Below are 113245 nucleotides of genomic sequence, written 5' to 3'. Positions count from 1 at the left end.
CCGCTCCATCCCCGTCCGGAACCGTGGCGTCACCCGCACCTCCCCCAGCCAGCCCGCCAGCCGCTCCGCCTCCGCCGCGACGGCCCGCCCGGCCTGCGCCCCGACGTCCCGGAACAGCCGCCACACCAGCTCGCCGTCCGCCCGCTGCGCCCAGCCGCCCACCACCTCGCCGCACCACCACACCGTCGGCCCGGCGTTGCCCGCCCGGTCGAACAGCGCCGGCACGTCCTCCGGCCGCAGGTACCAGTCCCGCCCGCGCCAGCCCATCACCGCCGGGTCCAACGCCGGCAACAGCGCCGCCCACGGTTCCGGCTCCGACACCGGAACCTCGTCCCCCGGCAGCACCAGCGCGGCCGAACCGTCCGCCAACGCCACGTCCCGCGCCCCGACGTCCCCCAGCGCCCTGCGGACGTCCCCCAGCGTCCAGCCCGTCCACCACTTCACGTCCTCGACCGTCGCCGGACCGTACGCCGCCAGCCAGCGCCGCACCACCTCCGCCTTCGCCTCCCGCACCGGCACCTCCGGCCACTGCGGCACCAGCGCCCACGGATAGCTGCTGCTCAGCCAGGAACCGCGCGGACGGCAGCGGCGCACGTGCCCGTCCGAGGCCAGCAGCCGCAGCAGCCGGCTGCCCACGCTCTGCCTCGCCTCGTACGGCTTGCCCGCCGACATCAGCATCGTCTCGCGCAACTGCGGGACGTCGTCCCCGAGCTGGCTGGTCGTCGCCTCGCCCCGCCGCGCCAGCGCGGCCAGCACGTCGCGCTCCGTCTCCGCCAGCCGCGCCTCGTCCCAGCCCTCGGCGTGGTCCCGCAGGTGCTTGAGCAGCGTCGCCCGCTCCTTGAGCGCGATCGCCCGCGCCGCCGCCGAACTCACGTACGGGGCGAAGCCCTCCGTCACCGCGAAGATCGTCCGCCGCATCGACAGCAGCTTCACCAGCGAGACGTCCTCGTACAGCGCCCGGTCCACCTCCGCCGCCGAGGGCTCGGCCAGCCGCGCGCAGGCCGACAGGTACACCGTGGCCGCGTCCGTCGCGTGCAGCCCGACCACCGCGTCGGCCACGTCCTCCACCCGCGCCGCCCGCACCGAGGGCGCCAACAGCTGCCGCCGCCCCAGCCGGGCCCGCCGCTCCGCATCACCGATCACCGGCACAGCCTCGCTCATGCCAGGACCCTAGCGCCCGCTACCGACAAGCCGGCCCCGCCATCTCTCACCGGTCCGAAGAGCGGGCCCGCCAAGCGGCGAACAGGCGGAAGGCGGCCGCCGCCGGAGCCGGCCTCACCGTGACCGACACCGAGATCATGCGCAGGTAAGCGGACCTGCTGCGCCCGCACGGGCTCTGACCACCCCGGGGAGCACCGTCCCGGCGCCGCGGCACCGCTCCCGGGACGGCCCCGGCCCCTCAGCTCACAGGTACAGCCCGGTCGACCCTTCGGTGTCCCCGAAACGGGCCGCCGCCACCGCGTGCAGGTCGCGCTCGCGCAGCAGCACGTAGGTGGCGCCCCGGACCTCGACCTCCAGCTTGTCCTCCGGGTCGTACAGCACCCGGTCACCCGGCTCCACCGCGCGCACGCTCTGGCCCACCGCGACGGCCTCGGCCCAGGTGCAGCGCTTGGACAACTCAGCGGTCGCCGGGATCAGGATGCCGCCGGTCGAGCGGCGCTCACCCTCGCTGCCCTCGGTGCGCACCAGCACGCGGTCGTGCAGCATCCGGATCGGCAGCTTCTCGCCCAGCCGGTCGTGCCGCACGGGCTCGTGCTCCTGCTCGGAGCGGGTCGGTTCGTCGTTCGTACTCACGGTCCCGAAGGTACCGCCCCCGGACGCGCGGCGTGACGCCAGCCCGGCATACGGAAGGCCGGGCCCCCACGGGCGCCCGGCCGTTCCAGCACCACCGTTCAGTCCTTGCGGCGCCGACGGGCGGAGGCGATCAGCAGCACCAGGCCCACGCCGACCAGCGCGGCCGGGACGACGCGCTCCCTGCGCGGCTGCCCCTTCTCGTCGACGAACTGCGCCCGGACCTTCTCCACCAGGCCGTTCGCGGCCACGTACGCCCGGCCCGCCTTCTCCTCGACGGTGGCCATCGCCTTCGCCTTGACCTGGGCGGAAACGGTGCTCGGGTGGATCCGCACGGCCAGCTCGTCCAGGGTCTCCGCCAGCCGGTCGCGGGTGCGCTCGATGTCCGCCTCGATCTGGGCGGTCGTCCGCTCCGGCTTGTCCTGCGTGCTCGCCTCGCCCACTCGGGCCACCCCATTCACTTGCCGATGTCGTCCTGGTCGTCCTGCGTGACTGACCCAGTTTGTCAGCTGCCGAGCACGGCCGCGCGGCCCCACCCACCAACGGAGGTAAGTTTGCCGTGGTACGACCGCCCGTCCCAGCCGCACGCACCAGGAGAGTCCACCCCATGACTGAGCGTCTCCAGCCCGGCGACACCGCGCCCGCCTTCAGCCTGTCCGACGCCGACGGCAACCAGGTCTCCCTCGCCGACCACCTGGGCCGCAAGGTCATCGTCTACTTCTACCCCAAGGCCCTCACCCCGGGGTGCACCAAGCAGGCCTGCGACTTCACCGACAACCTGGAGGTCTTCGCGGGCGCCGGCTACGACGTCATCGGCATCTCGCCCGACCAGCCGGAGAAGCTCGGCACGTTCCGCGAGGCCGAGGACCTCAAGGTCACGCTGCTGTCCGACCCGGACCACGCCGTCCTGGAAGCGTACGGCGCCTACGGCGAGAAGCAGAACTACGGCCGCACCTACCTGGGCGTGATCCGCTCCACCGTGGTCGTCGACGAGCAGGGCAAGGTCGAGCGCGCGCTGTACAACGTCAAGGCCACCGGGCACGTCGCCAAGCTGCTGCGCGACCTCAAGGTCGAGGCCTGATCACTCCGAACGAAGCGGTGGCGGCACACCCCCCGGCCGGGTGTGCCGCCACTGCCGTCCCTCACCTCAACCGCGCCGCCCACGTCGACATCAACGGTGACTGGCTCGACATCAGGCGGGAGAACCTCCGGTTACTGTGCCCGAACTGCCACTCCGTCACTCCGACCTACTCCAGGCGGAAGAAGAGCGGCCACAGCGCCCAGTGACAAGCGAAACGGAGGTGCCAGCCGTTCCACGCGCCCAGTAACATGATGGCCAGCAGGACAAGCGGCCGTGGCGCAGTGGCGACGCAGACGGTTTAGGTCCGTTGGCCCGTGAGGGCTTGAGGGTTCGAATCCCTTCGGCCGCACCGAGAAATACCTTCAAATCGAAGGCCTCAACCGAACGAGTTCCGGTCGAGGCCTTCGCTCGTCTCAGCCCAGCAGCTCCTTCACCACCGGCGCCAGCGCCCGGAACGCCTGGCCGCGGTGGCTGATGGCGTTCTTCTCCTCCGCCGTCAGCTCCGCACACGTACGCGTCTCGCCGAGGGGCTGGAGGATCGGGTCGTAGCCGAAGCCGCCGTCACCGGCCGGGGCGGTGCGCAGGGTGCCGAGGAGGCGGCCCTCAACGACGCGTTCGGTGCCGTCCGGCAGCGCGAGGGCGGCGGCGCAGAAGAAGTGGGCGCCGCGGTGTGCGGCGTCGATGTCGGAGAGCTGGGCGAGCAGCAGCTCCAGGTTGGCGCGGTCGTCGCCGTGCTTGCCTGCCCAGCGGGCGGAGAAGATGCCGGGCGCGCCGTTCAGGACGTCCACGCAGAGGCCGGAGTCGTCGGCGACGGCGGGCATGCCGGTGGCGCGGGCCAGGGCGTGGGCCTTGAGCAGGGCGTTCTCGGCGAAGGTGACACCGGTCTCGGGGACATCCGGGATCTCGGGGTAGGCGTCGGCGCCGACGAGTTCGACGTCCAGGCCGGCGTCGGTGAGGATGGCGCGCAGCTCGGCGACCTTGTGCTGGTTGCGGGTGGCGAGGATCAGACAGGTGGACATATCGCCCACCTTATCCAGAGACGGGAAACGGTCAGCCGGTGCAGACGGAGGTGAGGTTGCCGGCCGCGTCGCCGAGCGGCTTGAGGTCGGGGGCCTGCTTCTTGTCGACGGCCTGCTGGACCTTGTCGGCCTGCTTCTGCAGGTCGGTCACGGCCTTGGCGACGTCGGTGTTCTTCGAGTTCTTCCCGATCTGGTCGAGGTCGCCCTTGAGCTTCTGCAGCGCCTTCCCGGCGGCGGCCGAGTCGTTGCTGGCGTTGTCGTAGGCCTTGGTGAGGTCGGCGATGTCGCCGGTGACCTTGACGGCGGTGTTGCCGCAGTCGATCGCCTTCTGGGCGGCGGAGCAACTGACCATGCTGAGCGGGAGGATCGCGATCAGTCCGGCCACGGCGAGAACGGCGGGGCGGGCGATGCTCGGCGGCATCCGGTCCTCCTGGGGGGCGCGGGTTCCGTGGGGAGGGACGCGCGCCACGGAGTGCGCGGTTCCCGCAGCGGGAGTGCTGCGGGAACCGTACGGTCTGCGGGCCCGGCCTGTACAGCAGGCCGTACGCGCGGTTCAGACCTGAAGCCCTGAGGGGGGGTCAGCCCTCCAGGGCCTTGCGCTGGATGCCGTCGAGCTCGGTGCAGCCGAGGGTGCCGAGGTCGAGCAGCCGGTTGAGGAGGCCGCGGTCGAAGGGGGCGCCTTCGGCGGTGCCCTGGACCTCGACGAAGCGGCCGTCGGAGGTGCAGACGATGTTCATGTCGGTCTCGGCGCGCACGTCCTCCTCGTACTGGAGGTCGAGCATCGGGACGCCGTCGATGATGCCGACGCTGACGGCGCTGACGCCACCGGTGATCGGCTGGCCCTTGGCTCGCAGCAGTTTGCGCTCGCGGGCCCAGGAGACGGCGTCGACCAGGGCGACGTAGGCGCCGGTGATGGCGGCGGTGCGGGTGCCGCCGTCGGCCTGGAGGACGTCGCAGTCGAGCACGATGGTGTTCTCGGCGAGGGCGCGGTGGTCGACCACGGCCCGCAGCGAGCGGCCGATGAGGCGGCTGATCTCGTGGGTGCGGCCGCCGATGCGGCCCTTGACGGCTTCGCGGTCGCCGCGGGTGTTGGTGGCGCGCGGGAGCATGGAGTACTCGGCGGTGACCCAGCCCTCGCCGCTGCCCTTGCGCCAGCGCGGGACGCCCTCGGTGACGCTGGCGGTGCAGAGCACCTTGGTGTCGCCGTAGGAGATGAGGACGGAGCCTTCGGCGTGCTTGCTCCAGCCCCGCTCGATGGTGATGGGGCGGAGCTGTTCGGGGGTGCGGCCGTCGATGCGTGACATAGGCACTGAGCGTAGTCGCTCCGGACACCGGTTCCGGATGCGCCTCGGCCCACCGTCCCCCTGAGCGGGTCGGCGGGCCGGGTGTGGTGAGCCCGGGTGGCTCAGCTCACATCATGTCCTCGATGTCGGCGGCGATCGGGTCGGCGTCGGTGCCGATGACGACCTGGATAGCGGTGCCCATCTTGACGACGCCGTGGGCGCCGGCGGCCTTGAGGGCGGCCTCGTCGACCAGGGAGGCGTCCTTCACCTCGGTGCGCAGGCGGGTGATGCAGCCTTCGACCTCTTCGATGTTCTCGATGCCGCCCAGACCGGCGACGATCTTCTCAGCCTTGCTGGCCATCTGGTTTCTCCCTCTGTCTCGGCCCTTCGGCGGCTCTGCCGGGTGCCGTCCTGCGCTGTGCTTTGGGGTGGGCCTCGACCGTCGGGCGGTGAGGTCCGTGCCGGAGGCTGACGCGGGTTCAGCTGCGGTCGTGCTGGCGGGCAGCGCGACAAGCATGACCCGAGCCGGTCCGGTATGCCACGTTAGACCACTTTTGGCCCAGTTCGGCGCGCAGGTTTCCGACCGCCGCCCGAGGATGACGATCAGCGGGGCTCGCGTCCCGGCGTGCGGCCTGCGCCCCAATGTGGTCTACACCAATATATGTGTACTCCGATGACCGCAGGAAGGACCCCGGGTGTTCCTGGCCCCGCCCGAGGGTCCCGCACCGGGTCTCCCGACGGCAACTGCTCCCGGAGGGCGGATGATGAGTTCGGCAGGAGCCGCGGCCCCGCAGACCACCCGGTGGCACACCTTCTACGGCGGACTCCAGAAGATGGGCCGCTCGCTGCAGCTGCCGGTCGCGGTGCTCCCCGCGGCCGGCATCCTCAACCGGCTCGGCCAGCCCGACGTCTTCGGCAGGGACGGCCTGGGCTGGACCGACGTCGCCACGGTGTTCGCGGCGGCCGGTGGCGCCCTGCTCGACTCCGCGCTCGGCCTGCCGATGCTGTTCTGCATCGGTGTGGCGATCGGCATGGCCAAGAAGGCGGACGGCTCGACGGCCCTGGCCGCCGTGGTCGGCTTCCTCGTCTACTACAAGGTCCTGCACGCCTTCCCGGAGAGCTGCAAGGCGCCGACGGTGCTGGTCAGCGACCAGTGCGTGGACTATTCCTCGGCGAGGGCGGCCAACGCGACGTACCAGAACCCGGGAGTGCTCGGCGGCATCCTGATCGGCCTGATGTCGGCCTGGCTGTGGGTGCGGTACCACCGCACCAAGCTGGTCGACTGGCTGGGCTTCTTCAACGGCCGCCGCCTGGTGCCGATGATCACCGCACTGGTCGGCATGCTGACCGCCGCGCTCGCGCTGTGGGTCTGGCCGCCGATCGGCCGCGGTCTGAACGACTTCTCGCAGAACCTCGCCGATCTCGGCGCGGGCGGCGCCGGCGTCTTCGGCCTGTTCAACCGCGCACTGCTGCTGATCGGTATGCACCAGTTGCTGAACACCTTCGTCTGGTTCCAGTTCGGGGAGTTCACCAAAGCCGACGGCACCATCGTGCATGGCGACATCCCGCGATTCCTGGCGGGCGACCCGACGGCCGGCCAGTTCCAGTCCGGTTTCTTCCCCATCATGATGTTCGCGCTACCCGCCGCCGCGCTCGCGATCGCCCACTCGGCCAAGCCACACCGCCGCAAGGAGATCTACGGCCTGATGCTCTCGGTCGGCCTGACCTCCTTCGTCACCGGCGTCACCGAGCCGATCGAGTACTCCTTCGCCTACATCGCCCCGGCCCTGTACGGCGTGCACGCGCTGCTGACCGGCGCCTCGATGGCGGTCACCTGGGGGCTCGGGGTGCACGACGGTTTCAGCTTCTCGGCCGGCCTGACCGACTACGTGATCAACTGGGGGCTGGCCACCAAGCCGTGGCTGATCATCGTCATCGGACTCTGCTTCGCCGTGGTGTACTACGCGCTCTTCTGGTTCATCATCGTGAAATTCGACCTGAAAACACCGGGCCGCGAGGAGGAGAGTGAGGTCGAGGACGTCACCAAGCCCTGAATCCCGCCGCCCCGCACATCGCCCGCAAAGGCCCTTGGACCCGACGGCCCGGGGGCCTTCGTCATTTCGGGAAAGGACTGAATTCCCGGGCCGATGGCCGCGGAAAAGATAATTCGGCCCCGATCCGGCCGCCCGGCGACGCTCCGGACCGCGCTCGACCACGAGTGGGGGACGCCACATCCGGCACGTCCACGACGCCACGATCACTCTCAGCAGCCGCCGCGCACACCCCGGAGCGGCGGGATCGTCCAGCGCGACCCGGACGCCCGTCCCGGCCCGGCGCCGCACGGCGACGGCGCTTTTTGTTGCGCAAATAGCCAAAATCCCAATCGCGACTGAAATCATGATCGTCGTTCCGCGACTAGGTTTCGATTTCATAGCGCTTCCGGGCGGCGGTGCTTTCCGGGGTTCCCCGCCTTCTCCACCCGTGCTACAAAACTGGTCTACACCACACGTGGTGTAGACCAGTTCGCGGTTCGGCCCCTGTGCCTCCCCCCGACCGACCGCCATGCCGTTAGGAACACACCCCCATGAGTCAGTCTGCGCAGGCACCGGCGCCCGCCACGGCTCCGGCCACGCCAAGCCCCGCCAAGAAGTTCGGCCAGAACCTCCTCCAGGGTCTGCAGAAGATCGGTCGAAGCCTCCAGCTGCCGATCGCGGTGCTCCCCGCCGCGGGTCTGCTGATGCGCCTCGGCCAGGACGACGTGTTCGGCAAGGACGGCCTCGGCTGGGACAAGGTCGCCTCGGTCTTCGCGGCCGCCGGCAACGGTGTCTTCGGTGCCCTGCCGATGCTGTTCGCGGTGGGCATCGCGATCGGCTTCGCCAAGAAGGCGGACGGCTCCACCGCCCTCGCCGCGCTGGTCGGCTTCCTGGTGTACCAGAAGGTGCTCACCGCCTTCCCGGTCACCGAGGGCCACATCGCCGACGGCAAGTGGGTCGAGCCGGTCTACCAGGACCCGGGCGTGCTCGGCGGCATCGTGATCGGCCTGCTGGCCGCCGTGCTGTGGCAGAAGTACCACCGCACCAGGCTGGTCGACTGGCTGGGCTTCTTCAACGGCCGCCGCCTCGTCCCGATCATCATGGCCTTCGTCGGCACCGCCGTCGGTGTGCTCTTCGCCCTGACCTGGGGCCCGGTCGGAGACGCCATCAAGAGCCTGAACGACACCCTGATCGGCGCCGGCGCGTTCGGCGCGGGTGCCTTCGGCCTGGTCAACCGTGCTCTGCTGCCGGTCGGCATGCACCAGTTCGTGAACTCCTTCGCCTGGTTCCAGACCGGTGACTTCACCGGCCCCGACGGCGTCGTCGTGCACGGTGACCTGCACCGCTTCTTCGCCGGCGACCCGACCGCCGGACAGTTCATGTCGGGCTTCTACCCGATCATGATGTTCGCGCTGCCCGCCGCCGCGCTGGCCATCGCCCACGCCGCCAAGCCGCACCGCCGCAAGGCCGTCACCGGCATGATGGTGTCGCTGGCCCTGACCTCGTTCGTGACCGGTGTCACCGAGCCGATCGAGTTCGCCTTCGTCTTCATCGCCCCGGTCCTGTACGTCATCCACGCGCTGCTCACCGCGGTCTCGATGGCCGTCACCTGGGCCCTCGGCGTGCACGACGGCTTCACCTTCTCCGGCGGTCTGATCGACTACGCGCTGGCCTGGAACAAGGCCACCGACCCGTGGCTGATCATCCCGATCGGCCTGGTCTTCGCCGCGCTGTACTACGTCCTCTTCCGCTTCGCGATCACCAAGTTCAACCTCAAGACCCCGGGTCGCGAGGACGACGACGAGATCGAGGACGTGACCAAGGCCTGAGGCCCGTCCGTCCCCACCGTCGAGGCCCCGCCGGGCCGCTGCTCCCCCAGCGGCCCGGCGGGGCCTCGCGCGTGCCCGGGGGTTGCGACTCGTGGAAACAGCGGTTGACGAACCGACGGACCCCCTGGTCAACTGAAGCGGTGAACGCCTCGTGCCCGCTGGTCACCCGCAGCCACATCGACTTCGGTCGCGTGTGGTCCGCGGCGTGTCGCGGCTGAGCTGACCGTTCCCCCGCTGCCGCCCGGCTGACGTCCCGCCCGGCGCCGCTCCTCCTCCCCTTCCGCCCGCCCGGGCCCAGCCCGTCCACGGGCCGTCACCGCGCGGCCGCGCCCACCCGGGTGCCGACGGCCGCCCGCACGCGTCCCCACGTGTGCGCACGAGGAAAGTCAGGCTCGCCATGCCCCGCCAGTTGCACCTGTCCGCCGCCGTCGACGCCGCCACCGAACAGCCAGGCCGCCTCGACGCCGGGTACTACGCCGACCTCGCCCGCCTCGCCGAGCGGGCCACCCTGGACTTCGTCACCCTCGACGACTCCTTCACCGCCGAACCGCGCCGCCCCGACGCGCTCGCCACCCTCGCCCGGATCGCCCCGCTGACCAGCCGGGTCGGACTGGTGGCCACCGTCACCACCACCCACACCGAGCCCTTCCACACCTCGATCTCGGTCAGCACCCTGGACTGGGTGAGCGAGGGCCGGGCCGGCTGGCTGCTCGGCGTCTCCGCCACCGAGGCCGAGGCAAGGGCCTTCGGCCGCCGCCCGGTCGCCCCCGAGGACGAGCTGTGGGCCGAGGCGGCCGACGCCGCCGAGGTCGCCGCCCGGCTCTGGGACAGCTGGGAGGACGACGCGGAGATCCGCGACACCGCCACCGGCCGCTTCGTCGACCGCGAGAAGCTGCACCACATCGACTTCGAGGGCCGACACTTCTCGGTCCGCGGCCCGTCCATCACCCCGCGCCCGCCGCAGGGCCGCCCGGTGGTGGCCGTCCCGGTGGCCGCCGCCGACCTCGCCCGGGCCGCGTCCCCGGGCGGGCGTGCCCGGGTGGCCACCGCGATCCGGTACGCCGACGTGGTGCTGCTCGACGCCCCCGACCGGGCCGCCCGACTGACCGCCGCCACCGAACTGCGGCTGCGCTCCGGCGAGCACCTGCGCATCCTCGCCCGGCTCGACGCCGCCCTGCCCGACCGGGCCGCCGAGGAGCGGCTGCTCGCCGAACTCACCGCGACCGGCACCGGCGTGGACGGCTTCCACCTCGCCCCCGCCGAACCCGAACGCGACCTGGCCGCCGTGGCCGAGCGGATCGCCCCCGCCCTGCGTGCCACCGGGCTGCTGCGTACCGGGTACTCCGGCCGCACCCTGCGCGACCACCTCGGCCTGGCCCGCCCGGCCAGCCGCTACGCGCCCCCTGCCGACTCCGAGAACGCCGGCACCGAGAACGCCGGCACCGAGAACGCCGACTCTCCCGCCCTCGCCGAGGTGGCCCGATGACGGACCGTCCGCTCAAGCAGATTCACCTCGCCGCGCACTTCCCCGGCGTCAACAACACCACGGTGTGGAGCGACCCGGCCTCCGGCAGCAACATCGAGTTCGCCTCCTTCCGGCACCTCGCGCAGACCGCCGAGCGCGGGAAGTTCGACTTCTTCTTCCTCGCCGAGGGCCTGCGGCTGCGCGAGACCAAGGGCCGCATCCACGACCTGGACGTGGTCGGCCGCCCCGAGTCGATCACCGTGCTGAACGCGCTGGCCGCCGTCACCGAACGGCTGGGCCTCGCCGCCACGGTGAACGCCACCTTCAACGAACCGTACGAACTCGCCCGCCGCTTCGCCTCCTTGGACCACCTCTCCGGCGGCCGCGCGGCCTGGAACGTGGTCACCTCCTCCGACGCCTTCACCGGCGAGAACTTCCGCCGCGGCGGCTACCTCGACCGCGCCGACCGCTACTCCCGGGCCGCCGAATTCGCCCAACTGGCACGGAAGTTCTGGGACGCCGGGGAGCAGGGCGTCCGCCACCGCGGCCCGCAGTTCGAGGTCGAGGGCCGGCTCTCGCTGCCCCGCCCGCCGCAGGGCCACCCGGTCGTCATCCAGGCCGGCGACTCGGACGAGGGCCGGGAGTTCGCCGCCGCCACCGCCGACGTCGTCTTCAGCCGGCACTCCACCTTCGCCGACGGCCGGGCCTTCCACGCCGACGTCAAGCGCCGGCTGGCCGGGTACGGGCGCAGGCCGGACGAGCTGAAGATCATGCCCGCCGCCACCTTCGTCCTCGGCGACACCGACGCCGACGCGGCCGAGCGGGCCGCCGAGGTCCGCCGGGCCCAGGTCGGGCCGCGCACCGCGCTCCACCACCTGGAGCAGGTCTGGGGCGTCGACCTCTCCGACCACGACCCGGACGGGCCGCTGCCCGCCTTCGACCCCGACCCGGACAGCGCGCTCGTCCAGGGCCGCGTCCGCATCCCGGACCCGGTGGGCACCGCCGAACGGTGGCGGGCGCTGGCCGCCGAGAAGGGGCTGAGCAGCCGCGAACTGGTCATCGAGGTGACCGGCCGTCAGTCCTTCATCGGCTCCCCCGCCACCGTCGCCGGGCAGATCGACCACTTCGTGCAGCAGGACGCGGCCGACGGCTTCATCCTGGTCCCGCACCTCACCCCGGGCGGGCTGGACGAGTTCGTCGACCGGGTCGTCCCGCTGCTCCAGGAGCGCGGGGTGTTCCGCACCGACTACACCGGCCCGACCCTGCGCGACCACCTCGGTCTGCCGGTGCCCGGACGGCGATAGCGGCCCGACGGTCCCGGTCCGCCCGGACAGCGGGCGGACCGGGACCGGGAGCCGTCAGCCGGCGCGACGGCGGCGACGGATCACCGCGAGCGCGCCGCCGCCGACGCCGAGCAGCACCGCTCCGGCGCCCGCGATCAGGTCGGTCCGGTCGCTGTCGGCTCCGGTGGAGGCCAGGTGGACGTCTGCCGCCCGGGCGGCGGTCACCTCGGCGTTCACGCCGCCGTCGGCCGCCGGAACGGGCGTGTCGGCCGACGGCGCGGGCGTCGCGGCCGGGGCCTTGGTGACATCACCCGCCGCGCGGGCCGGCGCGCCGGTGCCCGGCTTCCGCTGCGCCGAGGCGGCCGGGACTTCGGCCGGGATGTCGGCCGGGATGTCGGCCGGGGCGGCCGCGGGAGCCGGGTCCTGGGTGGTCGGCTTCGGGGCGGTGGGGGCGACGACCCGCACGGTGGCGCCGGGCGAGCACATGGTGGTGCCCCGGAAGGGCAGGTCGTCGGCCTCGTTGACGAAAACGCAGGGGTTCAGCTCCGTCTTGCCGAGCGGGGTGTCGGCGGGGTAGCTGACCCGGACCCTCTTGGTCGCCAGGCTGTCGGGCGCGGCCGAGGAGTCGCGGCCGTCCAGGTAGAAGCCCGCCGGCGGCTCCGACTCGGTCGTGACCGCCGGCAGGGCGGTCCAGGTGCCGTCGTCGCCGCGGACCTCGACCTTGGCGTGCCGGTCCGCGAACAGCACGTTGCCCAGGTTGGTGTAGGCGGACGGCGTCGGGTTCCGGAGCGACGCGTCGAACTCGATCGGCGCACCGCCCGCGACGACCGTGGCCGGCACCTGGAGGAGGTGGTTGGAGATCGCCTCCACGTTGATCGTGTGGGTGTCGCTGACCGGCGGCTCGACCGGGTTGTCCAGCCGCCAACCCTTGACCGCGGTGCGGAAGATGAGGACCGGGCCGACGCCGCCGTTGCTGGCCCCGTTGTGCGGCTCGCCCATGGGGGCGCCGAGGCGCAGACGAACGTCCTTCCCGCCCGGCGGGATGACGAGCTTGCCGGTGATGCCCGAGTAGACGACCTTGTCCGCCTCGGTGCGCGCCTGCAGCTCCACGCTCGCCCAGGTGCCGAGCTCGTTGACGTAGTCGAGGCTCAGGGCGTGCGGCGGCGCCCCGACCGGGGTCTCGATCGAGAGCTCCAGCACGACGCTGAAGCCCTGGTCCCCCGGGTTGGCGATCGTCTCGGTGAACTCCACCGGCCCGCCCGCGGCGCCGATCACGGCCGGGGCGTGGACGGTGAGGCTGAGCGGCCCGGAGTCCGCGAAGGCCGGGACGGCGGTCACGGCGCCGCCGGCGACCAGCACGGCGGTGAGCACGACCGCCGGCACGAGGCCGCGGGTCTGACGCAGGGCACGGTTGATCTTGCGCATGGGAATCCCCCCTGGATTTCCGCTCCGGAGCGGCACGGCCGCGTCCGGGCAGCACAAAGCAAGCCTGGTTGACTGGTGTGGCGGTCGCGCCCGACGGGCCGACCGGTGCGAGCGGCTTTCCCCCGCTCACTTCAAGGACGTGTGGGGGCCGGGGGGTTGCAGGTCGATTCCGAGAGAATTTTCCGGGACTCCGGGGAGCCCCGCCGACCGGGTCAGATCTCGTAGACCGCGCCGGCCCGGGCCAGCTCGACCGGGCCGGCGTACGCGGCGGCGGCGTCGCGGCGGTTGCGTTCGGCGTCGGTCCACGGCGGGATGTGGGTGAGGACGAGCCGGCGGGCCCGGGCGGCGGTGGCGTGCTCGCCGGCCTCCCGGCCGTTGAGGTGGACGGCCCGGTAGGTGTCGCGGCCGTCCAGGTACGCGGCCTCGCAGAGAAACAGGTCGGTGTCGCGGGCGAGTTCGACGAGTTCGGGGCTCTCCCCGGTGTCGCCGGAGTAGACCAGCGAGCGGCCGCCGTGCTCCAGCCGGAAGGCGAAGGCGTCGACGGGGTGGTTGACCTGGGCCACGGAGACCCGGAAGGGGCCGAGCTCGAAGTTGCCGGGGGTGACGGTGCGGAACTCGAACACCTCCTTCATCCCGGGGTTCTCCGGCATGTCGTACGCCCGGGCGAGCCGCTCGGCGGTGCCGGCCGGGCCGTACACCGGCAGGAGATCGGGGCAGCCCTCGACGCGGTAGTTGCGGGCGACCCAGTAGGCGCACAGGTCGACGCAGTGGTCCGCGTGCAGGTGGCTGAGCAGGACGGCGTCGACCTCGTAGATGCTGGTGTACTTCTGCAGCGCGCCGAGCGCGCCGTTGCCGAGGTCGATCACCACGCGGTAGCCGTCGGCCTCGACCAGGTAGCTGGAGCAGGACGAGTCGGCGGACGGGAAGCTCCCCGAGCACCCCACCACGGTCAGTTTCATCCGAGCCCCTCCGCCCCGACACGTCCCGGCTGCTGCTGGAAAACGGCATGGAAAACAGCATGGAAAACGGCAGGCCGGGCCGGTGGACCGGCCGGTAGCACTGCGTTGGTGTGTCGAGGGTAAGGGCGGAACAGCACTTTGCCCCCGTCCCCGTGCCGGGCTGTGGCTGGAATCACCAGAACGTGGGGGAGGCGACGGGGGCCGCGGATCAGCGGTGCCGGGGGCGGTTGCGGGCCCAGGCGCGGACGGTGTCGGAGTACCAGCGGGGGTGGCCGCTGCCGTCGATCACGTCGGGGTCGGGCAGCAGCCCGTGCCGGCGGTAGTTACGGACGGTTTCGGGCTGGACGTTGATGTGCCGGGCGATCTCGGTGTACGACCACAGTTCATCGCTTCTCACGGGGGCACCTCCGGGGGGACGGGGGCGGACGTTCGTGAGGCAGCTTTTCCGGGAGGCACCGGGGCGTTCACGACAGAACGGGCACTGTGGCGGTTCCGTGACGAACCGGGAGCGATGTGCGGACAAATGCTCAACTGTCACAGTCGCCACGGTGGTGGCGTTCACCGTCGGCCCGGTACGGTTCGCCGCATGAATGGCATGACGGGAATCTGGCCGGTCCTGGCGGTGGCGGGCTTCGCCGCGCTGGCGGCCGTCGCGGCGGTGCTGGTGAAGCGCACCCGCCCGGCCTCGCGCCCGGCCGGGCCGACGGGTCCGCGGCCGCGCCCGAGCACCAGGGACCGCCCGGAGCCGCAGGAGATCTGGTGGGCGCAGGTGCCGTTCGAGGACGGCCCCGGTTCCAAGGACCGCCCCTGCCTGGTGCTGCGGGTGCACGGCCGGACGGCCACCGTCGCGAAGATCACCAGCAAGCACCACTCCGAGCGACCGGGCGTACTGCCGCTGCCGCCCGGTTCGGTGGGCGACCGGCAGGGCCGGACCAGCTGGCTGGAGACCGACGAGCTGCGCGAGGTGCCGCTGTCGGCGTTCCGCCGCCGGGCCGGCACGGTCGACCGGCAGGTCTGGGCCCGGGCGCAGAAGTCGCTACAGCACTAGCTACAGCCCTAGGCCCAGAGCTGGCCCTGCAGCGCCTCGACCGCCGCCTCGGTGGACTCGGCGGTGTAGATGCCGGTGGACAGGTACTTCCAGCCGCCGTCGGCGACCACGAAGACGATGTCCGCGCGTTCCCCGGCGGCCGCCGCCTTGCGGCCGACGCCGATCGCGGCGTGCAGGATGGCGCCGGTCGAGACGCCCGCGAAGATGCCCTCCTGCTGGAGGAGTTCACGGGTGCGGCGGACGGCGTCCGCGGAGCCGACCGAGAAGCGGGTGGTGAGCACCTCGGCGTCGTACAGCTCGGGGACGAAGCCCTCGTCGAGGTTGCGCAGCCCGTACACCAGGTCGTCGTAGCGCGGCTCGGCGGCGACGATCCGCACGCCGGGGACCTTCTCGCGCAGGAAGCGGCCGACGCCCATCAGGGTGCCGGTGGTGCCGAGGCCGGCCACGAAGTGGGTGACGGTCGGCAGGTCGGCGAGGATCTCGGGCCCGGTGGTGGCGTAGTGGGCGCCCGCGTTGTCGGGGTTTCCGTACTGGTAGAGCATGACCCAGTCGGGGTGCTCGGCGGCGGTCTCCTTGGCGATCCGGACGGCGGTGTTGGAGCCGCCGGCGGCCGGGGAGGAGATGATCTCGGCGCCCCACATCCGGAGCAGTTCGCGCCGTTCCTCGCTGGTGTTCTCGGGCATCACGCAGACCATCCGGTAGCCCTTGAGCTTGGCGGCCATGGCGAGCGAGATGCCGGTGTTTCCGCTGGTGGGCTCCAGGATGGTGCAGCCCGGGGTGAGTCGGCCGTCGGCCTCGGCGCGTTCGATCATGTGCAGCGCCGGGCGGTCCTTGATCGAACCGGTGGGGTTGCGGTCCTCCAGCTTGGCCCACAGGCTCACCAGGCCCTCGGCGTTGCCGGGGACCGCGGCGGACAGCCGCGGCAGGCGGACCAGCGGGGTGTTGCCGACGGCTTCGAGCGGACTGTCGTATCGCAAGGGAGGCCTCCGGCCACGGCGGTGCGGGTGAAGAGGGGTGGCTCCCCCGCCGCCGGGCGGGGGAGCCGGGAGGTCAGCGGGCGCCGCCGGCCACGGCGGGCAGGATGGTGACGCTGTCACCGTCGGCGAGGGCGGTGGAGATGCCCTCCAGGAACCGGACGTCCTCGTCGTTCAGGTAGACGTTGACGAAGCGGCGCAGCTCGCCGCCGTCGACCAGGCGGGCGGCGATGCCCGGGTGGCGGGCGTCGAGGTCGGTGAAGAGCTCCGCGAGGTTGCTGCCGTTGCCCTCGACGGCCTTGGCGCCGTCGGTGTAGGTGCGGAGGATGGTCGGGATGCGGACCTCGATGGCCATGGGTGCGCTCCTGTGCGAGTCGTGTGGAGTGGGTGGGCCGCGGCGGGCGCGGCCGGGCGGACGGTGCCCGGGGCGCGGCACCGCAGGTTCGGCAGCGGGCCCGGGATGGGGCGGGGCGGCTCTCAGCGCGAGCGCGCGGGCGTGCCGGGACAGATCGCGCCGGCGTGCCGGCACAGGTCGATGTGCAGGCGCGCCACGAGGCGGGTGCCCGGGGCCTGGTTGCTCACATCGACGGAACGCATGGGCTCATCGTATAGATTCCCGGGCCCGCTCCGACATGCCCGTCTCGGGATCCGGATGTTCCGGTATCCGATGCTGAGACTTCGCCGGAATGAAACGGGCCCGCCGACCGCTCGCGGAGGGTCGGCGGGCCACGCCCAGGTGGGTGCTGGTCAGGCCTGGTAGGCCTCGACGACCTGGACGTCTTCCTCTGTGATCTCGCCGTCCACGATGCGGAACGAACGGAACTGGTAGGGGTCGTCCTCGCCGTTGCCGTCGGCGGTGGAGACCAGGACGTAGTGGGCGAACGGCTCGGAGGCGTAGCTCACGTCGGTGCGCGAGGGGTAGGCCTCGGTGGCGGTGTGGGAGTGGTAGACGACGACGGGCTCCTCGTCCCGGTCGTCCATCTCGCGGTAGAGCTTGAGCAGGTCGCCCGAGTCGAACTCGTAGAAGGTGGGCGAGCGGGCCGCGTTGAGCATCGGGATGAACCGCTCGGGCCGGCCGCTGCCGGCCGGTCCGGCGACCACGCCGCAGGCCTCGTCCGGGTGGTCGGCACGGGCGTGGGCCACGATCCGGTCGCGGAGTTCTCGGGTGATGGTCAGCATGTGGTCAGGATAGACACGCCCCGGCAGGTGTCCGCCGGGGCGTCCGAGGCTCGGTCAGTGGGCGTCCACGTTTCCGTTCCGGGCGTGCAGGTGGTCGTGGGCGTGGGCGTGGACGGCCTGCGGGTTGCGGCGCTTGAGCACCTGGTAGCCGATCACCAGCAGCACGGCCCAGCCGGGGAAGACGTACAGCGAGATCCGGTTCTCCTCGTCCAGGCCGATCAGCACCACGACCAGGGCCAGGAAGGCGAGGGCGGCCCAGCTGACCCAGACGCCGCCGGGGGCCTTGAAGGTGGGCGGGGGCAGGTGGCCGCCCTTCCAGGCCTTGCGGTAGCGGATCTGGGAGATCAGGATCATCGCCCAGGTCCACAGGCCGCAGACCGTGGCGACCGAGGTGATGTACTCGAACGCCCGTGCCGGGACGAGGTAGTTGAGCACCACGCCGGCGCCCATCAGCAGGCAGGAGACGGTGATCGCGAAGGCCGGGGTGCGGCGGGTGTTGAGCTTGGTGAGCTGCCCGGGGGCCTGGCCGCGCAGGGCGAGGTCGCGCAGCATGCGGCCGGTGGAGTACATCCCGGAGTTGCAGGAGGAGAGCGCCGCGGTGAGCACCACGAAGTTGATGATGCCGGCCGCCGCCGGGATGCCGATCTTGCCGAAGGCGGCGACGAACGGGCTGACGCCGGGCTGGAACTCCCGCCACGGCACCAGCGAGAGGATGACCACCAGGGCGCCGATGTAGAACAGCGCGATGCGCCAGGGCAGGGTGTTGATGGCGCGCGGCAGGGTCTTCTCGGGGTTCTCGCTCTCGCCCGCGGTGACGCCGACGAGTTCGACGCCCAGGTAGGCGAACATGACGATCTGCAGGGTCATCACGGTGGCGCCGATGCCCTTGGGGAAGAAGCCGCCGTCCTGCCACAGGTGGGTGATCGACGCGGTGTCACCGGCCTTGCTGAAGCCGAGGGTCAGCACGCCGATGCCGATCAGGATCATGCCGATGATGGCGGTGACCTTGACCATGGAGAACCAGAACTCGATCTCGCCGAACAGCTTCACCGAGATCAGGTTGGCCGCGTAGAGGATGACCAGGAAGGTCAGCGCGCTGGCCCACTGCGGGATGCCCGGCGCCCAGAACTTCACGTACACGGCGGCGGCGGTGGTCTCCGCCATACCGGTGACGACCCAGAACAGCCAGTACGTCCAGCCGGTGACGTAACCGGCGAAGGGGCCGAGGAACTCCCGGGCGTACTCGGCGAAGCTGCCGGAGACCGCGCGGTAGGTGAGCAGTTCGCCCAGGGCCCGCATGATCGCGAAGATCACCAGGCCGGCCACGGCGTAGGACAGGATCAGGCTCGGGCCGGACTTGGAGATCGCGGTGCCGGCGCCGAGGAAGAGGCCGGTGCCGATCGCTCCGCCGATCGCGATCATCTGGATCTGGCGGCTGCCGAGTCCCCGCTCGTAGCCCTCCTCGTCCGGTTTATCGTCGACCACCTGGTCGTAGATCTGCTCGGCCATGGTCACCGTCCTGGGTGGGTCTCGTGGGTGGGGAGAAGTCGTACCACGCAGGGTCCGGATAGCGGTGTTCATCTGAGCGATATTTGAGCATGACCTGTTACGGTTTGCCCGATTTAAAGGAGAATGCCCCGGTCGATCGTCCACATGCTGGACGGAACGACCGGGGCTTGCCCGAAAGCGGGCAGGATTGCCCGGGAAGGTGGAGGAAACGGGTCCGCCGTCAGTCGGTGATGGCCTCCAGCAGCGACTCCTGGAGTGCCCCCAGCCACAGGTAGGCCATCACCAGCGGCTTGCGCTCGTCGCTGTCCGTCAGCTCGTAGAGGCCCTGCTCGTCCTCCTCGGTGACCTCCAGCCGCACCCCGAGGGTCAGCCGCAGGTCGTTGAGCGCGCCCAGCCAGCGCAGGCAGTCGGCGGCGGGCAGCTTGAGCACCCCGGCGCCGCCGAGGCCGTCCAGCGCCCGGACCACCTGCAGCGCGTCGTCCCGCTTGCGGGCCCGCAGGTCGAGCTCGGTGTAGCGGCGGAACTCGCCGGAGGCGGCCACCGCCTCGGCGTCGTCCGGCGTCGCCGGGTCGCCGTAGGCGTTCGGGAACAGTCGGGCCAGCGCCGGGTCGGCGGGGGCCTCGGTCGGGCCCTCGGCGAACAGCGCGGCCAGCGGGTCACCGCCGCCGTCGCCGCCCGGGCCGGGGCCGATCAGCTCCAGCATCTGCACTTCCAGCGAGCGCAGGATGGAGGCCTCCACCTCGTCCAGCGCGATCGCCGCGCCACCATCGCCGGTGCTCTCGAACAACCCAGCCATCTGTATCGGTCAGCCCGTCTTCGTCGTCTTCGGCCGCGCCGCCGGACCGGCGGCCGGTCAGTCGTATGTGTGCCGGTGCGCGCCCGGTCGCACGCGTGCCGACGTGCGCCCGGGCGGGGTCAGTCGTGCTGGAGCGTCGCCCACAGGCCGTAGCCGTGCATCGCCTGGACGTCGCGCTCCATCTCCTCGCGCGAACCGCTGGAGACCACCGCCCGGCCCTTGGTGTGCACGTCCATCATCAGCTTCCGGGCCTTGTCCTTCGGGAAGCCGAAGTAGGCCTGGAAGACGTACTGGACGTAGCTCATCAGGTTGACCGGGTCATTGTGCACGATGGTCACCCAAGGCGTGTCCGGCTCGGTCACCGGCTGCCCTTCGACCTCCGGGCGCTCGATCTCCACGGGCGCGACACTCACCGGCGGGCCTCCTCGTTGCACACTCGTCCGTAGTCCCTCAAGCCCCATGCTGCCATCCGGGGGACACCCGGGCGATTCCGGCCCGGACCATCGCGCGAGAAATCGTCACTCTGACGCTAAGTGGTAGTAGCATCATCCGCATGGACGCCACTTCAGTGCGCGCGGCCGGGTCGACCGCGCTCCTCACCGACCGCTACGAGCTCACCATGCTGCAGGCCGCCCTGCGCAGCGGGGCCGCGCACCGCCGCTCCGTCTTCGAGGTCTTCACCCGCCGACTGCCCGGCGGCCGCCGCTACGGCGTCATGGCCGGCACCGGCCGGGTGCTGGACGCCGTCGAGAACTTCCGCTTCAGCGGCGCCCAGTTGGACTGGCTGGCCGACCAGAGCGTGGTCGAGGACGACACCCTGCGCTTCCTCGCCGACTACCGCTTCCGCGGCGACATCCACGGCTACCCCGAGGGCGAGGTCTACTTCCCCGGCTCGCCGGTGCTGACCGTGGAGGGCAGCTTCGCCGAGGCGGTGATCCTGGAGACGGTGATCCTGTCGATCCTCAACTACGACTCGGCGATCGCGGCCGCCGCCTCCCGGATGACCGCCGCCGCCGGCGGCCGTCCGGTGATCGAGATGGGTGCCCGCCGGGCGCACGAGCAGGCCGCCGTCGCCGCCGCCCGGGCCGCCTACATCGCCGGCTTCGCCGCCACCTCCGACCTGGAGGCCGGCTTCACCCACGGCATCCCGACCACCGGCACCTCCGCGCACGCCTTCACCCTGGTGCACGACAGCGAGCGGGACGCCTTCCAGGCCCAGATCGCCTCGATGGGCAAGGGCACCACGCTGCTGGTCGACACCTTCGACCTGCACGAAGCGGTCCGCACAGCCGTGGAGGTGGCCGGCCCCGAGCTGGGCGCGGTCCGGATCGACTCCGGCGACCTCACCCTGCTGGCCCACCGGGTCCGCCGCCAACTGGACGAGCTCGGCGCCGGGAAGACCCGGATCATCGTCACCTCGGACCTGGACGAGTACGCGATCGCCGCCCTGGCCGCCGCCCCGGTGGACGGCTACGGCGTCGGCACCAGCCTGGTCACCGGCAGCGGGCACCCGACCTGCGCGATGGTCTACAAGCTGGTCGCCCGCGCCGAGACCGAGGACGGCCCGCTGGTGCCGGTGGCCAAGCGCGCGGCCGGCGGCAAGACCAGCATCGGCGGCCGCAAGTGGGCCGCCCGCCGGCCCGACGCCGAGGGCGTGGCCGAGGCCGAGGTGATCGGCACCGGCGCGGTCCCGGACGAGCTGCGGCCGCACCTGGTGCAGGTGCCGCTGGTGCTGGGCGGCGAGACGGTCGGCCGCGAGCCGCTGAGCGCCGCCCGCGAGCGGCACGTCCGGGCCCGGGCGGCGCTGCCGCTGTCGGCCACTCAGCTCTCCAAGGGCGACCCGGTCATCCCCAGCGAGCTGATCGACTGACCCCGGCCGGGCCGGATCGCGCGGACCGGCGGCGGGTCCTGAGGCCTTCCGCCCCCGCGCGCCACTCCCTAAAGTCAGCCGTAGAGTTCCCCTGGAATCCTCCAGAGCCGCCGAGGCCCCCCACCACCGGGGCACACCGCCCCCACACCCGAGGATGCGAGCCATGCACCGGGCACTGATCGTCGTCGACGTGCAGAACGACTTCTGCGAGGGCGGCAGCCTGGCCGTCGCCGGCGGCGCCGAGGTGGCCGCCGCCATCACCGATCTGATCGCCGAGTCCTCCCCCGGCTACCAGCACATCCTCGCCACCCGGGACCACCACATCGACCCGGGCGAGCACTTCTCGGCCGAGCCGGACTACGTCTCCAGCTGGCCCGTGCACTGCGTGGCCGGCACCGAAGGCGTCGGCTTCCACCCCAACTTCGCGCCCGCCGTGATCTCCGGCGCGGTCGAGGCGGTGTTCGACAAGGGCGCCTACTCGGCGGCCTACAGCGGCTTCGAGGGGCTGGACGAGAACGCCCGCGGCCCGGTGGAGTGGCTGCGCGAACGGCAGGTCGACGAGGTCGACGTGGTCGGCATCGCCACCGACCACTGCGTCCGGGCCACCGCCCTGGACGCCGCGCGGGCCGGCTTCACCACCCGGGTGCTGCTCGACCTCACCGCCGGGGTGGCGCCGGAGACCACCGCCGCCGCGCTGGACGAACTGCGGGCGGCCGGGGTCGAGCTGATCGGCACGCCGGTGGTCCGGTCGTAGGTCCGGTGACCACGGGCGGCGTTCAGACCACCAGCAGCTCCACCACGTCCGTCCCGCCGACCCGGTAGGCCTCGCGCAGTTCGCCGCCGACCGCCTCCGGGTCGGCGGACAGCCGGGCGCCGGAGACGTACACCACCCGGATGCCCAGGTACTCCATCCGGTGCTGGCCGCCGCGCACCCAGGCGGCCTCGCCCTCGCTGACGCAGCGCAGGTCCGAGTCCACCTCCACCGCGACGCCGCGCTCCGGCCAGTAGAGGTCCGGGACGGCGATGTAGGTGCCGCCGCGCATCCGCAGCTCGGGGGAGGTCAGCGGGGCGGGCAGCAGCCACTCGTCCACCAGCCGGCCGGCCTGCTCCAGCACCACGTCCCGCTCGGCGGCGAGGAGTTCGTCCAGGGCGGCACGCACCCGCGGCTCGCCGGTCAGCCCGGAGTCGATCAGCTCATCGGCCAACTCCCGTACCGTGCAGCGGTTCTCCGGGCGGGCGACGGCCTCCTGCAGCACCTCGCGCACCGGCGCCGGGGCGTCCGGGTCGGCCGTCCACTCGCGCAGCGCGTCCGCGACCGCCCGCGCCACCGGCGCGCAGGCCAGACCGTGCACCGAGCGGGCCACCAACTCCCGTTCGGTGCGGCGGATCCGCACCTCGCCGGCGTCCTTGAGCCGGCGCTGGCGCGGCACCAGGACGTCCACCCCGGTCACCGCGGGCAGCCGGGGCACGGCGGCGAAGCCGTACAGCGCCAGCGCGGCGGCCCCGGTGATCACCGCGCCCTCGCGGCGGCCCTCCTCGCGGCCGTTCTGCGCCGCGTACAGCAGCGCGGCCCACATCCGCTGCTCCGGGGTGGGCTCGCCGGACTGCAGTAGGTAGACCCTGGGCAGCAGCCGCTGCCAGGGGCCGCCCTGGCGGCAGTGCCCGGTGACGACCCGGGCCGGCACGCCCCGGGCGCGCAGCTGGCTCGCGGTGACGACGTTCTGCTGATGCTTCGCCAGTTCCTCCAGGGACGGCGGCGACGAGGGAATCCGGTAGCTCATGCGCCCGCCTCGCTTCGCTCGCTCATGCGCACCCCTTGATGGTTCGCCCACTGCTTTCGCTCATGCCGACACCATCCCCAACCCCCGCCGCTCGCGAGTCGCAGCCTGACGCACTGTTACGCAACCGTCGCCAAACCGGGATCAGCCTGCACTAAAGTCCCCATACCCTCACTCATTTGGAGTAAATGACGTTCATATGGCTATCAGATCCGATCGAAAACGATCGCCGACCTGGTCGCCTGACCCAGAGTGATCAAGGGCATACGGCGAGGGACCCTCAGCGCGTCAATCTCGCCCCGGGGATTGCCTAGGCTTACGTCATGTCACGTGACGAGACCGCCGGCCTCCGCGCGGCCCAGCTCCGCCTCGGCCGTCTGCCCGGGTACGTCCGCCGCCCGGACCCGGCCCGCCGCAGCGGTGAGAAGGGCCATACGTACAAGAAGGGCTGGGAGGTCCGCTTCACCGCCCGCAGCGAGGCGGAGATAGCCGAGATCCGCGACCTGGTGGTCGCCGCCGGGTTCGCGCCGGCCAGACCCTTCTTCAAGGGACACCAGCTCATCCAGCCGGTCTACGGCATGGCGGCCGTGCAGGCCTATCTGGCCGCTAGACAGGCGGTCGAGGAACACGCCGAGCGGGTCGCGCTCGGCCGGCGTCGGCGGGCGGCGGGGGCGCGCGGGGGGACGGCACGCGCTGGTACGGCGCACGCGGACGGGACGCACTCCGGCGCGGCCCACGCGAGTGGCGGGCACATCGCCGGGGGGCATGCCGCCGGTGGATCAGGCAGTGTCGGCGGTCCCTGCGTTTCCGGTGTTTCCGGCATTTCCGGTGTTTCCGGCGCTCACCGGTGCGAGCGCGAGGAGGCCGCCGCGGCGGCCCAGTCGGCCCGGCGGACGGTCCTTGAGGCTTTTCCCGCCCAGGTCGAACGCGGCAACACCGCCGACGCCCGGATCTCCCCCTCAAAGGCCCGCACGGGCTCCTGACCGGGCGGCTCAGCGCCGCCCCGCCCCGCGCCCCGGTTGCCGCAGGCCGCCGGGGCGCGATCGCCGCACCCCGTTCCCGCCCACCGGTACCCACCCCGACGCAACACCAGCCGTGAGTGCGGTTGCGCGGGTGGTTGTGCGGTCGCGGCTTCGCGCCGTGGGCGTGGACGCCGGACCCGACAGGCCCTACGGTGGCACCTCAACCGCCCTGCAGCACCTCCCCTCCTACACCCTCTGACCAGCTGCGACACGCTCGCACCTACGTCCCCCCGCACCATTGCGCAGCACTCCCCGGACCGGCCGCGACCGGCCCTCGCCCGACCTCGCCCGGCAGTACCGCCGCCGCGCCGCACCGGCTGTCGCCGGAACCGGCCGAGCGGCGGCGGGTTCCGGGCATTCCATCGGATTGGTCACCCAGCGCACCGAGGGCCTACCGTAGAGTGAGCACAGATGATCGACCATCAGAAACCCATCTCCCTTTCCGAGAAGACGAGATGACCAACCGTCACACGAGCGCCGCCGAGTCTCCCCTGGAGCCCGGCGAACCGGAGGGCGTACCACTGGAATTCGCGGCCTTCTGCGAGCTCCACCGCCCCCGGTACCTCAGCTACGCCCGGGTGTGGCTGGCCGAGCACGGCGACGCGGCCACCGCCGTGCAGCAGGCCTTCGCCGAAATCGCCGTCCAGTGGCGGGAGTTACTGACCAGCCCCAACCCGACCGCGCTGGCCTGGCAGATCCTGCGCGGCACCGTCGCGGAGCACACCCGGCAGGTGCCCGTCGTCCCGGACCGCCACCCCGCCGACGACGACCTGGCGATCCTCCACTACGTCGTCGGCCTCGCCGCCCCCGAGATCGCCGACGTCATCGGCACCGACACCGCCAGCGTGGCCGGGCGGCTGCGGCGCACCATGCTGCACGAGGCCTCCGGTTGGTGACCCCGCCGCCCGCCCCCGGGGGCCTCAGACCCGCCCGCCCGTCACGTCGTACAGGTGGTGCACCGGGTCGTGGATCAGATAGCGGGCGAAGGACTCGACCGTGAACCGCGCCCCGTCGCTGCGGTTCCCGGTCCGCCGCCACTGCTCCCCCGCGACCGCGTCGAACGCCGCCGCCAGCGCCTCGGCGGCCTCCGCCAGTTCCCCGGCCACCACCTGCGGCTGCTGCTCCCAGTAGCGCTCGGCGGCGGCCGTCTCGTCCTGGTTCCAGTTGGGGAACAGCGGGCCGTCCTGGTCCAGCATCAGGTTCAGCCGGACGAGGAACAGCCGGAAGACGTCCCGGACGTGGCAGGCGTACTCCAGGTCCGACCACACCTCCGGGGACGGACGGCGCCGCAGCCCCTCCCCGTCACCGGCCAGCACCGTCAGCCAGCCGTGCGCGTTCGCCCGGACCATCGCGGCGACGTCCGTGGGGGCCACCTTCGGGGTGTCCAACCCGCAGTCGGGGCACGGACGTTCCAGCACCCAGGTCCAGTCCTTGGTGTCGGGGACGATCGCGTCGGCGGGGCTCAGGGCGTTCTCGGAAGTGCTCATGCGCCCAGCATGGCGCCCGCCCGGACCACCCCACCAGCGGTATGGGCGCCAGCGACCGCCGAAATACTGCCAGGGCGCGCCGCGCTACCAGGCCCGCTGGTCAGTGCCCGTGGCGCTCGTACTCCAGCCGGGCCGCCAGCAGGCTGTCCAGGTGCTCGCGGCTCCACGCGCACACCGCGTCCATCGGCCCGAGCAGCGTGCGGCCCAACGGCGTCAGCGCGTACTCGACCCGCGGCGGGTTCTCGGCGTACTCGGTCCGGACCACCGCGCCGTCCTGCTCCATCGAACGCAGCGACTCCGCCAGCACTTTGGCGGTGATGCCGGTCAGCGGCACCCGCAGCTCGGAGAAGCGGCGCGGGCCGTCCTCCAGACAACGGATGATCTTCCAGGCCCACTTGCGGCTGCCCAGCACCGGCACCGACTGCACCGGGCAGTCGGCCGGGAAGAAGTCCGCCGGCAACGGCGCCGGCACGGTCTGCGTCATACCCCCGACGGTACCCGCTGGGGGTCGGTACCGTTGAAGTAACCGGCACCCTCCGGTCTACCGTCCCGGCAGCGGCGGGCGAACCAGCCCGCCCCCACCGGACAGGAGACCGCCATGACCAGCACCACCACCGGCCGGCAGCACCGCGCGGACGTCATCGTCTACGGCGCGGGCGGGCAGGTCGGCCGAGCCGTCGTCACCGAGGCCCGCCGGCGCGGCCTCACCGTCACCGCCGCCGTCCGCGACCCCGAACGCCACGCCGACCTCGCCGGGGAGGGCGTCACCCTGCTGCGCTGCGACGTCACCGACCCGGCCGCCGTCGCCGCCACCGCCCCCGGGCACACCGCCGCCGTCAGCTCCGTCTACACCCCCGACACCCCCTCCGCCGAGTTCTACCGCGCCGCCACCACCGCACTCGTCACCGGCCTCGACCGGGCCGGTGTCCGACGGCTCATCAGCGTCGGCGTCGCCACCACCCTGGAGACCGCCCCCGGGGTCGCCGTCCACGACGACCCCGAATTCCCCGAGGCGTACCGCACCTTCTCCCTCGGCCACTCCGCCGCCCTCGACCTGCTGCACGACTCCCCCGCCACCCTCGACTGGGTCGTCGTCACCCCGCCGATGGACCTCGACCGCACCGCCCCCGGCACCGGCCGCTACCGCGTCGGCGGCCCCCAGGTCCTCGGCCCCCGCATCGCCCAGGCCGACCTCGCCGCCGCCGTCGTCGACGAACTCACCGCCCCGGCCCACCACCGGCAGCAGATCGCCGTCGCCGAATAGTTCCCTGCACGAACCGGGCACCGCCGGGCTTCCTGGGCGCCGTGTCGAGCGATCTCTCCGCCCTCGCCGTTGAAGCCCACCCTGCACCCGCCCCGACCAGCCCGACCGCCTCGACCTCGCCGTCGAAGACCCCGCCACCGACCGCTTCCTCGGCGAGACCACCCTCACCGACGTCGACCCCGACAACTCCTCCGCCGGCACGCCTTCGCGACCATCCGCCTCCACCGCGTCCACCTCGAAGTCTTCGAGTACAACGAAGGCGCCACCCGCGCTACCAGAAGGCCGGCTTCACCCTCGAAGGCCGCGCCCGCCAGGCCCACCACTGGGACGACCACCACTGGGACGACCGCTGCTGGGACGACCGCTGCTGGGACGTCCCACATGGCCGCCCTACCCGACGGCAGGCTCGCCACTCACCGACCGGGGCCGCCGTACGGGGGCCACTGCGGCGGCTGCTGCGGCGGCTGCCAGGAGGTGGCAGCCGCCGCCCGCTTCCGCCGCCGCGCCATCAGCACCGCGGCCACCGACGCCCCGAGCACCACGGCACCTGCGGCGGCGGCACCGATCACCAGGCCGGTGTTGTCGCTGCTGCCGCCGCGGTCCCCTTCAGGGACCATGGGCTGCACGGAGGGCTGGTTTGTCGCGTCGCTGTCGTCGTCCTCCGGCGGGGATCCCAGCGACTCCGGGCGGTTCGCAAGCGGGTTCTCCCGGGGCCCGTTGTCAACGGCGGGGTTGGCCTCCAGAGCCTTCGCCGGCGCGAGGATCCCATAGCCGTAGTGGACATTGGGCACCACAGCCCCGTTGGGCGGCGGGGTGGCGGACTTAATCATTCGATTGATCACCTGACCGGCTGACAGGTTCGGGTACTTGGACCGAATGAGCGCGGCGGTAGCCGAGACGTAGGCAGTGGAGTCAGAGGTGCCATCCCCAGCTGCATAGCTCGTCGGTGACTTGGCGCTGGCGTGGTAAATATCCACACCCGGTGCAATGAGAGTGAGCTCGGGGCCCGACTTGGAGCTGTCCCATACCACCCCCTTGGAGTCCACCGCTCCGACAGCCACCACCCCGGGAAAGGCGGCCGGATAGCTGACACTCAAAGCCGAGTCGCTGTTGCCTGCGCTGCCGACCAGGACGACGTCCTTCGACACCGCATACTTGACAGCCTTGCGGGTCTGCGAGTCGAACTGCAGGAGACCTCCGATGGACATATTGATGACCTTCGCGCCGTTGGCCGCCGCGAAGCGGATTGCGGCCGCCAGGTCGTTTTGCTCAGGAATAGGGCCGCCGTCGCTGGTCCGCACCTTCACCGGAAGGATCTTCGCTTTGGGGGCCAGGCCCATCACTCCGTCCTGTGAACCGTGACCATGCCCCGCAATCAGGCTCGCCATTCCGGTGCCGTGGCCGTCGGTGTCGATGCGGCCGTCCGATTTGGTACCGGAGAAATCGGCCCCTGGAAGGACCTGCCCGGTCAGATCTTGATGCTCCGAGTTCACCCCGCTGTCGATCACCGCAACGACGACACCCTCGCCCTGGCTGACCGGCCAGATCTTCGTGTCGGCCTCGAAGGTCTTTAGGACCCACTGCTTGTCCCTGATCTGATCGGCAGATGCCGCCGGTGCGGCGACGGCCCAGACCAATGCCCCAGCGGCAAGGACCGCCGTACCACGCGACAACAGGCGGCTCGTCAAACCCGGTCACCCCACTCAACGAGGCATCCCGCAGATCACCGACCTGCGGGATGCGATCAGATCACCCGTCCGTCTACGGACCGGCCTCATTCCACCACGTTCGGATTGGCTGGCTTGTCCGACGCCCAGGTCTCCTCGTCCTCGACAAGGTAATCCGGTCGCTTGCCGTCCTTCCCGCGGTCCTTCTTGCGGCGCTGTGCCTCACTCATCGGGATGCCCGGCGCCACGGCGCCCGTGCCACGGGCCCCGGCTTCGGCAGTCATCCGGTTCCGAGCCCCCAGCCCGGATCCGCCTTCAGTGAAGGCCTGCTTGCCGCGTGCTCCGGCGCCGGATGGCGGCGTCTCACGGACAGCGCCACCGGGCCAGACCACGGAGCCACCCACCTGTTTGGCGCCTGGCGCCCCACGGCCCCCTGCTCCGATGCCCGGATAGACCTCACCGCCGCCGGTGCTGACAGCTCGACTTCCGCGCGGGCCTGAACCCTCCATCGGCTTCGTGCCGCCAGGGAACTCCTTGCCGCCGAATCCGGTCTTGCCCTGTCCGAAGCCGGGCCCGACCGGGGTGCTCTGCGTGGTCGGCCCTGAGGGATTGACCGTCGTCTGCCCACCGCCACCTGCGATCGGCCCGCTCGTGGGACCCGGAGGCGAGGTCGTGGTGAGGCCAGACGTCTGAGTTCCGGAAGTAACGGGGCTCGGCACGCTTCCGCTCGGACGGGACACCGGAGTGCCTGAGACACCCGAATCAGGACCACCGCTCGCTGTGGTCGGCGGCTTCGGCGGGACCTGCGCCGTACCTCCCTTGATCCCTGAATCAGTCGGGACGGCAGCCGTCTTGGACGTGGATCCGGGCGCCGTGGGAGCTTGGGAGGACTTCGGCCGTGCCGACGTGGGGGCCGTTGCTGTTCGCGCCGACGCTCCCCCAACTCCGACCGAGGGGCTCGCCATCATCATTGCAGCTGTCATTGCCGCCGCAGCACTCTGGGCGTCCTGTGCCCCCACGTCATGGGATTCCTCCTTCCCACCAGTACGCAATGGCGGCGGAGCCTTCAACGCCGGCGTAGCGATGCGGTAGTGCATCGCCAGCGTCTGCATGATCGCCGCCGCTTCGGCCTTCTTACGGTCGGCGATCGGGATGTGCTCGTCGTCCGTGCTGAAGACGTCCCCGACGGTGTCCTTGATCTTGTCCCAGTTGCCGGGCTCCTCCGGCATGTCACGCTTGGCCTTGGCCATGGCCTCGGACATGTTGTGGAGGGTGTTGGCCGCGTCGTTGGCGTAGGCGGCGGCCTCGTTGATGCTGGTGGCGAGACTGAGCATGCTGGTGTGGAAGGCGTTGCTGCTCGGCCCCTCCCAGGAGGTAGCGGCCTCGGTGCTGACCTTGGTGAGGGTCTTGCGGATGTCCTTGAGGGTGGTCGCGGCCTTGCGCCAGGGGTCGCCGGCGGCCATCACGGCGCCGGGGTCGAGGGCCTGCGCCATCTGGCGGAGCTGGGCGTGGCTGTACTTGGTGAAGTCGGTGTAGACCACGGGTGGTTCCCCTCCGTTCGGGTCGCGGGCGGTGGTTAGCGGGTGGCGTTGCCGCGGACGGACGGCACCTGGTTCGCCTCGTAGGCAGCCTTGCTGGTGGCGGAGGGCTCGGCGACCGACCAGCCGTCGTCGGCGAGCTTGAGCTTCTTGGCCACCTGCTGGTCGTGTTCCTCGTAGTTGGTCGCGGTGAGTTCGGCGCTCTTCTGGGCCTCGTCGATGGCGCTCTGGAGCTGGTTGAGCACGTCGCGCAGGGCGTCCCGCATGGTGCCGTAGCGGCCGTGAATCTCGGTGGCCTCGGCGAAGGTGCCGAAGGCGTCCTTGCCGATTCCGCTGAGCCCGTGGGCGTTGGTGCCGTTGGCGTCCTTCTCGAACGCCTTGAGCAGCAGCCGCACTTGGCCCGCGAAGGTGCGGAGCTGCTCGATCTCGACGCGGTAGCCCTGTCCGTTCCCGCCGGTCGAGCCGGTCCCTGATCCCACTTCGGCGCCTCCCCCGCTGCGTCCGTCCCCTGCGGTCGGGGCCGGGCCCCGGTGTGTCATGTCTAACACACCGGGTCCGAATTCCGCCCGGGGCGGGGTCAGTTCGAGGGCGTCCGGGCGCGCTGGGCCTCGGCCAGGGCGCGGCGGCAGAGGAAGTCGGCGTGCCGGGTGGTCTCGGGCAGCCGGTAGCGGCGGGCGAGGTCGAGGGTGGTGGTGACGGCGGTGTCGAGGCCGATGCGGTGGCCGACCGAGACGTAGACGGGTTTCACGCCGGGGCGGGTGCGGACGGCGCGGCCGACCTCTTCGCCGGTGGCGGGGTCGGTGAGCGGGGTCCAGGAGCCGCGTTCGGCGTCGGGTTCGCGGTGGTCGAAGGTGAAGGGGGTCTTGGCGACGCCGAGGGTGCGCAGCCCGGTGAGGACGCCGAGGTGGCTGGCGAGGCCGAGGCGTCGGGGGTGGGCGAGGCCGTAGCCGTCGCAGACGACGGTGTCGGGGGTGCGGGTGAGGGCGGCCAAGGCGTCGAGGACGGCGGGGAGTTCGCGGAAGGCGAGCAGTCCGGGGACGTAGGGGAAGGCGATCCGGCCGACGGCGGTGGCCTCCTCGACGACGTCCAGGGTGCCCCGGTCGAGCAGGACGGCCGCGGCGACGACGAGGTCGTGGTCGTCGTCGTACGCGACGTCGACCCCGGCGATGAGCCGGTCCTCGGATCCGTCGTCGTCGACGGCCCGGACGAGCGGCCGGAGCCGTTCCTGCTCGGCGAGCGCCTGGGCCTCGGTGGTCGGCCAGTCGGCGGGGATGGGCACGGTCGGTTCCCCCGGTCTGCGTGGTGTGGGCGGGTTCCACCGTACCGAGGGGCTCGGACGACCCCGGGGTGAGCCCGTGCGCCCCCTGTGCCCCCGGCCCCGCGGGTTAGCCTGGACTTACCGAACTCCCCTGCCGGGCAAGACCCTTGGACCGGCACCATTCCCGCCCGTTTCCCCCGACGTGCGAAGGACCCCCGCCATGCCGCGTCCGTCCGCTGCCCAGTTCTGCCTCGGCTCGTTCACCGTCGTCGCCACCACGGTGGCACTGCTGGCCGTCTCGGGCGCCTCGCGCGTCCTGGAGGTCGCGGTGCTGGTGGCCTTCGCGCTGGCGCTCGGCACCGTGGTGACGGTGCTCTCGCTGTCCGTCTCCGCCCGCTCGGCCGCCCCCGCCGAGGAGGCCGGGGCCTCCCCCGCCGCTGCCGGACGCGAGTACGCCCGGCAGCGCTGATCCGCCGCCGGGCGCCGTCCGCCGCCGCGCTCAGACCTGGGTGGTGACCACCACGGTCTTCGCGGCCTTGTCGTGGATGCACTGCCGGAAGGGCTTGTCGAAGACGCCGAACATCCCGTCGATGAGCCACCACAGGCCGGCGCAGCAGACCACGGCCGGGAGGATGTAGACGGCGGCCCGGGTCCAGGCGGCGGACTGGGTGGGCGGGTTCCCGTCGATCAGCATGGCGACGCGGACCTTCATCGCCTTCTTGCCGAGGGTCTGGCCGTCCCGGCTGAGCATCAGGCCCTCGTAGATGAGGTAGATGGCGCAGCCGAGCCAGAACGCGCTGGTGGAGCCTCCGCGCGTGCTGAGGTCGACGAAGGGCCCCACGATGACCACGCCGACGGCCTGCATGATGACGTAGTCGATGAGCCGGGCGGTGATCCGCTTGGGCCAGGTGCCGATCGGCGGCATCCCGGGGACGGGGCCGGGGGTGCCGTACGCGCCGGGGCCGGCGCCGTAGCCGGGCGGGGGCTGGTCGTACGGGCCCTGACCGTGGTCCGATCCGCCGTAGGTGCCCTGGTAGGCGCCGGGGCCCTCGGACGGGGCCTCGGACGGGGTCGGGCTCGGCGGTTCGCCTTCCGGCGTGCCGCCGCCGGGGTGCGGGGGCTGCTTGTCGAAGGAGGGCTTACCGCCCCCCTCCGGCTGGGTGCCTGAGGGGTCGTGGGTGCTCATTCCCCGAGTAGAACATCACATATTCTCGACATTTGGGACATTTTATCCGTTTTGCCCTTCAGGGGCGGAAGGCCCGGCGCGATGACCCACGGCGAGGGACCCCGCGGCCTCAGCCGCGAACCACCCGGGTCCGGGCCGCCCGGTCCTGCCAGCCGCGCCGCGCCGGACGGTCGAAGACCGGCCACACCAGGCCGAGCAGCAGCACCAGCCCGAGCTGCCTGACGACCCATCGCAGCAGCGAGCGGCCGAGGCTCAGCCGGGTCCTGCCGGGCTTGGCGGCGTCCACCACCCGGATCCGGGCCAGCCGCTTGCCGAAGGTCTGGCCGGTCCGGGCGGTCGGCAGCACCTCGTAGAGCAGGCTGACGAACACCAGGATGCCGAGCAGCACGGCCAGCTTGCCCACCACCACGTCGTCCACCAGCCAGACCTGGACCTGGCGGTGAGTGAGGAAGCTGGCCATCTTGGCCTGGTCGAGCTTCTGCTGGAGGTGGTCGGCCACCGAGCGCCCGAGCGGGATCCCGGCGGCGATGGCGACCACCAGCAGCACCCCGGTGTCCACCGCCCTCGCCGCCAGCCGCCGCCCCAGCCCGGCGGGTACGGCGGAGGCGGGCCGACGACGGACGGTGGCCTCCCGGGCCGGCCGCACGGCGGGCAGCGCAGCAGCGGAAGCGGGCCCGGTCCGTACGGGCGCGGACGCGGCCTTCAGCCCAGCCCTCGGCACCTCAGCCGACGCCCCAGCCGACGCCCCAGCCGACGCCCCACCCGCCGCCTCAACCGCCGACTCGACCTCCACCCTCACCTCCGCCACCGTCTCCGGCTCCGCCTCGACCACCGGCACCGCCACGACGGCCGCGACCGGCGTCGGCGCCTCGCGCACCGCCACCGCCGCGGCGGGCGCGACCGCGGCGGCCACCTCCATGGCAACCGGAGCGAACTCAGCCTCCGCGCGCCCCTCCTCCGCCTCGGGCGCCCCCGGAAGCACCCCCCAGGAGACCCAGCGCGGCGCTCCGCCCGTCTCCATCAGGCCCCGCTGCGCCTGCGGATCGGCCTGCCAGCCGGATGCCCCGGGCGCCTCCTCGGCGGCGGCCTCGACGGTCCGGAACACCGGCCCGCCGATCACCTCCGCCACCCGCGGCCCGACCACGAAGGACGCCCCGCCGGTGGTCTGGTCGAGGTAGACCGGCCCGGTGTCACCGGAGGTCGCGTACGAACGCGAGGACACGGGCGAGGGCAGGTCCGAGGGCGCGGGCAGGTCCGAGGGCGCGGGCAGGTCCGAGGGCAGCGGCGAGGGCGAGTGCGACCGCGCCTGCGGCACCACCGGGGGCGACACCGCCCGCGCCGCGGCCACGTCGGGGGCGGGCCGCCGGGTGGCGAACCGGGGCGGCTCCAGCACCTCGCCCTCGGCGGGCGAGGGACGGGTGGTGCCCGGCACCCAGGCCGAGCCGCCCCAGTACCGGACGAAGCCGGGGATGGAGGGGTCGGGGTAGTAGCCCGGCCCGGGTGCGACGGCCGGGTCGCCGTCGGCGGCGAAGGAACGGTCCGCCATGGGGGTCTTCTCTCCTGCCAGGTCCTGACGAGGGCCGGTCGGGGTCGGAACGGTCGGAACGGATCGGAACAGGTCTCAGCACGGTCTCAGCGCACGCCATTGCGGCGCGCCCGCGCACGCCCCGGGGCGCTCGGTGCGCACGTGGGGGTGCCCACCGATGGGCGGACAGTCGCCGAGTAGTCACAAAGGGTAGTGCCTCGCCGGAGTGCCGACGGGAAGTTGGCGAATCCCCGGACAGCGGAGGGCTGCCCGGGGTAAGGAAACCGGCGCGCAGCAGGCGCCCGCGCGCCGCGCCCCAGGCCGTTCACCACCCCTCACGAAACTTCCCGGAGAAAACCCGGAAACGTGTGTAAGAGCCGGTGTGGACCGCCCTCTCAAAGGTCACAGAGCCCGGAACCGGGCACGAACCGAAGACAGAGAGGAAGACGATCATGGATCGCCCCGTCGGCGTCGTGGAGCACGAGCTGGAGCTCAACCTGGTGCTCTCCCCCGAGCGCAGCGTCCCCGTCCCGGCCCGGCTGACCTACGGCAGCCACGACCCGTACGCGGTGTACATCACCTTCCACCTGGACACCGGCTCCCCGGTCACCTGGGTATTCGCCCGCGAGCTGCTGGTGGAGGGCACCTTCCGCCCGTCCGGGCAGGGCGACGTGCGGATCTGGCCGACCCGCTCGGGCCGGCGCAGCGTGCTCTGCCTGGCGCTCAGCTCACCCGCCGGGGACGCGCTGCTGGAGGCGCCGCTGCCGGCCGTCGCGGCCTGGCTGGAGCGGGCGCACCGACTGGTCCCGCCGGGCAGCGAGCTGGCCGCGCTGGACATGGACGGCTCGCTCGCCGAGCTGCTCGCGTAGGCGTGCGCCGCAGCGTGCACCGGCACGTCCACGACGCGCACCGACACGTACAGGTGCGACGGGAACAGGAGAAGGGGAGCGGCGCCCCCGCCGGCTCAGCGGGCCGCGGGGGCCTGCTGACGGCCGCGGGTGGCGTCCGGGCCACCGTCGCCGCCGCGCTGTCCGGGCAGCCGGACGAGCGGCGCGCCGGCGGACCGCCGCCGAGCCCTCATCCGGATCGCGGCGGCGAGCAGGAAGCAGAGTCCGACCCACGGATAGACCGAGGTGGGCAGCTGGCGCAGCGGTGACATGTGGAGGACGGCCGGGCCGAGCGGCTTCGCAGCCCACATCGCGAAGGACACGAAGGCGAGCGCGGTGGCCCAGAACGCGGCCCGCCAGCGCAGCCTGCGCACCCCGGCCGGGCGGGCGCGCTCGACGGAGGCCTCGGCGGCGAGCAGGACGAGCATCGGCACGCACCAGATCCAGTGGTGGGTCCAGCTGATCGGCGAGATCAGCACGGCCGTGACGGCGGCGCAGCAGACACCCCAGGCCTCGGACCGGGGCAGCCAGCGGCCGCTGCGGGCGGCCCAGGCGGCGACGGCGAGGCCGGCCAGCGCGACCACGCCTGCACCGAGGGTGGCCAGGATGCCGGGGTCGGCGGTGTGCAGCAGGCGGGCGAAGGCGCCGCGCAGCGACTGGTTGTCGACGATCTCGGTCTTACCGACCCGGGAGGAGTCGTAGAGGTACTTGGTCCAGAAGCCCCAGGTGGCGTCGGGCAGGAAGAGCGCGCCGATCAGGAAGGTGCCGAGGAAGGTGAGGCCGGCCGTGAGGGCGGCCCGGACCCGGCCGGTGATCAGCAGGTAGACGGCGAACAGGCCGGGGGTGAGCTTGATACCGGCCGCGATGCCGATCGCCACGCCCTTGCTGCGGTGCCCGTCCGACCGGGTGAGGTCCCAGAGGATCAGGCAGGCGAGCGCGAGGTTGATCTGGCCGTACCGGAGCGTGGTGAAGACGGGTTCGAGCCAGACGCCGAGGCCGGTCACCAGGACCACGCCGATCGGCCGCAGCTCGCGGCGTGGCCAGCCGACCAGCTTGAAGGACAGATGGGCCAGCAGGGCGAGCAGCCCGAGGTTGCCGAGAGTGATCGCGATCCGGAGGACGGGGACCGGGAACCAGGTGGTCGGGACGAACAGCATCGCCGCGAACGGCGGGTACGTCGCGGGCAGGTTCCACTCGGTGACGCGCAGCGCGTACAGGTCGGTGCCGTTGGCGACGGCGGCACCCTCGGCCCGGTAGACGATCATGTCCACCATCGAGGTGTGGACGAAGTGGCGGACCACTGCGTACACGACCAGCGACAGCAGGGCCACGGCCGAGGCGGCCAGCAGCGGGCGGCGAGGCGCCTCGCGCAGCGCGCGCACGGGGGCGCCGAGGGCGAGCCGCAGCCGGTCGGACAGGGCGGCGGGCGAGGGGTCGGGTACGGTCCGCACCGGGCTGCGCTCGTCTTGCACCGCTGTCACTGTCCACTCCGTCCACCGCTCGGCCAACCAGCGACGATACCGGATGGCGTCGAACCCGGCCTGGGCACGATCGACTACGCAGCGTCACAAACATGGCCCAGCTGCGGAACGGCTGCCGGGGTCGAGCACAGGACACCACCCGGCATCCCGCCCGCTTCCGGCACCCTCACTTCTGGCACCCTCACTTTTGGCACCCTCACTTCTGGAAGGGCGCGCCCCGCGACCGCCGCCGCCCGGCCCGCGCGGGGGGCGCGTCCTCCGCCCCGGTGCGCAGCCGCAGCCGGGTCTCCGCGCCGCCGAGGACGGCGCAGCGGCCGAGCGCCAGGTCCCCGCCGGTGGACTCGGCGAGCTTGCGGACGATGTCCAGGCCGAGGCCGGTGGAGCCCTCGCCGCCGTGGCCCTCGCCGCGTCTGAGGGCGGCGGCCGGGTCGCTGTAGCCCGGCCCGGCGTCGCCGACCAGCACGATCACCGAGCAGTCGGTGGCCAGCACGTCCACCGAGAAGGCGGTGCCCACGGCGGTGTGCCGGAAGACGTTGCCGAGCAGCGCGTCGACGGCGGCGGCCAGGTCCGCGCGCTGGACGGGGACCGGGGCGGCCCGCTCGGCGCCGGCCAGCTGCCAGCGGCGGCCCTCGTCCTCGGCCAGCGCGGACCAGAAGCCGACCCGCTCGCGGATCACCTCGGCGGCGTCGCAGCCGACCGCGACGGCGGGCGCGCCCTCGGGAGCGCGACGGGCGGAGCGGATGATCTGGTCGACCTCGCGCTCCAGTTGGGCCACCGCGTGCCGGGTGGCGTCGGCCGCGTCGCCGTCGCCGAGCGAGGCGGCGTTGAGCCGCAGCACGGTCAGCGGGGTGCGCAGCCGGTGCGACAGGTCGGCGGCCAACTCGCGTTCGGCGGCGACGAGTTTGACCACCCGGTCGGCCATGGTGTTGAACGCCTGGGCGGCCTCGCGCAGTTCCTCGGGGCTGCCGTCGACCTGTTTGCCCGTCACCGGGACCCGGACCGCGAGGTTCCCGGCGCCGAGCGAGCGGGCGGCGGCGGCGAGCCGACGGGCGGAGGCGACGATCCGGCCGCCCATCCGGTCGGCGACCAGCACCGAGATGGCGACCAGGCCGAGCGCGACCGCGGAGAGCACCAGCCAGGCGGTGGAGACGCCCCGGGTGAGGTCGCTCTGGGCCACGAACACCTCGACCACGGCGGTCCGCCCGGTGTCCACCGCGACCGGCTGGAGCAGGGCGTACCCGCCGGGCACCGCGACGGTGAAGGAGCGGCCCTGGCCGCCGGCGGTGGCCACGTCGGCGAGGGCCGCGCGCCCCTCGCCGATGGTGGGGCCGTCCGGTCCGCCGCCGGTCGGCACCCCGGTGGGGACCGGCAGGTGCACCGCCATCCGCCCCTGCGCGCCCGCGTCGGTGCTGGCCAGCGCCCGGTTGACGGCGTCCTGGTCGGTGGTGATGGCGAGCGCCGGGCCGAGCGCGGCGGCCTGCCGCTCGGCGGCGGTGAACGCCCGGTCCCGGACGGTCTGTTGGACCATCAGGCCGAGCGGGATGAGGAAGGCCAGCGCGACCATGGTGGTCCCGGCGACCGCGGCCCTGATCAGGGCCCAGCGCAGCGAGTGCGCGAACCGCTTCACGTCCGGTGCTCCCCGGGCCCCCCGACGGCTTCCAGCCGGACCCCGACGCCCCGGACGGTGTGCAGGTAGCGGGGGCTGGAGGCGGTCTCGCCGAGTTTGCGGCGCAGCCAGGAGAGGTGGACGTCGATGGTCTGGTCGCCGCCGTAGGTCTGCTGCCAGACCTCGGCGAGGATCTCCTTGCGGGGCACCACCACCCCGGGCCGGGCGGCCAGGAAGGCCAGCAGGTCGAACTCGCGCCGGGTCAGGTCGAGCGTTCGCCCGTCCAGGACGGCCTCGCGCCGCCGCAGGTCGATGGCGAGTCCGCCGACCCGCAGCACCTGGGCGACGGGCGCGGCGCCGTTGCCGAGCCGGCGCAGTACGGCGGCCATCCGGGCACTCAGGTGCTCCCCGGAGAAAGGTTTCACCAGGTAGTCGTCGGCCCCGTCGTTGAGCAGCCGGACGATCTCGGCCTCGTCGTCCCGGGCGGTGGAGACGATCACCGGGACGTTGGTCAGCCCCCGGATCATCTTGAGCGCCTCGCCGCCGTCCAGATCGGGCAGTCCCAGGTCCAGGATCACCAGGTCGCAGCCGACCTGGGCGACCTCCCGCAGCGCCTCCAGGGCCGTGCCCACACTGCGCACCGCGTGACCGGTGTCGGTCAGGTGGCGGATCAGGGCGGAACGTACGAAGGGGTCGTCCTCGACCACGAGCACTGTTGCCATGGGCCTGCACGGTACGCCATCGACGGGCAGTGGTCTGTACCTCGGAGGTGGCTCCGAGCCCGGTCCGGACATTGTGCAACTGCCCTGTGGAATACCGGGGGTACCGCTCTCGGCGGCCCGGAAATGCGGCAGGATGTGCGGACGATGCGGAACGGACTGGTACAGCTCGGCGCCTGGGCGGCGGCCACCGGGGCGGCGGTGGCGCTGTCCTGGCTCGGCGTGCACGCGGTGCTCACCGGCGCCGCGTTCGAGCAGCCCACGGCGCTGCCGCTGCCCTCCCCGAAGGCCGACGGCACGCCGTACACCGCGACCGTCACCCCCGACCAGCCGCGCTCTGCCGCCCAGGGCGAGACCCCGTCGGCCTCCCCGACCGCCACCGCCGCCCACCCGCCGGCCGTCACCGTGGCCACCCCGCCGCCCACCCGGCGGCCCACAGCGACCGCCACCGCGACGTCCACGGTGAAGAGCTACCCGATCCCCGGCGGCCGGGTGGCCCTGGACATCCGCGCCGACAAGGCCTCGCTGGTCTCCGCCACCCCGGACCCGGGCTGGCAGATGCAGGTGTGGAACGGCGACCAGTGGATGCGGGTGGACTTCACCAAGGGCGACCAGGCCAACTCGGTCTTCGTCTACTGGAACGGCCACCCGCCGGTCGTCGAGACGGCGATCCGCTGAGCCGGCGTCACCGGCCTCACCAGCTCTCGAAAGGCACGTACCCCGGCAGGTAGGGCCCCGCGTACCCGGCCCGGTCGACCAGGGTGTGCCTGGTGCCGCCCGGCACCCCGATGGTGGCCAGCACGACCGCGCCGAACCGGTCCCGCACCTCGTACGGCTCGGCCAGCGACAGCGCACCCCGGTCCACCGCGTAGTCGTACGCGTAGTAGACGTCCGGCACGCTCACCGCGAGGTCCAGCACCCCGTCCCCGTGCCGGGCCAGGTGTGCCGCCAGTTCCCGGCCGCGCGGGCCGGTCACCCGCACCGGCGAGGTGAGTACGATCCGCGTCCCCGGCGCGGCGAGCACGTACGAGACCGTCTCCGGCTCGCCGGTCTCCGGCCCGGCGTACGCGGTGCAGCGCAGCCCCAGCGCGGCGCAGTAGCGGCGGGCCGCCCGCTGCGCGTCGGCGACCGCGAAGACCACCGCGTCGGCACGGCCCATCGACAGCGGATCCGGCTCCCCCGTCCCCTCGGCCGGGCCTGCGGCGAGCAGGACGGGTTCGGCGGCGGTGTCGGTCATGACGGCCCTCCCGGTAGGCGTACGGACCGCCCCGCGTCCGGGGTGGGGCCCGAGGCACGGGGTCGTGGCTGGAGGGTGGCGCCGAGCCGACCGGCGCGCAACTGTTCCGTTTCCTTCTGGTCAAGCTGTGCCCCGGGGCGGGAGAATCGGCGGCGCCGCTGTACAGAATGCCCACCGGAGGACGGTGCCGCGATGCCCCCCGCCCACTCCCCGAGCTCCCCCGGCTCGCCCGGCTCCCCCACCCCGCAGGGCGTTTCCGCTCCCCCGCCGGGCGGCGGGAACGACACCATCGACGCCCTGGACGGGCGGCTGATCCGGCTGCTGGCGGAGGAGCCGCGGATCGGCGTGCTGGAGTGCTCGCGCCGGCTGCAGGTCGCCCGGGGCACCGTACAGGCCCGGCTGGACCGGCTGCAGGCCAAGGGCGTGATCGGCGGGTTCGGCCCGGAGGTGGACCCGGCGGCGATCGGCTACCCGGTGACGGCCTTCGCGACCCTGGAGATCTCCCAGGGCCAGGGCGCGGACGTGCGGGCGCACCTGGCGGGTGTGCCCGAGGTGCTGGAGCTGCACACCATCACCGGCATCGGGGACATGCTGGTGCGGATCGTGGCCCGCTCCAACGCCGATCTGCAGCGGGTGATCGACCGGGTGGTGGGCTTCGACGGGATCGTCCGCTCCTCCACCGCGATCGTGCTGGAGAACCCGGTGCCGTACCGGATCCTGCCGCTGGTGGACCAGGCAGCCGCCGAGTAGGCGCCCCGAGCCGCCGCGGGGGATCGGCGACCGGTCAGCAACTGGGCACGCTGCCGCCGCTCTTGAGCGCCTCCAGCGCCGAGACCGACTCGGCGAGCGTGCCGACCGGCACCAGCCGCAGCGTCTTGGGCGTGTGCACCTTGGCGTCCTTGCACTCGTCCCGGGGCAGCAGGAACACCGTCGCGCCGTCCCGGGCGGCCGCCTGGGTCTTCAGCGGCACGCCGCCGACGGGGCCGACGGTGCCGTCCTTCTCGATGGTGCCGGTGCCCGCGATCTTGAGCCCGCCGGTCAGGTCGCCGCCCTTGCCGTCGCCGGCCAGCTTGTCGACGATGCCCAGCGCCAGCATCTGGCCGGCGCTCGGGCCGCCCACGTCGCCCAGGTCGACCTTGACCTTCACCTGGTCCGGCGAGAGGTGAAGGTAGTCGAGCGCGGCCGCGGTGGCGCTGTCCTGCGACTCGGCCATCTGCTGGGCCGTCACCTCGTTGGCCTTGGCCGGATTGCTCTGCGGGTACACCACGTCGGTCGGCTGGATCGCCTCCTTCGGGTCGAACCAGGCCTTCAGTGAGCGCCAGAGAGTATTCCGCTGTTCCGGGGTGGTCGCCGTGATGGTGACCATCCGCAGCTCGCCCTGGGTGGTGCGCAGCGGCGCCCCGGTGATGGTGATCACCGGCTTGTCCTGGTACGCGCCCAGGGTGTCCGCGGTCAGGCCCGGCCAGGTGATGGTGTACGGCAGCGGGACGAAGGCGGCCACGCCGAACAGCGCGGCGACCAGCACCCCGCAGAGCGCGAGCACGCGGGTCCGCGGGGCGGAGAGGGCCTTGGGCAGCTTGGTGTCGGACACAAGGGGAATCCAAACACACCCGGCGCCGCCGCGTGATCCGCCCGCTCGCCTCCGGGGCCGTGACTCGCCGGCTCGCCTCCGGGGCGCTCCGACCCGGTGCCGGTGGTCGGCGCTGCGGCGCTCGTACCTCGCTGGCCACTTCTCCCTCCGGCACCGGCGCGCCCCTTCGGCCCGGGGCGAAGGGCTACCTCAGGGCGTCTGCCACCTCGGTGGCCGCCTCCACCACCCGGGGCCCGACCCGCTCGGGCACCAGCCCGTTCAGCATCACCACGCCGACGCTGCCCTCGATGCCGCTCAGCCCCAGCAGCGCGGCGGCGGCCCCGCTGGCGCCGGACTGCTCCTCCGCACGGGTGATGACGAAGCCCTGCTCGGGCCGGCGCTGGCTGGGGAAGCCGCGGGCCTCCAGGATCGCCCGGCCGGCCGCGCTCTCGGTGAGCGGGTGGCGCAGCCCGGTCCGGTAGGCGACGTGGAAGTCGGTCCAGCTCGGCTCGACCACGGCGACGGCCAGCGCCTCGTTGCCGTCCACCAGGGTCAGGTGAGCGGTGGCGCCGAGGTCCTCGGCGAGGCTGCGCAGGGCCGGCAGCGCGGCCTCGCGCAGCAGCGGGTGCACCCGGTGCGCCAGCCGCAGCACGCCCAGGCCCACCCGGGCGCGGCCACCGATGTCGCGGCGGACCAGGCCGTGCTGTTCCAGGGTGGCGAGCAGTCGGTAGACCACGGTGCGGTTGACGGCCAGCCGGGCGGCCAGCTCCGTGACGGTGAGCCCGCGCTCGGAGTCGGCGAGGAGCTTGAGGACGCGGACGCCGCGGTCCAGCGTCTGGGAGGTCTCGGCAGTCACGACGGACAATCCTTTCCGCGGCGCTCGCGGGGCGGGCGGCGCCGGCCCAAAGGTCGGTGTCGCGCGCAGGTGGGGGTGGCCGCGCTCGGGCCGCGCGGCGTTGTCCTTGACGGCCACGCGGTCCTGCGGAGCCCGTCCCGCGGGGGTTGCCCGGCGGAAGAGCGTGGGGGAAAGGTAGTGAAGGAAATGTCGCGGCGGAAGTGCTTGTCCAAAATTCGGGCGTGATCGTCACCAACACCGTCGGAAATTTCGGACAAACACCCGCAAGTCGCCCGGCGTGACAGGGCGCGAGTGCGCCCCCGGTCCGATGTCCGGACACACCGGAGCGGACGGGCCCGTCCAGGACACGCCCGTCCGCACCCGCCGGACCGTTACTTCGCCCACTCCCGGATGCGGGCGATCCGCGCCTTCAGCTGGTTGGCGGTGGCCTGCGCGGTGAGCGGCCCGCCGCACTGGCGGCGCAGCTCGTTGTGGATGGTGCCGTGCGGCTGGCTGGTGCGGTGGTGCCAGGCGGCCACCAGCGCGTTCAGCTCCTTGCGCAGCTCGCGCAGTTCCTGGTGGGTGACGACCGGCCGCTGCTCGGCCGGCAGCTCCAGCAGGTCAGCCTCCTCGGCGGGCTTGGTCTTGCTGCGCTGGATCTGGCGGTGCTGGCGCTTCTGCAGCAGCATCTGGACCTGGTCCGGCTCCAGCAGGCCCGGGATACCGAGGTAGTCGTCCTCCTCCTCGCTGCCCGGGTGGGCCTGCATGCCGAATTCCATGGCGTTGTACAGCACCCGGTCGAAGACCGCGTCGGAGCCGAGCGCCTCGTAGGAGAACTCCTCGCCGCCCGCGCCGTCCGGCCCGTCGTTGGCCCGCTCGGCCTCGGCGAGCAGCCGGTCCTCCTCGTCGAAGAGGCCGTCGCCCTCCTTCTTGGGCCGGTCCAGCACGTGGTCGCGCTGGAGCTCCATCTCGTTGGCGAAGCCCAGCAGCATCGGGATGGTCGGCAGGAACACCGAGGCCGTCTCGCCGCGCTTGCGGGCGCGCACGAAGCGGCCGACGGCCTGGGCGAAGAACAGCGGGGTGGAGATCGAGGTCGCGTACACCCCGACGCACAGCCGGGGCACGTCGACGCCCTCGGACACCATGCGGACCGCGACCATCCAGCGCGAGGTCCCGGCCGAGTAGTCGGAGATCCGCTTCGAGGCCTCGGTCTCGTCGGAGAGCACCAGGGTGACCTTCTCGCCGCTGATCTCGCGCAGCATCTTGGCGTAGGCTCGGGCCACCGTCTGGTCGGTGGCGATCACCAGCCCGCCGGCGTCCGGGATCGCCTTGCGGACCTCGCTCAGTCGGCGGTCGGCGGCCTGCAGCACGGCCGGGATCCACTCGCCCTGCGGGGACAGCGCGGTGCGCCAGGCCTGGGCGATCAGGTCCTTGGTCATCGGCTCGCCGAGCCGGGCCTCCAGCTCGTCGCCGGACTTGGTGCGCCAGCGCATGTTGCCGCTGTAGCTGAGGAAGATCACCGGGCGGACGACGTGGTCGGCGAGCGCGTGCCCGTAGCCGTAGGTGTAGTCGGCGACGGACTTGCGGATGCCGTCGCCGCCCGCCTCGTACGAGACGAACGGGATCGGGTTGGTGTCCGAGCGGAACGGCGTCCCGGTCAGCGCCAGCCGACGGGTGGCCGGCTCGAAGGCCTCGAAGCAGGCCTCGCCCCAGGACTTGGAGTCACCGGCGTGGTGGATCTCGTCCATGATCACGAGGGTCTTGCGGGCCTCGGTCCGGTTGCGGTGCAGCATCGGGTTGACCCCGACGCCCGCGTAGGTGACCACGATGCCGTGGTACTCCCGGGACAGCGGCCCGGAGGAGTACGCCGGGTCCAGCTTGATGCCTATCCGCGCGGCGGCCTCGGCCCACTGCTTCTTCAGGTGTTCGGTCGGCGCGACGACCGTCACCTGCTGCACCAGGTGGTTGTGCAGCAGGTACGAGGCCAGGGTGAGCGCGAAGGTGGTCTTGCCTGCGCCGGGGGTGGCGACCGCGAGGAAGTCGCGCGGCTGGGTCTCGATGTACTTGTCCAGCGCACCCTGCTGCCAGGCCCGCAGCCTGCCGGCGGTGCCCCAGGGGGCGCGGCCGGGGAAGGCCGGGGAGAGGTGGTGCGAGGCGGCGGGCGCGGCATGGCCGCCGGCCCGGACGGGGGCCTGCGTCTCCGGTACGTCGGAGAACAGCGGCGTCGAGGAGGCGGCGGCAGTACTCACGGTCTCCGAGGGGGATCATCGCAGGTCAGAGGCGATTTTGCGGCCCCGTCCCGCGGTCGGGCGGCGATCGGACAACCCGCCCAGCCTACCGGCCCCGCCGCCGTTCGGCCGCTTCGACCCGAGCCCGCGGGCGGGCGGGACGGCCGGAATTCGACGTGATGCGGGTCACATCGGAAGCTCTGTCGAAAGCGCGTAATCGGAGGCCGTCCCACCACTCTCACCGGTGTAAGGCCGCCCCACCCCCACAGCCCGAAGGGACCCCGCCATGCAGCACAACGGCGTCGAAGAGGCCGTCCAGGCCCGCCTGATCCTCTCCCCGCACCGCTCCGCCCGGCTGCGCGTGGTGCTGTCCTACCTGCCGGAGGACCCGTTCGCGGTCCGGATGGCCTTCCCCGCCGAGTTCTCGCTGGACGACCTCCCGGACGGCGAGGGCGCCGAGGACATCGTCTGGGTCTTCGCCCGCCAGCTGCTCTCGGCCGGACTGGAGCTGCCGGCCGGCGTCGGCGACGTCCACGTCCGGCCCGCGCCCGGCCGACGCACCATGGCCGAGCTGCGGGCCCCGGAGGGCACCGCGCTGCTCCAGTTCGACACCACCGACCTGCGGCGCTTCCTGTGGCGCAGCCGGCTGCTCGTCCCCGAGGGCGAGGAGCACCTGCACCTGGACGCCGACCGCGCGCTCGCCCAGCTGCTCGGCTGAGCACCGGGCGTCGTCCGGGGCCCTCGCGCTTCCGGCCGTCGGAGCCGGTCACCGGCCGGCTGACAGCCGGTCACCGCGGGTCCACTGCCGTCCGGGTCCGGGGCCCGGGAAGGCCGGCGGTCACCCGCCCACTCGTACTCGCCCACTCGCCTCCGGGCGCTCTTGACCCGATGCCGACAGTCGGCGCTCTTTCGGCACCAGCGCGCCCTTCGGCTCGGGGCGGTTCAGCCCGACAGCCTGCGCATCAGCCGCACGCCCTGCGCCGCCGTCAGGTGCGGCAGGTAGGCCTTGCCGATCGCCCGGGTGATGCCGGGCAGCGCGGCCGGGTCCGGGTAGGCCATGTACATCGGCCGGTACTCCGGCTGGAACTTCGCCTTGAACGCGAGCAGCGAGCGGAAGCCGTACACCGGCTCCAGCACCTTGCCCATCCAGTCCAGCATCCGCTGCAGCCCGTTGGGCTCCTCCTCCTGCCCGGTGCGGGCCAGCGGCGCGCCCGACAGCGACAGGAAGCGCGCGCCCTCGCCCTTGAAGCCGAGCGCGGCCGAGGCGATCAGGAACTCGTTGACGCCGCGGAAGCCGTCCGAGCGCCGGCGCATGAAGTCCAGCGTCCAGCCGACCGGCACGCCGTTCTCGTACACCGGCATCCAGCTGGTCAGCCCGTGCACCGCCCGCTCCCCGTCCACCGCGATCAGCACCCGCACGTCCGGGTCGTCCAGCTCCTCCAGCCCGCCGAGCGTGAAGCCCATCTCGGGCAGTCCCTTCTCGGAGACCCACTCCTCGGAGATCGCCCGGATCTGCTCGCGCAGCTCGATCGGCGCCTCGTGGTACGCCCACCACTCCGCGGTGATGCCCTGCTTGCCGGCCTTGTTGAGGGCGGTGCGGATGTCCTGCCACTTGCGGCCGGTGAAGGCCAGCTCGGGCAGCGGCACCACGGTGTCCTCGGCAACCTGCACCGAGCGCCAGCCCAGCTGGGCGGCGGCGGCCCTGGTCTCGGCGGAGACGCTGTAGAAACAGGGCGTCCAGCCGCGGGCGTCACAGTACCGGGCGAAGCCGGCCACCGCCCGCCCCCGCGCGTCCGGGGCGCCGAACGGGTCGCCGGTGGTCAGCGCCACGGTGCCGACCAGCCGGTAGGCGACGGCGGCGCGGCCCTGCTCGTCGAGCCAGTAGTGGTTGCCGTCCCAGGTGGTGATGAAGGACAGCGTCCCGCCGCCGTGTGCGGTGAGCAGCGCCCGGGCCCGGGCGGCCGCCGTCGCGTCGGTGTGCAGCACCGGGCGGCGGAAGACGGACAGCAGCGCGCCCAGCGTGACCACCCAGAACGCCAGACCGCAGTACGTCTCCAGGAACAGCGCCACCGGGCCGACCGCGATCGGGTAGTCCGGCGTCAGGTCGTTGTAGGCGGGCGGCAGGAACTGGGCCGGCAGTCCGTGCATCAGTCGGCGGACGGTCGCCCCCGGCTCGAACTGGCCGGCCACCAGCCGCCCCAGCCCCACGTACGCGGCCGAGGAGAGCACCGCGGCCCCGCCGACCACCCAGGCCAGTCGGCGCACCGCCCGGCCGGCCAGCCGCACCCGGAACCGCTGCCGGGTGGCCAGCAGCAGGCCGGTGGTCAGCAGCGGCAGCGCCATCGCCTCGACGAAGTACTGCACCACGTCCCCGCTGACCGGCCCGGCGTCCAGGTACAGCCAGGCCAGCAGGGCCACCCAGAGCAGTTCGGCGGCGACGGTGATCCGCCAGGCGAACCGCAGCCCCCGGCGCAGCCCCTCGGCGAGCACCAGCAGCAGCCCCGGGAACAGCGCGGCCATCAGCCGCCCCGGGGTGTCGAAGATCCGCTCGACGGCGTGCGCCCGGGCGCAGTCGTGCGCCGACATCGCGCAGAAGTCGGCCACCTCGTCCGGGCTGAGCCGGTGCGAGAAGTACAGCTCGGAGAAGGTGTTGAACGGCCCGCTGGCGTTGTCGTACAGCGAGGCGATCAGCGGCCCGCAGGCGGCGGCGACCAGGCAGAGCGCGACCAGCACCCGGGTCTCGGCGTGCGAGGAGCGGTGGGTGCGCAGGTACGGCCGACCCCGGCTGAGCAGCGCGCCGACGCCCAGCCCGGCCAGCGCGGCGGCGCACCGCTGGACGCTCTGCAGGTGGCCGACGTACAGCGTCATGACCAGCGGGACGAGCAGCACCAGCAGGTGCAGCCGGCGGCGCCAGAGCACGGTGAGCCGGTAGCCGAGCACCCCGGCCAGGGCGAACAGGCCGACGCCGGGCCCGACCGAGATCTGGTCGGCCACCGAGCCGGTCCACTGCTCCCCCGCCGAGGAGCCGAACTGGACAAGTCCGGTGCCCAGCAGGGTGCCGACCACCTGCCCGCCGACCAGCACCGCGAGGGTGCGCGGCCGGCCGAGCCGCCGTTCGGCGGCCGGGCCGACCAGGAGCAGCAGCAGGCTGGTGAAGACGTACGCGCCGATGCCCGAGCACCACAGCATCGAGGTGACCGGTGTCCACCAGCGGCCCTCGGCGAGCGTGGGCAGGCCGACGCCCGCGCGGGCGAGCAGCCGTTGGTGCGGCCCGCCGGCCAGGCTCCCGGTGGCCGCGCCGAGCGTCCAGAGCCCGGCCAGCAGCACGAGGGTCAGCGGCGCCGCGCGCAGCCGGCCGCCGAGCATCCGGGCCGCCCGCCGCACCCGCTGCGGGCGCGGTTCCGCCGTCCGGGTGACCGGGGCGAGGTCGGCGCCCTGGTCGGCCGCGCGCCCCGCGCTCGGCCCCGCTCCCCGCTCGCGCTCGACGGCGGGCGCGAGCCCGACCCCGATCACCTGGTCAGTCCGGTCTGCTGGGCCAGCCACGGGATCTGCCGGACGATGCCGGGGCGGAACACGACCCAGCCGTGGCCGCCCGGCATGAGCTCGAACCTGGATTTCATCCCGGCCGCCTGCACGGCCTGGTAGACCTTCTCCATCTGCGGCCGGAACTCCCCGTCGGTCTCGCCGACTACCAGGGCGACGTTGGTGTCCGGGAACTTCCTGCGGGCCATCACGTGGAGCGGATCGACCGCGTCGAACTTCTCCTCGTCACCGCCGAAGGCGGCCTTGACGGTCTCCTCCCGGGTGGCCAGGGTCGGTTCCGTCTGCCCTGACATGTCGAGGACGGTGCCGTACACGTCGGGCGCGTTGACGCCGAGCTGGAGCGCGCAGGTGCCGCCCATCGAGGCACCCCCGATCGCCCAGGCCTTGCGGCCGGTGGCGGTCTGCAGGTTCTGGTGGATCCAGCCGGGGACGTCCTCGGCCAGGTAGGTCTGCACCTTGGCGATCTTCGAGTCCAGGCAGAGCGTGTTGGCCCAGGTCGAGCCGAGCTGGTCGGGCATCACCACGATCGGCGCGAGGCCGCCGTGCTCGGCCGCGAACGCGTCCAGCGCCTCGTTGATCTGCCCGGAGAGGACCCAGTCCCCCGGGGTCCCGGGCTGACCACTGATCATGACGACCACCGGCAGCAGCGGTCGCGGGGTGGCCTGGTAGGCGGGCGGGAGGTAGACGTACGCATCGCGGGCCTTGAAGCCCGACTTGGTGCCCGGGATCGGCACCACCGAGACGGTGCCCTTCTCCGGCAGGTTCGCCGGGGCGTGCCAGACCTCGTCGAGCACCTCGTCCTGCGGGGCTGCGACGGTCTGAGCGGCCTTGCCGGCGATCAGCGAATCGGTCCTGGTCAGCCACGGCGCGAGCATCACCCGGCCGCTCGGGAACTGCCCGAAGCCGATGTTGACCTGGGAGGCGGCCATCAGCAGCACCAGCAGGCTCAGGCCGAACGTGAGCGCCCGGCGCCGCCAGGGCAGCCGGCGCATCCGGTAGCCCGCCAGGCAGAAGCCCAGCAGGGCGACGGCTATCCACCAGGTGACGTACCGGGGCGTGCCCTCGGGGAACGGGTGCCACCAGCCGTCCACCAGGAGGTCGAGCAGCAGGCTGAGCGCGCCCGCGGTGACCAGGGCGGCGGGCAGGCGGAACCGCCACCAGTCCCGGCCCCGGCGGACGGCCAGCAGGGCGAGCCCCGCCCAGCCGGCGGCGAGCACGGCGTACGGGATCGGGCCGTGGGTGAGCGGCCAGTCGATCGGGTTCCAGCGGGTGGCGAGGGTGAGCGTCATGCGGCTTTCCCCGGCGAGGTGGTGTCGGCCAGGAATCCGTAAGCCACGACGTTGCCCTCGTAGCCGTGATCCTCGCTGTACGCGCCGCCGCAGGTGATGACCCGCAGCTGAGCGTCGGCGGCCTGGCGGTAGACCCGGTCGTCCGGGAAGTCCTTTCGGTCGTGCACTTCGATGGCGTACAGCTGGTAGACGGCGGTGGCGCCGTCCGCCCGGACGATCTCGACCCGGTCCCCCCGGCGGAGCGCTCCGAGACGGTAGAAGACGGCCGGCCCGGCCTTGTTGTCGACGTGCCCCGCCAGGATGGCGGTGCCGCGCTGGCCCGGGGTGGCGCCGCCGCGGTACCAGCCCGCGAGGTTGCGGTCGGCCTCGGGCGGGACCTGCAGGTGGCCGTCGGGGTCCAGGCCGAGCTCGGTGACCGGGGCGTCCAGGCGGACGGCCGGGATGCGGATCCGGGTCGGGGCGGACGGGCCGAGCGGCGGGACGACGGAGACCGGGGCGAAGCCGGACAGCGCCTGCCCGGCCTGCGGGGCGGGCGGCAGCACGGGCGTGCCGCCGTCGTGCAGCAGCCAGGCGCCGAGCACCAGCGCGGAACCCGCCGCCAGGGTGCCCGGCCAGGGGCTCCTGCTCTGCTGGACACCCACGGGCGCTCCCCTCTGCCGACCGGAATCCCGCTTCCTGGGAGTTTCCTGGGAATTCATTCAATCGGATCGGAACCCAGAGACACGTCCCCACGACGGTCGTATCCGCACCCGCCGATCGGCAGGGATGCGGGCCCCGACCGTACGTCGAGCGAAGGCCCGGACACCGAGTGTGACGAATCCGTTCCACGTGCGAGCGCGGTGGAACCACCCGTCGAACAGCTCCGACGACCTGACCCACCGGTTCGGTTGCGTCAATCGAGCGATCGATTATGACCGTTCGCTGTGCCTCTTCGACCGTTCTTGCCCTCATGCCATGCTGACCCGATCACGGGTTCTATCGCTCCTCACGGTCCGAGCGGACTTCCGCACGCCGTACGCCTGCCGAACGCCTCATGAACGGAGTGACCATGAACGCTCTCTCCCGCCGCACCCTGTTGGCCGCCGGGGCGGCCACCGCCGCCACCCTCGCGGCCGGCTGCGGCAGCGACCGGGGCGTCGGCGGCGGGGAGCACCCGACGGGCGGGGAGCACGCGACGGGCGGCGCGACCCCGGCCGCCCCGCCGGACGGCGGGCAGAGCGCCATCCCGGCCCCGGTCCCGCAGAAGCCGCAGGTCGTCCTGATCGGCGACGGCTCCACCTCCGACACCGGCACCCAGCCGCACCAGCCCGTCCCCGAGAGGCTCCAGCCCGGCCAGCGCCCGCCGCAGTTCGTGGTCTTCTCCTGGGACGGCGCCGGCGAGCTCGACAACGGCCTGTTCGGCCGCTTCCGCCGGCTGGCCCAGGAGCACAACGCCTCGATGACCTTCTTCCTCAGCGGCCTCTACCTGCTGCCGGAGTCCAAGAAGGACCAGTACCTCCCGCCGCAGCACAAGGCCGGCGCCTCCGAGATCGGCTACCTGAGCGACCAGCACATCCGCGACACCCTGGAGAACGTGCACGCCGCCTGGCTGGAGGGCCACGAGATCGGCACCCACTTCAACGGCCACTTCTGCGGCTCCACCGGTGTCGGCAAGTGGTCCCCGGAGGAGTGGGACAGCGAGATCCAGCAGGCGATGGACTTCGTGATGAACTGGCGCACCAACACCGGTTTCACCGACCTGCCGGCGCTGCCCTTCGACTACCGCAAGGAGCTGATCGGCAGCCGCACCCCCTGCCTGGAGGGCCAGCGCAACCTGCTGCCCACCGCGGTCAAGCGCGGCTGGCGCTACGACAGCAGCGGCAACGGCACCCAGGTGTGGCCGCAGAGGATCCAGGGCGGCGCGCTGTGGGACCTCCCGCTGCAGTCCATCCCCTTCCCCGGACACACCTTCCAGGTGCTGTCGATGGACTACAACATCATGTACAACCAGTGCGGCCCCAACACCAAGGCCGACCCGGCGCTCTACCAGGGCTTCCAGGCCCAGGCCCGGGACTCCTACCTGATGGGCTTCGACCGCACCTACAACAGCAACCGGGCGCCGTACATCATCGGCAACCACTTCGAGGAATGGAACGGCGGCATCTACATGAACGCCGTCGAGGAGGTGCTCAAGACCATCGCGGGCAAGCCGGAAGTCCGGCTGGTCTCCTTCCGCCAACTGGTGGACTGGCTGGACGCCCAGGACCCGGCGGTGCTGCGCAAGCTGCAGAGCCTCGCCCCGGGCCAGTCTCCGGCCGGCGGCTGGGAGGGCCTCCTCGGCACCCCGGCGGCGCCGCCGCCGGCCCCCTCCCCCGCCGCCGCCACCGCCACCGCCACCGCCACCGCCACCGCGGGCTGAGCGTCAGGACCGGGTGCGGACCCGGCCGGCGAGCAGCGCCCCCAGCAGCGCCACCCCGGCCATCACCAGCAGGATCACCGCGAAGGCGCCGGGCGAGCCGGCGGTCGCGGCGCCCTCGTGGGCGGCGGCGAGCGAGCCGCCGCCCAGCGCCGCGAACAGCACCCCGGCCAGGCCCGTCAGCAGCACGTTGCCCAGCGCGTCGCTCATCTGCAGGGCGGCCGAGTTGGCCCCGGCGTCCTCCGGCGCGGAGAGCTTCATCATCAGCACGCTGACGCTCGCGACCGCCAGGCCCATCCCGATGCCGCCGACGCCCCAGGCCACCGAGGCCGCCCAGGCCGGCACCCCCGGGACCAGCACCAGCGCGGCACCCGCGATCGCCACCGCGGTCAGCACGAAGCCGCACCGGATCATCGCCTCGCGGTAGCGCTCGGCCCCGGGCCGCCCCTGCAACCAGGAACCCAGCGCCCAGGAGAGCCCGCCGCTGGTCAGGGTCAGCCCGGCCAGCGTCGGCGAGAGGTCCCGCTGGGTGGTCATCATCAGCGGGATGAAGGCCTCGGCCGCGAAGAACGCCCCGGCCGCCACCCCGCGCAGCAGGATCACCGTCGGCAGTCCGCGCCCGGCCCGCAGGGTCCGCTTCGGCAGCAGCCCGAGGACGGCCGGCACCAGCAGCGCCGCCCCGGCGATCCCGGGGATCAGCCCGATCAGGTCGCGGCGCTGGCCCGCGTACTGGAGCAGCCCGGCGCCGACCGCGGCCATCGCGGCCAGCAGGGTGCGCCGACGGTCGAAGTCCGCGCCCTTGAGCACCGGGTGCTCCCTCCCCCAGCCTCCGGCCGGGGGGACCCCCATCGAGCGGCGCAGCGCCGGACCCATCACGGCCAGCGGCAGCAGGATCAGCACCGGCACCGCCAGGAAGACCCAGCGCCAGCCGAGGTGCTGGGTGACGGCCCCGGAGACCAGCGGCCCGACGATCGAGGGCAGCACCCAGGCCGAGGAGAAGGCCGCGAACACCGCCGGCCGCAACCGCTCCGGATAGGCCCGGCCGACCACCACGTACAGCGCGACGATCACCAGCCCGCCGCCCAGGCCCTGGATCGCCCGCCCGGCCACGAACACCCACATGCCGGGCGCCGTGCCGGCCACCACCAGGCCGGCGCCGAACACCGCGATGCCGGTGAACAGCGGCCACAGCGGCCCGCGCCGGTCGCACCACTGCCCGGAGACGACGAGCGCGAACAGCGTGGTGGTGAAGTAGCCGGAGAAGGCGAAGGCGTACAGCCCGAGGCCGTTCAGCTGGCGGGCCGCGGTCGGCATCGCGGTGTTGACGGCGGTCGCCTCGAAGGCGATCACCAGGACCACGGACACGATTCCCAGCGTCAGCGCGCGGTAGCGGCCGCTGAGGACCCCGCCGTCGGGGTCGGTGCCGTCGGGTATCGGGGTGGAGTCGACCGAGGTGGGGGAGGCAGTGGTCATACGTAACATCGTAAGAGCCGTCCGCCTCGATGACCCCTGACCCGAGTCGGTGATCGACTCGGTCCTCAGGCGTAGGACCGGCGCGGCGGGCCGGGGCTCAGTGCAGCACCTTGAGCCCCACCACGCCGGAGACGATCAGCAGCAGACAGCCGATCCGGGCCACGGTCACCGGGTCCCCCAGGGCGGCCATGCCGTAGAGCGCGGCGCCGACCGCGCCGATGCCGACCCAGACCGCGTACCCGGTGCCGATCGGGATGGTGCGCATCGCGTACGCCAGCCCGCCCATGCTGAGCAGCAGGGCGACGCCGAACACGAGGCCGGGAACGAGGCGGGAGAAACCCTTGGACGATTCCAGGGCCACCGCCCACACGGTCTCCAGGAGACCCGAGACGATCAGAACGAGCCAAGCCATGACGGCCGTACCTCCGCAGTCCACAGCGGCCGGATTGCCGCTGAACTGCGTCGTCTTGTCGTCACCGGGTACGACGCGCTCGTCCGGGGTGGCGGGAAAACAGCCACCGCCTCCGACGCTAGCACACATTGCCATACAGAATTTACAAAACTTCGTTGACCCCATTCCCCGACTCCGCCATCCTGAATTCACTGGCCGTGTGCCCGAGTGGCTCAGGGGACCGTCTGCAAAGCGGTGAACGCGGGTTCAATTCCCGCCACGGCCTCGAAAAAGGGAATTGCCGGTCGATTCGGGACGTCGACCGGCAATTCCCTTTGCGCTTTTCTGGTCAGGCTTTTCTGGTCAGGCTTTTCCGGTCAGGCTTTCCGGTCAGGCTGATCGGGGGTCGGGCCGTTCGGGTCAGGCCGTGACCGCGTCCTCCGCCCGGATCGGCAGCCGGCCCACCGGCAGACCGGTGGCGGCCCGGACGGCGGCGGCGACGGCCGACGGGGCGACCACTGCGGGGACGGCGCTGACAGCCTTGGCGCCGAAGGTGGCGACCACGTCCCGCTCCTCCAGCAGGGCGGCGATCCGCACCTCCGGGGTGTCCAGCGAGGTGGGCAGCCGGTACCCGGTCAGCGAGGGGTTGAGCAGCACCCCGCCCGCGGTCTGCAGGTCCTCCATCAGCGCCAGGCCCACGCCCTGTGCCACGCCGGCCTCGATCCGGTCCTCGATCTGCCGCGGGTTCAGCGCCCGCCCGACGTCCTGGGCGACGGTCATCTCGACCACCCGGACGGCGCCCAGCTCGATGTCCACGTCCACCACCGCGCGCATCGCGCAGAAGGAGATGGAGACGAAGGCGTCGCCCTGCCCGGACTCGTCCAGCGGCTCGGTCGGGTGCGGGCGGCACTGCGCGGTGGCCCAGAGTTCCTTGCCCTCCAGCGCCTCGGCGACCGGCATGCCGAGCACCCCGTCGTAGGAGGTGATCTTGCCGTCGGCGATCTGCAGCAGCTCCGCCGACATCCCGAAGTTGGCCGCGATCGGTTGCAGCAGCTGGTGGCGGACCATCAGCGCGGCCCGCTCGACCGCACCGCCGGAGACCCAGGTGTGCCGGCCGCGGGCGGAGGGCCCGGCGATCGACTGGTCGCTGTCGGCCGGCGCGATGTAGACCTCGCTGACACCCAGCACGGTCTGCACGATCTGCCGGGCCAGCGTGGCGAAGCCCTGCCCGGCGTCGACGGCCGCGCAGATCACCGTGGCGTGGTCGCCGCTGACCCGCACGGTGGCGGTGGAGACCTCGTCCTCGCCCTCCGCGCCCAGCATGTGCACCATGCCGACGGCGTAGCCGATGCCGCGGCGCACCGCCGCCGGGTCCCCGGCGCCGCCGGGCCCGCCCGGCAGCAGCCACTCCGCGCCCGGGTCGTCCACCGGCAGGGCCGGCAGCGGCTCGGCCGCCACCGCGTCCAGCAGCGCCTTCACCGGCGCCGGGCAGGTGACGGCCTGCCCGGTGGGCATCGGGTCGCCGGTGGACATCGCGTTGCGACGGCGGATCTCCACCGGGTCCACGCCCACCCGGGCGGCCAGCTGGTCCATCTGCGACTCGTACGCGAAGCAGGCCTGCAGCGCGCCCTCGCCTCGCATCCGCCCGGCCGGCGGGTTGTTGGTGCGCACCGCCCAGGCGTCCACGAACACGTTCGGGCAGACGTACGGGCCGACCGAGAAGGCCGTAGCGGCGGCCAGCGCCTCGGCGGAGACGTCCGCGTAGGCGCCGCCGTCCAGCAGGATCTGCGCCTCGACCTTCACCAACGTGCCCTCGGCATCGGCGTGGTGGCGGTAGCGCAGGAGCGCGGGGTGGCGCGAGGTATGGGTGTGGAAGGACTCCTCGCGGGTCAGCGTCATCTTCACCGGGCGGCCGGTGCGCAGCGCCAGCAGCGCCAGGGTGACCTGGAAGGCGAGGTCCTCGCGGTCGGTGGTGGCACCGGGCACGCCGGTGACCACCAGCCGGACCCGGTCCGGCTCCAGGCCCAGGCAGGCGGCGGTGCGGTCGCGGTCGCCGTGCGGGTCGGTGGAGGACAGGTGCAGTTCGACGCCGCCGTCCGGACGCGGTACGGCCAGGCCGGCCTCGGCGCCGAGCGGGGCCGGGTCCTGCCGGCCGACCTGGTAGAGGCCCTCGACCACGATCTCGCCGACCGCCTCCGGGTCCCCGGTGCGCAGCGGCAGATGGCGGAACAGGTTGCCGTCCGGGTGCAGCGGCGGCGCGGTGAAGGCCTGCTCGGGGTCGGTCACGGCCTCCATCGGCTCGTAGTCGACCGTGATCAGGCCGACCGCCAGCCGGGCGGTGTCCGGGTGGTCGGCGGCCACCGCGGCGATCGGCTCGCCGTGGTGGCGCACCACGCCGGAGGCCAGCACCGGCCGGTCGGCGACGATCGGGCCGGCCGGGGCGCCGTCGGGGGTGCCGTCCGGGCCCGGCGGCAGGTCGGCGGCGGTGACCACGGCGTGCACGCCGGGCAGGGCGAGCGCGGCCGAGGTGTCGATGCCGCGGATCCGGGCGTGCGGGTGCGGCGAGCGCAGCACCGCGCCCCACAGCAGCCCCTCGGCCCACAGGTCGGCCGCGTACGGGTAGATGCCGAGCGCCTTGGGCAGCGCGTCGCTGCGCAGCGGGGAGCTGCCCAGGCCGAACGGCTCCGGCGCGCCGCCCTCGCCGCCGTCCTGCTGGATTGCTGCGCCGATGTCGGTAGGCGACGTCATGATGCGTGGTCGTCCTCGGGGAGGCGGATGCCGTGGGCGGGGGTGGCGGTGTACGGGGCGCCGGCCGGGGCGCCGCCCTCGGCCGGGGCACCGTGCGGGTCCGCGTACGGGGTGCCGTGCGGGGGCGTGCCGTCGTAGACGGCGCCGGGCAGCGGGGTGCCGTGCGCGGGGGTCGGCTCGTAGACCGGGGCGTCGTAGCCGGTGTCGTAGCCGTGCTGCGGCTGGTGGCCGTCCGGGAAGCCGGCCGGCACGTAGGTGCCGTGCGCGGGGGTGGCCTGGTAGGCCTGCTCGGGGTAGCCCTGCGGCGGGTAGTAGACGTGGTCGTCGGCGGCCTGGGCGGGGATGCCGGGCGGCATCGCGGCCAGCGCGGAGGTGTCGTACACGCCGGTGTCGTAGCCGCCCTCGCCGTACCCGGGGTCGGCCTGGGCCGGGACGGGGACCGGCTCGGCGGTCGGCTGCGGGACGTGCTCGATCCAGGCCTCGGCGTCGGCGTAGACCGGCGGCTCGACGGCCGGCCCCGGCTCGACGGCGGCGGGCTGCCCGACCGGCGCCTCGGCCGGAGCCCCGCCGCCCGGCTGCTCGGCGACGGCCTGCTCGGCGGCGGCCGCGGCGGCCTCCTCCGCCTCCTCGGCCTCCAGCGCGCGGGCGTCCGCGACGGTCTGAACGGCGGCCAGCACCCCGCGGTAGCCGGTGCAGCGACAGAGGTTGCCGCACAGCGCCTGCCGGGCCTCGACCTCGGTGGGCCGGTGGTTGCGCTGGAGCAGGTCGTGCACGGCCATCGCCATGCCGGGGGTGCAGTAGCCGCACTGGACGGCGCCGGAGGCGGCCAGCGCCTGCTGGACGTCGCTCGCGCCGCCGCCGGCCGACAGGCCCTCGACGGTGCTGATCTCGCTGTCGGCGGCCAGCGCGGCGGGCACCAGGCAGCCGGCCACCAGCTGGCCGTCCACCTGCACCGAGCAGGCGCCGCACTCGCCCTGCTCGCAGCCGTCCTTGGCGCCGGCCAGGCCGAGCCGCTCGCGCAGCACGTAGAGCAGGCTCTCACCGATCCAGGCATCGGTGACGGGCCGTTCGAAACCGTTGACCCGCAGCGTGTAGGAGGCGCACGGGCGCAGCTCGCGGGTGACCTGCGGGGTGAGGCCGAGCGGGTCGGCGTCGAGGGTCTCGATGGGGTCTGTGGTCACTTCAGCGCCCTTCCCAGTGCCCGTCGGGCCAGCACCGATACGGTACGCCGCAGCCGAACGGCGGCCGCGGTCGGCCCCTCGGTCACGGCCTCCCAGGCGCCCTCGGCGCCGTAGTTGTCGGGGACGCAGGCGGCGGCCACGTACTCGCCGAAGGCGGCGGTGGCGGCCGGGTCGATCTCCCGGCTGCCGTCCCAGTCGATGCACCCGGCCACCCAGGCCTCGGCCTCCAGCGGGCGCAGCGGCACCGGGGCGACGGCCCCGACGGCGCAGCGCACGGCGCGCCGGGCCGGGTCGAGGACCAGCGCGACGGAGGCGGTGGCGCGGGCCGGGCCGCTGCGGCCGGTGGCCTTGAGGAAGACCTGCGGCGCGTGCAGCAGCGGGACCCGTACCCAGGTGAGCAGTTCACCGGGGCGCACCGGGTCGAGGCCGGTGAGCAGGTGACTGACCGGCACTTCGCGGTTGCCGCCGGCCCGGGCCAGGGTGACGCTGGCCTCCAGTGCGGCGAGCACCGGGAGGGTGTCGCCGGCCGGGGCGGCGGTGACGATGTTGCCGCCGAGGGTGCCGACGTTGCGGACCTGTGGCGGGCCGGCGGTGCGGGCGGCGTCGGCGAGCGCGGGGATGAGCGCGGCGAAGTCGGGGCGGTCCATCCGGGCGTGGGTGAGTCCGGCGCCCAGGACGGCGGTGCCGCCGTCCTCGTAGCGCCAGCCGCGCAGTTCGGTGATCCGGCCGAGGCCGACCAGGGCGGCGGGGCGCAGCCGTCCGGCGTTGACGGCCTCCATGAGGTCGGTGGCTCCGGCCACCGGTACTGCGGCCGGGGCGGCGGCCAGCGCGTCGACGGCCTCGTCGAGCGAGGCCGGCAGCATGATCGTCCGGTTCACCTGGGTCCCACCGTGCTCCACTTGCTCATCGATCGCCTGCCGCCCGCGGTCGTGGCCGTCCTGTCCGCGTCAGCAGCCCGGCCTGGCCCGTAGGGTACGGGCGATCGGGCCGGGTTGGGCAACTCTGGCACACAATGCTCGATGATCATTTCGGGACCGGTGAACGGGACTGCCCGATTGGGACGGATACCGGGCGATATCTGCCCCGACCCGGGCCGGGCCAGGGCAGATGTTCATCTGTTCTTGACGTCAGATGACCATCCATAAGTTCCCGGGAACCCCTGCTGAGCCCAAGGGCGCGCCGACGCCGAAAGCGACGAGCGACAAGCGACAAGCGACAAGCGACCGACGGAGGAGGAAGCGCCGGAGGGTGGGGGCACCTCCCAGCCGCCAGGCTGGGGGCGAACGCCGGCGTCGGGTCCCGAGCGCCCGGTGGCGAAGCGGGAGTCGCGGTTCACCGCACCGGCGGCGGTCCGTCGATCGGCCGGCCGGCCACCCCGGGCCGGCGCTGCCAGGGGTGCGGGCCGTCGGCCGGGCGGTACTCGACGCCGAGCGCGTCCAGCACCCTCAGGTGCCCGGCCAGCCGCTGTTCGAAGCCCGCGAAGTCGCGCTCGGACGGCACGGCGGGCAGGTCGGACCAGGCGACCTCGGCGAAGGCGACCAGCCGGGGGAAGGCCCGGTAGTCGATGTCCCGGGCGCTGTCCGCGAACTCGCTCCACAGGTTGGCCTGGGTGCCGATGACGTGCCGGGCGGCGGCCGCGTCCAGCTGCTCCGGGACCGGCTCGAAGCGGTAGACGTCCTCCAGGGTGCGCACGAAGCCGACCGGGATCGGCTCGTCCGGCCCGTCGGCCTGCCGGTGGTCGAAGTAGACGTGCTGCTCGGGGCACATCACCACGTCGTGCCCGGCCTTCGCGGCCGCGATCCCGCCGCCGAAGCCGCGCCAGGACGAGACCGCCGCGCGCGACCGCCCCCACGCCTGCGGGCGCTCGGTATCCGGCGCCGACGCTCGCCCCCAGCCTGGCGGCTGGGAGGTGCCCCCACCCTCCGGCACTCCCTCCTCCGTCGGTCGCTCGTCGCTCGTCGCTTTCGGCGTCGGCGCGCCCTTCGGCGTGGTGGCAAGCGCCAGCCCGCCCTCCAGGATCTCGTCCCAGCCGATCAGCCGGCGGCCCCGCCCGGCCAGCCAGCGGTCGAAGTGCCGGATCAGGTGGCTCTGCAGCTCGTCCTCGTCGGCCAGGCCCAGCTCGCGGATCCGGGCCTGCGCGGCGGCGCTGTCCTTCCACTGCTCCTTGGGGCACTCGTCGCCGCCGAGGTGGATGAACTCGGACGGGAACAGCTCCAGGACCTCCTCCAGCACGCCCTCGAAGAAGCGCAGGGTCTCCTCGGAGGCGTTGAGCACGTGGTGGCTCACCCCCCAGTCCGTCCGCACCCCGAGCGCGGCGGTGTCCACCACGTCGGTGTTGCCCAGCTCGGGGTAGGCGGCGACGGCGGCCTGGGTGTGGCCGGGCAGGTCGATCTCCGGGACGACGGTGATCCCGCGCGCGGCCGCGTAGGCGACGATCTCGCGCAGGTCGTCCTGGGTGTAGTAGCCGCCGTGCGGGCGGTCGTCGCGGCGCCCGCCGGCCCGGTAGCCGACCATCGAGCGCTCCCGCCAGGCGCCGCGTTCGGTCAGCCTCGGGTAGCGCTTGATCTCCACCCGCCAGCCCTGGTCGTCGGTCAGGTGCAGGTGGAGCACGTTGAGCTTGTGCGCCGCCAGCAGGTCGACGAAGCGCAGCACGTCGGACTTGGGCAGGAAGTGCCGCGCGACGTCCAGCAGCACGCCGCGCCAGCCGAACCGGGGGGCGTCCGCGATGTCGGCGCCGGGCAGCACCCAGCCCTCGCGGCGCAGCGGGGAGCGCCGGTAGGCGTCCGGCCCGAGCAGCTGCCGCAGGGTCTGGGCGGCCCACAGCGCACCGGCCGGGCCGCCGGCGGCGATCAGGGCGTGGCCGGGGCGCACCGTGATCCGATACGCCTCGGCGGCCAGCGCGTCGTCCTGGACCAGTTCGATGCCCGCTGCCGCCCGGCCCGGGCCGAACGGCAGCCCGGTCGCGGCGGACAGCGTGCCGCGCAGCCAGCGCTCGGCGTCGGCCAGCCCGGGCGGCGCGGTCAGCGTGGTGGCGGCGTCCAGCGGGAAGTCCTCGTCCGGGCGGCGGACGGCACTCGAAGGCGCGGGAATGAGGTCCATTCCGGCATCCTGACCCCGCCCGGAACGATTGGCATAGACCACCGCGGAAACCCGGTGCTATGCAGAACGGCCTTCCACGGCGTTCGTCGGAAGCGGGGGCCGCCGGGGACTACTTGTCGTCGCCGTCGCCGCCCTGCGGCTTGCCGATGCCGTCGTAGATCTCCTTGCACATCGGGCAGACCGGGTACTTCTTCGGGTCGCGACCGGGCACCCACACCTTGCCGCACAGCGCGACCACGGGGGATCCGGAGAGCGCGCTCTCCATGATCTTGTCCTTCTGGACGTAGTGCGCGAAGCGCTCGTGGTCGCCGTCCCCGTGGGACACCTGCGGGACGGGCTCGACCAGGGTGCCGGTGCCGAGGCCGCGCTCGGGCTCAAGAGTGCTCATAGGTGACAAGTCTATGGGCGCCCCCGGAAACCGGGCCAGTGTCGCGCGAGCGGCCCGGACAACCGGGCGGGGTTCAGTTCAGCGTCGGGTCGTCCGGGTAGGTCGCCAGCAGCGCCAGCGGCCCGCGCTGGCGGCGCAGCACCGAGCGCCACAGCCGCTCCGGCTCGGGGCTGGAGATGTCCCCGGGCTCGCAGTCCACCAGGTACCAGGCGCCGCTCTCCAACTCGGCCTCCAGCTGGCCCGGCGACCAGCCGGCGTACCCGGCGAAGATCCGCAGGCTCCCCAGCTCGCCGGCCAGCACCTCCGGCGGCGCCTCCAGGTCGACCAGGCCGATCGCGCCGTGCACCCGCCGCCAGCCCAGCGGGTCGCCGGTGCCCGGGTCCCCCGGCGCGACGGCCAGGCCCAGCGCCGAGTCCAGCGCCACCGGCCCGCCCTGGAACACCACCGCCGGCTGCCCGACGAGTCTGCCCCAGCCGTCCAGCACACTGCCCACCTCGACCGGCGTCGGCCGGTTGAGGACCACACCGAGCGCCCCCTCGGCGTCGTGGTCGAGGAGGAGCACCACCGCCCGCGCGAAGTTCGGATCGGTGAGCAGGGGCGTCGCGACGAGCAGACGGCCGGTGTGGGACCGGCCTCCGTGCGAATGGGCCGCCGTCATGCCACACATGATCCCGCAGAACGGCACCGGTCGGACACCGCAACACTCGAAACCCCGCCACGCCGAAAGAACACCCGTACGGCCGCACCGGCGGGCGGGAGCGGCCCCGGAGAGAGCACCATCACGGGAGAGGCAAACGGGAACCACCGGGACGCCCACTACCATCTACGGATGGTGGACGCCCTTCTACGGTGCCGACTCGGATTCTCCGGGGGCCCGAACGCGCCCGTACGCCGTACCACCGGTCCACCAGCGGCTCCGGACCGGAGCCCGTCCCACCCCTCTGGCACCCCGGATTGCGAGAACGATGACCGACGACGTCCTGCTGGTCCACGGCGGAAACCCGCTCGAAGGCGAGATCCGCGTCCGCGGTGCGAAGAACCTGGTCCCCAAGGCCATGGTCGCCGCCCTCCTCGGCCAGGGCCCCAGCAGACTGCGCAACGTCCCGGACATCCGCGACGTCAAGGTCGTCCGCGGCCTGCTGCAGCTGCACGGCGTGACCGTGCGCACCGGTGACGAGGACGGCGAGCTGATCCTCGACCCCTCCCATGTCGAGAGCGCCAATGTGGCCGACATCGACGCGCACGCCGGCTCCTCGCGGATCCCGATCCTGTTCTGCGGCCCGCTGCTGCACCGTCTCGGCCACGCCTTCATCCCCGGCCTCGGCGGCTGCGACATCGGCGGCCGCCCGGTCGACTTCCACTTCGAGGTGCTGCGCCAGTTCGGCGCCACCATCGAGAAGCACCCGCAGGGCACCTACCTGGTCGCCCCGCAGCGGCTGCGCGGCACCAAGATCGAGCTGCCCTACCCCTCGGTCGGTGCGACCGAGCAGGTGCTGCTCACCGCCGTCCTCGCCGAGGGCGTCACCGAGCTGCGCAACGCAGCCATCGAGCCGGAGATCGTCGACCTGATCTGCGTGCTGCAGAAGATGGGCGCGATCATCACGCTGGGCACCGACCGCACCATCCTGATCACCGGCGTGGACGAGCTGGGCGGCTACACCCACCGCGCCCTGCCGGACCGCCTGGAGGCCGCCTCCTGGGCCTGCGCGGCGCTCGCCACCAAGGGCGACATCTACGTCCGCGGCGCCCGCCAGCTGGAGATGATGACCTTCCTCAACACCTTCCGGAAGGTCGGCGGCGCCTTCGAGGTCGACGACGAGGGCATCCGCTTCTGGCACCCGGGCGGCGAGCTCAAGGCCATCGCCCTGGAGACCGACGTGCACCCGGGCTTCCAGACCGACTGGCAGCAGCCGCTGGTGGTCGCGCTGACCCAGGCCACCGGGCTGTCCATCGTGCACGAGACGGTGTACGAGTCGCGCCTCGGCTTCACCGGCGCGCTCAACCAGATGGGCGCGCACATCCAGCTCTACCGCGAGTGCCTGGGCGCCACCCCGTGCCGCTTCGGCGCGCGCAACTTCCTGCACTCCGCGGTGGTCTCCGGCCCGTCCAAGCTGATGGGCGCCGAGCTGGTCATCCCGGACCTGCGCGGCGGCTTCTCGTACCTGATCGCGGCGCTGGCGGCCGAGGGCACCTCGACCGTGCACGGCATCGACCTGATCAACCGCGGCTACGAGAACTTCATGGAGAAGCTGCGCGACCTGGGCGCCCACGTGGAGCTGCCCAGCGAGCAGCTGGTCGACGCCTGACGAGCGGGTCACAAGGCGAGAGGCCGGGCTCCCCAGCGGGGAGCCCGGCCTCGGGCGTTCAAGGGGTGACTCAGGCGCCCTTGGCGGCTTCCTTCAGCTTGGAGCCGGCGCTCACCTTGGCGCTGTAGCCGGCCGCGATCTGGATCGGCTCGCCGGTCTGCGGGTTGCGGGCGGTGCGGGCAGCGCGGTGGGTGCGCTCGAAGGTCAGGAAACCGGGGATGGTGACCTTCTCGTCGCCCTTGGCGACGACCTCGCCGACGATCTCGGCGAAGGCGGCCAGAACGGCGTCGGCGTCCTTGCGGGTCACCTCGGCGCGCTCGGACAGCGCGGCCACCAGCTCACTGCGGTTCATGTGTACTCCTGTGGTCTGTTCGCTTGCGGTGTGCGGGGGCCCATCGGTGCTCCCACCGGGGGGCACCCGGATGGGCCGCAGGTCCGCACACTGTGCTCATGCAGGCAATGCGTGGTCGCAGGCCGGGTCCGTACCCGATGCCGCGCGCCGGAGCCGTCGAAGGCCCGCCCGCCCGCCTGGGAACGAATCCTGCCCCGACCGGCCCCGAGAAAGCCAATCGGGCCCCGATCGGGCCACCCGAACATCGCCCGCCCGTTGGAGGTGTGACGCTCCGTCGGCTCCGGCGGACCGGGCGCGGGCGGCGGTCGGGACGACTCGCCGGAAGACCAGGGGGACGTTCCGTACTTGTCGGACACGCCTGCCCCGTGCAGGGCTACCGTACGCCCTAGGCACGACAAGCCCAAACACGCCCCTCGCCCTTGTGTCGCAAGGGTTCGGGGCGGGCTTGGGCGACTATGGCCGCTAATCGGACATTTGACCGATCGGCAATACGTCGTCGGGCGGACCGTCAGAGCTTGACGGCGGCACTCAGAGCTTGACGGTGGGGAAGGCGGCGGTGTCGAGGGTGCCGACGATGCCCGGGGTCGGACGGGCCGGGGCGGGGGCCTCCTGGGCACCGGCCAGGGCCGCCTCGCGCACGGCGGCGGCGACGGTCTTGGCGACGTCCTTGTTGAAGACGCTCGGGATGATGTAGTTGGCGTTCAGCTCGTCGTCGGCGACGGTGGTGGCCAGCGCCCGGGCGGCGGCGATCATCATCTCGGTGTTGACCGTGCGGCTCTGGGCGTCCAGCAGGCCGCGGAAGACGCCCGGGAAGACCAGCACGTTGTTGATCTGGTTCGGGAAGTCGCTGCGGCCGGTGGCGACCACGGCGGCGGTCTGGCGGGCGACGTTCGGGTCGACCTCCGGGTCCGGGTTGGCCAGCGCGAAGACGATCGCGTCCTCGGCCATGGTGGCCAGGTCGTCGCCGTCCAGCACGTTCGGGGCCGAGACGCCGATGAACACGTCGGCGCCCGCCACGGCCTCCTTGAGGCTGCCGGTGCGGCCCGAGCGGTTGGTGTGCTCGGCGATCCAGCGCAGGCTGTCGTTGAGGTCCTCACGGCCCTGGTGGACCACACCGTGCACGTCCGCCACGGTGGCGTGCTCGACACCGGCCGACAGCAGCAGCTTGAGGATCGCGGTACCGGCGGCGCCGGCGCCCGACATCACCACGCGGATGTCGCCGATCTCCTTGCCGACCACCTTCAGCGCGTTGGTGAGGGCGGCCAGCACCACGATCGCGGTGCCGTGCTGGTCGTCGTGGAAGACCGGGATGTCCAGGGCCTCACGCAGCCGGGCCTCGATCTCGAAGCAGCGCGGCGCGGAGATGTCCTCCAGGTTGATACCGGCGAAGCCGGGGGCGATCGCCTTGACGATGGCGACGATCTCGTCGCTGTCCTGGGTGTCCAGGCAGATCGGCCAGGCGTCGATCCCGGCGAAGCGCTTGAACAGGGCCGCCTTGCCCTCCATGACGGGCAGCGCGGCCGCCGGGCCGATGTTGCCCAGGCCCAGCACCGCCGAGCCGTCGGTGACCACCGCGACGCTGTTGCGCTTGATGGTGAGGCGGCGGGCGTCCTCGGGGTTCTCGGCGATCGCCATGCAGACCCGGGCGACACCCGGGGTGTAGATCATGGAGAGGTCGTCACGGTTGCGGATCGGCAGCTTCGAGGACATCTCGATCTTGCCGCCGAGGTGCATCAGGAAGGTGCGGTCCGAGACCTTGCCGATCGACACGCCGTCGATCGCCCGCAGCTTCTCGACGATCTCCTCGCCGTGCGCGACCGAGCTGGCCGCCACGGTCACGTCGATCCGCAGCGCCTCCAGGCCGGACGCGGTGACGTCGAGGCCGGTCACCGATCCGCCGGAGGACTCCACGGCCGTGGTGATCGCGCTGACCGCGTTGCCGCGGGCCGGGACCTCCAGTCGCACCGTGATCGAGTTGGAGACACTGGGCACCGTCGCCATCGACGCATCCTTCTTCCGTCTGTCCCGCAGGCTCAACATTTTGTTGAAGGCATCGCCTGCGCATGCTAGACCTCGATCGTCGCACCTTCCAAGGGGTACCCAGAAATAACGTTCATTGAGTGTGCGGATCCGACAACCCGGACCCGCCGTCCGAGGTCTCCCGCCGCCGGCTCCTTGCCTCTCCGGGCCGATGCGTTACATTGGACGGGACACCGGCTCGATCCAAGCCCCCGGGCCCAACCTTCGTCCCTTAGAGGGACCACTTGCCGCGAGGCGAGCATGGCGGGTCGGTGTCGTAAACGTCTGAAGGCCCCTCACCGCCGGTGAGGGGCCTTCGTGCTGGTCCGGGTCAGTCGCGCAGCAGCGCGGGCACGCCGGACGCGTCCGGCAGGTCGTCCGGGCCGGACAGCACGGTCAGCCGCTGCGTCGCCCGGGTCAGCGCCACGTACAGCACCCGCAGGCCGGCCTCCGACTCGCCGGCGATGCCGGTCGGGTCGGCGACCACCGTCGCGTCGTACTCCAGGCCCTTGGCCTCCAGGCTGCCCAGCGCCACCACGCGCTCGCCCAGGCCCTCGGTCCAGCCCGCCGCCTCGGCCCGGCGGTCCATCGGCACCACGATCGCCACGGTGCCGTCCACCTCGCCCAGCAGCCGCTCCAGCTCGGCCCGGGCGCCCTTGCCGAAGGCCTCCGGCGAGGGGTCGGTGACGGCCGCGAAACGCGGCTCCACGCCGACGTGGCGCACCGCGCTCGGCGAGGGCGTGCCCGGCGCGGCCAGCGCCAGCACCTTGGCCGCGACCTCGGCGATCTCGGCCGGGTTGCGGTAGTTGACGGTCAGCGTGAAGCGGCGGCGCGGCTTGCCGGAGAGCACCTCGTCCAGCGCCGCCTGGGCCTCCTGCGGGAACGGCCAGGAGGACTGCGCCGGGTCGCCGACGATCGTCCAGGTGGCCATCCGCGACCGGCGGCCGATCATCCGCCACTGCATCGGGGTGAGGTCCTGCGCCTCGTCCACGATGACGTGCGCGTACTCCTTGCGCTCGACCGGCTGGCGGTCGCGCTGACGGGCGCTGCGGTCGGCGAAGGTGGTGACCTCCTCCAGACCGCTCAGCAGGTCCACCGCGTCCACCTCGCGGACCTTGGGCCGGGCCGCCTCGCCGAGCAGCACCTGCAGCTCGTCCACCAGCGCCACGTCGTGTGCGGACAGCGCGCCCTCGCCCGCCGGGGACAGGTGGCGCCAGGAGGCGGCCAGCAGCTTCGCCTCGTCCGGGGTGACGGCGCGGCGGGCGATCCGGTTGGTGTGCCGGCTCTGCTTGAGGGTGCCGAGCACCCCGCGCGGAGTCAGGGCCGGCCACCAGGCGTCCAGGAAGTCCAGGAACGACGCCTCGTCCGAGACGTACTCGTCGAAGGACTCCTTCTCCTCCTGGCGCTGCTCCCGGGCGTAGTGGTCGGCGGGCTTGGGCAGGTGCCTGGTCGCCTCCTGCCACAGCGCGTCCAGCAGCAGCCGACGGGCGCGCGGGCGCAGCAGGTTCAGCGGGGTGCCGCCGGAGCCCACGACGTTGCCGCGGACGGCCTTCAGCCGGCCCGCGTCCAGCTTCAGCACCTCGCCGCGGGCGACCACCTTGAGCTCCTGCGGGGCGCCCAGCTCCAGCGCCGCCCGGGCGGCCCGGCGCAACAACTGCGTCATCCGGGCCGAACCCTTGATCCGGGCCGCCTCCGGGGTGTCGTAGGTGCCGGCCTCGATGCCGTCCACCAGCGAGCCGACCGCGCGGATCGCGACCTGCCCCTCCTCGCCCAGCGAGGGCAGCACGCCCTCGGTGTAGGAGACCAGCAGCGGGGTCGGCGAGACCACCAGGATGCCCCCGGCGTAGCGGCGGCGGTCCTGGTAGAGCAGGTAGGCGGCGCGGTGCAGGGCGACGGCGGTCTTGCCGGTGCCGGGGCCGCCGGTGACGAGGGTGGCACCGGCCGCGGCGGCGCGGATCACCTCGTCCTGCTCCTTCTGGATCGAGGAGACGATGTCGCGCATCGAGTGGCTGCGGGCGCGGCCGAGCGAGGCCATCAGCGCGCCGTCGCCGACCACGGCCAGCTCCCGGCCGTTCAGGGTGGGGGTGAGGTCGGGGCGCAGCAGGTCGTCCTCGACGCCGATCACCTTGCGGCCCTTGGAGCGGATCACCCGGCGCCGGATCACCCGGCCCGGCTCGACCGGGGTGGCCCGGTAGAACGGCGCGGCGGCGGGGGCCCGCCAGTCGATCACCAGCGGGCCGTACTCGGCGTCCAGTACGCCCAGGCGCCCGATGTGGAGGGTCTCGGCGACGGCCGGGTCGGCCGGGTCGAGCGGGGTGTCGGACGGGATGCCGTGCTCCTCCGGGGCGTCCGCCCGCTGGAGGTCGATCCGGCCGAACAGGAAGTCCTCGAACTCGTTGTTGAGCCGCTGGAGGTGGGCGCCGGCCCGGTAGACCTGGGCGTCGCGCTCGGCGAGCGCGCCGGGGGTGCCGACCTGGACCCGCTTGGCGGCGTCCTCGAGGATGTACTCGGCCTCGGCGAGCTTCTCCTCCAGCCGGTGGTAGACGGTGTCGAGGTGCTGCTGCTCACCGGCGATCTCGCGCTCGCGGACGGTCTCGTGGTCGGTGGCGGGGGTGGTGTCCGTGTTGCTCTGCATGGCCTCGGGGGTTACGACGGAATCCGGCTCCGGAAAACGAGCGGACGGATGATCCTACGCCGGGACGGGCGGCCGCGCCGCACCGGGACGGTAAAAAAACCTCGAAGGCCGCCCCCCGCGCGGAGCGGTGGACGGCCTTCGATGTGAACATGGGGTGGTGGAGATGCCGGGAATCGAACCCGGGTCCAGTGGAGTTAATTCAGGGCTTCTCCGAGCGCAGTCCGCTGTGCTTTTCTCGGCCCTGGCGGTCACACGGACAAGCCGCCAACAGGCCCAGCTGCTGTTTGATTTCCCATCCGCCCTCGCAGCCCGGGCGGACGGTTGAGTTCCCTAGATTATGCCAGGGTCCGGGTCGGGAACTCCCCGGTCTGACACCCAAGCGCTATCGGTGCTTATTAGGCAGCGAGAGCGAACTGCTGGGAATCGCGCTTAGAGTTGGCGATTATTTTTTTGCGACACGTGGTTAACGAGATCATTGCCGCGTTCCTCGGCTCGCTTCCCCTGTTTCAACATCCCCTGTCGAAACCGATCATCCCCATGTTTTTTTGAGAAACAGCTCGGACGATGACCGTCCGTGTTGCTTGCGCCATAGTACGCGAGGCGACGGGCGAGGGTCCAGCGGATTAACGCTGGCGCCGTCGGGCCGCCGCCACCGCGCGGGCCGCCTCACGGGTGTCCTGCTTCTCGCGGAGCGTCTGGCGCTTGTCGTACAACTTCTTGCCGACCGCGAGCGCGAGCTCCAGCTTGACCCGGCCGTCCTTGAAGTACAGCGACAGCGGGACCAGGGTGTGGCCGGCGTCGCGGACCTTGGTCTCGATCTTGCGGATCTCCAGCTTGTGCAGCAGCAGCTTGCGCTTGCGCCGGGCCGCGTGGTTGGTCCACGTCCCCTGGGCGTACTCGGGGATGAAGACGTTGTCGATCCACGCCTCGTGGTTCTGGATGTAGGCGTAGCCGTCGACCAGGTTGGCCCGCCCCTCGCGCAGTGACTTCACCTCGGTGCCGGTGAGTACGAGGCCGCACTCGTAGGTGTCGAGGATCGTGTACTCGTGTCGCGCCTTCTTGTTCTGCGCGATCAGCTTCTGTCCGGTTTCCTTTGCCATCAGACCATTTCTCGATTCAGCGTCGCGAGGTGACGCGACCTTGGTACGTGACCACCTGCCTTCGGGCAGCGGGCAGGGCTTGTCCGCCTCCCGGCCGCCGGGCCGAGAGGGAAGCTCCCCGGCCTCAGCCGTGGGGGAGGAGTCACAGCGCGGCCATTCTCGCACTTCAACGCCGCGCAGGGCAGCTTCTTTAGAGCAGCCCTAAGCCCGAGTGCCCAGCCCTGCGAGTACGCGCAGGGCGAGGGCGCCAGCGTCCTCGCCACCAGCCACCGGGACGTCCGGGGTGAGGCCGGTGCCGTCCAGCGAGCGTCCCGCCGGGGTGTAGTAGCGGCCGACGGTCATCTCCAGCACGGCGCCGTCGGCGAGCCTGCTGGGCTGTTGGACGGTGCCCTTGCCGAAGGTGCGGGAGCCCACCACCACGGCGCGGCTGCGGTCCTGCAAGGCGCCGGCGAGCAGTTCGGCGGCGCTCATCGTGCCGCCGTCCACCAGCACCACCAGCGGGGTGCGCTGGTCGCCGCCCGGCGGGGCGGTCAACTCCCGCTTCTCGCCGCGCTCCTGGTACGAGCCGACCGCCCCGTCCAGGAAGATCCCGGCGGTGCCGACCGCCTCGTCCACCAACCCCCCGGAGTTGCCACGCAGATCGAGCACCACGCCGGTGTGCGGGGCGCGCAGCGCGGCCCGCACCTGCTCGGCCACGCCGCTGGTGAAGGCCCGTACGGTGATCCGCAGGTCCCCCTTGTCCAGCCGCTCGGCGGTGACCTGCTGGCTGTCCAGCAGCACCCGCCGCAGCCGCAGTTCGCGCACCTGGCCGTCGCCGCGCCGGACGGCCAGGGTGACCTCGGAGCCGACCCTGCGCTCGCCGCCCTGTCCGCGCAGCCGGGCGACCACCTCGGTGACCGGCAGGCGGTCGGCCTGGTCCCGGTCGATCCGCAGCAGCCGGTCGCCGGGGGCGATCCCGGCCTCGGCGGCCGGTCCGGACGGGGTGACCTGGGAGACCGCCGTGACGCCGTCCTCGCCGCGGCCCACCGAGAGGCCGACGCCCAGATAGCGGCCGTCCAGGCCCTGGCTGAACTCGGCGTACTCCTGGGCACTGTAGTACGCGCCCCAGCGGTCGCCGCCGGCCGCGAGCAGGCGCTCGGCCTGCTGCTCGGACAGCGCGGCGCCCGCCGGGTCCACCGGGAGCCCGGCGGCGGCCGGAGCGAGGTCGGCGGAGGCGCGGTGCGGGGGCGACGCGCTCGGGTCGCCCCAGGCGCCGGTGGCGGCACCGGCGATCAGCACGGCACCGAACACCAGGCTGAGGGTGGCCACCTGAGGTGCCCTGCGCGGAGTTTGCGGCATGGCACGGGAGTGTAGACACCGCATCGCGCGCGGCAGGCCGGAACGGCGGACCGCGGAACGGCGACGGCCCCGGACGGCGCAGTGCCGTCCGGGGCCGAAGCATCCGGTGGGGATCAGACCTTGAGGTACTTGCGCAGCGTGAAGAACGCCGCGATGCCGGCCATGCCCATACCCACCACGATCAGCAGCGGGATCACCGCGAGCACCGAGCTCAGCCCGATGAAGTGGATGAACTGCACCCGGTCGGCCAGCCAGTGCTGGACGAAGAAGTGCCCGCCGAGCAGCAGGCCCGAGGCCATCACCGCACCGAGCAGCGCGGCGAACGCGGCCTCGGCGATGAACGGCATCTGGACGTAGAAGTTCGAAGCGCCGACCAGGCGCATGATGCCGGTCTCGCGCCGCCTGCTGAACGCCGACACTCGGACGGTGTTGACGATCAGCAGCAAGGCGACGAAGAGCATCAGCACCATGATCACGAAGGCCGCCGTCTGGAGACCGTTGAGCAGGCCGAAGAGGTTCTCCAGGATCTTCCGCTGGTCCTCGACCGACTTGACGCCGGGCTTGCCGGCGAAGGCGCTCTGGATGACGTCGTACTTGGTCGGGTCGTTGAGCTTGACCCGCCAGGACTGCGGCATGGCGTCCGCGCCCAGGACGGAGATGAGCGGGTTGTCCGGGTTCATCTCCTTCCAGTGCTTGTACGCGTCGGCGGAGCTCTCGTAGGTGGAGGACTGCACCACCGAACTCATCTTGTCCAGCTGGTCCTTGATGTCCTGGACCTGCTGGTCTGTGGCCGCGCCCTTGTCGCACTGCGGCGAGTTGCGGGCGTCCGCCTTGGTGCAGAAGTAGATGCTCACCTCGACCTTGTCGTACCAGTACCCCTTCATGGAGTTCACCTGGTCGCGGACCAGGAGCGAGGAACCGGCGAGGGCGAGGGAGAGCGCGACACTGACCACGACCGCGATGGTCATGGTCAGGTTGCGTCGGAGACCCACACCGATCTCCGACAGGACGAACTGGGCACGCATGCGGAAACAACTCCAGGGTCGGTACTGCTCGGTCTGGCGGTTCGGGCCGGCGGCCCTACGGGTCAGCGCTGGTGGGTCAGTGCTGGTACCCGTAGACGCCGCGGGCCTGGTCGCGGACGAGCAGCCCCTTGTCGAGTTCGATGACTCGCTTGCGCATCTGGTCGACGATGGCCTGGTCGTGGGTGGCCATCAGCACCGTGGTGCCGGTGCGGTTGATCCGGTCGAGCAGCTTCATGATGCCGACCGAGTTCTGCGGGTCGAGGTTACCGGTGGGCTCGTCCGCGATGAGCAGCATCGGGCGGTTCACGAAGGCGCGGGCGATCGCCACGCGCTGCTGCTCACCACCGGACAGCTCGCCCGGCATGCGGTCCTCCTTGCCGCCGAGGCCGACCAGCTCAAGCACCTCGGGCACCACCTTGTTGATGGCGCTCTTGGGCTTGCCGATCACCTCCAGGGCGAAGGCGACGTTCTGCGAGACCGTCTTGTTCGGCAGCAGGCGGAAGTCCTGGAAGACGGTGCCCAGCTGGCGGCGCATGTGCGGCACCTTCCAGTTGGACAGCTTGCCGAGGTCCTTGCCCAGCACGTGCACCGCACCGGTGCTGGGGCGCTCCTCGCGCAGGCACAGGCGCAGGAAGGTGGACTTTCCCGAGCCGGACGAGCCGACCAGGAAGACGAACTCACCCTTCTCGATCTCCAGCGAGACGTTGTCCAGGGCGGGACGGTTCTGCTTGGGATAGGTCTTGGAGACGTTGTCGAATCTGATCACGGCTGCATCACGGAGGCCATCCTAGGCGGCGCCAGTCCTTGGTCGGTCCGCCCCGGGGGCCCGGTCCTGGGGCGGGCGATGGGAGCGCGGAGGGCCGCTCCCGGTCTGGGACCATACGCGAATCGGCGACCGGCCCGCAGGGGCGGCCCAGGACAGCGGTCGAAATCTGGGGCAGAATATCCGGTTATGCCCTGAATACTGCGAGCCATCTCACAGCCCGGGAGCCGGAACCGCCAGAACCTGGCAGAGTGGAGGTGGCGACCGTGTTCGGCCGCTCCCCCGTACAGGGCAGGAAGAGGAACCAAAGCCCCGTCCGGCGCGTTGGCTGTAGCAGCGAGGAGGAGATCGCATGACCTGCGACCATCTGGTGTGCGCCAACTGCAACGGCCGCGTCAGCGACGGGCGTTGCCCGGTGTGCCGCGCCAACCGGGCCCGACTGCAGGAGCAGCAGGGGCCGTTCGCCGCGCTCTCCCCCGCGATGCTGCTGGCCCTGCTGGCCGGTCTGCTCGCGGTGGCGCTGATCGCGCGGCAGGCGCTGGCCTGAGGACCGACGAGACATACCGGGAAGGCCCCCGACCACTGTGGTCGGGGGCCTTCTCCGTGTCCGGGTGGTGTCCGGTGCTTACCCGGCGCTGGTCTCGCGCTGCTTGCGCCAGCGGATGCCGGCCTCGATGAAGCCGTCGATGTCGCCGTCCAGCACGGACTGCGGGTTGCCGGCCTCGAACGCGGTGCGGACGTCCTTGACCATCTGGTACGGGTGCAGCACGTAGGAACGCATCTGGTTGCCCCAGGAGCTGCCGCTGTCCTTGAGCGCGTCCATCGCCGCCTTCTCCTCCTGGCGGCGCCGCTCCAGCAGCTTGGCCTGGAGGACGTTCATCGCGGACGCCTTGTTCTGGATCTGCGAGCGCTCGTTCTGGCAGGAGACCACGATGCCGGTCGGGATGTGGGTGATGCGCACCGCCGAGTCGGTGGTGTTGACGCCCTGACCGCCGGGGCCGGAGGCACGGTAGACGTCCACCCGCAGGTCGCCCTCGTCGATGTCGACGTGGTCGGACTGCTCGACGACCGGGAGCACCTCGACACCGGCGAAGGAGGTCTGCCGGCGGCCCTGGTTGTCGAACGGCGAGATGCGGACCAGGCGGTGGGTGCCCTGCTCGACCGAGAGGGTGCCGTAGGCGTACGGCGCCTTCACGGTGAAGGTCGCGGACTTGATGCCGGCCTCTTCGGCGTACGAGGTGTCGTACACCTCGGTGGGGTACCCGTGCCGCTCGGCCCAGCGCAGGTACATGCGCATCAGCTGCTCGGCGAAGTCGGCGGCGTCCACGCCACCGGCCTCGGCACGGATGTTGATCAGCGCCTCGCGGGCGTCGTACTCGCCCGACAGGAGGGTGCGGACCTCCAGCTCCTCGACCGCCTTCTGGAGCGAGACGAGCTCGGCCTCGGCCTCGGCGCGGGTGTCCGCGTCGTCCTCGGCCTCGGCCAGCTCGAACAGCACGCCCAGGTCGTCGATTCGGCTGCGCAGGCCCTCGACCCGGCGCAGTTCGCCCTGGAGGAAGGAGAGCCGGCTGGTCACCTTCTGCGCGTTCGCGACGTCGTCCCACAGGGTGGGGGCGGCTGCCTCCTCCTCCAGGACCGCGATGTCGGCCCGGATCTTGTCCAGGTCGAGGACGGCCTCGATCGACCCCATGGTCGTATCGAGGTTCTTGAGCTCTTCGGAAGGATCGACGGCTGCCACGCCCCCCAGGGTAATGGTTCCGGGGGTGGTCATGACGACACCCCCGTTCAGGGGCGCGCTACGGCGCCCGCGGGGCGGTGCTGTGCACGGCCGGGCGGGCCGGGTGGCCGCGGTCCGGCTCGGTGGCCGCGAAGGCCGTCCAGGCCGCGGCGGCGCCCGCCAGCAGCAGGACGGTGGCCAGCAGCACGGCCAGCAGCCGGCGGCGGCGCAGCAGGGCCTGACGGTCCCGGCGGTGGCCGGGGGCGGCGCGCTGGGCGCGGGACTCGGCGGCGTACGCGGCCAGCTCCTCGGCCGAGGGGCGGCGCAGGCTGGTGTGGGTGTCCCGGGTGGAGTCCGGGGCGATACCGGGCACCAGCGGGACGGCCGGGCCGCGGCGGCGCTTGTGGATGCCCGGGCCGGCGTCGATCTCGGCGTAGACGGCCTCGCCGGGGCTCAGCTGCTCCTCGGCCGGGGCGCGGCCCTGGGAGGGCACCGCCAGCACCGGAAGTCCGGCCAGCGAGGGCAGCTGCTCGCGCAGCCTGGCCGCCAGCTCGGCGGCACGCAGCCGGGAGGCGGGGGCCTTGGCCAGGCACTCGGAGATGATCCGCCACAGGCCGTCCGGCAGGCCGGGGATCGGCGGCACCTGCTCGGTGACGTGCCGGCGCAGCACCGCGCCGGTGTGGCCGCCGCCGAACGGGGTGAAGCCGGCCAGCAGCTCGTACAGCACGGTGGCGAGGGCGTAGATGTCGACGGCGGCGCGCGGCTCCAGGCCCTCGATGATCTCGGGGGCGAGATAGTCGGGGGTGCCGATGATCCGGGTGGCCCGGGTGCGGCGCGGGGCGTCCACCAGGCGGGCCACGCCGAAGTCGGTGAGCTTGGCACGCGGGGCGCCGCCGGGGCCGGGGGCGGCCGCGAGGTCGAGCAGGACGTTCTCCGGCTTGACGTCGCGGTGAACGATCCCGGCCGCGTGCGCGGCGGCCAGACCGTCGGCGACGTCGGCGATGATCGAGGCGGCGGTCTGCGGCGGGAGGGCGCCGTCGCGCTCCAGCCGGGAACGCAGGTCGGTGCCCTGGACCAGCTCCATCACCAGGGCGAGGTCGCTACCGTCCACCACCATGTCGCGCACGCCGACCACCCGGGGGTGGTCGAGGCTGGTCAGCGCGGTGCGCTCCTGGACGAAGCGGCCGACCAGCACCTGGTCGGCGGCGAGGTCCTCGCGCAGCAGCTTGACCGCCACCGGGCCGTCCGGCCCCTCACCGAGCCAGACCGTCCCGGCCGAACCCCGGCCGATCACCTGGTGGACGGTGTACCGGCTGCCGATCTTGCGTGCCAATGCTGCTCCGTGGGCGGCGCGGGAGCGCTCCGGGGGTCCGGGCGCGCTCGGTGGGGCGGGACAACAGCGACCAACCTACGCGCCCCGACCCCCTGCGCGGGCCGCCTGACCGCCCCAGGGCGGGACTCCGGGGCGAGAAATCTCGTGAATTGTCGACAAAGCGTCAATCCTGCTGCCTCGGAGGCGATCCGCGCCTATTTGCCGAAGACGCTGCTCACCCAGTCCCGCGCCGAGTCCCACCAGCCCACGACGTTGTCCCAGTAGTGCGGCAGCGGGGTGAAGTTCCACAACGCCACGCCGGCCAGGCCCAGCACCAGCAGCACCATCAGGCAGCCCTTGAGGCAGCCGAGCCCCGGGATGTACATCCGGTTGCGGCTGCGCGGACGCCGCTCGCGCGGCGGGGCGGGCTCGCGGCGGGGCGGCGCGGGCGGCTCCTCGCGGCGCTGCGGGGGCTCCCGGTACTGCGGCGCGGCCGGCTCGGCCCGGCGCGGCACCGGGGTGGGCGGGGGCGGCGGCGGGTAGGCGCCCTGCGGCTGGCCGTAACCCGCCGGGGGCTGCCGGTAGCCGCCCTGCGCACCCGGGGCGCCCTGACCCCGCTGGCCGCGCTGGCCTCCGTGGCCGGCCTGACCACCCTGGCCGGCCTGGTAGGGCGGCGGGGCGACCGGCGGGCGCTGGGAGTAGCCGGGCGGCGGGCCCTGGCGGCGCTGGTCCGGGCGGTAGCCGGCCGGCGGCTGCGGCTGGTAGCCGGGCGCGCCCTGGCCGGCCTGGCCCCCCTGGCCGGCCTGATAGGGCGGCGGGGCGACCTGCGGGTCCTCGAAGTCCTCCGGGCCGAAGTAGCCGACCTGGGTCTGCTGGTTGCGGTCGCGCGCCGCGCGCAGCTGGGTCTGCCACGGGTGCGGCGCCTCCTCCTGCGGCCCTGCGGGCGCCCCGGGCGGGGGCGGGGGCACGGCGGTGGGCGGCATCACCTGGGTACGGTCCTGGCTGCCGTACGGGGGCACGGGCGGCGGCTGGGTGCCCATCACCCGGGTCGCCGCGGCCGGGTCGTACTGCGGGCCGCCCGGGGGCGGCGGCAGCACCTGGGTGCGGTCCTCGGCGCCCGTCCCGCCCGGTCCGGTCGGGACGGCCGACACGGCGCCGGGGACGGTGGTCGGCTGCGGGTCGGGCAGCAGCAGGGCGGCGACCGCCAGCGCCTCGTCCACCGCCGCCGGGGAGGCGTGCACGCCGACCCCGGCCGCGACCACCCGCAGCGCGCGGGCCAGCGAGGTGGCGCTCGGCCGCTGGGCCGGGTCCTTGCGCAGACAGCGCTCGATCACCGTCCAGAGCGGCTCGGGCATGGTGCTGGGCCGCTGCGGCTCCTGCGCCAGGTGGGCCTGGAGGACGGCCAGGGCGCTGTCGCCCTGGAACGGCTGGCGGCAGGTGACCAGCTCGTACAGCATGATCCCGGCGCCGTAGACGTCCACCGCGGAGGTCTGCGCGCGGCCCTCGGCGGACTCCGGTGCGACGTACGCGGGGGTGCCGACGAACTCGTGGGTGCGGGTGACGCCCGGGGAGTCGGCGAGCCGGGCGATGCCGAAGTCGGTCAGCATCGGGTGCATCTGCTCGGTGCCGTCCACCAGGACGGAGGCGAGCAGCACGTTGGCCGGCTTGAGGTCGCGGTGGACGATCCCGTCCGCGTGGCTGGCCGCCAGCGCGTCCGCGACCTGGGCCATCAGCAGGGCGCCCGCGATCGGGCTGAACGGGCCGTTGGCGCGCAGGTAGCGGGCCAGGTCGGGGCCCTCCACCAGGTCCATCACCAGGGCCAGCAGCTCGCCCTCGACCACCAGGTCGCGGACCCGGACGATGTTCGGGTGGGTCAGCCGCAGCAGCAGCGAGCGCTCGCGCAGGAAGCGCATCACGACGTCCGGGTCGGCCGCCAGCTCCTCGCGCAGCACCTTGATCGCCACCTGCTGCCCGGGCTCGCTGCCGGGCACCTGGACGTCCGGTCGCACCAGGCCGCGCCAGACGGTCCCGGTGGCACCCCGCCCCAGGGTCTCCTCAAGCAGATACTTGCTGCCGACTGGCCGCACCTGTCGCACTCCTCGCCGTGCCGCCCGCGCGGGGCGCTCCTCCGCCGGTGCGGTGAGCCTGCCGGGCCCGTGTTTGCGGCCACTCTAACGGTGTCCGTTCAGGTTTCTGAGGTGCCCGGCGGGCCATCCGAGCAGGGTTGGGGACATCCCCTAGGGGACTGCCCTGACGCGTCCGGGGGGACTGGCCGGAGCCGCTCGCCCGGGCCCGTCGCGGGGCCGTCACTGCGGCGGTTGACCTGACTCCCCGTCGCCTCCACCATGGCGATGATCGCAAGATCGTCAAATCCGGTACGGTGCGCGGACTGTCCACGCCGGATGGCAGGATGGACACTCGCCACTCGTGTGGCCCAAAGGGTCACCGCGACCGCCCGGTGCGGCCGCGACGACACCGGGCAGCGGTACCAGGCATCACACCAGCAGAAGGGACCCGCGGGCGAGATGCAGATCCGGCTGACCGTCCTCCGACCGCGCAGCGGCCCGACCGCCGCCGGCGCCGCCATCCCCTACGTGGACGTGCTGGTCACCGCGCCCGTCGGCACCGCGCTCGGCGCCATCGCGGGCGCGCTCGCGGGCGCCGTGGGCGTGCGTGGGCCACGCGCCGCGACCCATGTGCACCTGTACTCCGGGGCGCACCGGGTGGACGAACACACCCTGCTCGGCCACCCCCCGCTGCTCGACGGCGCCGTCCTCAGCCTCAACGAGCCCGACCCGACCGCCGACGACCCCGACGACACCACCGCCGCCGCCGAGCTGCGGATCGTCGGCGGCCCCGACGCCGGCGGCGTCCACCGGCTGCACGGCCGGGAGATCCGGATCGGCCGCTCCGGCGAGGTCGACGTCCCGCTCGACGACCCGGACGTCTCCCGGCTGCACCTCGCCCTGCACCTCGGCGAGGACGGCCGGATCGCCGTCCGCGACCTCGGCTCCACCAACGGCACCACCCTGGACGGCCGGCTCGTCCCACCCGGCCCGGCCGAGGCCGCCGTCCCGCTGGAGAGCGGCGCCCTGCTGCGGATCGGCGAATCCACCCTGCAGGTCTTCGAACCGACCGGGGAGCCCGCCCGCGCCGCCCTGCCCGACGGCAACGGCCACCTCCAGCTCGCCGCCCCCGGCCCGGTACGGCCCGCGCCGCCCGTCATCGAGCCGCCCGCCGCCCCCGAGCCCACCCACGGGCGCGGCCTCGGCCTGCTCTCACTGCTGTCCGGCCGCACCGCCGAACCGCCCGAGGAGAGCGCCGAGCGCCACCACGCCGCGGTGCGGCTGCGCCAGGCCGCCGCCCAGCGCGAGCGCTGGCCCGACCTCGCCACCGTGCTGCTCAACGCCGTCGGCCCCGGCCCCCGGCTCTGGGAGCGCGGCCCCGGCCACCCCGACGCGCTCACCCTGCGGCTGGGCACCGCCGACCGCCCCGGCGGCCCCGGCACCACGCCCGGCACCATGCTGCCCGCCGTCCCGGTCACCCTCGACCTGCAGACCGCCGGCAGCCTCGGCCTCAGCGGCCCGCGCGAACGCCTGGACGCGCTCACCCGCGCCGTCGTCGCCCAGCTCGCCGCACTGCACCCGCCGACCGGGCTGAGCCTGGTCGTGGTCGACGCCGACCCGGCCCGCAGCCCCGAGGACCGCGTCGACACCTGGGCCTGGGCACTGTGGCTGCCCCACCTGCGCCCCGTCGACGGCCAGGACTGCCGGCTGCTGCTCGGCCTCGACGACGAACAGGCCACCGCCCGGCTGACCGAACTCACCGCCCGGCTCAGCGGCCCCACCGGCCTCGGCGGCCACCCGGCCACCGTGGTCGTGGTGGACGGCCGCCCGGCCACCGAGGACGCCCGGCACGCGCTCGACCTGCTGCTGCGCCAGGGCCCGGCGGTCGGCATCTTCCCGATCTGCCTCGCCGAGCAGCCCGAGCTGCTCCCCCGCGGCCTCGGCGCCACCGCGCTGATCACCGGCGAGGTCGGCACCCACCTGTCCATCGACCGCCCGGTCGCCCGCGGCCGGGAGACCCTGCACGAGGTCTCGCTGGACGCCGTCTCCGACGCCTGGGCCGAACGGCTGGCCCGCGTCCTCGCCCCGCTGCGCGAGGCCGCCCCGGCCGCCCGCGGGCCGCTGCCGGACGCGCTGCGACTGCTCGACCTGCTCCAGCTCGACACCGTCACCCCGGCCAAGCTGTCCGCCCGTTGGGCCGCCCACGCCGGCGGCATCGGCGCGGCCACCGCGCTGCTCGGCACCACCCGGGACGAGCTGTGCACCCTCGACCTGGCCGACCCCGAACTCGCCCTCCCCTCCCCCGACCCGGGCGGCCCGCACCTGCTGATCGGCGGCGCGCGCGGCTCCGGCAAGACCGAGCTGCTGCGCACCCTGGTCGCCTCGCTCGCCGTCTCCGAGCGGCCCGAGCGGCTGACCGTCACCCTCATCGAGGGCCGGGCCGGCTCGGACGGCCAGGACGGCCAGGACGGCCTGGACGGCTGCACCGAGCTGCCGCACGTCATCGGGCGGGTCAACGCCGCCGCCGACCCGCGCGCCGCACTGCTCGCGGCCGAGACCCTGGAGGACGAACTCGCCCTGCGGGAGCGGCTGTTCGACGGGCTGGACTTCGCCTCCTGGCACGCGGCGCGCATCTTGGACGGGCACAGCCTGGACGCCGACCGCCCGCAGGTCCCGGTTCCGGCCACCGTGGGCGCCGCCTCGGCCTCCGCTCCCCGGATCATCCCGCCGCGCAGCGCCGACGGCCCCCGTCCGGCCGCCTCCCCCACCTCTCCAGTCCCCGCCCGGCTGGTCGTCGTCGTCGACGACTACGACGCCCTGCTCTCCCCCACCTCCCCGGCCGGCCGCCCGCTGGCCCGCGCGCTCGCCGCCGTCGCCCGGCGCGGCGGCCCGCTCGGCATCCACCTCGCGGTCGCCACCGGCCGCCCGGAGGAGAGCGCCGGCACCGAGGTCGACGAGGCCGCCCTGCTCCGGATCGCCCTGCGCACCGAGGACCCGGCCGACTCCGACCTGCTGATCCACCTCGGCGATGCGGCCGCCCTCCCGGAGGACACCCCCGGCCGCGGCTACCTGCGCCGCCCCGACGGCGGCGTCACCGCCTTCCAGACCGCCCGGATCAGCGGCCGCATCCCCCGCACGGCGACCCTGCGGCCCACCGTCGTCGCGATAGACCCCCTCCAGCTCGGCGCCCCACCGGCCCGCCGCCCGGTCCGCGAACTCGGCAACGGCCCTACCGACCTGGCCCTCCTCGCCAGCGCCCTCCAACGCGCCGCCTCGCGCTGAGGCACTGTGAAATCGATTTCATAGGACAGCCACTCCGCCCCCGCCGTGAACCACGGCGGGGGCCGCTTGGGGGAAAGGCGAGTTGGCACGGGCTGTCAACCGGGGTGCGAATGACCGGCTTGCCCTCCACGTGCGCGAACTCCTGGAACGCGCCCGCCCCATGGCGACCGGCTGCCGGATCTGACCAGCGGCGAGAACTCCGCAACCAGACCTCGCCATCAGCCGGCCCTTCCGGCTGCGGATTTCGCGAACGCTTGGCACTCCGTGTAGTTGATGTGCTACTTTCCGCATCATCAACAGAACATAGGAGACCCCGGCGGTGCTGGAACACCCCGGGGTCCGGCACCAGGAGCCAACACTCCCAATGCAGATTCATCGTAGCGCTCACGCGCGCTCTTTCACCGTGCTTCCCAACGGCCTGTTGCAGGACCGCCGCCTCAGCTTCACCGCTCGCGGCCTCCTCGCCGATCTGCTCTCCCGCCCGAACGGCTGGCGTGAGGACGGCCGACAGATGGCCGACACCAGTCCGCAGGGGCGCGGCGCCGTACGCCGCGCGCTCAAGGAGCTGAAGGACGCCGGGTATTACCGCGTCGACACCGTCCGGATGCCCAACGGCACCGTCCACTCCGAGGCCCACGTCTTCGACACCCCGCAGCTGGCACCGGCTGTCCCCCGTCCGGCTGCCGGTGAACGAGGCACCGGCCGCGCTGTCACCCCTCCCGTAAAGAACCCGGCAGAAGAACCCACCCTCCCGGATGAACAGACCCGCACCGCCGTGGCCGTGCTGTTCCGGGTGATCCGGCCCGAACCGCGTCTGCGCCTCGGCGAGGCCGAGGCGCGGACGCTCGCGCCCCTCGTCGCCCAGTGGCTGGAACGGGGCAGCAGCGAAGCCGAGTTGGCCCACGCGCTGCTCCCCGGGCTGCCGCAACCGATGCACTCCCCTGCGGCGATCCTCCGCGATCGCCTGCAACGCAAGCTGCCGCCCGTACGGCCAACGGCCCCACCGGCCTCCCACCTCGAATGCGGGCGCTGCCATGACCCGGTGCCCCGCCCCGGGATCTGCCGCCCCTGCGCTGGCCTCGGCACCAGAACCCCCGCCGTCGGCACCGGGGCAGCCGCCACCCTCAGCGGCGTCGCCCGCGCCCGCGCGGCCCTGCGCGGGCGCGGGCCCCTCACCGGAGCCCTCAGCTGAGGTGGCGGAAGACGAATCGGCCTTCGGCGGCAGCCTGCCGGGAGGCGAGAAGACGGCGGGCGTTCTCCGGCGAACTCATCAAGTACTCGGTCTCGTCCGGCTCGACGATCGACTCCCGGATGATGTTCCTCGCTCGCGCTCCGAGGTCCGTCTCCGGGCCGTCGAATGTGCCAAGGACCCGAAAGCGATTGGGCGGGCTGTTCTCAACCTGATCGAGTCCGGTTGCTTGCCGGCCCGGTTCGCCGAGAGAGTCGAACTCACCGTTCGCAACGGCGTCGGCCGGCTCTGTCCGCCGGGCCAACTTCACGGCCTCCGGCAGAGCGTCGCCATCGGTACCGGTTCGCGCCATGACTTCTCCATCCACTGGCAGGCCGGTCCGCTCCACATGCGGAAACACATATCGGGCGGAAACGCGCCGACGGGCCCGCGTCCGAGGAAGGACGCGGGCCCGCCGACACAAGGAGCCGTCCGTCAGCGCATCGAACCGGTGCGCAGCAGGGTGCGGATGACGCGCATCGCGACCGAGAGGCTGGACAGCTCGTAGTTGTCCGAACCCCTTATGTCGTCGAGGGTGCTCTTGGCGCGGTTCAGCAGGGTGGAGTTGAGGTCCGCCCAGGCGTTGTAGCGCTCCTCGGGGGTGGCGCCCTCGGGGCCGCAGACCAGGATGTCGGCGGTCAGCGCCGCGTGGGCCGCGAAGAGGTCCTCGCGAATCGCGGCCCGGGCCATCGACGACCAGCGGTCGGTGCGGGGCAGGTCGATGATGCGGTCGAGCAGGTGCGAGATCTGCAGGCGGTCGCCCAGGTCGTAGTACAGCTCGGCGACGTCGGCGACGTCCTTGCCGGAGCGGTCGGCGACCTCGGTGATGTCCAGGGCCGGGAAGACCGAGGACAGGCCGGCGATCCGGGTGGCCAGCTCCTCCGGCACCCCGGCCGAGGCGAGCTCGTTGTAGATCGACTCGAACCAGGTCAGGTCCTCGCCGCGCAGCGGCTTGGGCAGCGAGCCCCAGACCTGGTTGACCCGGTCGTGGAAGAACTCGATGGTGCCGGCGATGTCGAGCGGCTGGCGGCGGTTGTTGAGCATCCACCGGGTGGCGCGCTCGACCAGGCGGCGCGAGTGCAGCCGCATCTTGGTCTGGACCCGGGCCTGGACCTTGTTGTCCAGGCCCTCGATCTCGGCCCAGATCTCCTCCAGGCCGAAGACGGCCCGCGCGGCGGTGTGCGTCCGGGCGATCTCCTCGTAGGTCGCGCCGGTCTCCTCCTTCAGGCGGAAGGCGAAGGTGCAGCCACCGCGGTTGATCGTGTCGTTGACGATCAGCGTGGTGATGATCTCGCGGCGCAGAGCGTGGTTGTCGATCGCGTCGGCGAACTTCGCCCGCAGCGCGCTCGGGAAGTACTCGTGCAGCGCGGTGCGGAAGTACGGGTCGTCGGGCAGGTCGGTGGCCAGCAGCTCGTCGGCCAGGATGATCTTGGTGTAGGCGAGCAGCACGGACATCTCGGGCTGGGAGAGCCCGCGGCCGTTCTGCTGGCGCTCGCGGATCTGGCGCTCGGTGGGCAGGAACTCCAGGGCCCGGTCGAGCTGGCCGGCCGCCTCGAAGCGGTTGATCATCCGCGCGTGGACGTTGACCATGCTGTGCGCCTGGGCCACGGCGTTGGCCAGCACCACGTTCTGCGCGTAGTTGTTGCGCAGCACCAGGTGGCCGACCTCGTCGGTCATCTCGGCGAGCAGGACGTTGCGCTGCTTGACCGTCATGTCGCCCTCGGTGACAACCTGGTTGAGCAGGATCTTGATGTTGACCTCGTGGTCCGAGGTGTCCACACCGGCCGAGTTGTCGATGGCGTCGGTGTTGATCCAGCCGCCGGTGCTCTCGGGGCCGCCGGAGGCCGCGTACTCGATGCGGCCGAGCTGGGTGCAGCCGAGGTTGCCGCCCTCGCCGATGACCCGGGCGCGGACCTGCTCGCCGTTGACGCGGATGGCGTCGTTGGCCTTGTCGCCGACCTCGGCGTTGGTCTCGGTGGAGGCCTTGACGTAGGTGCCGATGCCGCCGTTCCAGAACAGGTCGACCGGCGCCTGCAGGATCGCCTTCATCAGCTCGGCCGGGGTCAGGCGGCTCTCCTGGATGCCCAGGGCGGCCCGGACGTGCGCGCTGACCTGGATCGACTTGGCGCTGCGGGGGAAGACCCCGCCGCCGGCCGAGATCAGCGACTTGTCGTAGTCGTCCCAGGAGCTGCGGGGCAGCTCGAACAGTCGGCGGCGCTCGGCGTACGAGGCGGCCGCGTCCGGGTTCGGGTCGAGGAAGATGTGGCGGTGGTCGAAGGCGGCCACCAGCCGGATGTGCTCGCTGAGCAGCATGCCGTTGCCGAAGACGTCGCCGGACATGTCGCCGATGCCGATGACGGTGAAGTCCTCGGTCTGGGTGTCGACGCCGAGCTCGCGGAAGTTGCGCTTGACCGACTCCCAGGCGCCGCGGGCGGTGATGCCCATGCCCTTGTGGTCGTAGCCGGCCGAGCCGCCGGAGGCGAAGGCGTCGCCGAGCCAGAAGCCGTACGACTCCGCGACGCCGTTGGCGATGTCGGAGAAGGTCGCGGTGCCCTTGTCGGCGGCGACGACCAGGTAGGTGTCGTCCTCGTCGTGGCGGACCACGTCGGCCGGGTGGACGACCTCGCCGGCCACCAGGTTGTCGGTGATGTCCAGCAGCGCCGAGATGAAGGTCTTGTAGGACGAGATACCTTCGGCCAGCCAGGCGTCGCGGTCCACCGACGGGTCCGGCAGCTGCTTGGCGACGAAGCCGCCCTTGGCGCCGACCGGGACGATGACGGTGTTCTTGACCATCTGGGCCTTGACCAGGCCGAGGATCTCGGTGCGGAAGTCCTCGCGCCGGTCGGACCAGCGCAGACCACCGCGGGCGACCTTGCCGAAGCGCAGGTGCACGCCCTCGACCTGCGGCGAGTAGACCCAGATCTCGAACGCCGGGCGCGGGGCCGGCAGGTCCGGGATGGCCTTCGGGTCGAACTTCATCGACACGTAGGAGTGCCACTCACCGGAGCCGTCGTGCTGGAAGAAGTTGGTCCGCAGGGTGGCCTTGATGAGGTTCAGGAAGGAGCGCAGGATGCGGTCCTCGTCCAGCGAGACGACCTCGTCGAGCGCGCCGGCCAGCTCCTCCAGGACGGCCTCGGTCAGCTCCAGGGCGCCCGAACGGTGGCTCGGGCTCAGCCGGGCCTCGAACAGGTTGACCAGCAGGCGGGTGGTGTGGGTGTTGTTGCGGAGCGCGTCCTCCATGTAGTCCTGGGAGAACGTCGAGCCCGCCTGGCGCAGGTACTTGGCGTACGCGCGCAGCACCATCGCCTGGCGCCAGTTCAGCCCGGCGGTCAGGACCAGCTCGTTGAAGCCGTCGTTCTCGGCCTTGCCGGTCCAGGTGGCCGCGAAGGTCTCCTGGAAGCGCTCGCGGGCCTCGTCGGTGAGCCCGGTGGCCTCGCGCAGCTTCAGGCCGAAGTCGTACACCCATGCGGTGGTGCCGTCGGAGCGGCGCAGCGCGTACGGGTGCTCGTCCAGCACCTCGACGCCCAGGCGCTGGAGCACCGGCAGGACCTCGGTGAGCGAGATCGGGCCGCCGACCCGGTAGATCTTGAAGCGGCGCTCGTCGTCGCCGGCACCGACCGGCTGGTACAGGTTCAGGCGGAAGTCGCCCTCGCCGTGCAGCGACTCGATCTGCTTGATGTCGGAGACGGCGGTGCGCGGCGAGAAGTCGGCGCGGTAGCCGTCGGGGAAGGCGTTGGCGTACTTGTGGCCGAGCTCGGCGGCCTTCTCCTCGCCCAGCTCGGTGTGCAGCTGGTCGTGGAAGCCGTCCATCCAGAACCGGGCGGCCTCGGCCAGGCGGTTCTCGATCCGCTCGATGTCGCTGTCGGTGAGCTGGGGCAGCTCGGTGCCCGGGGCGACCCGGACCACGAAGTGCAGGCGGGTCAGCACCGACTCGGTGGCGTACACCGTGTAGTCGATGGTGGCGCCGTTCAGCTCCTCCTTGAGGATGTCGGTGAGCAGCAGCCGGATGCGCGTGGTGTAGCGGTCGCGCGGCAGGTAGATGAACGCGGAGAAGTAGCGTCCGTACTCGTCCTGGCGCAGGAAGAGGCGCAGCTTACGGCGCTCCTGCAGGTAGAGCACGCTGGTGGCGATGGAGAGCAGCTCGGCGGCCGAGGTCTGGAAGATCTCGTCGCGCGGGAAGGTCTCCATGATCTGCAGCAGGTCGCGGCCGTCGTGGCTCTCGCTGGAGAAGCCGGAGCCGTCCAGCACCTCCTGGACCTTGCGGCGCACGACCGGGATGCGGGTGACCGACTCGGTGTAGGCGGCGGAGGAGAACAGGCCGAGGAAGCGGCGCTCGCCGATCGGCTCGCCGGCGGCGTTGAACTTCTTGACGCCGACGTAGTCCAGGTAGGCCGGGCGGTGCACGGTGGAGCGGCTGTTGGCCTTGGTCAGGACGAGGAGCTTCTTCTCGTGGGCCTTGGCGCGCACCGGCGCGGAGAGGCGGCCGAAGGCCTCGGAGACCGCGTGGTGGCGGTCGTCGTAGCTGTGCGGGTCGGAGCGCAGGATGCCGAGACCGGTCCCGGCGACGGCCTTGAGGACCTCCTCGCCCTCGTGCTCGACCAGGTCGTACTCGCGGTAGCCGAGGAAGGTGAAGTGGTCGTCGGCGAGCCAGCGCATCAGCTCCCAGGCCTCGCCGACCTCCTGCTCGGGCAGGCCGCCCGGGGGCTCCTCGGCCAGCTCGTCGGCCAGGCGCAGCGCGCTCTCACGCATCTTGCCCCAGTCCTCGACGACCTCGCGGACGTCGCCGAGCACGCGGCGCAGGTTGGTCTCGATGGAGCGCAGGTCGTCGCGGTCGGTCTCGCGGTCGATCTCGATGTGCATCCACGACTCGACGGTCGCGTCGGCGGGCCACTCGGCGCCGGCAGCCTGGCTGCGGGAGCAGGCGTCGACGTCCAGGATCTCCAGCAGCTTGCCGGTGATGTCACGGCGGACGACCAGCTGGGGGTGGATGACGATGTGGATCGCGCGGTCCTGGCGGGACAGCTCGTTGGTGACCGAGTCCACCAGGAAGGGCATGTCGTCGGTGACGACCTCGACCACGGTGTGGCCGCAGGACCAGCCGTTCTCCTCGACCGAGGGGGTGTGGACCCGCACCTCGGCGGTGCCCTGGGGGCGCTTGAGGCCCAGGCGGTAGTGGGAGGCGGCCGCTCCGTACACGTCGACCGGGTCGAGGTCGACCAGGTCCTCGGGCGCGGTGTGCAGGTAGTAGTGGTGCAGGTACGCGGTCAGAGCACCGTTGCTCAGACCCTCCCCCGGCGCCGCTCCCCCCACCTGGCTGTTCTCAGCGGCTGCGGCTGCCTTCTTGAGCAGTTCGGCCTTGGCTGCGTCCAGCTTGGTCTGCATGACTTCTTGGCTCCTGTCGCGCGCCGTTGCGTGACTCGGTGGTGTGTGGATGTACACCGACGGGTCACCGCAATCCTGCCGCACCATCCGACTGAAAGGGGCTCATGGCACGCATGAAACGTCCTCCCAGTGGGTAGGACGACTCGTTCGTCCTGCAAGCCACCCGACGACGCCAGCCAGCCTAACCGGATCAATCGAAGGTGCACAGGGACAGGGAGGCGCAAACCTGAAGGATGTCGGGTCCGTCCTGGACGGGATGTCCAAACCGGAGCCTCGTGTTCACTCTCAGCCCATGTGCGGGTAGCCGTGGTGGGTCGGCGGGACGAAGGTTTCCTTGATCGCACGGGCCGAGGTCCAGCGCAGCAGGTTCTGGGCGGCACCCGCCTTGTCGTTGGTCCCCGAGGCCCGGGAGCCGCCGAAGGGCTGCTGGCCGACGACGGCGCCGGTGGGTTTGTCGTTGATGTAGAAGTTTCCGGCGGTGAAGCGCAGTTCCTCCACGGCCTGGGCGATGGCGTAACGATCCTGTGCGATCACCGCGCCGGTCAGGCCGTAGGGGGCGCCGGAGTCGACCCGGCCGAGCACGTCCTCCCAGCGGGAGTCCTCGTAGACGTGGATCGCGAGGATGGGGCCGAAGTACTCGGTGCGGAAGATCTCGCCCCGGTGGTCGGAGGAGACCAGGACGGTCGGGCGGACGAACCAGCCGATCGCGTCGTCGTACTGGCCGCCGGCCACCAGCTCGACGGTCGGGTCGGCCTTGGCCCGCTCGATCGCGATGCGGTTCTTCTCGAAGGCGCGCTTGTCGATCAGGGCGCCCATGAAGTTGGACAGATCGGTGACGTCGCCCACGGTGAGGGCGTCCACCTCGGCCAGGAAGTCGTCCTTGATCCTCAGCCAGACGCTGCGCGGCAGGTAGGCGCGGGAAAGCGCCGAGCACTTCTGGCCCTGGTACTCGAAGGCGCCGCGGATCATGGCGGTCTTCAGGATCTCCGGGTCGGCCGAGGGGTGGGCCAGCAGGAAGTCCTTGCCGCCGGTCTCGCCGACGATCCTCGGGTAGCTGCGGTAGCCGCCGATGTTCGCGCCGACGGTCTGCCACAGCGACTGGAAGGTGGCGGTGGAGCCGGTGAAGTGCAGCCCGGCCAGCGCCGGGTCGGCCAGGGCCACCGGGGAGACCTCCAGGCCGTCGCCGGTGACCAGGTTGATCACCCCGGGCGGCAGGCCGGCCGCCTCCAGCAGGCGCATCAGGTGGTGCGCGGCCAGCGTCTGGGTCGGCGCGGGCTTCCAGACCACGGTGTTGCCCATCAGCGCGGGGGCGGTGGGCAGGTTCCCGGCGATCGCGGTGAAGTTGAACGGGGTGATCGCGTAGACGAAGCCCTCCAGCGGCCGGTGGTCCACCCGGTTCCACACGCCCGGGGAGGAGCTCGGCTGCTCGGCCAGGATCTGCCGGGCGAAGTGGACGTTGAACCGCCAGAAGTCGATCAGCTCGCAGGCGGAGTCGATCTCGGCCTGCTGCACGGTCTTGGACTGGCCGAGCATGGTGGCCGCGTTGAGCGTCTCCCGCCAGGGCCCGGACAGCAGGTCGGCGGCGCGCAGGAAGACCGCCGCGCGGTCGTCGAAGGACAGCGAGCGCCACTGCCGCCCGGCCGCCAGCGCCGCGTCCACCGCCACCCGGGCGTCCTCCCGGGTGGCGTTGCCGAGCACCCCCAGCTTGGCGGCGTGGTGGTGCGGCTGGACGACGTCGATCCGCTCGCCGCTGCCGAAGCGCTGCTCGCCGCCGACGGTCATCGGCAGCGGGATCTGCTCGGCCGCCAGCTCGTCCAGTCGCCGGACCAGCCGCTCCCGCTCCGGGCTGCCGGGCGCGTACGCCAGCACCGGCTCGTTGACCGGGGTCGGCACCTCGGTGACTGCGTCGATGGGCATGGCCGCTCCGTCCTGCTGGCTGCTGCGGGCTGTCTCTCCACTGGTGTCACCCCCAGCCTGACCAGGCCCGGGCGGATCCGCCCGTCCAGACACGCCAACGGCGGACGTGGCGCCCACCACGTCCGCCGTCGGAACAGCGGCTCGGCCGTCCGACCCGCCGGCGGCTCAGCCCGCCAGCCGGCCCGCCAGCTCGACCGCCTCGGCCAGGCTGTCCACCACCGGGACGCCGACCGGTTCCAGCTTCTCCCGGGTGTGCGAGCCGCCGGTGTAGAGCACCGCGTGGGCACCCGCGCTCAGCGCCGCCAGGGCGTCGTCGGCGGCGTCGCCGATCAGCACCGTACGGGCCGGGTCCACCCGCTCCCCGAGCGCGGCCAGGTGCTTGCGCAGCTGCTCCGCCTTCTGGCCGCCGGACGGGCCGCTACGGCCGTCGACCCGCAGGAAGCGGCCGGTCAGGCCGAAGGAGTCGACCAGCGGGACCAGCTTGTCGTGCGTGTACATCGACAGCAGGGACTGACTGTGCCCGGCCGACTGCCAGTCCTCCAGCAGCTCCAGCACGCCGTCGGTCAGGTTGCAGGCCGTGCTGAGCTCGCGGTAGCGGTCCTGGAACGCGTCGTCCAGCCTCAGCCACTCCTCCTGGGAGGGCATCCGGCCGAGCAGCCGCTGGTAGAAGCGCGGGATCGGGATCTCGTACTGCTCGCGGTACTGCTGCATGGTCATCGGCCCGACGCCGATGGTCGCGAACGCGGCGTTGCTCGCGCCGAGGACCGCATCCATGTCGTGGAAGAGGGTGCCGTTCCAGTCCCAAACGATGTGAGTGCGCACGGGTTCAGACGGTAACCCGGACGGACGACACACCGGTAGGACCGAGGTCACTCAGGCCAGCAGCGAGGGGATCTCCTGGGTCGCGAACCAGAGCAGGTCGTGGTCCTCGGCGCCGTCCACGGTGAACTGGGCGTCCTGGTCGCCCGCGTCGGCCGCGGCCACCGCCGCCACCGCCGCCGTGACGTCCGCGACCACCTCGTCGTCGGCGACGTCCGCGTGCACCGAGGCGGCCTTGGCGAGCTTCAGCGGGCCGGCCAGCACCACCCGGCCCAGCGAGGCCTGGTCCTGGTACTCGTCACCGGGGAAGGGCCGCACGGCCGAGTCGGCCACGTCCAACGCCACCACGACGCGTCGGCGCGGGGCCTGCGGGTCGGCGGCCAGCAGCCGCAGCGAGGACTGGGCGGCCCGGTTCAGCGCCGCGTACTCCAGCTCCTCCAGGTCGTCGCTGACGTACCACTCGCGCAGCGCGGGGGTCACGGCGTACGCCGCGGACTGCTCCAGGGCGCCGCCCTCGTGCGCCGCCGCCAGGCCGGTCAGGGTGGTGGGCACGTACACGCGCATCGGTGGCACTCTCCGGTTCGTCCAGCGGGGTTCGTCCAGCGGCACAGCTTCTCCAGCGCCCCAAGAATAAGCTCAGCCGGGCCGGCCGTGATCACCCTCCACCCCGATCAGCGCGCGGCCCGCAGGGCCTCCCGGCTGGTCCGCAGGCCGCTCTCCAGCACCTCGCCCCGACGGGCCGGGTCCATCATGTTCGGGCCCATCACCGCGAGGTCGGCCAGGGTCGGTGCGAGCAGCCGCACCCGCACGCCCTCGGCCCGCAGCAGCGCGGCCTCGCGCAGCAGCTGCCGGGTGACGGCCCGGCGGTAGCGGCTGACCAGCTGGGCCAGCACGCCGCGCGGGCGGTCCCGCTCCCGCCACTCGCGCAGCCCGGCCAGGGTGCCGCGGCCGGAGCGCTCGGCGCGCGGGTCCAGCCGCAGGGCCATCGGGGCGAGCACGTACACCTCCTCCAGACCGCGGCCGAGCATCAGGTCGGCGCTGGTGGCCGACCAGCAGCCGCCGTCCACGTACGCCGAGCCGTTCAGCCGGACCGGCTCGAACCAGCCGGGAATCGCGCAGGAGGCCATCACGGCGTCGGCGACGGCGACGGCCGGGGCGTCCGGGTCGCCGAAGACCACCCGGTGGCCGCTGCGGTAGTCCACGGCGGCCACCCGCAGCGGCGAGGCGGCCGGGCCCGGCTCAGCCGCTCCCGGGGCCGGCCAGCCGCCCGGGCCCAGCAGGTCGCGCACCAGCGCGCCGACCGGTGCCAGCGAGCCCCGGCCGTGCGGCGCCATCGCCGAGACCATGGTCAGCAACGGGTACTCGCGCGGGTGCCGGACGGCGTCCCGCAGCAGGTCCGGCGAGCCGATTCCGGCCCGCGGGCGGGGCGGCAGCGGCCCGCCGACCGCCGTGCCGTAGTCGAAGGCCACCCCGGCCAGCGGGCCCTCGGTGATCGGCAGGCCGCACTGGTGGGCGCGCAGCTGCTCGGGGCGCACGCCGCCGGTCAGCATCGCGGCCAGGATCGCGCCCGCCGAGGTGCCGAGCAGGACGTCCGCCCCGCCCGGCTGCCGTCCGGTGACCTCCTCGACGGCGCACAGCGCGCCGACCGTCCAGGCCGCGCCGAGCATCCCGCCGCCGCCCAGCACCAGGCCGCGCCGGGGCGCGCCCCCGGCGGCGGCCGGGGCCGCCGCCGTCCGTGTCGTGATTCCAGTTGTCGTCATCCCGGCCGCCCGTCGTCGTCGGGAAACGGATCAGGCTCCGATGGTGCCCGCGGACGGCCGCACGGGCAACGGGAGGCCCGGGCGGGACCACCCGATCCGCCGTACCGGGGCGTCCCCTTTCGGACCGTACGGACCGTCCCCGCGCGTCAACCGGGCCGCCGCCGGACGGCCCGCCGGGCCCGTCGCCGCACTGGTCGATTCACCCGGATAGGTGAACTTCGCGCCGGGCCGCGGGCGGCCGGGAAACGCGTTGCCGCCCCGCGCACGGCGCCGCCAGCCTGGACCCGTCCGTACCCGTACCACCCCTGCCGGGAGCCACCGTGACCGCCCATCCCACCGCCCGCCCGCACCGCCGCGTCCGCGCCCTCGGGAGCTGTGACCCGGCCGGGCGCCAAGCGCGCCGGCCGCGCGCCGCCTGCACCGCCGCCGCGGCGCCCCGCGAGCACGACCCCCGGGCGCTCGCCGCCCGCTTCGCCCACCAGCTGGTCGAGGTGCTCACCGGTGCCCGGCCCTCCGGCCAGCTGATGCGGCACACCAGTCTGGACGGCTACGGGCAGCTCGCCTCGCTGGTCCGGGTCGGCGCGCTGCGCCGCGGCGGCCCCGTCGACCGGCCCCGGCTCGGCCCGGTGCACGACCGATCACCCTCGCCCGACGCGGTCGAGGCCTGCGTCCGGGTCGACCTCGGCCGGCGGCACCACATGGTGGCCTTCCGGCTGGAGCAGCGCGGCCCGGCCGGGCAGTGGCAGTGCACCGCCGTGGAGGCCCGATGACCGCGCGGTGCACGGGGACGGCGCAGGGCGCCGCCCCCGTGCGGGGGCGGCGCCCTGTCCGGCGTCCTTCAGCGGGCTCAGCCCTTGCGGCGGCGGCCCTTGGCGGACTTGGCGGCCTTGCGGCGCTCGGCGCGGGTCAGCCCGTCGCTCTCGTCCTCCGGCGCCAGGTCCTCGAAGTCGCCCTCGATGACACCGCCGCCGACCTCGTCCGAGGGGGCCGTGTAGTGCAGCCGCTGGGGCTTGGGGGCCTCCAGACCCTTGGCCTTGATCTCCGGGCGGGCGGCGTCCTTCTCCAGCTTGTCGAGCACCACCTGGGCGTCCTCGACCGGGACCTCCTCGACCTGCTGCTCGACCTGGACCTCCAGGTTGAACAGGTAACCGACGGACTCCTCCTTGATGCCCTCCATCATCGCGGTGAACATGTCGAAGCCCTCGCGCTGGTACTCGACCAGCGGGTCGCGCTGCGCCATGGCCCGCAGGCCGATGCCCTCCTGGAGGTAGTCCATCTCGTAGAGGTGCTCGCGCCAGCGGCGGTCCAGCACCGACAGGACGACCCGGCGCTCCAGCTCGCGCATGATCTCCTCGCCGAGCTGGTCCTCGCGGGCGCCGTACTGGGCCTGGATGTCCTCCTGGATGGCCTTGGTCAGGAACTCGGGGGTCAGCCCGGCACTGCCGCCGGCCTCCTCCTCCAGCTCCTCCAGGTCCAGGGTGATCGGGTAGAGCTGCTTGAGCGCGGACCAGAGCTTGTCCAGGTCCCAGTCGTCCTCGAAGCCCTCGCCGGTGGCCGCCTTGACGTAGGCCTCGACGGTGTCGTCCATGAAGTGGCCGACCTGCTCCTGCAGGTCCTCGCCCTCCAGCACGCGGCGGCGCTCGCCGTAGATGACCTCGCGCTGGCGGTTGAGCACCTCGTCGTACTTGAGGACGTTCTTGCGGATCTCGAAGTTCTGCTGCTCGACCTGGGTCTGCGCGGAGGCGATCGCGCGGGTGACCATCTTGGACTCGATCGGCACGTCCTCGGGCACGTTGGCCATCGAGAGCACGCGCTCGACCATGCCGGCCTTGAACAGGCGCATCAGGTCGTCGCCCAGCGACAGGTAGAAGCGGGACTCGCCCGGGTCGCCCTGACGGCCGGAGCGGCCGCGCAGCTGGTTGTCGATCCGGCGGGACTCGTGCCGCTCGGTGCCGAGGACGTAGAGGCCACCGGCCTCCTTGACCTCCTCCTGCTCGGCCTTGACCGAGATCTTGGCCTTCTCCAGCGCGGCCGGGAACTCGGCCTCGTACTCCTCCGGGTTGTCCGCCGCGGTGAGCCCGCGCTGGGCCAGCTCGGCCGCCGCGAGGTGGTCCGGGTTGCCGCCGAGCATGATGTCGGTGCCGCGGCCGGCCATGTTGGTGGCGACGGTCACGGCGCCCTTGCGGCCGGCCTGCGCGACGATCTGCGCCTCGCGCTCGTGGTGCTTGGCGTTCAGCACCTCGTGCGGGATGCCGCGCTTGCGCAGCTCCTGCGACAGGTACTCGGACTTCTCGACCGACACGGTGCCGACCAGCACCGGCTGGCCCTTCTCGTGCTTCTCGGCGATGTCCTCGACCACGGCGGCGAACTTGGCCGGCTCCGACTTGTAGATCAGGTCGGGCTGGTCGATGCGCAGCGGCGTCTTGTTGGTCGGGATCGGCACCACGCCGAGCTTGTAGATCTGGTGGAACTCGGCCGCCTCGGTGGTGCCGGTACCGGTCATGCCGGACAGCTTGTCGTACAGGCGGAAGAAGTTCTGCAGGGTGATGGTGGCCAGGGTCTGGTTCTCGTTCTGGACCTCCACCCCCTCCTTGGCCTCGATCGCCTGGTGCATGCCCTCGTTGTAGCGGCGGCCGGCCAGGATACGGCCGGTGTGCTCGTCTACGATCATGACTTCGCCGTTCATGACGACGTAGTCCTTGTCCTTCTTGTACAGCTCCTTCGCCTTGATGGCGTTGTTCAGGAAGCCGACGAGCGGGGTGTTCACCGACTCGTAGAGGTTGTCGATGCCGAGGTAGTCCTCGACCCGGGTGACGCCCTCCTCCAGGATGCCGACGGTGCGCTTCTTCTCGTCGACCTCGTAGTCGCGGTCGATCTTCAGGCGCAGCACCAGCTTGGCGAAGTCGGCGTACCACTTGGTCGCCTGGTCGGCCGGGCCGGAGATGATCAGCGGGGTGCGGGCCTCGTCGATGAGGATCGAGTCGACCTCGTCAACGACCGCGAAGTTGTGGCCGCGCTGGACGAGTTCGTCCTTCGACCAGGCCATGTTGTCGCGCAGGTAGTCGAAGCCGAACTCGTTGTTCGTGCCGTACGTGATGTCCATCGCGTACTGGCGCTTGCGCTCGGCGGGCGTCATGTTGGCCAGGATCACGCCGACTTCGAGGCCGAGGAAGCGGTGCACCCGGCCCATCCACTCCGAGTCGCGCTCGGCGAGGTAGTCGTTGACGGTGATCAGGTGAACGCCCTTGCCGGTCAGCGCGTTCAGGTACGCGGGCAGGGTGCCGACGAGGGTCTTGCCCTCACCGGTGCGCATCTCGGCGACGTAGCCGAAGTGCAGGGCCGCGCCACCCATCAGCTGGACGTCGTAGTGCCGCTGGCCGAGCACGCGCTTGGCGGCCTCGCGGACGGTGGCGAACGCCTCGGGGAGGATGTCGTCCAGCGACTCGCCGTCGACGAGCCGCTGCTTGTACTCGTCGGTCAGCGCGCGCAGCTCGGCGTCGGTGAGGTTGACGAAGTCCTCTTCGATGGAGTTGACCTGGGCAGCAATCCGCTGCAGCTTGCGAAGGATCTTGCCTTCGCCGGCGCGCAGGATCTTGTCGAAGACGGACACTTGAGCGGGCTCCTTGCCTGTATTGGCACTGGACGACTGCACGGCGGGTCCACCCCACCGCACGGGCCATCGTATGCGAGGAGTCCAATGCGCCGGGAGGTGCGTCAGCACGGTATTCCCGTGTCACCCGACCGAGCACATGGACCGATAGCACCGTCCACCGGGACAAAACGGTCGAAGGGTCCGGGAGTTGGCCACATATCCGGATGCCCGCACTCCCCGATCGGCGAAATAATCCGTCCATGGAAGAACCCCGCGGCGAACTCACGACCCTCACCACCGACCGCCTGGTCCTGCGGGCCCCGCGGGAATCCGACATCGACGCGATCTTCGCGGCCTGCCAGGACGAGGAGATCCAGCGCTGGACGGTCGTGCCGGTCCCGTACCGGCGCGAGGACGCGGAGTTCTTCGTACGCACCCTGGCCCCCGAGGGCCTGGGCAAGGACAGCGAATTCATCTGGTGCGTGGTCGAACGCGGCACCGGGCGGCTGGTCGGCGCCCAGGCGGTCACCCGCTTCGCCGCCGACCCGAGCGCCGCCTCGGTCGGCTGGTGGACGGTGAAGGAGCAGCGCGGCCGCGGCTATACCGTCGAGGCGGCCCGCGCGGTCGCCCGCTGGGCCCTCACCGACCTCGGCCTGCGCCGCCTCCAGTGGCTCGCCTACGTCGGCAACGACGGCTCCCGCGCGGTCGCCGAGCGGGTCGGCTACCGCTACGAGGGCACCCTGCGCTCGTACGCCGACCAGCGCGGCGTCTTCCAGGACTCCTGGGTCGCCTCGCTGCTCCCGTCCGACCTGGACTGAGCGGACCCCCACGGAACCCGATCCGCGCTGAGCCCGACCCGCACGGAACCCAACCCGTGCTGAGCCCGGGCCGGGCCGGGCCCGGCCCGGCCCGGCCCGCTGTCGGTGCCCCCGGTTACGCTCGCCGGCATGACCGCCGCAGCCGACGACCGCACCCCCGTCACCGTCCTGGGCGCCGACGACGCCCGCCGGATCGCCCTGCGCGCCCAGGGCCTGCTGGGCGCACCGGACCGCCGGGCCGGGGTGCGCGGGGTGCTGCGGCACCTGGGCGCCGTCCAGTTGGACACCATCTCGGTGCTGGCCCGCTCGCACGAGCTGGTGCCGTACGCCCGGCTCGGCGCGGTCGGCCGCCCGGCCGTCGAGGCGGCGTACTGGGGCGCGGGCGCGAGCTTCGAGTACTGGTCGCACGCGGCCTGCATCCTGCCGGTCGAGGAGTGGCCGCTGTTCGCCTTCCGGCGCCGCCGCTACCGCGACCGCGGCCACCTCTGGGGCCACCAGGTCGCGCCCGAGACGTACCGGTTCGTGCTCGACAAGCTGCGCGCCGAGGGGCCGTTGACCTCCACCGAGCTCGGCGGGGCGAAGCGGACCGCCGAGTGGTGGGACTGGTCCGACACCAAGATCGCGGTCGAACGGGCGCTGGCCTTCGGCGACGTGGTCTGCACCGAGCGCCGGAGCTGGAAGCGGGTCTACGCGCTGGCCGAACAGGCCGTCCCCGACGCGCTGTTCGGGCAGGACCGGTCCGACCGGGAGTGCGTACGCACCCTGGTCGCCCAGGCCGGCGCCGCGCTCGGCGTGGCCACCCGGGCCGACCTGCTGGACTACCACCGGCTGCGCGCCGAGGAGTTGGACCCGGTGCTCGCGGACAGCGGGCTGGTCCCGGTCGAGGTGGCCGGCTGGGGACCGGACGGCGGCACCGCCGCCGCCTGGGCCGACCCGGCCGCGCTGGCCGCCGCCCCGCGCGGGCGCCACCGCACCACGCTGCTCTCGCCGTTCGACTCGCTGGTCTGGGACCGCGCCCGCACCGAGCGGATCTTCGGCATGACGCACCGGCTGGAGGCCTACACCCCCAAGCACAAGCGGGTGCACGGCTACTTCGCGATGCCGCTGCTGACCGGCGGTCGCCTGGTCGGCCGGGTCGACCCGGCGAGGGAGGGACGCACCCTGGTCGCCCGCCAGGTCTCGCTGACCGGCGACCGGGGATCCGGCGCCCGACACGTCGAGGCGCTGGCCACCGCCCTGCGCGAGGCCGCCGCCTGGGTCGGCTGCGACACCGTGCGGGTCGGGGCGCTGCACGACGAGCGGCTGCGCCCGGCCCTGGAGAAGCTGCTCGCCGAGTAGCGGCCCCGGCTCACCCTATTTCGAGGATCTTCTCCCGCATCGCGTACACCACCGCCTCCATCCTGGAATGCAGTTGGAGCTTCTCCAGGATGTTGCGCACGTGGTTCTTCACGGTGTTCTCGCTGATGAACAGCTCCTTGGCGATCTCCCGGTTGTTCATCCCGGTCGCCACCAGCTTGAGCACCTCCAACTCCCGGTCGGTGAGCCGGGGCGCGGGCACCAGGTCCCGGTCGTCGGAGCGGCGCTGGATCATCGACTTGAACTCGGTGAGCAGCTTGGAGGCCATCGACGGGCTGATCTGCGACTGCCCGTCGGCGACCGCGCGGATCGCGGTGGCGACCTCGTCGGTGGAGATCTCCTTGAGCAGGTAGCCGGTGGCCCCCGCCTTGATCGCCTCGTAGAGGTCGGCCTCCTCGTCGCTTATCGTCAGCATGATGATCTTGGTGCTGGGCGCCACGTCCTTGATCGCCGTGCACGCCTCGATCCCGCTGCGACGCGGCATCCGGACGTCCATGAGGATGATGTCGGGCAGCAGGTCGGCGGCCTTCAGCACCGCCTCGGCGCCGTCCCCGGCCTCGCCGACGACCTTGATGTCCGGCTCCTCCGCGAGCACGATCTCCAGCCCCCGGCGGAACAGTGCGTGGTCGTCCACCACCAGCACGCGGATCGGCTCACCCCGGCGCGGCGCGTACGCGGGCTCCTCCTCCGGCCCCGGCGGTAGTCCGGCGACCGGCCCCGCACCGGGCCCCAGCCCGAAGTGATCCCCCATCCGCTCCTCCCCCTTCGCGGGTCGTCGTCCGCCAATCATTCCACGCCCCGCCGTCGCCACGGTCACCCTCCGGCGCCGATTCCCCCGCATCGGGTGACCCCTCGACCCCAGTGCGTCCGAGCACCGTTCGAACCCGTCCGGTCGCGGCGCCCGCCCCGCCGTGCGGCCGGCCCCGCCGCCGAACGCCGGTGACCCCGGCGGCCACTGCCGCCGGGGTCACCCCTCCATCACTGTTCGGACGGTCAGTCCTCGTCGTCGGACCGACCGATCGCACCGCCCGCGCCGCTGGCCACGCCGGCCGCCATGTCGGGCTGCACGTGGATGACACCGTAGTGGTAGCCGTGCCGGCGGTACACGACGCTCGGCAGGCCGCTGTCCTTCTCCACGAAGAGGTAGAAGTCGTGGCCGACCAGCTCCATCTCGTAGAGCGCCTGGTCCAGCGCCATGGGAGCGGCCGAGTGCGTCTTCTCCCGGACCACCAGCGGGCCTTCGCCCTCCACTTCCAGGGATCCCATCATGGTCTTGCGGACGGCTCCGTTGGTCTCGCCCTCCGTCGCCGTCGTCGACGGCAGCGCGGCCAGGGCCGCGGTCGCCTCGGCGACGCTGATGGGGGTGCGGCCGTTCGCGCCGCCCTTGTGCACCCGACGCCGGTCCGCGGACTTGCGCAGCTGCGCGTCGAGCTTCGCCGACGCCAGGTCGAGCGCCGCATACGGGTCGGCGGCGGCGGCTTCGGCCCGGATCACCGGGCCCCGGGTACGGAGAGTGATCTCCACGCGGTCAGACCGGTCGGCCTGCCGCGGGTTGTGCTCCTTGGACACCTCGACGTCGAGGCTGATCACCTTGCCGTCGAACTTCTGGACCTTCTCCAGCTTCTCGGCCACGTGCTCGCGGAACCTCTTGGGCACCTCGGTCTTGCGGCCCTTGACGACGATGTCCACGCAGAACTCCGATCCCTCGTGCTGACGCCGATCCGGGTGCTACCGGACCGGACTGAGCTCCAGCTGGACCAGCCCATCCACTGCCGGCCCCCGCCTCCGCCGCCAGCGGCGGAAACGACTGGCCCTCATCTCACTTCCTCCCCATCAGGGACGGTTGAAACCCCCTGGAGCCTTATCGAACACCTCACGCGGGGTTTTCGCCTCCCCAGGCGAGGAGGTGGGTATGACCCGATACTGCGGGCGGGCGGTCAAACTGCTGCACCCTGTCTACCCTCCTGCGAGTGAAGTATGGGTAAATACCTAGACAACACCCCCCATACGGCGCATCCTTTGCTGACTCTCCGTGCCTGCCGCCGCCAGGAGCAGCCGTGTCACCGACCCCCTCCCCCGCCCGTCCGCCGTCCGCCCGGACACCCTTCGCCCACACACTGTCCGGGCTGTTGGACGTGCTGCTCCCCGCCGACTGCGCGGGCTGCGGCACCGAGCACACCCAGCTCTGCCCGGCCTGCCGGCACACGCTGGCCACCGCCCGCCCCGGCCCCACCCTGCTGCCCTGGGCGCACGCCGCCGCCCCGTACACCGACCCGGTCCGGCAACTGCTGCTCGCACACAAGGAGCGCGGCGCGCTGCGGCTGGCCGGGCCGCTCGGGGAGGCGCTCGGACGGGCGGTGCGCTCCGCGCTGGGGGCCCGGGCCGGGGCCGCGCCGTTGCTGCTGGTCCCGATGCCCTCGGCCCGCACGGCCGTCCGCGCCCGCGGTCACGACCCGACGCTGCGGCTGGCCGGGGCCGCCGCCCGCTCGCTGCGCCGGGCCGGCCTGGACGTCCGGGCGGCGCCGCTGCTGCGGCACGCCCGTCCGGTCGCCGACCAGACCGGGCTGAACGCGGCCGAGCGGCGGCGCAACCTGCACGGGGCGCTCACCGTCCTGCCGCGCGCCCGGCGCGGCCTGGCCGACCGTCAGCCGGTGCTGGTGGACGACCTGGTGACGACCGGGGCGAGCCTGGCCGAGGCCGCCAGAGCGCTGGCCGACGCCGGACTGCCGGCCCGGGCGGCCGCCACGGTCGCGGCCACCGCGGTGCGGCCAGAGGGCTGATCCGCCGGGCCGCGCGTCAATCCGGGGCGCGCGCCTGGCCGCGCGTCGAGCCGCACGCCTGACGGCGCGTCAGCCCGCGTAGAAGAAGGAGCGGGCCTTGTCCAGCAACTGGGCCTCCCGCCACTGGTTGTTGACCAGCCGGTAGACCTTGCCCTCGGCCACCGCGAGCACCGGCGGCGCCGGAACCAGACTGTCCCCCCGGGACTCCGAGGCCGAGACGCTCAGCATGCCGAGGCCGCCCTGCAGCTGACTGTCCGTGCTCTGCGAGCCGTCGGTGCTGATGTAGTACAGCTGCTTGGGACGGTCCGCCTCGTTGCCGAGCACCAGCAGCTGGTCGCTCTCCGCCCAGGACACCGAGGCCACGTCGGTGAGCGAGGGCGCGGCCCGGCGCAGCCCGGTGATCTTCGCGGTCGGCGCCGCCGCGGTGCCGCCGTGCACCACCAGGCCGAACATCAGCGAGCTGGTGGCCACGTCCGGGGACCTCACCACCAGGGCGACCCTGGTGCCGTCGGAGGAGATCCGTAGCGCCTGCACGGTCTGCCCGGTCAGCCCCTCGACCGGCACGGTGTACGACTTGTTGCCGCGCGCCATGACCACCCGGGGGCCCTGCGGGTTGCGGTCCACCACCCACAGGTCCCCGCGGCCGTCCCAGCTGGGCGAGGCGAGGCCCTCGTCCTTGCCGCCCGCCTTCACCGGCGAGCTGAGCAGCGGCTCGGGCATCGCCACGGTGCTGTCGGACAGCGCCACCGAGTAGAGCTGGTGGCCGTCCGCGCTGATCGCGGCGGCCCAGGAGCCGTCCCGGCTGACCGCGACGGAGCTCGGCTGGGCGGCCGGGTTCGACTGCGGCTTGCCGAGCACGCCGTGCACCGGGTCCCCGGTGCGACCGTCGTCGGTCGCCATCAGGACGCCGTTGTCGGAGCGCTGGTAGTACTGGACGGACGTCTGGGCGGTCAGGGCGCCCGGGCCGGTGGCGGGCGCGTCGGTGCGGCTGGCCGTGCAGGAGCCGCGCTGGCCCTTCAGTTCCAGCCGCTCGACCTGGCCCTTGCCCTGGTCGGCGAGGGTGTAGAAGAGCTGGGTGGCCATCCGGCGGCAGGCCGTCGGCTCGCCGAGGTCCGCCCCGCCGAGCTGCACGTGGGCCACCCGGCTGTCGTCGATGCTGACCTTGTCGACCGAGGTGCCGGCCGGGAAGGCCGTCCGGACCACCGGCGAGAGCCAGTTCGAGGGTCCGGCGACCAGCGCCTTGGCGGCCGCGGTCAGCGGGTCTATCCGGCGCCGCAGGTAGATCGGGTCGGCGACCAGCACCTCCTGGCCGCCGTTGCCGGAGGACGGGTCCGGGGCGGTGTAGAAGAAGCGCTCGACCTGTCGGAAGCTGTTCCGGAAGTTGGTCTCGTTCATGATCACGCCCGGCGGCAGCGTGTCGATCCGCCACTCGCCGTCCTTCTCCCGGACGAAGGTGAAGTCGGAGGAGGCGTTGTTGTTCTGCCCGGCGACCAGCAGGTACGAGTGTTTCTCGTCGACCGTGGCGACCATCTGCCCGGTCACCGTCTCGGAGACCGTGGTGTCGGCGTCGGAGACGGCCTGACCGGGCTCCTTGATGGTCGTACTGGCGAGCACCTGGATGCCCGCCTCCGGGTTCCAGCTCGCGGCGGCGCGCTCGGTGAGGTACTTGCGCGCGGTGTCGTACCCCTCGTCGGCCGTCACCGCGTCCAGGAACCCGGTCAGCAGCTCACGCGGCTTGGCGCCCTTGCCGGGCGCCACCGGGTAGACCCTGGCCTGCAGGTTCTTGTCGGCCGAGCCCTGGGACAGCTCCACCTTGGTGATGCCGCCGGAGTCCGGCATGGCCGCGCAGCCGCTCGCCACCAGGGCGCCGAGCACCGCGCCAGCCACCGCCGTGAGCCGCGGCTCAGTCCTGCTGCTCGTCCTTCGCACGCTGCGACCCCTCCAGGTCCGTCCCACCCGTCACGTCCGGCTCCGCCGTCCGCTGTGCCACCGACGGCCGTCCAGGCGTCGGATCCACCATGACCTGGGCGCCGGTGACGCCGTAACCGGCCCCCGCGGTCCGTACGTCCGAGGGGTCCGAACGCGGCCCCTCGGGCAGTCGGTTCCGGCCCAGCCCGGGGCCGATGTTCAGCACCCCGCCGAGCCCGCTGCCCAATCCGCTGCCGGGCCCCTCCGGCGCCTCCGCCTGTTCCTCGGCGGCGGTCAGCGCGGTCGAGCCGGCCGGGGCGATCGCCCGCCGGTACGGCGTGCCGTAGGCGCCCAGACCCCGGTTGTTGCGGGAGTCCTCCGGCTCCAGCCGGAACGGCGCCCGGCTGATGTCGCCGCCGCGGGTGCGCGGCAGGGTGAGCCGGAAGTGCGAGCCGCCGCCGGGCTCGCCCCAGGCCTGGAGCCAGCCGCCGTGCAGGTGGGCGTCCTCGACCGCGATGGACAGGCCGAGGCCGGTGCCGCCGGTGGTACGCACCCGGGACGGGTCCGCCCGCCAGAAGCGGTGGAACACCCGGGACGCCTCGCCCGGCTTGAGGCCGATGCCGTAGTCGCGCACGCCGACCGCGACCGCGCCGTCGGCCGAGCCCAGCCGGACCACGACGTCGCGGCCCTCGCCGTGCTCCAGCGCGTTGACCACCAGGTTGCGCAGGATGCGCTCGATCCGACGGGAGTCCACCTCGGCCAGCACCGGCTCGCCGTCGCCGCGGATCACGATCGTGCTGCCCTTGGCCTGGGCCAGCGGGTCGGCGGCCTCCACCACCCGGGCGACGATCTCGCGCAGGTCGACCGGCTCGGCGTCCAGGACCGCGGCGCCGGCGTCGAAGCGGCTGATCTCCAGCAGGTCTGCCAGCAGCGACTCGAAGCGGTCCAGCTGACCCTGGAGCAGCTCCGCCGAGCGGGCCGCCATCGGGTCCAGGTCCTCGCGGCTGTCGTAGATCAGGTCGGCGGCCATCCGGACCGTGGTCAGCGGGGTGCGCAGCTCGTGCGAGACGTCCGAGACGAAGCGCCGCTGGACCCGGGACAGCTCCTCCAGCTGGCGGATCTGCGCCTGGAGGGCGTTGGCCATCCGGTTGTAGGACTCGCCGAGGCGGGCGATGTCGTCCGTCCCGGTCACCTTCATCCGCTCCTCCAGGTGCCCGTCGGCGAGCCGCTCGGAGATGCCGGCGGCCATCCGCACCGGGGTGACCACCTGGCGCACCACGACCCAGGCGATGCCGCCCATCAGGATCACCACGAACACGCCAGCGGTCGCCAGGGTGCCGGTGATCAGGTTGAGGGTGTCGGTCTCCTGGCCGAAGGAGAACACGTAGAACAGCTGGTAGCTGGTCCCGGCCGGGCCGACGAACTGCATGCCGAGGGCCAGCCCGGGCTCGCTCTTGCCGCCGCTCTCGGGCGAGCGGTGGATCCGGGTCGGCTGGTCGAACATCTGGCCGGGCTCGTCGAAGAGCTTGGCCCGCAGGGTGTCCGGGACGCTGCTGGGCTGGATGTCGCCCGAGTAGCGCGGCGCGAAGCCGGCCGTGTCCGGGACGACGGCACCGGTGCCGGGGGCCATCGCGATCACCGAGTAGACCGTCTGCCCGCTCGCGGCCAGGTCGTTGACCTGCCGCAGCAGCCAGGTGCCGGTCTCCTCGGTGGTCGGGTCGGCGGTGTTGCGCAGCTTGAGGTCGCGGGCCTCGTCGATCTTCTTCTGCTCGACCTGGAAGCCGATCCGGGCCTGCGCCCGGGCGGCATCGATCTTGGTGTCGAGCAGGCCGGTGCGCACCTGCGCCACCACGACCACGCCCAGCACCAGGACCACCGCGATGGAGGCCAGCAGGGAGACCGCGACCACACGCAACTGGATCGAGCGGCGGTACAGCGCGGACACCCGGTGCACGGGACGGCGGAACTGACGGTTCATCAGGCCGAAGACTCCGGAAGGGCCGCGACGGCGGCGGGTGGTCGAACTCAGCACGTCCCCGCGCACGGCCCCCGCCCCGCCGGTCGCGGTACCCGGCGGGGTGTCGTCAGCCCGGTCCGTCACGTCAGCTGGGTCCGGCCTTGTAGCCGACGCCGCGGACGGTCACCACGATCTCGGGGCGCTCCGGGTCCTTCTCGATCTTGGAGCGCAGTCGCTGGACGTGGACGTTGACCAGGCGGGTGTCCGCCGCGTGGCGGTAGCCCCAGACCTGCTCCAGCAGCACCTCGCGGGTGAACACCTGCCAGGGCTTGCGGGCCAGCGCGACCAGCAGGTCGAACTCCAGCGGGGTCAGCGGGATGCTGCGGCCGTCCCGCTTCACCGAGTGGCCGGCCACGTCGATCACCAGGTCGCCGATGGTCAGCTGCTCGGGGGTCGGCTCCTCGGCGCGGCGCAGCCGGGCGCGCACCCGGGCCACCAGTTCCTTGGGCTTGAACGGCTTGGTGACGTAGTCGTCGGCGCCGGACTCCAGGCCCACCACGACGTCGACCGTGTCGGTCTTCGCGGTCAGCATGACGATCGGGACGCCGGACTCCGCCCGGATCTGCCGGCACACGTCGATGCCGTCCCGACCGGGCAGCATCAGGTCCAGCAGCACCAGGTCCGGCTTGCTCTCCCGGAACACGGCTAGCGCCTTGTCCCCGTCGGCGACGAAAAACGGCTCAAAACCCTCACCACGCAGCACAATGCCGAGCATCTCGGCCAGTGCGGAGTCGTCATCAACGACGAGGACGCGTCCCTTCATGCGTCCATCTTCTCATTACCGGATTGTGACCTGCCGCACAGCAGTGCCAATGCTCCACAACGGCCAACTCCCCCACCGGTGCATTCCGGCCATACCGGGGCGAATAGCCCCCGCCGGAACGCCTCCGAACGGTCCGGAACCTGCCGTCCCACCTCCCGGAAAGCCCTGTTGCCGATCAGCAACCGGATACCCCTGGGGCCTGTTCGGGCCCCATGGCACGATGGGCACCGCGCGCGGGCGAAAGATCCGCCCGGAGCCGCGCCCGTGACGCCCTCCGAGGAGCAGTGATGACCGACACTCCGGGCTGGGCCTCGCCCAGCTCGTCCGAGCCATCCCGCGACGGCAGCCGGCCCCCGGCCGACGTGCCCGCCGCCGTGCCCGGACCGTCGGCACCACCGCAAGCCGCCCCCGGCTGGAACACCCTGCCCGGACAACAGTCCGCCCGGGGCGGGCAGCCGCCCGGCGGCCCGAACCCGTACGGCTGGAGCGCCCCGCGCAGCCCCCGGCCCGGGGTCATCCCGCTGCGCCCGCTCGCCGTCGGCGAACTGCTCGACGGAGCCGTCACCACCGTGCGCCGGCACTGGCGCACCGCCCTCACCCTCTCGCTCGGCATCGCCGTCGTCGACCAGGCCGGGGCGATCGCCTCCGAGCTGCTGGTCAACGGCAAGACCGGCGCCTCCACCCAGCTGCTCACCCTGCTGGCCCGGATGCCGGTGCTGCTGCTGCTCAACGCGCTCGCCACCGCACTGCTCACCGTGGTGGTCAGCCGGGCCGTCCTCGGCCGGCCGGTGACCGCCGGGGACGCCTGGCGCGACGCCCGCCCCCGGCTGCTGCAGCTGCTCGGGCTCACCGTGCTCACCACCCTGATGAGCGCCGGCGTGGTACTGCTCGGCTTCACCCCGCTGCTCGGCTACCGGGCCGGCGGCTCCGGCACGCCCGGAACGGAGGCCCTGCTGGCGTTCGTCGGCCTGCTGACCCTCCCGGTCGCCGGCTGGCTGCTGATCCGCTACAGCCTGGCCGCCCCCGCGCTGATGCTGGAGAAGCAGGGCGTGATGACGGCGCTGTCCCGCTCGCGGCGGCTGGTCCGCGGCTCCTGGTGGCGGGTCTTCGGCATCGTCCTGCTGAGCAAGGTGCTGTCGGTGGTCATCGGGATGGTCCTGCTCATCCCGGCCCGGTTCATCGGCCTGGTGCTCGGTTTCGGCAGCGTCGACAGCCTCGGGGACCCGGGCAATCAGTCCATCGGCATGTTGGTCATGGTCGCCATCGCCGGGATCATCGCCTCCGCGCTCACCACCCCGTTCATGGCCGCGGTCGGCGTGCTGGTCTACATCGACCAGCGGATCCGCCGCGAGGCCCTGGACATCGAGCTCGCCCGCGCCGCCGGACTGCCCGAACAGGGCGGCACCGACTGGAACGGCCGGGCCGACCAGACCCCGGCGAGGCGCTGAGCCGGATGCCTATCTGGGGGGACAGGCTCCTCGCCGCCGGCGGCGCCCCGGTCACGGTTGCGCGTGACCCGGCCCGCGACGCCGCCCGCGAGGAGCTGCTCAACGCCGAGTACCACAAGAACGACCCGTCCGTCCTGGAACGGGTCACCGACTGGTTCTGGGACCACATCAACCACGCGCTCGGCAGCATCTCCGGCGACGGCACCGACGGCACCACCGGACTGGTGCTCTTCCTGATCGTCGCCGCACTGATCGCCGCCGCCGTCTGGTGGCGCCTCGGCGCGCCCAGACGCGCCGCCCGCACCGTCCTGGGCGTGTACGGCACCGCGGGCCCGCGCAGCGCCACGCAGTACCGGGCGGACGCCGCCGGGCACGCCGCCGCCGGGCGCTGGGCCGAGGCCGTCCGCGAGCAGATGCGCGCACTGGTCCGGGCCCTGGAGGAGCGCACCCTGCTCGACACCCGCCCCGGGCGCACCGCCGACGAGGCCGCCGCCGAGGCCGGCCGTGCCCTGCCCGAACACGCCGCCGCGCTGACCGCAGCCGCCCGTACCTTCGACGACATCGCCTACGGCGACCGGACCGCCGACCAGGCCGCGTACCAGCTGCTGCTGGACCTCGACCGGACCCTGGAACGCACCCGCCCGGCCCTCGCCCAGGGCCCGGTCACGGCCTCCGCCCCGGCTCCGACCACGGGAGGAGCCGCATGACCAGCACCGCCCCCGCTCCCCCCGCCGCCGAGCGGTCCGCCGCCGCCCCCGCACCGACCAGCCTCGCCCCCACCGGGCGCGGCCTGCTCCGCCGGGCCCGCTGGTACCTGGTCTTCCTCGTCGCCCTGCTGATCGGCGCCGTCTGCATCGCCACCCTCGGCCGGGGACACCGGTACCCGCCGGCCGACCCGCGCTCCTACGACGCCGACGGCACCCACGCCGTGGTCGCGCTGCTCGAACACCAGGGTCTCAAGACCGACCTCACCACCGACCCCGCGGCCGCGACCGGCGGCGCCGACACCCTGGTGCTGCCCGAGCCCGACCTGCTCGACAAGGCCCAGCTGCGCGCCATCGCCGCCGCCGGGCACAAGCGGCTGATCCTGATCGCCCCCGGTCCGGCCGCCCTCACCGCGCTCGTCCCCGGCATCCGCCCCTCCGAGGAGGATGGTGGCGTCCCGTACGCCCCCGTCCGCAGCACCCCCATGGGCTGCTCGCTCACCGAGGCCGTCCGGGCCGGCAACGCCTCGATGGGCGGCATGCTCTACACCAGCGGCAGCCGCGGCGAGGGCTGCTACCCGCACGGCCACGGCTACCCGCTGGTCAGCACCCCGACCGAGGACGGCGACGTCATCGTGCTGGGCAGCGGCACCTTCCTGACCAACGGCGAACTCGCCAGGGACGGCAACGCCTCGCTGGCGCTCGGCCTGCTCGGCTCGCAGCCCCGCCTCACCTGGCACCTGCCCGACTACAGCGCCCCGCTGGCCGAGGGCACCCGCACCAAGACCTTCGACGACTACCTCCCCAAGGGCTGGCACTGGGCCTTCTACCAGCTCGCGATCGCCGCCGGCCTGGCCGCGCTCTGGCGCGGGCGCCGGCTCGGCCCGGTGGTCAGCGAGAACCTGCCCGTGGTGGTCCGCGCCGCCGAGACCACCGAAGGCCGCGCCCGCCTCTACCGGCGGGCCAAGGCCCGCGGCCGGGCCGCCGAGGCCCTGCGCCGTGCCGCCGCCCACCGTCTGGCCCCCGCCCTGGGCGTCCCGCTGCAGGCCGGCGCGCCCGAGCCCGAAGCCCTCTGCGCGGCCGTGGCCGGCCGCCTCCCCGCACACCCCGCCGGGGACGTCCGGGCCCTGCTGTACGGCCCGCCCCCGACCGACGACGCCGCGCTGCTGCGGCTCGCCGACGACCTCGACGCCCTCGAAAGGCAGGTACGGAACCCGTGACCGAACAGGCAACCGCCCAGCTCCGCATCACCCCCGGCACGGCACCCGCCACCCCCGCCACGGCGCCCGCTACCCCCGCCACCGACCCGCGCGCGGCCCTGACCGCCCTGCGCGCCGAGATCGGCAAGGCCGTGGTCGGCCAGGACGCCGCCGTCACCGGCCTCGTGGTGGCGCTGCTCTGCGGCGGCCACGTGCTGCTGGAGGGCGTCCCCGGCGTCGCCAAGACCCTGCTGATCCGCACCCTGTCCACCGCGCTCAGCCTGGAGACCAAGCGGATCCAGTTCACCCCCGACCTGATGCCCGGCGACGTCACCGGCTCGCTGGTCTACGACGCCCGCACCGCCGAGTTCTCCTTCCAGCCCGGCCCGGTCTTCACCAACCTGCTGCTCGCCGACGAGATCAACCGCACCCCGCCGAAGACCCAGGCCGCCCTGCTGGAGGCCATGGAGGAGCGGCAGGTCACCGTGGACGGCGAACCGCGCGCGCTGCCCGTCCCGTTCCTGGTCGCCGCGACCCAGAACCCGGTCGAGTACGAGGGCACCTACCCGCTGCCCGAGGCCCAGCTGGACCGCTTCCTGCTCAAGCTGATCCTGCCCCTGCCCGACCGCGACCAGGAGTTCCAGGTCCTCTCCCGGCACGCAGCCGGCTTCGACCCGCGAGACCTCGCCGCCGCCGGCGTCCGCCCGGTCGCCGGGCCCGAGCACCTGGCCGCCGCCCGCGCGCAGATCGCCAGGCTGACCGTCTCCCCCGAGGTCCTCGCCTACATCGTCGACCTCTGCCGCGCCACCCGGCAGTCCCCGTCGCTGTCCATCGGCGTCTCCCCGCGCGGCGCCACCGCCCTGCTGGCGGCCTCGCGCGCCTGGGCCTGGCTGGCCGGGCGCGACTACGTCACCCCGGACGACGTCAAGGCGCTCGCCCTTCCCACCCTGCGGCACCGCGTCGCGCTGCGCGCCGAGGCCGAGATGGAGGGCGTCACCGCCGACTCCGTCATCCAGGCCGTCCTGGCGCAGACGCCCGCCCCCCGCTGACCCACCGCCCGTCGGCGTCCCTGGGCTTCCGGCCCACGGGCACCCGAGATTGACGGGCTTCCGAATCCACGGGCTTCCGAAGGAGCGCATCCGCATGGCCCTCACCGGGCGAACCGCCCTGCTCGCCGCGCTCGGCGCGCTCGTCGTGGGCCTGTTGCTGCCCTCCTGGGCCGGGATCGGACTCGTCACCGGCGCGGTCCTGCTCGCCGTCCTGGTCGACCTGGTGCTCGCCGCCCCCGTCCGCAGCCTGCGGATCGACCGGGGCGGCGACACCACCGTCCGACTCGGGCAGGACGCCTCGGTCGAACTGACCGTCACGAACCCCTCCGGGCGGCCGCTCCGGGCCCTGGTCCGCGACGCCTGGGCCCCCTCCGCCTGGCGCCCCGGCACCGCCGAGACGGCCTCGCGGCACACCCTTGCCGTCCCCGCCGGCGAACGCCGCCGGGCGATCTCCGTGCTCACCCCGAGCCGCCGCGGCGACCACCAGGCCCACCGGGTGACGGTCCGTTCGCACGGCCCGCTCGGCCTGGCCGCCCGTCAGGGCTCGCACGACGTCCCCTGGACGGTCCGCGCGCTCCCTCCGTTCACCAGCCGCAAGCACCTGCCCTCCCGGCTCGCCCGACTGCGCGAACTCGACGGCCGCACCTCGGTGTTGACCCGCGGGCAGGGCACCGAGTTCGACTCGCTGCGGGAGTACCTGCCCGGCGACGACGTCCGCTCCATCGACTGGCGCGCCAGCGCCCGCCGACACACCGTCGCCGTCCGCACCTGGCGGCCCGAACGCGACCGGCACATCCTCGTCGTCCTCGACACCGGCCGCACCTCGGCCGGCCGGGTCGGCGACGCGCCCCGTCTGGACGCCGCCCTCGACGCCGCCCTGCTGCTCACCGCCCTCGCCACCCGTGCCGGCGACCGGGTCGACCTGCTCGCCCACGACGCCCGCAAGCGCGCGGCCGTGGCCGGCAGCTCGGCGAACGAGATCCTGCCCGCCTTCACCAACGCGATGGCCGTCCTGGAGCCCGCGCTGCACGAGACCGACATGCGCTCGCTGGTCTCCACGGCGCTCAAGATGGCGCCGCACCGCTCGCTGATCGTCCTGCTCACCGGCCTGGACGCGGCGCCCGTCGAGGACGGCCTGCGCCCGCTGCTGCCGCTGCTCACCAAGCGCCACGAGGTCGTCCTCGCCTCGGTCGCCGACCCGCACCTGGACGTCCTCGCCGCCGGGCGCGGCACCCTGGAGGCCGTCTACGGCGCCGCCGCCGCCGAGCAGACCCGCGCCGACCGCCGCGCCACCGCCGACCGGCTCACCCGCCACGGCGTCACCGTCCTCGACGCCCCGCCGAGCCGGATCGCCCCCGCGCTGGCGGACACCTATCTGGCGCTGAAGGCCGCCGGTCGGCTGTGAGTTGACCCGATGGGTCAGCTGGGTCGGCTGACTCAGTTGCTGCGGCCGGCGTTCAGCCGAGCGGCCTGGCGCGTCAGGTAATCACGCTCGGCGAGGTTGGACGCCTTGTGCGCCGCCTCGGCGTACAGCCGGGCCGCCGTCACCAGATCGCCGTCGCGCTCGTGGAGGTACGCCGACACCGCGGTGTAGCGGGGCAGCGAGTCGTCCAACTCCCCGAGCGCCGCCAGTCCGGCGCGCGCCCCGTCGGCCTCGCCGACCGCGACCGCGCGGTTGAGCCGCACGACCGGGCTGTCGGTCAGCCGCACGAGCTCGTCGTACCACTCCACGATCTGCGCCCAGTCGGTCTCCTCGGCGGTGGGCGCGTCGGCGTGCAGCGCCGCGACGGCGGCCTGGGCCTGGAACTCGCCCAGCCGGTCGCGGGCCAGGGCCGCCTGCAGGATCCCGACGCCCTCGGCGATCAACCCGGTGTCCCACCGGCCGCGGTCCTGCTCGGCGAGCGGCACCAGACTCCCGTCCGGCGCGATCCGCCCGGCCCGCCGGGCATGGTGAAGCAGCATCAGCGCGAGCAGGCCCGCCACCTCGGGGTGGTCGATCGCCGCCGCGAGCTGCCGGGTGAGCCGGATCGCCTCGGCGGCGAGGTCGACGTCGCCGGAGTAGCCCTCGTTGAAGACCAGGTAGAGGACCCGCAGCACGGTGGCGACGTCGCCCGGCTGCGCGAAACCCACGCCGGAGACCGTGCGCTTGGCCCGGCTGATCCGCTGCGCCATGGTCGCCTCGGGCACCAGGTAGGCCTGGGCGATCTGGCGGGTGGTGAGCCCGCCGATCGCCCGCAGCGTGAGCGCGACCGCGGACGACGGCGTCAACGACGGGTGGGCGCACAGGAAGTAGAGCTGGAGCGTGTCGTCCACCTCGGCCGCGGGCCCGGGCTCCGGCTCCTGGTCGACGAGGTCCTCACGCCGGCGGCGGGCGGAGTCCGCCCGGGTCGCGTCCAGGAACTTGCGCCAGGCAACGGTGACCAGCCAGCCCTTGGGGTCCCTCGGCGGATCGGTCCCCCAGACGCGAACCGCCTCGACCAACGCCTCCTGTACGGCGTCCTCGGCCGCCGCGAAGTCAGCTCCGCGGCGGACGAGGATGCCGAGCACGCTCGGAGTGAGGCTCCGGATCAGAACCTCGTTCATCGGAGACGTCATTCCGTGATGGTCGGCGGCATCGCCAGGAACGGACGAAGCTCCAGCCACTCGTGGATCGGCTTGCCCCCGGCCCCGGGGGCGGCCGACAGTTCGCCGGCCAGCTCGACGGCGCGCTCGTAGCTGTCGACGTCGATCACCATCCAGCCGGCGATCAGGTCCTTGGTCTCGGCGAACGGACCGTCGGTGACCGGCGGACGCCCCTCGCCGTCGTACCGGACCCACGTTCCCTCGGGCGCGACCGCCTGGCCGTCGACGAACTCGCCGGTCTTCTCCAGCCGGGCCGCGAAGTCCTGCATGTACTTGATGTGCGCCGTGACCTCCTCCGGCGTCCACTGGTCCATCGGCACGCAGTTGACCGCCGTCGGGGCGCCCCGGTAGTGCTTGAGCAGCAGGTACTTGGCCATCGTGCTTCTCCCTCGGTGCTGATGCGACCCATTGTGGCCGCGTTCACCCCGGGGACGGAGCAGGCCACTGGTTCTCGACATCGCCGACCAAGATTCTTTCGCCGCCGATGACCCGGAAACGCGAAGAACCCCCATCCGGAATCCGGATGGGGGTTCTTCTGAATGATTGTTCGGCGGCGTCCTACTCTCCCACAGGGTCCCCCCTGCAGTACCATCGGCGCTGTGAGGCTTAGCTTCCGGGTTCGGAATGTA

97 protein-coding genes, 2 tRNA genes, 1 rRNA gene, 1 other RNA gene, 1 pseudogene and 1 riboswitch (1 of these 103 cut by a window edge) are annotated in these 113245 nt (G+C 72.8%); of the genes and pseudogenes, 32 read left to right on the top strand and 70 right to left on the bottom strand.

Translation table 11 applies throughout. The features are described 5' to 3' along the window. The 3 genes from ACZ3UD_RS17660 to ACZ3UD_RS17650 form a co-directional block, all read right to left on the bottom strand. Positions 1-1161: the 5' portion of a winged helix DNA-binding domain-containing protein gene (locus tag ACZ3UD_RS17660; RefSeq protein WP_465587769.1), read on the bottom strand. Its footprint begins 21 nt before the window's first position; 1161 of the gene's 1182 nt are visible here — the first part of the coding sequence; the start codon lies at positions 1159-1161; its stop codon lies beyond the left edge, outside the window. Between the two features lie 243 nt (positions 1162-1404). Continuing rightward, a complete protein-coding gene (locus ACZ3UD_RS17655) occupies positions 1405-1707 on the bottom strand; it encodes a GroES family chaperonin (RefSeq protein WP_387614106.1) in 303 nt (100 codons plus the stop codon). A gap of 185 nt (positions 1708-1892) precedes the next feature. After that, complete coding sequence (locus tag ACZ3UD_RS17650) at positions 1893-2234, bottom strand: DUF3618 domain-containing protein (protein ID WP_465587766.1); 342 nt, start codon at positions 2232-2234, stop codon at positions 1893-1895. 164 nt (positions 2235-2398) lie between these two features. Between ACZ3UD_RS17650 and bcp the strand changes: the two genes are divergently transcribed. Then, positions 2399-2872, top strand: coding sequence for a thioredoxin-dependent thiol peroxidase (bcp, locus tag ACZ3UD_RS17645; protein ID WP_402952372.1), 474 nt, complete (start codon positions 2399-2401; stop codon positions 2870-2872). A gap of 267 nt (positions 2873-3139) precedes the next feature. After that, a tRNA-Leu gene (locus ACZ3UD_RS17640) sits at positions 3140-3221 on the top strand. Between the two features lie 64 nt (positions 3222-3285). On the opposite strand, the gene rdgB is transcribed toward ACZ3UD_RS17640, so the two are convergent. From rdgB to ACZ3UD_RS17620, 4 genes are all read right to left on the bottom strand, one after another. After that, a complete protein-coding gene (gene rdgB / locus ACZ3UD_RS17635) occupies positions 3286-3891 on the bottom strand; it encodes an RdgB/HAM1 family non-canonical purine NTP pyrophosphatase (protein WP_465587763.1) in 606 nt (201 codons plus the stop codon). Between the two features lie 31 nt (positions 3892-3922). Then, positions 3923-4312 (bottom strand): hypothetical protein, encoded by a 390-nt coding sequence (locus tag ACZ3UD_RS17630; protein WP_465587760.1) that lies wholly within the window; start codon positions 4310-4312, stop codon positions 3923-3925. Positions 4313-4469: 157 nt separating this feature from the next. Beyond that, the gene (rph, locus tag ACZ3UD_RS17625; RefSeq protein ID WP_465587757.1) at positions 4470-5195 is read right to left on the bottom strand and encodes a ribonuclease PH; all 726 of its coding nucleotides are present in this window, start codon (positions 5193-5195) and stop codon (positions 4470-4472) included. 106 nt (positions 5196-5301) lie between these two features. After that, a complete protein-coding gene (locus tag ACZ3UD_RS17620) occupies positions 5302-5535 on the bottom strand; it encodes a PTS sugar transporter subunit IIB (protein ID WP_238862766.1) in 234 nt (77 codons plus the stop codon). Between the two features lie 403 nt (positions 5536-5938). On the opposite strand from ACZ3UD_RS17620, the gene ACZ3UD_RS17615 reads away from it, so the two are divergent. The 4 genes from ACZ3UD_RS17615 to ACZ3UD_RS17600 all read left to right on the top strand — a co-directional run bounded on the left by ACZ3UD_RS17615 (position 5939) and on the right by ACZ3UD_RS17600 (position 11805). Further along, positions 5939-7228 (top strand): PTS transporter subunit EIIC, encoded by a 1290-nt coding sequence (locus tag ACZ3UD_RS17615; protein ID WP_465587753.1) that lies wholly within the window; start codon positions 5939-5941, stop codon positions 7226-7228. Between the two features lie 530 nt (positions 7229-7758). Further along, positions 7759-9036, top strand: a complete 1278-nt coding sequence (locus ACZ3UD_RS17610) for a PTS transporter subunit EIIC (protein ID WP_465587750.1) — start codon at positions 7759-7761, stop codon at positions 9034-9036. A gap of 397 nt (positions 9037-9433) precedes the next feature. After that, entirely contained in the window at positions 9434-10522 is a 1089-nt protein-coding gene (locus ACZ3UD_RS17605) for an LLM class flavin-dependent oxidoreductase (protein WP_465587747.1), read from the top strand. Then, positions 10519-11805, top strand: coding sequence for an LLM class flavin-dependent oxidoreductase (locus ACZ3UD_RS17600; RefSeq protein WP_465587744.1), 1287 nt, complete (start codon positions 10519-10521; stop codon positions 11803-11805). The genes ACZ3UD_RS17605 and ACZ3UD_RS17600 overlap by 4 nt, the downstream gene beginning before the upstream one ends. Before the next feature lie 54 nt (positions 11806-11859). On the opposite strand, the gene ACZ3UD_RS17595 is transcribed toward ACZ3UD_RS17600, so the two are convergent. The 3 genes from ACZ3UD_RS17595 to ACZ3UD_RS17585 all read right to left on the bottom strand — a co-directional run bounded on the left by ACZ3UD_RS17595 (position 11860) and on the right by ACZ3UD_RS17585 (position 14565). Beyond that, positions 11860-13209, bottom strand: a complete 1350-nt coding sequence (locus ACZ3UD_RS17595) for an LAETG motif-containing sortase-dependent surface protein (RefSeq protein WP_465587741.1) — start codon at positions 13207-13209, stop codon at positions 11860-11862. Between the two features lie 212 nt (positions 13210-13421). Continuing rightward, positions 13422-14168, bottom strand: a complete 747-nt coding sequence (locus ACZ3UD_RS17590; protein ID WP_465587738.1) for an MBL fold metallo-hydrolase — start codon at positions 14166-14168, stop codon at positions 13422-13424. 208 nt (positions 14169-14376) lie between these two features. Beyond that, entirely contained in the window at positions 14377-14565 is a 189-nt protein-coding gene (locus ACZ3UD_RS17585; RefSeq protein WP_465587735.1) for a helix-turn-helix transcriptional regulator, read from the bottom strand. Positions 14566-14754: 189 nt separating this feature from the next. Here ACZ3UD_RS17585 and ACZ3UD_RS17580 point away from each other — a divergent pair, with 189 nt between their 5' ends. After that, entirely contained in the window at positions 14755-15216 is a 462-nt protein-coding gene (locus ACZ3UD_RS17580; RefSeq protein ID WP_465587732.1) for a type II toxin-antitoxin system PemK/MazF family toxin, read from the top strand. Positions 15217-15224: 8 nt separating this feature from the next. Here the strand turns inward: ACZ3UD_RS17580 and ACZ3UD_RS17575 are convergent, their stop codons facing one another. From ACZ3UD_RS17575 to clpS, 7 genes are all read right to left on the bottom strand, one after another. Further along, positions 15225-16193 carry a PLP-dependent cysteine synthase family protein gene (locus tag ACZ3UD_RS17575; protein ID WP_393030065.1) on the bottom strand — a complete coding sequence of 323 codons (969 nt, stop codon included), beginning with the start codon at positions 16191-16193 and terminating at the stop codon, positions 15225-15227. A gap of 73 nt (positions 16194-16266) precedes the next feature. Then, positions 16267-16545 (bottom strand): MoaD/ThiS family protein, encoded by a 279-nt coding sequence (locus ACZ3UD_RS17570; protein ID WP_097237732.1) that lies wholly within the window; start codon positions 16543-16545, stop codon positions 16267-16269. Between the two features lie 122 nt (positions 16546-16667). Further along, a complete protein-coding gene (locus ACZ3UD_RS17565) occupies positions 16668-16787 on the bottom strand; it encodes a putative leader peptide (RefSeq protein ID WP_317621128.1) in 120 nt (39 codons plus the stop codon). 150 nt (positions 16788-16937) lie between these two features. After that, positions 16938-17369, bottom strand: a complete 432-nt coding sequence (locus tag ACZ3UD_RS17560) for a M67 family metallopeptidase (protein ID WP_380611461.1) — start codon at positions 17367-17369, stop codon at positions 16938-16940. A gap of 54 nt (positions 17370-17423) precedes the next feature. Continuing rightward, entirely contained in the window at positions 17424-18878 is a 1455-nt protein-coding gene (locus ACZ3UD_RS17555) for an amino acid permease (protein ID WP_465587725.1), read from the bottom strand. A gap of 220 nt (positions 18879-19098) precedes the next feature. Next, on the bottom strand, positions 19099-19674 hold the full coding sequence (locus ACZ3UD_RS17550; protein ID WP_465587723.1) for a DUF2017 domain-containing protein: 576 nt from the start codon (positions 19672-19674) through the stop codon (positions 19099-19101). A gap of 119 nt (positions 19675-19793) precedes the next feature. Then, a complete protein-coding gene (gene clpS, locus ACZ3UD_RS17545; protein WP_188305571.1) occupies positions 19794-20087 on the bottom strand; it encodes an ATP-dependent Clp protease adapter ClpS in 294 nt (97 codons plus the stop codon). 140 nt (positions 20088-20227) lie between these two features. Here clpS and ACZ3UD_RS17540 point away from each other — a divergent pair, with 140 nt between their 5' ends. After that, positions 20228-21544 carry a nicotinate phosphoribosyltransferase gene (locus tag ACZ3UD_RS17540; RefSeq protein WP_465587719.1) on the top strand — a complete coding sequence of 439 codons (1317 nt, stop codon included), beginning with the start codon at positions 20228-20230 and terminating at the stop codon, positions 21542-21544. 163 nt (positions 21545-21707) lie between these two features. Next, positions 21708-22298: an isochorismatase family protein gene (locus ACZ3UD_RS17535; RefSeq protein ID WP_465587716.1), complete on the top strand. Its 591-nt coding sequence runs from the start codon at positions 21708-21710 to the stop codon at positions 22296-22298. A 22-nt stretch (positions 22299-22320) separates the two neighbouring features. Here ACZ3UD_RS17535 and ACZ3UD_RS17530 read toward each other — a convergent pair whose 3' ends face one another. After that, positions 22321-23325: a hypothetical protein gene (locus ACZ3UD_RS17530; protein WP_465587714.1), complete on the bottom strand. Its 1005-nt coding sequence runs from the start codon at positions 23323-23325 to the stop codon at positions 22321-22323. A gap of 320 nt (positions 23326-23645) precedes the next feature. On the opposite strand from ACZ3UD_RS17530, the gene ACZ3UD_RS17525 reads away from it, so the two are divergent. Together ACZ3UD_RS17525 and ACZ3UD_RS17520 are read left to right on the top strand one after the other, a co-directional pair. After that, positions 23646-24305, top strand: coding sequence for a hypothetical protein (locus ACZ3UD_RS17525; protein WP_465587711.1), 660 nt, complete (start codon positions 23646-23648; stop codon positions 24303-24305). Positions 24306-24799: 494 nt separating this feature from the next. Further along, positions 24800-25240 carry an RNA polymerase sigma factor gene (locus tag ACZ3UD_RS17520; RefSeq protein ID WP_465587709.1) on the top strand — a complete coding sequence of 147 codons (441 nt, stop codon included), beginning with the start codon at positions 24800-24802 and terminating at the stop codon, positions 25238-25240. A 24-nt stretch (positions 25241-25264) separates the two neighbouring features. Here ACZ3UD_RS17520 and ACZ3UD_RS17515 read toward each other — a convergent pair whose 3' ends face one another. Beyond that, a complete protein-coding gene (locus ACZ3UD_RS17515; RefSeq protein ID WP_465587706.1) occupies positions 25265-25831 on the bottom strand; it encodes a DinB family protein in 567 nt (188 codons plus the stop codon). A 100-nt stretch (positions 25832-25931) separates the two neighbouring features. Further along, positions 25932-26315 carry a winged helix-turn-helix transcriptional regulator gene (locus ACZ3UD_RS17510; protein ID WP_465587703.1) on the bottom strand — a complete coding sequence of 128 codons (384 nt, stop codon included), beginning with the start codon at positions 26313-26315 and terminating at the stop codon, positions 25932-25934. Between the two features lie 114 nt (positions 26316-26429). Here ACZ3UD_RS17510 and ACZ3UD_RS17505 point away from each other — a divergent pair, with 114 nt between their 5' ends. Next, positions 26430-27095 (top strand): NAD(P)-dependent oxidoreductase, encoded by a 666-nt coding sequence (locus ACZ3UD_RS17505; protein WP_465587700.1) that lies wholly within the window; start codon positions 26430-26432, stop codon positions 27093-27095. Positions 27096-27508: 413 nt separating this feature from the next. Here the strand turns inward: ACZ3UD_RS17505 and mycP are convergent, their stop codons facing one another. The 4 genes from mycP to ACZ3UD_RS17485 form a co-directional block, all read right to left on the bottom strand. Further along, a complete protein-coding gene (gene mycP, locus ACZ3UD_RS17500) occupies positions 27509-28783 on the bottom strand; it encodes a type VII secretion-associated serine protease mycosin (RefSeq protein ID WP_465587697.1) in 1275 nt (424 codons plus the stop codon). An 86-nt stretch (positions 28784-28869) separates the two neighbouring features. Beyond that, on the bottom strand, positions 28870-30303 hold the full coding sequence (locus ACZ3UD_RS17495) for a WXG100 family type VII secretion target (protein ID WP_465587694.1): 1434 nt from the start codon (positions 30301-30303) through the stop codon (positions 28870-28872). A gap of 35 nt (positions 30304-30338) precedes the next feature. Then, entirely contained in the window at positions 30339-30779 is a 441-nt protein-coding gene (locus tag ACZ3UD_RS17490) for a hypothetical protein (protein ID WP_465587691.1), read from the bottom strand. A gap of 98 nt (positions 30780-30877) precedes the next feature. After that, entirely contained in the window at positions 30878-31579 is a 702-nt protein-coding gene (locus ACZ3UD_RS17485; RefSeq protein WP_465587688.1) for an endonuclease V, read from the bottom strand. Positions 31580-31778: 199 nt separating this feature from the next. Between ACZ3UD_RS17485 and ACZ3UD_RS17480 the strand changes: the two genes are divergently transcribed. After that, the gene (locus ACZ3UD_RS17480) at positions 31779-32027 is read left to right on the top strand and encodes a hypothetical protein (protein ID WP_465587685.1); all 249 of its coding nucleotides are present in this window, start codon (positions 31779-31781) and stop codon (positions 32025-32027) included. Between the two features lie 30 nt (positions 32028-32057). On the opposite strand, the gene ACZ3UD_RS17475 is transcribed toward ACZ3UD_RS17480, so the two are convergent. Then, positions 32058-32744, bottom strand: a complete 687-nt coding sequence (locus ACZ3UD_RS17475) for an RDD family protein (protein WP_465587682.1) — start codon at positions 32742-32744, stop codon at positions 32058-32060. Positions 32745-32853: 109 nt separating this feature from the next. Beyond that, complete coding sequence (locus tag ACZ3UD_RS17470; RefSeq protein WP_465587679.1) at positions 32854-34290, bottom strand: RDD family protein; 1437 nt, start codon at positions 34288-34290, stop codon at positions 32854-32856. Between the two features lie 431 nt (positions 34291-34721). Between ACZ3UD_RS17470 and ACZ3UD_RS17465 the strand changes: the two genes are divergently transcribed. After that, complete coding sequence (locus ACZ3UD_RS17465; protein ID WP_465587676.1) at positions 34722-35138, top strand: SsgA family sporulation/cell division regulator; 417 nt, start codon at positions 34722-34724, stop codon at positions 35136-35138. A gap of 95 nt (positions 35139-35233) precedes the next feature. On the opposite strand, the gene ACZ3UD_RS17460 is transcribed toward ACZ3UD_RS17465, so the two are convergent. The 3 genes from ACZ3UD_RS17460 to ACZ3UD_RS17450 all read right to left on the bottom strand — a co-directional run bounded on the left by ACZ3UD_RS17460 (position 35234) and on the right by ACZ3UD_RS17450 (position 38965). Beyond that, on the bottom strand, positions 35234-36637 hold the full coding sequence (locus ACZ3UD_RS17460; protein ID WP_465587673.1) for a glycosyltransferase 87 family protein: 1404 nt from the start codon (positions 36635-36637) through the stop codon (positions 35234-35236). Between the two features lie 196 nt (positions 36638-36833). Then, entirely contained in the window at positions 36834-38243 is a 1410-nt protein-coding gene (locus ACZ3UD_RS17455; RefSeq protein ID WP_465588078.1) for a sensor histidine kinase, read from the bottom strand. A 17-nt stretch (positions 38244-38260) separates the two neighbouring features. Beyond that, the gene (locus ACZ3UD_RS17450; RefSeq protein ID WP_465587670.1) at positions 38261-38965 is read right to left on the bottom strand and encodes a response regulator transcription factor; all 705 of its coding nucleotides are present in this window, start codon (positions 38963-38965) and stop codon (positions 38261-38263) included. Positions 38966-39109: 144 nt separating this feature from the next. Here ACZ3UD_RS17450 and ACZ3UD_RS17445 point away from each other — a divergent pair, with 144 nt between their 5' ends. Continuing rightward, complete coding sequence (locus ACZ3UD_RS17445; RefSeq protein ID WP_465587667.1) at positions 39110-39640, top strand: hypothetical protein; 531 nt, start codon at positions 39110-39112, stop codon at positions 39638-39640. 16 nt (positions 39641-39656) lie between these two features. Here the strand turns inward: ACZ3UD_RS17445 and ACZ3UD_RS17440 are convergent, their stop codons facing one another. Then, a complete protein-coding gene (locus ACZ3UD_RS17440) occupies positions 39657-40199 on the bottom strand; it encodes a VOC family protein (protein ID WP_465587664.1) in 543 nt (180 codons plus the stop codon). Positions 40200-40391: 192 nt separating this feature from the next. Between ACZ3UD_RS17440 and ACZ3UD_RS17435 the strand changes: the two genes are divergently transcribed. Then, on the top strand, positions 40392-40949 hold the full coding sequence (locus ACZ3UD_RS17435; RefSeq protein WP_465587662.1) for an Lrp/AsnC family transcriptional regulator: 558 nt from the start codon (positions 40392-40394) through the stop codon (positions 40947-40949). A 34-nt stretch (positions 40950-40983) separates the two neighbouring features. Here the strand turns inward: ACZ3UD_RS17435 and ACZ3UD_RS17430 are convergent, their stop codons facing one another. From ACZ3UD_RS17430 to ACZ3UD_RS17420, 3 genes are all read right to left on the bottom strand, one after another. Then, a complete protein-coding gene (locus ACZ3UD_RS17430) occupies positions 40984-41790 on the bottom strand; it encodes a S16 family serine protease (protein ID WP_465587659.1) in 807 nt (268 codons plus the stop codon). A 184-nt stretch (positions 41791-41974) separates the two neighbouring features. Continuing rightward, a complete protein-coding gene (locus ACZ3UD_RS17425; RefSeq protein ID WP_350739323.1) occupies positions 41975-42625 on the bottom strand; it encodes an IclR family transcriptional regulator in 651 nt (216 codons plus the stop codon). A 371-nt stretch (positions 42626-42996) separates the two neighbouring features. Next, positions 42997-44823, bottom strand: a complete 1827-nt coding sequence (locus ACZ3UD_RS17420; RefSeq protein WP_465588075.1) for a DEAD/DEAH box helicase — start codon at positions 44821-44823, stop codon at positions 42997-42999. A 295-nt stretch (positions 44824-45118) separates the two neighbouring features. Between ACZ3UD_RS17420 and ACZ3UD_RS17415 the strand changes: the two genes are divergently transcribed. Continuing rightward, on the top strand, positions 45119-45550 hold the full coding sequence (locus ACZ3UD_RS17415; protein ID WP_465587657.1) for an SsgA family sporulation/cell division regulator: 432 nt from the start codon (positions 45119-45121) through the stop codon (positions 45548-45550). Between the two features lie 224 nt (positions 45551-45774). Here ACZ3UD_RS17415 and ACZ3UD_RS17410 read toward each other — a convergent pair whose 3' ends face one another. From ACZ3UD_RS17410 to ACZ3UD_RS17400, 3 genes are read right to left on the bottom strand one after another with little or no spacing between them, the layout of a single operon-like run. Beyond that, positions 45775-48345 (bottom strand): rhomboid family intramembrane serine protease, encoded by a 2571-nt coding sequence (locus tag ACZ3UD_RS17410; protein WP_465587654.1) that lies wholly within the window; start codon positions 48343-48345, stop codon positions 45775-45777. Beyond that, a complete protein-coding gene (locus ACZ3UD_RS17405) occupies positions 48342-49664 on the bottom strand; it encodes an alpha/beta hydrolase (RefSeq protein WP_465587652.1) in 1323 nt (440 codons plus the stop codon). The genes ACZ3UD_RS17410 and ACZ3UD_RS17405 overlap by 4 nt, the downstream gene beginning before the upstream one ends. After that, a complete protein-coding gene (locus ACZ3UD_RS17400) occupies positions 49661-50305 on the bottom strand; it encodes a class F sortase (protein WP_465587649.1) in 645 nt (214 codons plus the stop codon). The genes ACZ3UD_RS17405 and ACZ3UD_RS17400 overlap by 4 nt, the downstream gene beginning before the upstream one ends. 407 nt (positions 50306-50712) lie before the next feature. Here ACZ3UD_RS17400 and ACZ3UD_RS17395 point away from each other — a divergent pair, with 407 nt between their 5' ends. Continuing rightward, positions 50713-52062 (top strand): polysaccharide deacetylase family protein, encoded by a 1350-nt coding sequence (locus ACZ3UD_RS17395; protein WP_465587646.1) that lies wholly within the window; start codon positions 50713-50715, stop codon positions 52060-52062. 3 nt (positions 52063-52065) lie between these two features. Here ACZ3UD_RS17395 and ACZ3UD_RS17390 read toward each other — a convergent pair whose 3' ends face one another. Together ACZ3UD_RS17390 and ACZ3UD_RS17385 are read right to left on the bottom strand one after the other, a co-directional pair. Then, positions 52066-53532 (bottom strand): MFS transporter, encoded by a 1467-nt coding sequence (locus tag ACZ3UD_RS17390; RefSeq protein ID WP_465587643.1) that lies wholly within the window; start codon positions 53530-53532, stop codon positions 52066-52068. 97 nt (positions 53533-53629) lie between these two features. Further along, entirely contained in the window at positions 53630-53944 is a 315-nt protein-coding gene (locus ACZ3UD_RS17385) for a DMT family transporter (RefSeq protein WP_465587640.1), read from the bottom strand. Positions 53945-53988: 44 nt separating this feature from the next. Further along, positions 53989-54054, bottom strand: a riboswitch (guanidine-III (ykkC-III) riboswitch). An 83-nt stretch (positions 54055-54137) separates the two neighbouring features. Here ACZ3UD_RS17385 and ACZ3UD_RS17380 point away from each other — a divergent pair. Then, positions 54138-54209, top strand: a tRNA-Cys gene (locus ACZ3UD_RS17380). Positions 54210-54343: 134 nt separating this feature from the next. Here ACZ3UD_RS17380 and ACZ3UD_RS17375 read toward each other — a convergent pair. The 6 genes and pseudogenes from ACZ3UD_RS17375 to ACZ3UD_RS17350 form a co-directional block, all read right to left on the bottom strand. Next, a complete protein-coding gene (locus ACZ3UD_RS17375; RefSeq protein ID WP_465587638.1) occupies positions 54344-56671 on the bottom strand; it encodes a xanthine dehydrogenase family protein molybdopterin-binding subunit in 2328 nt (775 codons plus the stop codon). A gap of 619 nt (positions 56672-57290) precedes the next feature. Continuing rightward, positions 57291-57780, bottom strand: a pseudogene (locus ACZ3UD_RS17370) ((2Fe-2S)-binding protein); the annotation flags it as partial. A gap of 68 nt (positions 57781-57848) precedes the next feature. Next, entirely contained in the window at positions 57849-58715 is an 867-nt protein-coding gene (locus tag ACZ3UD_RS17365) for an FAD binding domain-containing protein (RefSeq protein WP_465588072.1), read from the bottom strand. A 469-nt stretch (positions 58716-59184) separates the two neighbouring features. Further along, on the bottom strand, positions 59185-60951 hold the full coding sequence (locus tag ACZ3UD_RS17360) for a beta-N-acetylhexosaminidase (protein WP_465587634.1): 1767 nt from the start codon (positions 60949-60951) through the stop codon (positions 59185-59187). A 109-nt stretch (positions 60952-61060) separates the two neighbouring features. Continuing rightward, on the bottom strand, positions 61061-61339 hold the full coding sequence (locus tag ACZ3UD_RS17355; RefSeq protein ID WP_196947467.1) for a DUF3039 domain-containing protein: 279 nt from the start codon (positions 61337-61339) through the stop codon (positions 61061-61063). A 73-nt stretch (positions 61340-61412) separates the two neighbouring features. Further along, positions 61413-62006 (bottom strand): YqgE/AlgH family protein, encoded by a 594-nt coding sequence (locus tag ACZ3UD_RS17350; RefSeq protein WP_465587631.1) that lies wholly within the window; start codon positions 62004-62006, stop codon positions 61413-61415. Positions 62007-62304: 298 nt separating this feature from the next. Between ACZ3UD_RS17350 and murA the strand changes: the two genes are divergently transcribed. Beyond that, the gene (gene murA / locus ACZ3UD_RS17345; protein ID WP_380611496.1) at positions 62305-63645 is read left to right on the top strand and encodes a UDP-N-acetylglucosamine 1-carboxyvinyltransferase; all 1341 of its coding nucleotides are present in this window, start codon (positions 62305-62307) and stop codon (positions 63643-63645) included. A gap of 70 nt (positions 63646-63715) precedes the next feature. Here the strand turns inward: murA and ACZ3UD_RS17340 are convergent, their stop codons facing one another. The 8 genes from ACZ3UD_RS17340 to ftsE all read right to left on the bottom strand — a co-directional run bounded on the left by ACZ3UD_RS17340 (position 63716) and on the right by ftsE (position 72880). Beyond that, positions 63716-63997, bottom strand: coding sequence for an HU family DNA-binding protein (locus tag ACZ3UD_RS17340; RefSeq protein WP_030059737.1), 282 nt, complete (start codon positions 63995-63997; stop codon positions 63716-63718). Positions 63998-64525: 528 nt separating this feature from the next. Then, positions 64526-65998 carry an NAD-dependent malic enzyme gene (locus tag ACZ3UD_RS17335; protein ID WP_465587627.1) on the bottom strand — a complete coding sequence of 491 codons (1473 nt, stop codon included), beginning with the start codon at positions 65996-65998 and terminating at the stop codon, positions 64526-64528. 349 nt (positions 65999-66347) lie between these two features. Next, positions 66348-68651 (bottom strand): HelD family protein, encoded by a 2304-nt coding sequence (locus ACZ3UD_RS17330; RefSeq protein WP_465587624.1) that lies wholly within the window; start codon positions 68649-68651, stop codon positions 66348-66350. A 155-nt stretch (positions 68652-68806) separates the two neighbouring features. After that, positions 68807-69188, bottom strand: a transfer-messenger RNA (tmRNA) gene (ssrA, locus tag ACZ3UD_RS17325). A gap of 86 nt (positions 69189-69274) precedes the next feature. Next, entirely contained in the window at positions 69275-69751 is a 477-nt protein-coding gene (smpB, locus tag ACZ3UD_RS17320; protein ID WP_465587621.1) for an SsrA-binding protein SmpB, read from the bottom strand. A gap of 201 nt (positions 69752-69952) precedes the next feature. Continuing rightward, complete coding sequence (locus ACZ3UD_RS17315; RefSeq protein ID WP_465587618.1) at positions 69953-71089, bottom strand: S41 family peptidase; 1137 nt, start codon at positions 71087-71089, stop codon at positions 69953-69955. Between the two features lie 113 nt (positions 71090-71202). Continuing rightward, positions 71203-72114: a permease-like cell division protein FtsX gene (gene ftsX / locus ACZ3UD_RS17310; RefSeq protein WP_350741098.1), complete on the bottom strand. Its 912-nt coding sequence runs from the start codon at positions 72112-72114 to the stop codon at positions 71203-71205. Between the two features lie 76 nt (positions 72115-72190). Next, a complete protein-coding gene (gene ftsE / locus ACZ3UD_RS17305) occupies positions 72191-72880 on the bottom strand; it encodes a cell division ATP-binding protein FtsE (protein ID WP_380611500.1) in 690 nt (229 codons plus the stop codon). A 349-nt stretch (positions 72881-73229) separates the two neighbouring features. On the opposite strand from ftsE, the gene ACZ3UD_RS17300 reads away from it, so the two are divergent. Then, positions 73230-73424 carry a hypothetical protein gene (locus ACZ3UD_RS17300; protein ID WP_030059729.1) on the top strand — a complete coding sequence of 65 codons (195 nt, stop codon included), beginning with the start codon at positions 73230-73232 and terminating at the stop codon, positions 73422-73424. A gap of 78 nt (positions 73425-73502) precedes the next feature. On the opposite strand, the gene prfB is transcribed toward ACZ3UD_RS17300, so the two are convergent. From prfB to ACZ3UD_RS17285, 3 genes are all read right to left on the bottom strand, one after another. Beyond that, positions 73503-74615 (bottom strand): peptide chain release factor 2, encoded by a 1113-nt coding sequence (prfB, locus tag ACZ3UD_RS17295; protein ID WP_465587613.1) that lies wholly within the window; start codon positions 74613-74615, stop codon positions 73503-73505. Between the two features lie 58 nt (positions 74616-74673). Continuing rightward, positions 74674-75927, bottom strand: a complete 1254-nt coding sequence (locus ACZ3UD_RS17290) for a serine/threonine-protein kinase (protein WP_465587610.1) — start codon at positions 75925-75927, stop codon at positions 74674-74676. 194 nt (positions 75928-76121) lie between these two features. Continuing rightward, positions 76122-77993: a serine/threonine-protein kinase gene (locus ACZ3UD_RS17285; protein WP_465587608.1), complete on the bottom strand. Its 1872-nt coding sequence runs from the start codon at positions 77991-77993 to the stop codon at positions 76122-76124. A gap of 438 nt (positions 77994-78431) precedes the next feature. On the opposite strand from ACZ3UD_RS17285, the gene ACZ3UD_RS17280 reads away from it, so the two are divergent. After that, positions 78432-81254: an FtsK/SpoIIIE domain-containing protein gene (locus ACZ3UD_RS17280; RefSeq protein WP_465587605.1), complete on the top strand. Its 2823-nt coding sequence runs from the start codon at positions 78432-78434 to the stop codon at positions 81252-81254. Positions 81255-81657: 403 nt separating this feature from the next. Continuing rightward, a complete protein-coding gene (locus ACZ3UD_RS17275) occupies positions 81658-82446 on the top strand; it encodes a hypothetical protein (protein ID WP_465587603.1) in 789 nt (262 codons plus the stop codon). Here ACZ3UD_RS17275 and ACZ3UD_RS17270 read toward each other — a convergent pair. The 6 genes from ACZ3UD_RS17270 to ACZ3UD_RS17245 all read right to left on the bottom strand — a co-directional run bounded on the left by ACZ3UD_RS17270 (position 82439) and on the right by ACZ3UD_RS17245 (position 92360). Continuing rightward, complete coding sequence (locus ACZ3UD_RS17270; protein ID WP_465587600.1) at positions 82439-82795, bottom strand: hypothetical protein; 357 nt, start codon at positions 82793-82795, stop codon at positions 82439-82441. The genes ACZ3UD_RS17275 and ACZ3UD_RS17270 overlap by 8 nt on opposite strands. Before the next feature lie 122 nt (positions 82796-82917). After that, the gene (locus tag ACZ3UD_RS17265; protein WP_465587597.1) at positions 82918-87864 is read right to left on the bottom strand and encodes an NAD-glutamate dehydrogenase; all 4947 of its coding nucleotides are present in this window, start codon (positions 87862-87864) and stop codon (positions 82918-82920) included. A gap of 285 nt (positions 87865-88149) precedes the next feature. Further along, positions 88150-89775, bottom strand: coding sequence for an L-glutamate gamma-semialdehyde dehydrogenase (gene pruA, locus ACZ3UD_RS17260; protein WP_465588069.1), 1626 nt, complete (start codon positions 89773-89775; stop codon positions 88150-88152). 171 nt (positions 89776-89946) lie between these two features. After that, on the bottom strand, positions 89947-90603 hold the full coding sequence (locus ACZ3UD_RS17255) for an HAD family hydrolase (protein ID WP_465587594.1): 657 nt from the start codon (positions 90601-90603) through the stop codon (positions 89947-89949). Between the two features lie 51 nt (positions 90604-90654). Next, positions 90655-91164, bottom strand: a complete 510-nt coding sequence (locus ACZ3UD_RS17250) for a DUF6912 family protein (RefSeq protein WP_380613663.1) — start codon at positions 91162-91164, stop codon at positions 90655-90657. A 107-nt stretch (positions 91165-91271) separates the two neighbouring features. Further along, positions 91272-92360 (bottom strand): patatin-like phospholipase family protein, encoded by a 1089-nt coding sequence (locus tag ACZ3UD_RS17245; RefSeq protein WP_465587590.1) that lies wholly within the window; start codon positions 92358-92360, stop codon positions 91272-91274. Between the two features lie 320 nt (positions 92361-92680). Here ACZ3UD_RS17245 and ACZ3UD_RS17240 point away from each other — a divergent pair, with 320 nt between their 5' ends. After that, a complete protein-coding gene (locus ACZ3UD_RS17240; RefSeq protein ID WP_465587587.1) occupies positions 92681-93130 on the top strand; it encodes an Rv3235 family protein in 450 nt (149 codons plus the stop codon). Positions 93131-93207: 77 nt separating this feature from the next. Here ACZ3UD_RS17240 and secA read toward each other — a convergent pair whose 3' ends face one another. Beyond that, on the bottom strand, positions 93208-95970 hold the full coding sequence (gene secA / locus ACZ3UD_RS17235) for a preprotein translocase subunit SecA (protein ID WP_465587584.1): 2763 nt from the start codon (positions 95968-95970) through the stop codon (positions 93208-93210). 242 nt (positions 95971-96212) lie between these two features. On the opposite strand from secA, the gene ACZ3UD_RS17230 reads away from it, so the two are divergent. Both ACZ3UD_RS17230 and ACZ3UD_RS17225 read left to right on the top strand, forming a co-directional pair. Beyond that, the gene (locus ACZ3UD_RS17230) at positions 96213-96770 is read left to right on the top strand and encodes a GNAT family N-acetyltransferase (protein ID WP_465587581.1); all 558 of its coding nucleotides are present in this window, start codon (positions 96213-96215) and stop codon (positions 96768-96770) included. A 129-nt stretch (positions 96771-96899) separates the two neighbouring features. Next, entirely contained in the window at positions 96900-98108 is a 1209-nt protein-coding gene (locus ACZ3UD_RS17225) for a winged helix-turn-helix domain-containing protein (RefSeq protein ID WP_465587578.1), read from the top strand. A 10-nt stretch (positions 98109-98118) separates the two neighbouring features. Here ACZ3UD_RS17225 and ACZ3UD_RS17220 read toward each other — a convergent pair whose 3' ends face one another. Together ACZ3UD_RS17220 and hpf are read right to left on the bottom strand one after the other, a co-directional pair. After that, entirely contained in the window at positions 98119-98877 is a 759-nt protein-coding gene (locus tag ACZ3UD_RS17220) for a response regulator (RefSeq protein WP_380613669.1), read from the bottom strand. Between the two features lie 242 nt (positions 98878-99119). Further along, positions 99120-99815, bottom strand: a complete 696-nt coding sequence (hpf, locus tag ACZ3UD_RS17215) for a ribosome hibernation-promoting factor, HPF/YfiA family (protein ID WP_355676363.1) — start codon at positions 99813-99815, stop codon at positions 99120-99122. A 368-nt stretch (positions 99816-100183) separates the two neighbouring features. Here hpf and ACZ3UD_RS17210 point away from each other — a divergent pair, with 368 nt between their 5' ends. After that, positions 100184-100906 (top strand): ComF family protein, encoded by a 723-nt coding sequence (locus ACZ3UD_RS17210; RefSeq protein ID WP_465587573.1) that lies wholly within the window; start codon positions 100184-100186, stop codon positions 100904-100906. A gap of 69 nt (positions 100907-100975) precedes the next feature. Here the strand turns inward: ACZ3UD_RS17210 and ACZ3UD_RS17205 are convergent, their stop codons facing one another. The 3 genes from ACZ3UD_RS17205 to mtrA form a co-directional block, all read right to left on the bottom strand. Further along, on the bottom strand, positions 100976-102793 hold the full coding sequence (locus ACZ3UD_RS17205; protein WP_465587570.1) for an LpqB family beta-propeller domain-containing protein: 1818 nt from the start codon (positions 102791-102793) through the stop codon (positions 100976-100978). Positions 102794-102809: 16 nt separating this feature from the next. Then, entirely contained in the window at positions 102810-104792 is a 1983-nt protein-coding gene (gene mtrB / locus ACZ3UD_RS17200) for an MtrAB system histidine kinase MtrB (RefSeq protein ID WP_465587567.1), read from the bottom strand. A gap of 124 nt (positions 104793-104916) precedes the next feature. Further along, positions 104917-105594: an MtrAB system response regulator MtrA gene (gene mtrA, locus ACZ3UD_RS17195; protein ID WP_465587563.1), complete on the bottom strand. Its 678-nt coding sequence runs from the start codon at positions 105592-105594 to the stop codon at positions 104917-104919. Positions 105595-105881: 287 nt separating this feature from the next. Between mtrA and ACZ3UD_RS17190 the strand changes: the two genes are divergently transcribed. The 5 genes from ACZ3UD_RS17190 (at position 105882) to ACZ3UD_RS17170 (ending at position 111399) form a co-directional block, all read left to right on the top strand. Further along, positions 105882-107042 carry a DUF7847 domain-containing protein gene (locus tag ACZ3UD_RS17190; protein ID WP_465587560.1) on the top strand — a complete coding sequence of 387 codons (1161 nt, stop codon included), beginning with the start codon at positions 105882-105884 and terminating at the stop codon, positions 107040-107042. Positions 107043-107047: 5 nt separating this feature from the next. After that, a complete protein-coding gene (locus tag ACZ3UD_RS17185) occupies positions 107048-107749 on the top strand; it encodes a DUF4129 domain-containing protein (RefSeq protein ID WP_465587557.1) in 702 nt (233 codons plus the stop codon). Beyond that, complete coding sequence (locus ACZ3UD_RS17180; RefSeq protein WP_465587554.1) at positions 107746-108966, top strand: DUF4350 domain-containing protein; 1221 nt, start codon at positions 107746-107748, stop codon at positions 108964-108966. Before ACZ3UD_RS17185 ends, ACZ3UD_RS17180 begins: the two co-directional genes overlap by 4 nt. A gap of 26 nt (positions 108967-108992) precedes the next feature. After that, positions 108993-109994 (top strand): AAA family ATPase, encoded by a 1002-nt coding sequence (locus ACZ3UD_RS17175; RefSeq protein WP_465588066.1) that lies wholly within the window; start codon positions 108993-108995, stop codon positions 109992-109994. Positions 109995-110088: 94 nt separating this feature from the next. Further along, positions 110089-111399, top strand: a complete 1311-nt coding sequence (locus tag ACZ3UD_RS17170; protein WP_465587551.1) for a DUF58 domain-containing protein — start codon at positions 110089-110091, stop codon at positions 111397-111399. Between the two features lie 32 nt (positions 111400-111431). Here the strand turns inward: ACZ3UD_RS17170 and ACZ3UD_RS17165 are convergent, their stop codons facing one another. From ACZ3UD_RS17165 to rrf, 3 genes are all read right to left on the bottom strand, one after another. Next, complete coding sequence (locus ACZ3UD_RS17165) at positions 111432-112577, bottom strand: RNA polymerase sigma factor (protein WP_465587548.1); 1146 nt, start codon at positions 112575-112577, stop codon at positions 111432-111434. 8 nt (positions 112578-112585) lie between these two features. Beyond that, a complete protein-coding gene (locus ACZ3UD_RS17160; RefSeq protein ID WP_465587545.1) occupies positions 112586-112993 on the bottom strand; it encodes a YciI family protein in 408 nt (135 codons plus the stop codon). 168 nt (positions 112994-113161) lie between these two features. Continuing rightward, positions 113162-113245: ribosomal RNA gene (gene rrf / locus ACZ3UD_RS17155) — 5S ribosomal RNA — on the bottom strand; the annotation flags it as partial.

The organism is Kitasatospora sp. NPDC023118, from assembly GCF_055560875.1.
The sequence above is the reverse complement of the archived record's forward strand: the minus strand, read 5'-3'. Positions and strand labels throughout refer to the sequence as shown.

What these genes read in the sequence shown, in the direction of transcription:
- ACZ3UD_RS17655 (WP_387614106.1), bottom strand. Translation starts at nt 1,707, where the DNA reads ATGCTGCACGACCGCGTGCTGGTGCGCACCGAGGGCAGCGAGGGTGAG.
- bcp (WP_402952372.1), top strand. Translation starts at nt 2,399, where the DNA reads ATGACTGAGCGTCTCCAGCCCGGCGACACCGCGCCCGCCTTCAGCCTG.
- rdgB (WP_465587763.1), bottom strand. Translation starts at nt 3,891, where the DNA reads ATGTCCACCTGTCTGATCCTCGCCACCCGCAACCAGCACAAGGTCGCC.
- ACZ3UD_RS17630 (WP_465587760.1), bottom strand. Translation starts at nt 4,312, where the DNA reads ATGCCGCCGAGCATCGCCCGCCCCGCCGTTCTCGCCGTGGCCGGACTG.
- rph (WP_465587757.1), bottom strand. Translation starts at nt 5,195, where the DNA reads ATGTCACGCATCGACGGCCGCACCCCCGAACAGCTCCGCCCCATCACC.
- ACZ3UD_RS17620 (WP_238862766.1), bottom strand. Translation starts at nt 5,535, where the DNA reads ATGGCCAGCAAGGCTGAGAAGATCGTCGCCGGTCTGGGCGGCATCGAG.
- ACZ3UD_RS17615 (WP_465587753.1), top strand. Translation starts at nt 5,939, where the DNA reads ATGAGTTCGGCAGGAGCCGCGGCCCCGCAGACCACCCGGTGGCACACC.
- ACZ3UD_RS17610 (WP_465587750.1), top strand. Translation starts at nt 7,759, where the DNA reads ATGAGTCAGTCTGCGCAGGCACCGGCGCCCGCCACGGCTCCGGCCACG.
- ACZ3UD_RS17605 (WP_465587747.1), top strand. Translation starts at nt 9,434, where the DNA reads ATGCCCCGCCAGTTGCACCTGTCCGCCGCCGTCGACGCCGCCACCGAA.
- ACZ3UD_RS17600 (WP_465587744.1), top strand. Translation starts at nt 10,519, where the DNA reads ATGACGGACCGTCCGCTCAAGCAGATTCACCTCGCCGCGCACTTCCCC.
- ACZ3UD_RS17595 (WP_465587741.1), bottom strand. Translation starts at nt 13,209, where the DNA reads ATGCGCAAGATCAACCGTGCCCTGCGTCAGACCCGCGGCCTCGTGCCG.
- ACZ3UD_RS17590 (WP_465587738.1), bottom strand. Translation starts at nt 14,168, where the DNA reads ATGAAACTGACCGTGGTGGGGTGCTCGGGGAGCTTCCCGTCCGCCGAC.
- ACZ3UD_RS17580 (WP_465587732.1), top strand. Translation starts at nt 14,755, where the DNA reads ATGAATGGCATGACGGGAATCTGGCCGGTCCTGGCGGTGGCGGGCTTC.
- ACZ3UD_RS17570 (WP_097237732.1), bottom strand. Translation starts at nt 16,545, where the DNA reads ATGGCCATCGAGGTCCGCATCCCGACCATCCTCCGCACCTACACCGAC.
- ACZ3UD_RS17565 (WP_317621128.1), bottom strand. Translation starts at nt 16,787, where the DNA reads ATGCGTTCCGTCGATGTGAGCAACCAGGCCCCGGGCACCCGCCTCGTG.
- ACZ3UD_RS17560 (WP_380611461.1), bottom strand. Translation starts at nt 17,369, where the DNA reads ATGCTGACCATCACCCGAGAACTCCGCGACCGGATCGTGGCCCACGCC.
- ACZ3UD_RS17555 (WP_465587725.1), bottom strand. Translation starts at nt 18,878, where the DNA reads ATGGCCGAGCAGATCTACGACCAGGTGGTCGACGATAAACCGGACGAG.
- ACZ3UD_RS17550 (WP_465587723.1), bottom strand. Translation starts at nt 19,674, where the DNA reads ATGGCTGGGTTGTTCGAGAGCACCGGCGATGGTGGCGCGGCGATCGCG.
- ACZ3UD_RS17540 (WP_465587719.1), top strand. Translation starts at nt 20,228, where the DNA reads ATGGACGCCACTTCAGTGCGCGCGGCCGGGTCGACCGCGCTCCTCACC.
- ACZ3UD_RS17535 (WP_465587716.1), top strand. Translation starts at nt 21,708, where the DNA reads ATGCACCGGGCACTGATCGTCGTCGACGTGCAGAACGACTTCTGCGAG.
- ACZ3UD_RS17530 (WP_465587714.1), bottom strand. Translation starts at nt 23,325, where the DNA reads ATGAGCTACCGGATTCCCTCGTCGCCGCCGTCCCTGGAGGAACTGGCG.
- ACZ3UD_RS17525 (WP_465587711.1), top strand. Translation starts at nt 23,646, where the DNA reads ATGTCACGTGACGAGACCGCCGGCCTCCGCGCGGCCCAGCTCCGCCTC.
- ACZ3UD_RS17520 (WP_465587709.1), top strand. Translation starts at nt 24,800, where the DNA reads ATGACCAACCGTCACACGAGCGCCGCCGAGTCTCCCCTGGAGCCCGGC.
- ACZ3UD_RS17515 (WP_465587706.1), bottom strand. Translation starts at nt 25,831, where the DNA reads ATGAGCACTTCCGAGAACGCCCTGAGCCCCGCCGACGCGATCGTCCCC.
- ACZ3UD_RS17510 (WP_465587703.1), bottom strand. Translation starts at nt 26,315, where the DNA reads ATGACGCAGACCGTGCCGGCGCCGTTGCCGGCGGACTTCTTCCCGGCC.
- ACZ3UD_RS17505 (WP_465587700.1), top strand. Translation starts at nt 26,430, where the DNA reads ATGACCAGCACCACCACCGGCCGGCAGCACCGCGCGGACGTCATCGTC.
- ACZ3UD_RS17480 (WP_465587685.1), top strand. Translation starts at nt 31,779, where the DNA reads ATGCCGCGTCCGTCCGCTGCCCAGTTCTGCCTCGGCTCGTTCACCGTC.
- ACZ3UD_RS17475 (WP_465587682.1), bottom strand. Translation starts at nt 32,744, where the DNA reads ATGAGCACCCACGACCCCTCAGGCACCCAGCCGGAGGGGGGCGGTAAG.
- ACZ3UD_RS17470 (WP_465587679.1), bottom strand. Translation starts at nt 34,290, where the DNA reads ATGGCGGACCGTTCCTTCGCCGCCGACGGCGACCCGGCCGTCGCACCC.
- ACZ3UD_RS17465 (WP_465587676.1), top strand. Translation starts at nt 34,722, where the DNA reads ATGGATCGCCCCGTCGGCGTCGTGGAGCACGAGCTGGAGCTCAACCTG.
- ACZ3UD_RS17450 (WP_465587670.1), bottom strand. Translation starts at nt 38,965, where the DNA reads ATGGCAACAGTGCTCGTGGTCGAGGACGACCCCTTCGTACGTTCCGCC.
- ACZ3UD_RS17445 (WP_465587667.1), top strand. Translation starts at nt 39,110, where the DNA reads ATGCGGAACGGACTGGTACAGCTCGGCGCCTGGGCGGCGGCCACCGGG.
- ACZ3UD_RS17440 (WP_465587664.1), bottom strand. Translation starts at nt 40,199, where the DNA reads ATGACCGACACCGCCGCCGAACCCGTCCTGCTCGCCGCAGGCCCGGCC.
- ACZ3UD_RS17435 (WP_465587662.1), top strand. Translation starts at nt 40,392, where the DNA reads ATGCCCCCCGCCCACTCCCCGAGCTCCCCCGGCTCGCCCGGCTCCCCC.
- ACZ3UD_RS17415 (WP_465587657.1), top strand. Translation starts at nt 45,119, where the DNA reads ATGCAGCACAACGGCGTCGAAGAGGCCGTCCAGGCCCGCCTGATCCTC.
- ACZ3UD_RS17405 (WP_465587652.1), bottom strand. Translation starts at nt 49,664, where the DNA reads ATGACGCTCACCCTCGCCACCCGCTGGAACCCGATCGACTGGCCGCTC.
- ACZ3UD_RS17395 (WP_465587646.1), top strand. Translation starts at nt 50,713, where the DNA reads ATGAACGCTCTCTCCCGCCGCACCCTGTTGGCCGCCGGGGCGGCCACC.
- ACZ3UD_RS17390 (WP_465587643.1), bottom strand. Translation starts at nt 53,532, where the DNA reads ATGACCACTGCCTCCCCCACCTCGGTCGACTCCACCCCGATACCCGAC.
- ACZ3UD_RS17385 (WP_465587640.1), bottom strand. Translation starts at nt 53,944, where the DNA reads ATGGCTTGGCTCGTTCTGATCGTCTCGGGTCTCCTGGAGACCGTGTGG.
- ACZ3UD_RS17375 (WP_465587638.1), bottom strand. Translation starts at nt 56,671, where the DNA reads ATGACGTCGCCTACCGACATCGGCGCAGCAATCCAGCAGGACGGCGGC.
- ACZ3UD_RS17365 (WP_465588072.1), bottom strand. Translation starts at nt 58,715, where the DNA reads ATGCTGCCGGCCTCGCTCGACGAGGCCGTCGACGCGCTGGCCGCCGCC.
- ACZ3UD_RS17360 (WP_465587634.1), bottom strand. Translation starts at nt 60,951, where the DNA reads ATGGACCTCATTCCCGCGCCTTCGAGTGCCGTCCGCCGCCCGGACGAG.
- ACZ3UD_RS17355 (WP_196947467.1), bottom strand. Translation starts at nt 61,339, where the DNA reads ATGAGCACTCTTGAGCCCGAGCGCGGCCTCGGCACCGGCACCCTGGTC.
- ACZ3UD_RS17350 (WP_465587631.1), bottom strand. Translation starts at nt 62,006, where the DNA reads ATGTGTGGCATGACGGCGGCCCATTCGCACGGAGGCCGGTCCCACACC.
- murA (WP_380611496.1), top strand. Translation starts at nt 62,305, where the DNA reads ATGACCGACGACGTCCTGCTGGTCCACGGCGGAAACCCGCTCGAAGGC.
- ACZ3UD_RS17340 (WP_030059737.1), bottom strand. Translation starts at nt 63,997, where the DNA reads ATGAACCGCAGTGAGCTGGTGGCCGCGCTGTCCGAGCGCGCCGAGGTG.
- ACZ3UD_RS17335 (WP_465587627.1), bottom strand. Translation starts at nt 65,998, where the DNA reads ATGGCGACGGTGCCCAGTGTCTCCAACTCGATCACGGTGCGACTGGAG.
- ACZ3UD_RS17330 (WP_465587624.1), bottom strand. Translation starts at nt 68,651, where the DNA reads ATGCAGAGCAACACGGACACCACCCCCGCCACCGACCACGAGACCGTC.
- smpB (WP_465587621.1), bottom strand. Translation starts at nt 69,751, where the DNA reads ATGGCAAAGGAAACCGGACAGAAGCTGATCGCGCAGAACAAGAAGGCG.
- ACZ3UD_RS17315 (WP_465587618.1), bottom strand. Translation starts at nt 71,089, where the DNA reads ATGCCGCAAACTCCGCGCAGGGCACCTCAGGTGGCCACCCTCAGCCTG.
- ftsX (WP_350741098.1), bottom strand. Translation starts at nt 72,114, where the DNA reads ATGCGTGCCCAGTTCGTCCTGTCGGAGATCGGTGTGGGTCTCCGACGC.
- ACZ3UD_RS17300 (WP_030059729.1), top strand. Translation starts at nt 73,230, where the DNA reads ATGACCTGCGACCATCTGGTGTGCGCCAACTGCAACGGCCGCGTCAGC.
- ACZ3UD_RS17280 (WP_465587605.1), top strand. Translation starts at nt 78,432, where the DNA reads ATGCAGATCCGGCTGACCGTCCTCCGACCGCGCAGCGGCCCGACCGCC.
- ACZ3UD_RS17270 (WP_465587600.1), bottom strand. Translation starts at nt 82,795, where the DNA reads ATGGCGCGAACCGGTACCGATGGCGACGCTCTGCCGGAGGCCGTGAAG.
- ACZ3UD_RS17265 (WP_465587597.1), bottom strand. Translation starts at nt 87,864, where the DNA reads ATGCAGACCAAGCTGGACGCAGCCAAGGCCGAACTGCTCAAGAAGGCA.
- ACZ3UD_RS17250 (WP_380613663.1), bottom strand. Translation starts at nt 91,164, where the DNA reads ATGCGCGTGTACGTGCCCACCACCCTGACCGGCCTGGCGGCGGCGCAC.
- ACZ3UD_RS17245 (WP_465587590.1), bottom strand. Translation starts at nt 92,360, where the DNA reads ATGACGACAACTGGAATCACGACACGGACGGCGGCGGCCCCGGCCGCC.
- ACZ3UD_RS17230 (WP_465587581.1), top strand. Translation starts at nt 96,213, where the DNA reads ATGGAAGAACCCCGCGGCGAACTCACGACCCTCACCACCGACCGCCTG.
- ACZ3UD_RS17225 (WP_465587578.1), top strand. Translation starts at nt 96,900, where the DNA reads ATGACCGCCGCAGCCGACGACCGCACCCCCGTCACCGTCCTGGGCGCC.
- ACZ3UD_RS17220 (WP_380613669.1), bottom strand. Translation starts at nt 98,877, where the DNA reads ATGGGGGATCACTTCGGGCTGGGGCCCGGTGCGGGGCCGGTCGCCGGA.
- mtrB (WP_465587567.1), bottom strand. Translation starts at nt 104,792, where the DNA reads ATGAACCGTCAGTTCCGCCGTCCCGTGCACCGGGTGTCCGCGCTGTAC.
- mtrA (WP_465587563.1), bottom strand. Translation starts at nt 105,594, where the DNA reads ATGAAGGGACGCGTCCTCGTCGTTGATGACGACTCCGCACTGGCCGAG.
- ACZ3UD_RS17190 (WP_465587560.1), top strand. Translation starts at nt 105,882, where the DNA reads ATGACCGACACTCCGGGCTGGGCCTCGCCCAGCTCGTCCGAGCCATCC.
- ACZ3UD_RS17185 (WP_465587557.1), top strand. Translation starts at nt 107,048, where the DNA reads ATGCCTATCTGGGGGGACAGGCTCCTCGCCGCCGGCGGCGCCCCGGTC.
- ACZ3UD_RS17180 (WP_465587554.1), top strand. Translation starts at nt 107,746, where the DNA reads ATGACCAGCACCGCCCCCGCTCCCCCCGCCGCCGAGCGGTCCGCCGCC.
- ACZ3UD_RS17170 (WP_465587551.1), top strand. Translation starts at nt 110,089, where the DNA reads ATGGCCCTCACCGGGCGAACCGCCCTGCTCGCCGCGCTCGGCGCGCTC.
- ACZ3UD_RS17165 (WP_465587548.1), bottom strand. Translation starts at nt 112,577, where the DNA reads ATGAACGAGGTTCTGATCCGGAGCCTCACTCCGAGCGTGCTCGGCATC.
- ACZ3UD_RS17160 (WP_465587545.1), bottom strand. Translation starts at nt 112,993, where the DNA reads ATGGCCAAGTACCTGCTGCTCAAGCACTACCGGGGCGCCCCGACGGCG.